Source organism: Mesorhizobium sp. B2-4-19 (assembly GCF_006441315.1).
Lineage (GTDB): Bacteria > Pseudomonadota > Alphaproteobacteria > Rhizobiales > Rhizobiaceae > Mesorhizobium.
This window is the reverse complement of record NZ_VFUV01000009.1, coordinates 1-112,644: the sequence shown is the minus strand read 5'-3', so window position 1 is coordinate 112,644 and position 112,644 is coordinate 1. Positions and strand designations below refer to the sequence as shown.

Genomic DNA, 112,644 nt, shown 5'->3' with positions numbered 1-112,644 from the left:
ATTGGACGCCGACCACCGCCTGGCTCGGCAAGGCGCCGGCGCCAGCCGCTGCCGACGAGGCTGATATTGCAGGCCATGTCGCCGAAGGCTGGGATCTGCGCAGCGAGGGCATGACCATCGCGCCGGACTACGGCATCGAGCGGTTCTACCTGCCGGAAGGCGAGGGGATGGCGATCCAGAGCGACATGCGGGTGCGCCCGTTCGGGATAAGGCTTGCGCTCGCCAGCGACGGCACCGCGCAGATCAAGGCACTGGTCGACGGCGACAAGACGCTGTTCGAGGAACCGCTATATTAATAACGATGGATGCCGGTCATCGGTGCGAAGCAAGACCAGACCCCTCTAAAATCAAGTGTAAGGCCTTGCCGTACAAGCGTTGCGGCAGCGCGGCACCGGAATGGGCTCATTTTGTACCAACTGTCGTACCCCGCCGGAAGCCCGCGTATGCCGCTATCCGAAATAGCCAAACAGATTTTTCGCAAGAAAGTTCACTGACTCAGGGATGGAGGACTCCGCTGATCAACTCCGGACCTTACTCGTCTCGGCGATGATTTTGGGATAGGGACCAGTCGATATCGTGTAGCTAAAGTCTGCTACGCCTTTGTCCTGCTTGTGTGTCGAGGGGCTGCGCACGACCCAGTCATACACGCCAGAAACCATGCAGCGATCGTTTGCACAGGTGACCACAACGCTGTCATTACGGACGTTATATACACGTTCAGGCCATCGCCGGTAATAGTTCCTCTTGTCCTGAATGATCGAACTCAGGTTCGTCAACTTGCCATAATAGTCGACGGTGCGAGCGTAGGACGCCTGAACTTGAGCAAGAGCGAAATCGTCGTTGTCGCCATGATGCTCGATCAGATCCTTGACGAAGGCGACCGCAGCGCTCTCCGCCTGTTGCCTTGCGTCGGGTGCAGGCACTGGCACGGGCGCAGGATCTGGCCGCGTCGACACCTGCGATGTATCTGCGGGCGATTGGTTCGCTGCGACATTGGTCACACGCAACTCTGCCATTTCGCTGGCCGATAGGTATCTTATGTCATGCTTGTCATAGCTCGACGCCAATTCAATCAGCTCGGGGTCCACTCCCATCTCGACTACATAGGATGTGATTGCGGCCGTTCCGAGCTCGACACGGGCCTTGGCTTCTTCTCTGGAAATCCCGTCAGTCCATTTCAACCAAGCCCGATGAATGCCGATAGTACCTGGCTCGGCAACACGGTGGACGCCACCCAAGAAGGCCAGTGAGCAGGCTGAAGCGCACTGCAATTGGCGAACCTGAAGCGTATCCAACCCTGCCGCGCGGATCATACGCCCCAACCGAAGCGCGCTGCCGACGTTGCCGCCGGGGGAATTGAATACGATCATCCGGGCCCCGCTGCCCGCAACCGCGTTGCTAAAGGCGTTCAGGGGTTCATTGTCTTTGAACTCGCCGGAAACAACAAGAAACGGCTGCTGCCCTGGAGATGAAACAGGCGTGTATTCTAGGGCTTCAACCTGAGATGTTGCCGCCGCTACAATCGACCCTACCGCCAGAACTAGAGAAATTACACGCACAAGCTGACAGAGCCCCAACCTGCCTTCAGCAAGTAAGAACCTGTCTACGAGCTATTTCAAGAGCCTTCTTTGAAAGTTGGATTTCGTTGGAGCGGCCATTCGCCGAAAAGATTGGTGCAGATGAAGGGACTCGAACTCCACGTCTTTGGGCACCGGAACCTAAATCCAGGGCATCTTCCAGTTCCGCCAAATCCGCATGCTCCGGGGACATGTGAGTGAACCAGCGCACGCCGGCCGGATCAATTGACAGTACGCTGTCTATTGATCAATCATTGGCGGACATCCCATGCGAGATGCACTGAGTTAGCCGTGGCGTTGAGCCCAATCGGCGCGCTGGCTAGCGCGTCGTCGCCCTGGAATATTTCGCGCGGGGCCGTGCCGCTGATCGTCACGCGCACCGCCGCTGTCGCCCTGTGTGTCAGCGGCGCGGTGATCACCAATATCGATTTCAGCCGAACAAAGCAGGAGATTGTCCAGTGTCGCTCGAACTCATCAACCCCGACGATCTGCCAGTTCCAGAGATGTACACACAGGTTGTTGTCGCGACGGGATCCAAGCTGGTATTCATCTCAGGTCAGCAGCCCGAAGACATAAACGGCAGGCTGGTTGGGCATGGTGATTTTGCGGCACAAGCGCGCCTGGCATTCGGCAATCTCGGCCGGGCGCTCAGTGCGGCAGGCGCGCGGCCCGAGCAGGTTTGCAAGATCACAATCTACATTGCCGACTACAAGCGCGACGAACATGTGCCGATCATCGAAGAAGCGCAGATTTCGCTGTTTGGAGATCACAAGCCAGCCAATGTGGTGGTCGGGGTGGCGATAATGTCCCCAGGCTACCTCATAGAGGTCGACGCGATGGCGGTCATTTGACGAGGCCATCAGAAGCTAGCCTCGGAGGACACTCTTTTGCATCTAGCGAGCTTCAGGTGGCCTGCCACCCGCTCGCAGAGCGAAGGGGTGGTGCGGATGAAGGGACTCGAACCCCCACGCCTTTCGGCACTGGAACCTAAATCCAGGGCGTCTACCAGTTCCGCCACATCCGCATCGCCCGGCAATCCCATGTAGCCATCATTCTGTCAATGTCGGAGACGAGATGTCGGGCCAGGGCCGAAATGTTGGTTATTCGCCTAAGCGCGAAGACTGTTGAAAATCAGGCTCGCCTGTGACAAAAGGCGTGTCAAATGTGACGGGACGCGACGATCCGCTTCTGCAGAATGTGATAAGAAGTAGGAAAAACAAGAACTTATTCACATTTTGGAACGCAGTTTGGGAGAGTTTGAGCCGTAATTTCGGTCAAATCGCCAGGTTCCGTACCAAAAGCCATTCCCGGCAAGAATATACCGGCAGGCTGTAAACGGCAGAGGCCGTGGCAGTCTCATTGGTGAAAACAAAGGTTTTACGATGCAGGTCACCGAAACGCTTAATTCCGGTCTCAAGCGCGAGATCAAGATCACCGTGCCGGCCGGTGACATGGAAGCCAAGCTGATGGCGAGGCTCTCGGACGCGCGCAACAAGGTTCGCATCAACGGCTTCCGGCCGGGCAAGGTGCCGGTGCAGCACCTGCGAAAGGTCTATGGCAAGTCGTTCATGGCCGAAGTGGTCAACGAGATCCTCAACGACTCCACCCGTTCGATCATTACCGGCCGCGGCGAAAAGGCCGCAATGCAGCCCGAAGTCATCATGACCGAGGACGAGAAGGAAGCCGAGAAGATCCTGGCCGGCGGGACCGACTTCGAGTTCCGCCTCAACTATGAGGTCATCCCGACGATCGAGATCAAGGATTTCTCCGACATCAAGGTGACGCGTCAGGTGTTCGATGTGCCGGAGGCCGAGATCGACGACCAGGTCAAGCGCGTTGCCGAATCGGCACGCAGCTATGAGCCGAAGACCGGCAAGGCCGCCGAAGGCGACCGCGTCAGCATCGACTATGTCGGCAAGATCGACGGCGAGGCCTTTGCCGGCGGCGCCGGCACCGACCAGCCGTTGGTGCTGGGCTCCAAGGAATTCATTCCTGGCTTCGAGGACCAGCTTATCGGCACCAAGGCCGGTGACGAAAAGCAGGTCACCGTGACCTTCCCGGAAAACTACCAGGCGGCACATCTGGCCGGCAAGGAAGCCACGTTCGACGTCACCGTCAAGGAAGTGTCGAAGCCGGGCGAGCTGGAAATCAACGACGAGACCGCCAAGAACCTTGGCCTGGAATCGCTGGAGCGCCTGCGTGAGATCGTGCGCGGCCAGATCGAGAACCAGTTCGGCTCGATGACGCGCCAGAAGGTCAAGCGCCAGCTGCTCGACCAGCTCGATGCCGCATATTCGTTCGAGGCCCCGTCGAAGCTCATCGAGGCCGAGTTCAACAACATCTGGGCTCAGGTCACCCGCGACCTGGAGGCCGCCGGCCGCACCTTCGCCGACGAAGAGACGACCGAAGAAGAAGCCCGCGCCGAATATCAGCGTCTTGCCGAACGCCGCGTGCGTCTCGGCCTGGTGCTGGCGGAGATCGGCGAGAAGGCCGGTGTCACCGTATCGGACGAGGAATTGCAGCGTGGCCTGTTCGAGCAAGTTCGCCGCTTCCCGGCCAACCAGCAGCAGGAAGCGTTCGAGTTCTACCGCAGCAACCCCGAGGCGCTGAATGCGCTGCGCGCGCCGATGTTCGAGGAGAAGGTGGTCGACCACCTTCTCGGCCAGATCTCGGTCACCGACGTCAAGGTCAGCAAGGAAGAACTGATGGCCGATGACGAGGACGCGGAAACCACGACCAAGGCGACGCCCGCGAAGAAGGCTGAAGCCAAGGCGAGCGAGGCCGGCGACGCGGCAGAAGAGCCGAAGAAGAAGGCCGCGCCGAAGAAAAAGGCCGCCAAGGACGCCGAATAAGTCCCGAGCTTGATGGAATCGACGAAGGCCGCCCCCGAGGCGGCCTTTTTCGTTGCGAAACTGCAACAGCCGCTTCGCTTTGCGGGAAGTGGCACTTGGCGATACCTGGCGTTGAGCATTATCTGCGCTGCTGTTGCAAACCGTATGGTTCCTGGAGGGGGCGTTGAGCCTATTCTTCGAAAAGGGGCGTCCCGTCGCCCTGGCGCTCGTTCTGGCCTTCGCCTGCGATGTTGCCCAGGCCGGCGCGCTTGCCGGCGAGTGGCGCTTCGGCACGGACGATGGCCTTGTCACGGCTTCGCTTCATGGTACCAACAAGCTGATCACGGGTGGCGGTGCCTTGAGTTACAGCCCGGTGTTGACCATTGCCTGCCGGGCAGACGGCGACCCGCGCTGGACCGAATGGCTGCAGTTGAATGACGGGGTTTCGGCCAGCCGCAAGATCACCATGTCGGTCACTGTCGACGACGGCGGCAAGTTCGACGAGAGCTGGTCTGTCGGATCGCGCGGCCGAATGCTGGTGCGCGACGGCGCCGACGGCATCAAGCGCCTTGTTCCCGCAAGCCGGCTGTCGCTTTCCTGGCGGTTCGGCTTGTTGTCAGGCCGCGGCCAGGCGGATTTCGACCTTGCGGGGCTCGAAGAGGCGGTCGAGCAGATCGCCGGAAGCTGCCGGACCGATCCGCCTTGAGCGTAGCTGGGTTCTAAACCTTCGCAATGCTTGGCTTTTTCTACCCGCCGCCTGGATTCCATGGTATGTTGGTGCCGCTATTCCACTGGGGAGAGATATTCTGCCCAGGCGCGATCGTCCGAGGCATAAATGGTGATCAGGGAGGAAATGCCATGCGCGCTATAGCGTTTTTCGCTGGGGTGTCCGTTACGATCTTCATCGCGCATCCGTCGCAGGCACAGGATGCCGCGGCTGGTGAGAAGGTCTTCACCAAATGCCAGGTCTGCCACATCGCAAACGAGGACAAGAACAAGATCGGTCCATCGCTGCACGGCGTCATCGGCCGCACGGCCGGTACGCATCCGGATTTTAAATACTCCGATGCCATGATTGCGGCCGGCAAATCCGGCGTCAAATGGGACGAGCCAACGCTGACGACCTACCTTCACGATCCCAAGGCCATGGTCAAAGGCACCAAAATGACGTTTCCCGGCCTCAAGAACGATGCGGACGTGGCCAACGTCATTGCCTATCTGAAAACCTTCTCCAAGTGACCTGGCCCCCTCGCCATCCATCGGTGGTCGTCCGAGATGTCGACTAGGGAAAGCCGCCTCAAGGATACCTCCATCCGCCTTTCGGAAGCGACGGCGGCCGATTTCTTCGCGCTTTTGAAGCCGCGGGTCATGGCGCTTGCCGTATTCACCGCTTTCGTCGGCCTGATGGTGGCGCCTGGCGCGATGAATCCGGTCATCGCCGTGATCGCTATCGGTGCGATTGCGATCGGAGCAGGAGCGGCGGGGGCCCTCAACATGTGGTATGACGCGGACATCGACGCGCTGATGTCGCGCACGTCAAGACGGCCGGTCCCGTCGGGCCGCGTCACGCCGGGCGAAGCTCTCGGCTTCGGCCTTGTGCTTTCCGCGCTTTCGGTCATGACACTCGGCGTACTGGTAGGCTGGCTTGCCGCATCGCTGCTGGCCTTCACCATCTTCTTCTACATCGTCATCTACACGATGTGGCTGAAGCGCTCGACACCGCAGAACATCGTCATCGGCGGCGCGGCTGGTGCCCTTCCTCCTGTCATTGGCTGGGCGGCCGCAACCGGCGCCGTCGGCATCGAAAGCCTGATCCTGTTTCTGATCATCTTTCTGTGGACGCCGCCGCATTTCTGGGCGCTGGCGCTGTTCAAGGTTGGCGACTACGCCGCTGCCGGCATTCCGATGATGCCGAATGTGGCCGGCCCTGCTTCGACGCGCAGGCAAATCCTTGCCTATGCCTTGCTTCTGGCGCCGATCGGCGTGCTGCCCTGGTTCTTCGGATACACCAGCGGCTACTACGGAATCGCCTCGGCCGCATTGGGCGTCGGTTTCATCTGGCATTCCTGGAAGGTTCTGGCCGCTTCCGAAACGGAGCTGAAACCCGCCAAGGCGCTGTTTGCCTATTCGATCCTCTATCTTTTCGCGATCTTCGCCGCGCTGCTTGCCGACACCATTGCCATGCGCGCGCTGATCTCAGCCGGGGCCTGAGCGCAGATCGCTATCCGCGAACCGCTCTGGCCGGTCGGCGAGTGCCGTGCCGAAGACGCCGCAGTGCCGTCACGATGGCAGCGCACAGAATCCCAGCACCAGCAGCATGATTATGCCAAGGCCGACTATGAGAAGCGTCCTTGCGTCCATGACCTTCGACCCCAGCGCATGGTCCTGAGGATCGGGACTCTGCTGCGCCGCTCTGCGGTTCGCAAAGGATCATGCGTCAATCCAAGTGGTCCAGCGTCTTTACATGCCCCAAAAAGAGACACGCGGCGCAGCATGAGCATATCGAGGAAGGGGTTCCAGAGCCAGCCATGCAGCCCAACAACGGGCGACAAGTCCCTCACAAGAGAGTATATTGGTGGCGGTGCAGGTCGCGGTTTTGCGTGGCCAATCACGCAAACGTCAGCACCGCTAAATCGCGACCTTTCCGGACCAGTCTGGAGAAACGGTCATGGCAAGCTTTCATGTGATAGCAGGCGCCAGCGAGACGCTGGAACATACCAAAATTCGAAAAATCGCTGTTTCCGACCTTTTTGACGCGCTCAGGCGGGGCGTCGATGATTTCATGGTCAAACCGTCGCATATCGTCTTTCTCTGCCTGATCTATCCGCTCGTGGGCGTCGTGCTCGCCGCATGGACTTCAGGCGCCAATGCCTTACCGTTGTTGTTTCCGCTGGTTTCCGGCTTTGCGCTGGTTGGCCCATTCGCGGCGATAGGCCTCTATGAAATCAGCCGTAGACGGGAAGCCGGGCTCGACACCTCCTGGAGGCACGCTTTCGAGGTCCGGAATTCTCCGGCGCTGCCGGCCATCGCAGCGGTCGGGATCATGCTGTTTGCAATCTTCATCACGTGGCTTTTGTCGGCGAAGATGTTCTACGAATATCTTTTCGGCCCGGCTCCGCCGGAATCGATATCCAGCTTCATCAACGCGATATTTGCCACGGGACGCGGCTGGACGCTGATCATATTGGGGCACGCCATCGGCTTTGTCTTTGCCGTGGTGGTGTTGTGCACGACGGTCGTCGCCTTCCCATTGCTGCTCGACCGCGATGTCGGCGCCTATGAAGCGATCCACACCTCGGTGCGTGTGGTCCTGGCGAACCCGATTGCGATGGCTGTCTGGGGGCTGATCGTCGCCGTCGGCCTGATCGTTGGCTCGCTGCCGGTGTTCGTCGGGCTCGCCGTCGTGTTGCCGATCCTCGGCCATGCCACCTGGCATGTCTACCGCAAGGTCGTGGAGTCGCCCGCCAGACCGACGAGTTGAGGACGTCTTGCTTCACCGCACCGGCCAAGGTGCCGGTGCGGGTGTTTGATCGAAGCCGTCAGTAAGCCCGGTGGCTGAAGCGGGCGCGGTATGCGCCCATCGTCAAGTTGCGGAAATCCTCGCCGCTGACATGCACCAGCGTTCTGTGGTCGCCGCCTTCGAAGTAGATGTCGGCGGCATCACCAAGGCTGTCATCGACAATCACCGGCACATCGTAGGGGGCGCCGATCGGCGGAATGGCGCCGGTATCGCAATCAGCGAAGAGCGAAGTCACCTCGTCTTCGGAGGCCAGTCCGAGACGCTTGTCCATGACGTCTTGCAATGTGCCGAGCTCGATCCTGTGCGTGCTGGGAACCACGGCCAACGCATAGCCGAGCTCGTGGTGAACAACGACCGATTTGGCCACTATGCTGCCGGGTACATGCGCCGCGATGGCGGACTGTCTGCTGGTGGATGTGCGATGGTGGGCGACCGTGTCGTATGAAATTCCCTTCCTGTCGATAAAGTCCTTCAGTCTGGTTGCGATCGTCATCTTGGCCTCCCTTTGCCGGAGTTCGCGACGGGTGGGAAACGAGGGCAGTCATTCTCCTTATGTCGTTTCCGGTACTAAAATAGACCAGCTGCTGATGGTTCGAGGCGCGGCGGCAAGATCTGAATGCGGTTCGTGCCTCAGGGTCCAGCTCCGAAAAATGCCAGCCGGGTGAAGAGCGTGTAGTCGGCTTCGAAGACCATCATTGTCACGAACACCAGCACCAGTATCGGCGGCAGGATGATCGCATAGGCCAGCGCCAGCCGTTCCCAGGCCATGTGCATGAAGACAGCGACGATCAGCCCTGCCTTGAGGATCATGAAGATCAGGATCAGCGACCATCTGAGATAGCCGTGGAGGCCGAAATAGTCGACAAGGTAGGAGCAGGTGCTGAGGATGAACAGCCACGCCCAGACCACCAGATAGAGCTTGATCGGATGTTGCTGATGCACGTCGGCACGGGCGACGGCCGCCGGCGCTGCCGCATGAAGTGCGTGTTGTCCTAGGCCGTTTGCGGTTGCTTCAGCCATGTCTGCCTCTCACCAAAGATAGAAGAATGCGAAGATGAACACCCAGACCAGATCGACGAAGTGCCAGTACAACCCCATGATCTCGACATTCTCGTAGCGGCCCGTGCGGCTGGTGAAGAAGCCGCGCCGTCCGAGGTCGTAGTCTCCGCGCCAGACCTTGCGCGCCACGATGATCAGGAAGATCACACCGATCGTCACATGCGTGCCGTGGAAGCCGGTGATCATGAAGAAGCACGACCCGAATTGTGCGGCACCCCAGGGATTACCCCAGGGCCGCACCCCTTCAGTGATCAGCTTGGTCCATTCGAAGGCTTGCATGCCGACAAAGGTCGCGCCCAGTGCCGCGGTCAGAAGCATGAGGATGGCCGTCTTGCGGCGGTCGTGGCGATAGCCGAAATTGACCGCCATGGCCATTGTTCCGCTGCTGGAGATCAGCACGAAGGTCATGATGGCAATCAGGATCAGCGGGATGTCCGAGCCGCCGATACGAAGCGCAAAGACCTCGCTCGGATTGGGCCACGGCACGCGTGTCGAAATGCGCGCCGTCATGTAGGACAGCAAGAAGCAGCCAAAGATGAAGGTGTCGCTGAGCAGGAATATCCACATCATGGCCTTGCCCCAGGACACGTTCTTGAACGCGCGCTGATCCGAGGACCAATCGGCGGCAATGCCTCGCCAGCCTGTGGGCCGTGGCTCCGTCTGGCCGATATGTGTCAGTGTCTCTGCCATCCGCTTGATCCCCTTAGGCCAGCAACTGCCGGCAAATGTCGATGAACGTCGCGGCCCAGCCGGCCAGCAGCGCGAAGATTGCAAGCCAGACGAAGAGCAGGAAATGCCAGTACATGGCGCATAGTTCCACGCCGAGGCGAAGCCGTTCCGGCCGCGCTCCAGTCCAGGCGCTCGTGGTCGTCCTGCCCAGACCCACCAGCCCTCCCAAGACGTGCAGGCCATGCATGCCGGTTATCAGGTAAAAGAAGCTGTTGGCCGGATTGGAGGCCAGGAAGTAGCCGTCGGCGGTCAGCTGCCGCCACGCCATGAACTGACCGACCAGGAAGGCGAGCGCGGTGAGCCCGGCCGTGGCAAGGCCGAGCCTGACGGTGTCGATCTCACCCCTGCGCGCCGCCACCGAAGTGCATTGCAGGGCCACGCTGCTGAGGACCAGCACGCCGGTGTTGAGCCAGAGCAGTCGCGGCAGGGGCAACGGCTGCCAGTCCGACACCGCCATCCGCATGAAATAGGCACTGGTGAAGAGCGCGAACAGGCAGCCGACGACAGCAAGGAAAATGCCGAGGCCGATCTTGGCTGTTGGCAGGGCCGACCGGTCGAGGCCGACAAAATCACCGGCCAGACCCTGCTCGAGCCATGGCTTCGTCATCAGCCGCTGGTGCGAAAGCCACCATCCGGCAAAACCGGCAATGACGAGCAGGAAGACCAGGATGATGCTCATGCCGGCTCCCTTGAGGGTCCGAAGGAGCCCGGCATGTTCTGCGGGATGAAGTCTTCCTTGGCACCCGGTACGCTGTAATCGTAAGCCCAGCGATAGACGATCGGCAGGTCTTTGCCGAAATTGCCGTGAGCCGGCGGTGTTTGCGGCGTCTGCCATTCGAGGGTCGTGGCCCGCCACGGATTGCCGCCGGCCTCGCGGCCGTGGCGGATGCTCCAGATCAGGTTGAACAGGAACACCATCTGGGCGAAGCCGACGATGAAGGCCATGACGCTGATGAAAGAGTTCAGGTGATGGGCCGACTCCGTCATAATCGTCATGTCGGTCAGTTCGGCATAGCGCCGCGGCACGCCCATCAGGCCGAGGTAGTGCATGGGGAAGAAAATCAGGTAGGCGCCGAGGAAGGTGACCCAGAAATGGAACCGGCCCAGCGTTTCGTTGAGCATCCGGCCGGTGACCTTCGGGTACCAATGGTAGATCGCGCCAAAGACCACGAGGATCGGGGCGACACCCATGACCATATGGAAATGGGCGACGACGAACATCGTGTCGGATAGCGGAACATCGACGACGACATTGCCGAGGAACAGGCCGGTCAGCCCGCCATTGACGAAGGTGACGATGAAAGCCAGGGCGAACAGCATGGGTATGGTGAGATGGATGTCGCCGCGCCACAGGGTCAGCACCCAATTATAGACCTTGATGGCGGTCGGAATGGCGATGATCAGCGTCGTGGTGGCGAAGAAGAAGCCAAAATAGGGGTCCATGCCGCTGACATACATGTGGTGCGCCCAGACCACGAAACTCAGCGCGCCGATGCCGACGATGGCCCAGACCATCATCCGGTAGCCGAAGATGTTCTTGCGTGAATGGGTGCTGATCAGGTCGGATACGATGCCGAACGCCGGCAGCGCCACGATGTAGACCTCGGGATGGCCGAAGAACCAGAACAGGTGCTGGAACAGGATCGGGCTGCCGCCATTGTGCGGCAGTTGCTCACCCATCTCGGAAATCGCCGGCATGAAGAAGCTGGTACCCAGCACGCGGTCAAGCAGCATCATCACGCTGGCGACGAACAGCGCCGGAAAGGCGAGCAGCGCCATGACGGTCGCGGTGAAGATGCCCCAGACGGTCAGCGGCAGGCGCATCATCGTCATGCCGCGGGTGCGACCCTGCAGCACGGTCACCACATAGTTGAGGCCGCCCATCGTGAAGCCGATGATGAACAGGATCAGCGAGGAGAGCATCAGGATGATGCCCCAGTCCTGGCCGCCTGGCGTCCCGCTCATGATGGCCTGCGGCGGATAAAGCGTCCAGCCGGCGCCCGTCGGTCCGCCGGGCGCAAAGAAGCTAGACACCAGAACCAGCACGGCGAGCAGGTAGATCCAGTAGCTCAGCATGTTGACATAGGGAAAGACCATGTCGCGCGCGCCGACCATCAGGGGGATCAGATAGTTGCCAAAGCCGCCGAGGAAGAGAGCGGTGAGCAGGTAGATCACCATGATCATGCCGTGCATGGTGATGAACTGGTAGTAGGCCTCCGGGGTGATGAAGTCGAACGTGCCGGGAAAGCCAAGCTGCAGCCGCATCAGCCAGGACAGCACCAGGGCGACCAGGCCGATTGCCGTTGCCGTCGCCGAATACTGGACGGCGATGACCTTGGCGTCCTGCGAGAAGACGTATTTGGTCCACCAACTGTGCGGATGGTAGAGTTCTACTTCCGCGACTTCGGCCGGCGGGATGCCATCTGCAGGCGTGATGTCGACCATAGGAACACCTCCGTGTCCTTTTTCAGCGAGACCCGACCGTTTCGAGCCTTGCTGCAATTTCGGGACCCGCTGCCGCGGTCTGTCCCGTCGTCCCCTCTGCCGACCCCGTCTTCTGGGGGGCCGACAATTGTGCAAAAGTCTGCTGCTGGCCGAGCCAGGCCACGTAGTCTTCCTGGGTGTCGACCATCACGACCCCATGCATCATCGGATGTCCCTGGCCGCAAAGTTCGGCACACAGGACCTGAAAGGTTCCGGTCCTGGTCGGGGTGAACCAGAAATAAGTCACCGAGCCCGGGATCATGTCCATCTTGGCGCGGAATTCCGGCACAAAGAAATCATGCAGCACATCGATCGATCGGAGCAGCATCTTGACCGGTTTGCCGACCGGCAGATGCAGATCGGCCGCTGCGACCACGACATCGTCCTGACCATTGGGATCGCTGGAGATGACCCCCAGCGGATTGTCGGCACTGACGTCGCGCGTGTCCGATGTGCCGAGCTTGCCGTCCTTGCCGGGCAGGCGGAAACTCCACTGCCACTGCTGGCCAATGACCTCGACCTCTGTCGCGTCGCTTGGAACGGTAACGAATCGGCTCCAGACGAACAGGCCGGGAACCAGCAACGCCGTGACCCCAACCGCGGTGACGATCGTCAGCCACGATTCGAGCCGCTTGTTCTCCGGTTCGTAGGCAGCGCGGTTTCCCTCCCGATGACGGAAGCGGAACACGCAATAGGCCATGAAAAGCACGACGGCGGCGAAGACGACGCCGGTGATCCAGAAGGTAATGATGATGGTGTTGTCGATATACGCCCAGTTCGAGGCAATCGGCGTCCACCACCATGGGCTCAGGAGGTGAAACAACACTGAGCCCACGACGATCAAAACGAGTACAAGCGCTACGGCCATGTCCCGTTCCTCCAGCATTCGAGGGGAGCGAAGCCCCAAGAAATACCAGACCATCATAGCTTAATTTAGGGTCGCAATTCCAGAGGCGACTATCTTAACGGGAAAATGCCGTCTTTTGCTGCCGCGAGACGGGCTATCCCTGGATCAGCAGCAGGCTGGAATAACCTTCTGACCGCGTCAGCGATCGTTCGAGCAGGAATCCGAACCGCGCTGAGAAGGATATGAGCGGAGGCTGTTTTAGCCGGATTCCCAGTCCTATTTCAGCAGGTCGACCAGGACGTCGAAGGCAGCGTCGATATCGGCGCGGATGGCCTGTCGGACAGCTTCGGCGTCGCGGTCGCGCAGTGCCGCGAACATCTCCTGATGGTGCTCGTTGGCGGTCGAATAGTTTCCGGAATCATGCAGCATGTTGAAATAGGGGCTGATCTGCAGCCACAGATTCTCGATGATGTTGAGGATGTTTTCCGATCCGGCCGCCCGGTAGATGGAGAAGTGAAAGGCGTAGTTGGCGCGCAGATAGGATTTGACGTCTCCCGCCGCATTGGCCTGTTCGAGCGCTGCCAAATGCTGCCCGAGTTGCGCGATGCCCTGATCGTCGATGCGCTCTGCCGCCCAGGCGGCGGCAATCGCCTCGATCTCGAAGCGGACATTCCTGAGATCGATGAGGCGCGCGCGGCTGAGTGCGGGAATGCCGATCGAGCGCCCTGATACGACCATCAAGGCATTGGCCGCGGTCAGTCGCCGCAATGCCTCCCTGACCGGCATAGGACTGACCCCGAAGGCGTCGGCCAGGCTTTGCACCGTCACCATCTCGCCGGGCACGATGCTGCCGTCGAGGATCAATTCGGTGACGTGGCGATAGACCCTGTCCTGCAAGGTCTCCCTGGACAGGGGCACGATCTCGACACCAGGTTTCCTGAACGCCGCTCCGGCCATTTCCCATCAACCTTTCGGCGCAAAGGCCGCGCCACAACTCGTTCCCGGAATGCAGGGTTCCGGCTGCCGCGTCAAGCGTTGGCGCCCGCAGTCTTGACGTAAAGATATTTCATCATTGATCTTTGATCAAATAATGATACGGTCTCCGGCATCGAATGACGAGGGCTGCGGTTCGTGCCCTCGGGAGGCATTCGGTGGTTCATATCGGGAGGAATTCACATGGGTATCGGATTGAAAGTCCGGCGACTCGCGCTGCTGGCCGGCATGGCCCTATGCGCCGTCGGGCTGTCGGCTGCCGGAGCCGCCGAAAAGCACAAGATCTTTCTCAGCATGAGCTATATCGGCAATGACTGGCAGGCCGAGGCGGCAAACATGGTCAAGGCCATGGCCGCTCACAAGAGCCTTGCCGACAAGGTCGACCTGCAGGTCCAGGTCGCCGGACCCAACGCACAACGCCAGATCCAGCAGATCAACGCCATGGTGCAGAGCGGCGCCGAGGCGATCGTCGTCTATCCGATCTCGCCGACCGCGCTCAACCAGGTCGTGAAGAATGCCTGCGACAAGGGAGTGAAGGTCTTCGCCTATGACGCCGAGATCACCGAACCCTGCGCCTACAATGTCCATATCGACCAGCTGGAAGCGGGCAGGGTGACCGCCGAATGGCTGGTCAAGAAGCTCAACGGCAAGGGCAACATCATCGCCATCACGGGTGTTCCTGGAACATCCGTCGACGATCAGCGGACAAAGGCCGCCAAGGAGGTCTTTGCCAAGTACCCCGATATCAAGATTGTCGGCGAGGCTGTCGGCATGTGGAGCCAGGCGGTTGCCCGCACCGAGCTCTCCAAGATACTGGCTACGCGCAGCTGGAACGACATCACCGGACTGTGGATGCAGGTCGGCTGCTTCACCGCGAACTCCATGCAGCTCGAGGCCGGCAAGAAGGCCAGCGAACTCCTGCCTTGCGCCGGTGAGGGCTCCAATGGCGGCCGCATCCAGATGCTGCCTGCTGGCACCGAAGTAGAAGGAGCGGCTCCGCCCTATGCGCCGGCTGGCGCACAACGCATTTCCTACGCCTCACCGCCTTATTCCGGTGCGCTGGCGCTGAAACTCGCTGTCGAGGCGATCGAAGGCAAGGATGTGCCGAAGACCACGATCCTGCCGCTGCCGGTCGTCACCAATGAGACGATCAAGCTGTGCGACGAAGGCACCTGGGCGGAGATGAAGGCCGGCTGCAACGTCTTCAAGCCGTCGCTGGTCTCCAATCCCGGCTGGTTCGCCTCGATCTTTTCCGACCAGACGCCCGAAATCGGCCTCAACGCCGCGCTTGTTGGGCAGCCGGAGAACTGAGCCTCCCAAGGCAAATCGCGACGATGCACGGACCTTGTCCGCGCATCGTCGATCCGCGCCAATGCGCGGCGTCCCGAAAGTGCGCAGCCTGCGATCGAGGATATGACAGAACATTCCGCGCTCCCCGCCATCGAGATCGACGGCATCGGCAAGGCCTTCGGCCCGACCGTCGCCCTGGACGGCGTGTCGTTCCGCATCGCGCCCGGCAGCGTCCACGCGCTGCTGGGTGAAAATGGCGCCGGCAAGTCGACGCTGGTCAAACTGCTGTCGGGGCTGGTGCGGCCGAGTGCCGGTCATATCAGGGTCTTCGGCAAGGAGATCGGCTACGGCGCGCCGCGCGCGGCCCATGCGCTCGGCGTGCAGACGGCGTTCCAGGAGATGACCCTGGTGCGCGATCTTTCCGTCCTCGACAACATGCTTTTACCCTACGCTCCCGTTGGCATCTCCGGGCTGATCAGGCGCGGCGCCGCGCGCAGGGCTGTCCGCCGCCACATCGACGAACTCGGTTTTTCCGTCGATCTCGATGCCGAGATCGGCGAGCTCGAGCTGTCGGTGCGCCAGAAGATCGAGATCGCGCGGGCCGTCTACCGCAAGCCGCGCATCCTTTTGCTCGACGAGCCGACCTCGACGCTCGCCGGCCGCGACGTCGACTGGCTGGGCGACATCATCGCCAGGCTGAAGGCGGCGGGCACCACAATCGTCTTCATCACCCATCGCATGCGCGAGGTGCGCGCCTTTTGCGACACGCTGACGATCCTGAGGAACGGCCGCCACATCGTCACCGCGCCGGTAGCCGACGTTTCCGACGCCGACGTCATCGAAAAGATCATCGGTCGCTCCATCGAGCAGACCTTTCCGCCAAAGCCGGACGGCGCCCAGGCTTTCGGCCCGCCGGTGCTGGGCGTGCGCGACCTCAAGGTCGGGCGCAAGCTCGACGGCGCGCGCTTCGACCTGCGCAGGGGCGAGATCCTCGGCATTGCCGGGCTGCAAGGCATGGGCCAGCAGGACCTGTTCCTGGCCTGCTTCGGCATGGCTGAAATCACCCGCGGCGACATCCTCGTCGACGGCCGCAAGGTCTGGCTCGGCTCGCCGGCGGATGCCTTGCGGCCCAACATGGCCATCGGCCTGGTGCCGGAAGACCGCAAATCCGAGGGCCTGTTCCTGAAACTGTCGGGCAGCCAGAACGCCACGCTGCCGGTGGTGTCGCGCTTCATGCGCTTCGGCCTTGTCGACGCGGCGGCCGAGACCCGCTCCGTCGAGGCGGCATTCGCCACCGTCGAGGTCGACCGACGCGCGCTGTGGACGCGGGCCGGGGCGTTTTCGGGCGGCAACCAGCAGAAGATCGCCATCGCCAAATGGCTGGTGGCGCAGAGCCGCATCCTGCTTCTGTTCGATCCCACGCGCGGCATCGATGTCGGTACCAAGCATGAGCTCTATGTGATGATGCGAAACTACGTCGCCGCCGGCGGCTCGATCCTGCTGCACTCGACGGAAATTCCCGAACTGGTCCACCAATGCGACCGGGTCCTGGTTCTCTATGACGGGCGCATCGCGGCCGAGCTCGAAGGCGACGCCATCACCGAGCCCGCCATCATGCGGCCGGCACTCGGCCATGCAGGAGACGTCGCCGCATGAGCAGCGCAGCAGTCCCATCTCCTGTTTCGGCTGGTTTCGGGCTGCGCCGTGCGTTGACGCGCCATCGCGGCGCGCTGATCGCCGCGGCCGTGCTTGCGATCCTGCTTTTCGTCGTCGACTGGATCAGTGCCGGGCCGCTGACCTATTTCGACGTGTCGTTCCTGTCGAGCGGCGGCGCGACCTCGGCGCTGGCCGCGATCGGCCAGACCATCGTCATCCTGTCGGGCGGCTTCGACCTGTCCGCCGGCGCGGTGATCTCCCTGGTCAATGTCGTTCTGGCATCGAGCATGGACCCGATGGCCCCCGGCGCCAGCATCCTGTTGTGGACGGCGGTCGGCATCGGCGTCGGCATGGCGGTGGGCGCCTTCAACGGCTTTTTCATCGCGGTGCTGCGCATGCAGCCGATCGTGGTGACGCTGTCCACCATGTTCATCCTGCAAGGCGTGACGCTGCTGGTGATGGACAAGCCCGGCGGCTTCGTGTCGCCCGATCTCGGCACTTTCTATCTGGGCGACGCGATCACCGGCTGGCTGCCAATGCCGCTGGTGGTGATCGGCGTCGTCCTGCTCGCCTGGTTCTGGCTGAAGGGAACCCGTTTCGGCACGGCACTCTATGCCGTCGGCAGCGACCCGGATTCGGCCGCCGCCGTCGGCATCAATGTCGTGCTGGTGCGCTTCGCTGTCTACGTCATCGCCGGCGGCTGCTACGGCCTTGCCGGCGTGTTCATCAGCGCGCAGACCGGCAGCGCCGACCCGCTGGTCGGCAATCCGCTGCTTCTGTCGATGTTTGCGGCTGTCGTCGTTGGCGGCACACGCCTTGGCGGCGGGCAGGGCGGTCCGGTGGGAACCGTCTTTGGCGCCTATATCCTGATGATGGTGGTGAACATCCTGCTGGTGCTCAACGTATCGGCCTACTATTCGACCATTGCGGAAGGCACCATTCTGGTGCTGGCGGCCCTTGCCGGATCCTTGTCCCACGCATCGGTGCTTGCCGTGCAACTGCGCGCGGCGCGCGCCCGGCTCGCGGCCTGGCGCGCCGGCATATTGCCCTCGCAGCTTGAACCGATCGATCGTCGGCTGAAGATCGCTGCGCCTTCGCAGGGCCAGCGCGGTCCGGCATCGCCGCGCCCGGCTTTTCGCCTGCGCAACGCCGAGACGCTGCGCTATGCGCTGCCCGCCTATGTCTGCCTGCTCATCATCGTCGTCGTCACCCAGGTCTGGCTCGGCCGCGCCATTCTCAATCCCGGATACTGGAACTCGCTGCTGGTGCTGTCGTCCTTCCTTGCAGTTCTTGCACTGGGGCAGGGAACGGTCATCCTGACCGGCGGCCTCGATCTTTCCGTGCCGTGGACGATTGGCATTTCCGGCATCATCCTGGCCGGCATGGTCAATGGCTCCGACGCTGCCCTTGTCTACGCCTTGCCTGTGGTGCTGGTGATGGCCTGCGCCATCGGCTTCGCCAATGGCTTCGGCATTGCCTATCTCGGCATCTCGCCGATCGTCATGACGCTGGCCACCAACGGCATCCTGCAGGGCTTCGCGCTTGTCTATTCGCAGGGGACGCCGGCGGGGTTTTCCTCGCCGATACTGCGCTGGTTCATGACGGCCAGGCTCGGTTTCGTGACACCGGTCGTGCTGCTGATGGTCGTCTTTGTGGCCGGCGCGGTGCTGCTGCTTGGACGCACGCCGTTCGGACGCCGCGTCTACGGCATCGGCAACGGGCTGCGCGCGGCACGCCTGTCCGGCATCGGTGTCGAGCGCACGCTGATCCTGATCTACATGCTGTCGGCCGTTTGTGCCGCTGTTGTCGGCATCATGCTGACCGGCTTTTCCGGCCAGGCGAGCCTTGGCATGGGCGACGATTATCTCTTGCCGTCGATCGCGGTCGTGGTGGTCGGCGGCGCGCTGATCACCGGCGGGCGCGGCCATTATCTTGGCATGCTCGGCGGCGTGCTGCTTTTGACGGCGCTGCAGATGCTGCTGGCCGGCACCACGCTGCCCTACGCCACCAGGGCAATTCTTTACGGGCTGGTCGTTCTGGGCGCCGTCATGGCGCTGCGCGAACGGCGGCTGCAATGAAAAGGACAGGACGATGAGCGCAAAGGCACCCGCATCGACGGACGAATTTCTGGCCGGACTGAAAGGGCAGCGCGTGCTGGTGACGGCTGGCGCCGGCGGCATCGGCTTCGCCATCGCCGACACGCTGTCGCGGCTCGGCGCCCGCATCATCGTCTGCGACATCTCCGACGAGGCGCTGGCCGCGGCTCCCGGCAAGATCGACCTTGTCGCGGCGGTCAAGGCCGATGTCTCGCGCGACGAGGACGTCGACCGGCTGTTCGAGACGGTCAAGGAGAAACTCGGTGGGCTCGACGCGCTGATCAACAACGCCGGCATTGCCGGGCCGACAGGCGGTGTCGACGAGATCGAACCGGATGACTGGCGGCGCTGCATCGATATCTGCCTCACCGGCCAGTTCCTCTGCGCAAGGCGCGCCGTACCGCTGATCAAGCCAGCAGGCGGCGGCTCGATCGTGTCCATGTCGTCGGCGGCCGGCCGCCATGGGTACGCGTTCCGCACGCCCTATTCGGCCGCCAAATTCGGCGTTATCGGTTTCACTCAGAGCCTCGCCAAGGAGCTTGGGCCGCACGGCATCAGGGTCAATGCCATCCTGCCCGGCATCATCGAGGGGCCACGCATCGAAAGCGTCATCGCGGCACGCGCCAAACAGGTCGGCATCAGCCACGAGGAGATGACGGGCCGCTATCTGGAGAACATCTCGCTGCGCCGCATGACCAGCCCCTATGACGTGGCCTCGATGGTGGCGTTCCTGCTCTCCGATGCGGGCATCAACATTTCCGGCCAGTCGCTCGGCGTCGACGGCAACGTCGAAACACTTTGAGGACCAATCCATGGCCAATGTCGCGATTGTCGGAAGCGGGTTCATCGGGCGGGCCTGGGCGATCAGCTTCGCCCGCGCCGGCCATGATGTGCGCATGTGGGATCAGTCGCCTGCCGCGACGGGCGGCGCGCGCGACTACATAGAGAGCGTGCTCGGCGATCTCGCCGCGAACGATCTGCTGCGCGGGCAATCCGTCGACACCGTGCTTGGCCGCATCGCCATCGTTGCCGAGCTGGCGGAGGCGCTGGCCGGCGCAACCCATGTCCAGGAAAACACGCCAGAAAACCTCGATGTGAAGCGGGAGGTGTTCTCGCTGATCGACAGGCTCGCCGGGCCGCAAACGATCATCGCCAGTTCCACCTCCGCGTTGTTGCCGTCGAAATTCACCGACCATCTGCAAGGGCGGCACCGCTGCCTGGTCGTGCATCCGATCAACCCGCCCTATCTCATTCCGGCGGCAGAGGTGGTGCCGGCGCCGTGGACCTCCGCCGAGACGCTGGAGAAGACGCGCGCCTTCCTCATCGACGCCGGCCACGCGCCGCTGGTGATGAGGCGCGAGCTCGACGGCTTCATCATGAACCGCCTGCAAGGGGCCTTGCTGGAGGAGGCTTTCCGGCTTGTCGCGGACGGCTACGGCAGTGTCGAGGATGTCGATATCGGCATTCGCGATGGCTTGGCACTGCGCTGGTCCTTCATGGGACCGTTCGAGACCATCGACCTCAACGCACCCGGCGGCGTGCGCGACTATGTCGATCGTTACCAGGGCATCTATTCCAACATCTTCCCGCAGATGCTGCGCCGCGTCGACTGGGCAGGCGACGTCATGAAAACGGTCGAGGCCGAGCGCAGCGAGCGCCTGCCGAGGGAAAATCTGGGTGACCGGCAGGTCTGGCGGGATCGCCGGCTGATGGCATTGGCGGCACACAAGAAGAAATCGGATCAGGAGTTCGGACAATGAAAGAGACCAGCCGCAAATCAGGCGCATCGGCGGCCAAGGGTAAGGTCATCATCACCTGCGCGGTGACGGGCGCGATCCATACGCCGACGATGTCGCCCTATCTGCCGATCACGCCGGACCAGATCGCCTCGGAGGCGATCGCCGCGGCGGAGGCCGGCGCGGCGATCCTGCATCTGCATGCGCGAGACCCGGAAACCGGCAAGCCCGACCAGACGCCGGAGGCGTTCGCCCGCTTCCTGCCGCGCGTCAAGCAAGGGACCAATGCCGCCATTAACATCACCACAGGCGGCAGCCCGTACATGAAGGTCGAGGAGCGCGTGCGCCCGGCTGCCCAGTTCAAACCTGAGGTCGCCTCACTCAATATGGGCTCGATCAATTTCGGGCTCTATCACCTCGCCGATAAGTACGAGACCTTCAAGTTCGATTGGGAAAAGCCGCATCTGGAGGCGACGCGCGACCTCGTTTTCCGCAACTCGTTCAAGGACATCGAATACATTCTGGCGACTTGCTACGACAATGGCACGCGCTTCGAGTTCGAGTGCTACGACATCGCCCATCTCTACAACCTCGCCCATTTCGCCGATCGGGGGCTGGTCAAGCCGCCGTTCTTCGTGCAGTCGGTGTTCGGCCTGCTCGGCGGCATCGGCACCCATCCCGAAGACGTCGCCCATATGAAGCGCACCGCTGACCGGCTGTTCGGCGACCAGTTCCGCTGGTCGGTGCTGGGCGCCGGCGCCAGCCAGCTGCGCATCGCCGCGCAATCGGCAGCACTCGGCGGCAACATCCGCGTTGGGCTGGAGGACAGTCTGTGGGCCGGCAAGGGCAAGCTCGCCAAGTCGAACGCCGAACAGGTCTTGCTGGCGCGCAAGATCATCGAAGGGCTTGGCATGGAGGTGGCGACGCCTGACGAGGCGCGCGAGATCCTGTCGCTGAAGGGCGGCGACAAGGTCGCCTTCTGACGCGGCCAATCGCTGCACACCGATACACAGGAGGATGGCATGAAGATCGAAGTCGTGGTGGATGTGAAGACGACGTTGGGCGAGGGCCCGCTATGGGACGTCGAACAGGAGCGCCTTTACTGGATCGACAGTTTCGACGGGCGCGTGTTCCGCGCCACCGCCGATGGGCGCGAGATCCGCTCCTGGGACGTGCCGATGAAGATCGGCTCTATGGCGCTGCGCAAGGACGGCAGCGGCGCGGTCGTGTCGCTGCAGCGCGGCTTCCACCTGCTCGATTTCGCCACCGGCGAGGTGACGCTGATCCATGATCCAGAGCCGGACAGGCCGATGAACCGTCTCAATGACGGCAAGGTCGACCGGCGCGGCCGTTTCTTCGCCGGTTCGATGGACACGATGGAGGAGGGCCCTTCTGGCGGGCTGTACCGGCTCGATCCGGATTTCTCCGTCACCAGGATCGATTCTGGCATCATCTGCTCCAACGGCCCCTGCTGGAGCCCGAACGACCGCACCTTCTATTTCGCCGATACCTGGACGGGCGAGATCTGGGCCTACGACTACGACATTGCTACCGGCGCTGCCACCAACCGCCGTACCTTCGTGCGTGTCGACACAAGCAAGGGCGGCGCGGCCGACGGCTCGACCGTCGATGCGCAGGGGTATCTTTGGAATGCCCTGGTCTATGACGGTCGCCTGGTGCGCTACGCGCCGGACGGCACCGTCGATCGCATCATCGACATGCCGGTGAAGAAGATCACCAGCGTGATGTTCGGCGGGCCGAAGCTCGACACGCTCTATGTCACCTCGATGGCCAAGCCGCCGCTGCCGCGCTTTCCCGGCGACGGTGTCCTGCGCGGCAGCCTGTTCGCCATCACCGGCTTGGGCGTTTCCGGCGTTCCAGAGCCGCGATTTGGCGGCTGACGGGCTGGGTCGTTCCCCCAGGGCCGAAACTGACGGTCGGCATGTTGCCAAGACCGGTCGGCAGGCCGATGTCGCCACGCGCGACGATCTGCATTTCGTGTCTGACAGGACCGAGGGTGCGAGTTTTTTCTCGATGGTCAAGAAATAGCAAGGCCGCCGGCGGCCTTGCTATTGCCGTTCTGGTCGACGCCTAAGGCGTCGTCTGCGCTTCGATCTTGGTAGCCATCTGGTCGATCTTGTCTGCAAGGACGCCTTCGGCCCAGGCGGTGACGTCGTCGTCGACGGGCTTGTTGGCCATGTCCGTCAGCGCGGCATCGAGCGATGCCTTGTCGGTGCCGACGGTCGCCGTGGCAGCCGCCGCCTCAGCCTGGTCCGCCGCTGCGTTGTCGGCGTCGACAACGGCCTGCTGGGCGGTGATCTGATCTTTCACAGCCTGGATCTGCGCAGCCGTGGTATTCGGATCAGCCTGCAGCGCCGTCAGCTGCGCATCCAGCTTATCCAGTTGGGCCTGCGCGGCGGCGGCCGTGGCGGCTGCCGTCTCAGCCGCGGCCTGGGCAACCTTGGCTTTCGCCGACTGTGTCACGAAGGCCTGGAGGGCAGCGAACTTCGTGCTCTTGGAATTCATATAGGCGTTGATGTTGCGCTGCAGCGAATTCAGCCGGCCGAGTTTGGCATGGATGTTTTTCTCCTTCGGCACGGATGCGACCTGGGTCGTGTCGACCGTGGTGTCGGTCGTTGCGTCAGCATCCACCTTGCCAACACGTCCCGGGGCCGACGCAGACTTGCCATGCGAGGCACCGCTGTTGCCTTTGCCATTGCCGCCAGCATTGCCACCGCCATTGCCATTGCCATTGCCGTGGTCGCCACCGTGGCCGCCACCGTGCCCGTTGCCGCCGGCCCCGGCGAGCGCCGGCGACGCCAGGAGCGCCAATGCGGCAAGCGCCGCGAACAGGGTTTTTCGGTTTGTCATGGTGCCTCCTCGGGGAATCGCCACCTCCGCCCAACCGCGCTAGATCAGCGTAATATGAGAATCCACTAATCGTACGGAGTAAACTTTAGACAAATGCGGTCGCAATGCGCGAGTCTGATAATGGCCTGTGGCTTAACTTATTGATATTTCATGCAAATAGGCACCGTGAAGTCGCTGTGCTACTGAAGTCCCATACCGGCCGGGACCATGGTCCTGGCTGTCAGCCAATGTCGGTCGGAAACGCGGCGGAATACGGAAAGTCGATGACGAAAAGCCTGGCCGAATACGTCAGGCAGGAACGCCATGGCTTTGCTCTCGGCGAAGACGGCGTGGTCGCCATATTGGTCGTTGCCCTAGATCAGCAGCAGGCCCTTCATGCTGGCGTATCCCTTACGCCCGATGATGATGTGGTCGTGCACGCCGATGCCCAGCCGTTTGCCCGCTTCGACGATCTCTTTCGTCATCTCGATATCGGCGCGCGATGGCGTCGGGTCGCCTGACGGGTGGTTGTGGACCAGGATGATCGCGGTGGCTGACAGTTCGAGCGCGCGCTTGACCACTTCCCTGGGATAGACGGGCGTGTGGTCGACAGTGCCGGTCTGCTGCACCTCGTCGGCGATCAGCGCGTTCTTCTTGTCGAGGAACAGGATGCGGAACTGCTCGCGCGCCTCGAAGGCCATGGCTGAGCGGCAATAGGTGAGGAGCTGCGTCCAGGACGAAAGGACTTCGCGGCCGTGCACCTCGCCATGCGCCATGCGTTGCGCTGTCGCAGCGACAACCTTCAGGTCGAACGCCACCGCCGAGCCGATGCCCTTGACCTCCTGCAGCAGGTTTACGGGAGCGCCAAGCACTTCGGCCAGCGTACCGAAGCGCGCCAGCAATGCCTTGGCGGCCGGTTTGGTGTCGGCGCGCGGGATCAGCCGGAAGAGCAAGAGCTCCAGAAGTTCATAGTCGGGCAGGGCGTCTGGACCGGCCGAAGCAAAGCGCTCGCGCAAACGGTCGCGGTGGCCGAGATATCCAGGCTTTTCAGCTGGAACGGGCCTCGCCTTCACCGCGGGCCGAACCGGCACTTCGGCGAAGAAACTCCGCTCATCGTCGTCGCTGGCCTTCCCCATCAGCCCCCGCATCCAGCCAATCAGTCGGGCAAGACGGTCGCCCGACGTATTATAATATCAGGCCGGCAGCCCGGGCCGGTCGAGGTTCTTGGGCGAGAGCGTGAAAATCTCGCAGCCGGTGTCGGTCACGCCGATCGTGTGCTCGTACTGTGCCGACAGCGAACGGTCCCGCGTCACCGCCGTCCAGCCATCCGACAGCACCTTCACATGCGGCCGGCCGAGATTGATCATCGGCTCGATGGTGAAGATCATGCCGGGCCGCATCTCGACGCCCTCATTGGCGCTGCCATAGTGCAGGATGTTCGGGGCGTCGTGGAAGAGCTGGCCGACGCCATGGCCGCAGAAGTCGCGCACCACCGAGCAGCGCTCCGCTTCGGCAAAAGTCTGGATGGCGGCGCCGATGGCGCCGGTGCGGGCACCCGGCTTGACAGCGGCGATGCCGCGCATCAGGCATTCATGGGTGACCTCGAGCAGGCGTTCGGCCGCGCGCTTGATGGTGCCTACCGGATACATGCGCGAGGAATCGCCATGCCAGCCATCGAGAATGTAGGTGACGTCGATGTTGACGATGTCGCCATCCTTCAGCGGCTTGTTGTCGGGAATGCCGTGACAGACGACGTGGTTGATCGAGGTGCAGGACGATTTCGTGTAGCCGCGATAGTTGAGCGTCGCCGGCAGCGCGCCGTGATCCATGCCGAACTCGAAGACGAAACGGTCGATGGCGTCCGTGGTGACGCCGGGCGCGACCATCGGCACCAGCGCGTCCAGGCAACGGGCGGTGAGGTCACATGCCTTGCGCATGCCAGCAAAACCGTCCTCGCCATAGAGGCGGATCTGGCCGGTGTTTCTGAGAGGGGCCGTGGCGGCGTCGAGATAGGTGACCATTTTGTCCGTATAGAAGGGTGAGCGCTGCAGGAATTCTGGCGTGAGTATTCCGCCAGATTTGGCACTTGAGGGCAAAAGGTTCAAGGAAGAACTGGCTGATGCGGCCTTGGCCGGCGGGATATTCGTCCCGTCGGGGCAATTTCCATCGGTTTTTGCGCGGTTGCTTTCCTTTCCGGCCATCGTGCGCTAGGCGGGCGTATGTTTTGGATATCGCGTCCATTGCCCGAGCGTGCCAGATCGCTTGAAGCGTCGCTGACGGCAGCCTGCTCATGTCTGATTGGCCTGGTGCTGCTGGCGATGCTGTGCCTTGGCCGGCCCGATGTTCCCACTTTCGCGGACCCTGCCCAGACCGGCTCCAGCGTTGGCCTGGAACGGTCGGGCGAGGTCGCGGCGCTGCTGCGTGTCACCAACAAGGCGCAGGCGCTGGAGGTTCGCGCAGCCCGGCCGGTGCTGGCCAAGTTCACCGGCTCTCATCCGGCCCTGCCGGCTCCGCAAGCCATTCTCCTTTATTTGGACCGGATTTCCCCGGCCGCTGCCGTTGCTCGATCAGGCACGGGTTCCGCTCCCCGTGCGAGCACCAACCAGCCGCGTGCGCCGCCGTCCACGCAGGTCTGAGCGGTCCAGGACCGCACGTTCATCTCCATTCCAATTCATTTGCGTCGCGACCCGTGCGGCAGCCTTCAGCCGTGCATGGGTTGCGTGGCGCGTCATTTCCGGATCATGCAATGCAACAACGTATCAAGACATTCAAAAGCCTGACGCGTGCGGCCTCGGCTGCTTCCTTTCTGTCCGTCCAGGCGTTCATCTGTATCGGAACCATCTATTGGGCGATCGCCGAGACGCTCTATCTGTCGGGAACCGGGGCGCTCGTCCTTGGTGCCCTGTTCGCCTTGCCGTCGGCCTATGTTCTCTTGACGGTGGTGCGCATGGCTTTCGATGCGGAGACCGACCCGGCCAATCAATAGTGGCGCCGTCGAGTGAAAAGTTCTGCCGGACTGGCTGGTGCCGGCAGGACTTTCCTCGGCCTGTCCGCAGCAAAAACGGCCGTTTCCGCAGTGACGACACATTTGCGTGGCACTGAGTGGACAAAGCAACTTTTGACGACGAACGGCGTTGCCGGGGCGACGGGGTTCGGGAGATTGCGGATGGATAGATTGCAATTCGAGGTGCCGGTGCGCATTGCGCAAGGCCCCGGCTTGCCCGTCGAGGAGATTTACAGCGTCGAGCAGGCGCTGGATTTCCTCCAGGACTGGCCGGCGCCCCGGCAGGGACCGGTGTATCAGAAAGCCTTCAATGCCTGCTTCGGCGCCACGGTGGACGTGGTCAAGACCGAGGATGCCTGCCGGGCGTTCATGGCGTTCTGCCGCGTCACCGGACTGATGGCCAGCGACATGATGGCGCCGCGTAAGCGTGGCGGCGAGGCAAGCGTGCTGCGGGCCTGAGGGCTGCTTCGCCTGTTCCGATCGACCAACTCCGCTTTCTCAACCAACTTGGCTTGAATGTGCGTGGTGATCTCGTGCCTGGATCGTCATCTGCATTTCCTCGCACGATGATGCATCGACAGCGGCGTTAAGCTTCCGTTTCCACCTTGGCGGCTACGCCATTGCTTGTTCAGCAATGGTTGATTCGTTGCGCCAGTTCAGGTTTGGAAGATGTCCCCAGAAAAAGTCCGTGCATTCCCGATCGACCGTCAGCTGTTCTTGGTCAGGGAAGTTGCAGCTAGGCTAGACAATCTGCATGGCGAGCCGGCAGCCTCGTTCTGGCGGGCTAAAGCGGCCGAGTTGCTTGACCTGGTTGTCGGGTCGGGCAGGGACAGAGCAACCGCCAGTGATGAAGTGCGCAGGTTTTTCCTGGCCGTACAGAGAGAGCTTTCGGCTGGACTGGCGACTAAGTCGGTTCCAATTCTTTCCGCCTGAAGAAAATATTTCCTTCCAGGCAGCATCGGGCTGCGCCTTGGTTGTCCAGGGACGGCCGAGGACGCGGTCACCGTCAACGGGCGGAGATGGCGTTCGATGAGGCTGACATCGAAGCGACATCGCGCGACCTCGATACATCAAAGTTGAATGCGGAGAATTCGCTTCGTTGCTAATAATAAGGTGGCGGGGGTTGCTCGGGAGGAGCGCCCATGGAAATACGAGACCTCGTTGCCAGGATATCAGCTGGGCTGCTGAAGCGCCGTGGCAATGCCCTATCGCTGTCCATCAAGCCTATTCGCGCATCCTTGGCGGACATTCCCTTTAGATCGCGGCCAAAGCCCGCGCATCGCCCACCGCCTCCAATTCGTCCTGCCAGCAACATGTAGTTCGAGGGCTTTTGCCCAGGCGGAAGGTGCCGCGCCGTGCTGACGTCAAGCGCCGTGTGAGTTTCTTGCTCATCGCGACGTCTGCATGCACCGATCAGCCGACGACCCACTGTTTGAAGCCAATCGAAGCCGTCATCAAAAATGAACCGAACTTTTTAGCCGTTCCTTCATATATGCATGCTTTCTAATTTAAGTTATGATTTTCAATTGCTTCACCCGAATTCGGATCATGGCGACCGGTATATGCCGGAGCACACGGGCGAATGTTGCCACCATCTTCGCCCTTAGCCTGCCGATCGTCGTCGGCGCGGCCGGCTTTGGCGTGGAGACGTCCTACTGGTACTACAACAGCCTCAGACTGCAAGCGACGGCCGACGCCGCGGCCTATGCCGGCGCACTCGAACAGATATCAGGGTCCGACCAGCCGACGATCGTCGCGGCGGCGACCCAGTCGGCCGCGACCAATGGGCTGGGTTCAGGCACGATCGTCGTCAACACGCCGCCGGCGTCTGGGCCGAATACGACGAAGAAAGCGGTCGAGGTGATCGTCGGTCAGAAGCTCGACCGGATATTCACCTCGATCTTCACACAAGGCCAGGTTCCCGAACAGGCGAGGGCGGTAGCGCTTATCACCGACGCCTCCAAGGCCTGCGCGCTCGCGCTCGATCCATCCACTTCGCAGGCGGTGCTGTTTTCCGGCAACACCAGCGTCAAGTTCTCCCACTGCGTTGTCATGGCCAATTCGATCGCCTCGGACGCCATCAAGCTTCAGGGCTCGGCGGCCCTCAATGTCGATTGCCTGATATCAGCGGGCGGTGTCTCTCTCAGCAACCCCGTAACGACCGTCTGTGCGGCTCCGATTACCCAGGCGCTGCCTGCAGCCGATCCATTCGCCGGCCTGCCGACCCCTGCCGCCTCGAACCCCTGCCAGAACGACAACAAGGCGACGCTCAGTCCAGGTACCTATTGCAGCGGCATGACGCTGAAGGGCAATGTCACGCTTTCGCCCGGCGTCTATGTCGTCCAAGGCAACTTCAAGATCAACGCCAACGCAGTGGTCACCGGCAGCGGAGTGACCATCTTCATGTCGGGCAGTTCGACCGTCAGCATGAATGGCAATGCCTCCGTGCAGCTCAGCGCACCGACCTCGGGCACTTATTCCGGCGTGCTGTTCTACGGCGATAGGACCGGCAACAGCGCATCCAGCACATTCAACGGCACTGCAGACTCGCTGCTGACCGGGGCTATTTACTTCCCCAAACAGCAAGTCAGCTACCTTGGCAACTTCTCGGGCAACAGCGGCTGCACCCAGGTTGTCGCCAGTACGATCCAATGGTCCGGCAACTCCACCATCAGCCAGGATTGCACGAGCCTCGGAATGCGCGACATTCCGGCGACGCAGTCCGTCGCGCTGGTCGAGTAGCCGCCCGTGGAACGCCGATCAAAGCCGACCCTTGGCGACGATACGGGCGTTGCCGCGGTCGAGTTCGCGATGGTCCTGCCTTTCCTGTGCGCGGCGCTGCTCGGTATCATAGACGGCTGGTCCTATGTGACGAGTTCGCTGTCGATGCGTGCCGGCGTCAAGACCGCCGCGAACCTGATCATGGAAGGATCGACCGATGATACGGCGACGCAGGCCGTTGCCATTTCGAGCTGGGAGAAACGGCCGGCGGACGGCCAGGTCACGCTAAGCCGGATCTATATGTGCGGGACGACCGTGGTCGACGCCTCCACTCTGTGCAGCGGACCAAAGGTGCCGTCGGTCTATGTTCAGATCCAGGCATCGGCCACCTGGACGCCGCCCTTCACCTTCGGCGTCTTTTCCGCTCCCAGCGTCATCGGCCATCTGGAGGTGATCCGTGTTCGCTAGGGCGTCTCACCGTTTCGCGGAAATGGCGAAACGCCCTAGCTCTTTGTCTAGCCGCGATTCCCAAGCGAAAGCGCTGCGCGCTTTTCCCTGGACAACCGGCTCACACTTTTCCTGGAATTGCGCCAGGCAAGGCGCCTTCCGGCGAGATCGATCGGGCGGGGCCGGGTTGGAGTTCGCGCTGATCGCACCGTTCCTCATCATATTGCTGTTCGGGATCTTCGCCTTGGGCTGGTCGATGCATTCGGTGTCCAGCGTTCGCTATACGCTGGAGACATCATCGCGCTCGCTGCAGCTTCAGAACACGCTGACCCAGGCTGACATCCAATCGATCGCCACACAGAAATTGCAGGCCTTGGGTCTGAAGGATGTGAACGTGACGATCGCCATCGACCCGGCAAGCGGCGGTTTCCGCATGGCGCATCTGACCGCCACCTATGCCTTCGTCGTCGATTTTCCTTACCTCAACACCTTTCCGATCAACTACGCCACCACCGTCAGCGTGCCGCTGGTCGGCGGTTAGTGACATACGGCGCTGACGCGAGCTTCCTCGTTTCAGCCGGCATGGTCCAGCAGTCTTATTGTGGTGTCACGGCGATGTTCGGAATTGGCGCGATCGATGCCTTCCACGGTGATCGCGTAGGTTCCGTTCTCGATCCTTCCAATCCAGCCCTTGGCTTTCAGGTACCAGAGATGAAACTCAAGATGTTCTCGTGGACAGCCTGACAAACGTTCGATTTCTGTATCGCCAATGCCGGGATTGTTTACGTCTTGCCGGCGTTTGACATAGAGCAGCGAGAGCAATTTCGCTTGAATGGCCACATCGCGTTCGATGGTTGTGTTGTTGCTGGCTTCCCCAATCAGCTCCGTTCGCAGATTCAAATGGTCTTTGTGCCGGATATCATATTGCGCGCGCTTCACAGGATCCTTGAGCACATTGTGGGCTTCCAGGATTTCGCTAAAGCGTGACTCATCGCCGGTGTCCTGGTTGTCAGGATGGTAGCGCATTGCAAAATAGCGGAATACCCGTTCTATCGTTTCCGAGTTGGCATTCGGGCTGATTTCCAGGAGTTCGTAGTAATCAACGAACAAGATGGCGCCCCCACAATTTGGCTATTGCGCACACCGTCGAGAGCATGGCTGCTGAAGGCAAGGAACGACAGTCCTCAACTTGCGGCTTGGATCGGCGCGAACCGAAGCTGGTCGAGAGAATCCGCGCGTGACATTGCAATCAGGCGCGCAACGGCGAAGGCGGCCAGAATGATGAAAACAGCTGTGAGGTTAAGGAAGGCGGGTGATGCAAAAATGCTCCCGCTCGGATCATAACAGCTCAGTTCCATGGCGCTCTACCCCTTCAGCGACCTGATGGTTTGGATCATGATCCGGCTTTATGAGGAACACAAGCGCTTGCTAATAAGATGGTTGATGCGGTTGCTCCGGGACTCAAGGCAAGGGCGGCTGAGATATTCGGCAAATAGGGGGTGGAGCTCAGTACACGAAAGTCTGGTGCACCCAAGGGGAATCGAACCCCTGTTACCGCCGAAAGGGCGGGCTTTGTGAGGGTTCCTGGAAAGAAGGCGCCGTCGGCCTCGAAATCGATCGCGCCTAGTGGGCGGCGCCTGAGCAGGCCGGACGATGCGGCCGCGTAGCGGCGACCGGTCCTTCTGTCCCGTAATAGATCAATTGTCGCTGGCACAACAATTGCATTGTCTGCGAAGCCGGCTGTTGGGACCGGCAATTGGGGCGAGGTTGGGGCAGGCCTCGCCGCTTCGCAAATGGAGCGGCGAGGTTTCTGCGTTCTAGCAGAGTGCAGGTGCAACCAGAGACACAGCGACTGGCCATAGGCGGCGCCAGGACGCGCGGGAAGCCTCTGCCGCGTAGGACAGCGCCAGCGGGAGACGCGCGCTGGTGCGCCAATCAGGCGGCTTAACGCCTCACCTGAGGATAAAGTACAGCGGAACGAGTATCGAGAATGCCGCGATAGCGGTCAGAAAAATGTCTGTGGTCATGAGCCCCCGCTCGGAATTTCACGACCATCTCACATTCAATTAGCTAAAATGCAAATGAACTCGCGGCCGGCCTGTCATGGGATGGACCGGCGCCGCCGCCCACGGCTGGGCAGGCCAACAGGCGCCCGAGGAGGTCGGGCCTAACCGACGGGCTGTTTTGTGAGCAACAGCGACGCCGGCTGGTCAATATATGTGCACATGCTAATGTAATTGCAGCATACGAATGAAGGAGCAGCCTTACCGGCGAAATGATGTCGATCCGCGACGAACTGCAGGAGCTTTGGGAGATCTACGTTGCGGCTTATCGGGCCGGCGATGCTGCCGGTTGTGCGGCGGTATTCACCTCTGACGCGGAATTGCATTCTCCCTATGCGCCGCCGGCTCGCGGCCGCGCGGCGATAGAGGCGCTGCATGGCGTCTGGACCCAATACGCCACCCCCGACAAAACATTAGCCATATTGGAGGCGGGGGCATCCGGGCAACTGGCATGGTCTCTTGCGGCCTATTCGGAGGGTGAGGCGACCGGGAACGGAACTTCACTCAGCGTTTTTGAGCGACAGGCTGCTGGCGGACGCTGGCTGATCCGCATGTGCAGCCTCAACAGCACCGATCCCGGCCAATGACCGACAAGCTGGCCTACCTCGTCAGCGTCTTCGACAAGGCGCACGGGCGCAGTATCCTGACTACGCAGGATGAAGGTGAAGCCCAGGCGCCGGAGCAGGCGATGCTTCACGATGGCGCGCGAGGGCTCGGGTCGAGGAGATCACCCCGAAGCCGAAGCCAAAGGGTTCGGCGCAGACGGCGACATGCCCGGTGACGGGATGGCGTATCTCTGAAAGGTCCGCCGCATCAGACCTGCCGGATTAGGCGCGGGTGACGCCCATCGTGCACGCGAAATTGTTTGCTTTGCCATTCTGACCGATTCCTTGGAATCGGCCCAAAAATTGGACAGTAAGGACAGGGAGGTCGCAAAGTGTTTGAAAGGTCTGGTACGCCCAAGGGGAATCGAACCCCTGTTACCGCCGTGAAAGGGCGGTGTCCTAACCGCTAGACGATGGGCGCGCTCAGACGAAGCGGCTTATACTGACGTTGTGCGCAACCGGCAACCCGTCAGGTGCCGGCTTGGACAACTTTTTTCCGAGGCTTTGGAATCGGGGGCTTCATCACCCACCGCGCGGCTTGGTGACTAGCGAAAACGCCCATTGCTTCGTTATTCCAGGGCGGAGCAAAGAGCAAAGCGACGCGGCGCAGACCTAGAATCCATGCCGCGACTTCAAGGCGTTGCAACGGTGCGGAATTCTGCTCGGCTGCGCCCTTCAACCAAGGTCACACAGGATCCTCGGGTCTTCGCGACGGCGCTTCGCTCCTGCTCCGCCCGTGGATGACGAAGTTGGGGGATGCTCGGGCCAATGTGGAAAGTCCACTGGAACGATATTGATGGCACGACCTGGCTGCTCTGGCCCGTCAAATCGCGCCGTTCAGCCGTCACCACCGCCGCTTCGCCTGCGGCAGCGCCAGTTCCAGTCGCGCTCGGGTCCGACGTCGACATGTACCGATTCGGTATGGCAATAGGTGCCGACGCCACCGCGGCCGGGCATGGTCCTGATGTAGTTCGCCAGTTCCCATTTGGAAACGCCGGGCACCTGAATGTCGGCGGCGGCGCAGTACATGTGCAGCGAGTTCTTGGCGCCGTTGGCGCGGCGGTTGCGGGCAGGGTCGCGGTAGCCTGACGTGACCACCATCTTGCGGCCATAATGGCCTTCGATCGTCTTCAGCACGCGCACCAGCGACGGCTTCAGGCAGGCGACATCGACGCTTTCGTTCTGCTTCAGCAAGCCGTTGGGCGCGAGCCGGGCCATGCCGGCGGCGGACGCAACCTGATAGCTGCCGCCGATTGGACCCTCGTCCTCATTGAGGTCGACGTCGCTTTCGTCGTCGAGGCCGGATTTTCGCTTGATCTCGAACAGGGCGGTCTGGCGCACACCAGGCAAGGCATCGCTGCCGGTGATATGACCGGCGTCGTCACCGGTCGAGGCCAACTGTATCGGCTTTGCCGGGGAGTCGGCCGAGGCCAACGTGATGATCGGCTTTGCCGCCGCCGCGGGTTTGGCCTGTGCGGTCGGCTGTTCGCCCGATCGCGTGTTGATGAGCGGAGCCGGTGTGGCCGAAGCGGGCGTGGCGCCGAACATCGAGGCCAGGAAGCCACGTTTCTTTGGCGCCTCGGCTTGTGGCGCCTCACCCGCGGTCACATAGACCGGATTGTTCATCACCGGCGCCGCGGCCGGCTTTGGCGTTGTCACCGCGGCATCGGCGGCGGCGATCTTCTGGGCGACCGCGTCTGTCTGCTGCGCCGTCTGGGCCGGCTGCTGCAAGGCCTGCGGCGTTTGTCCCGCGATCGTTTCAGCGCCGGCCGGCGTTATCAGCGGAAAGGCTGCTTGCGGCTTGGCGATCGGTACGTAAGCGACTTTTTCGGGGAGCGCGGTGTCGCCTTCGCTCATCACGGTCGTTTGCGTGGCCGTTGTCTGCGAAGTCGAATCGGCGGAGGCGATGGGCTTGCCGGTGGCGGCCGCGTTAACGTCGGAGGCGGAGGCATTGTAGCCGGGCATTCCGACCGACATTGTCGGGTCGCCGGCCGATGTGCAGGAGGCCAGGAGCACACAGCAGAGCGCTGCCAAGATGGCGCTGCGTTCTCCCTTTGCGAGGCTCCATCCTGCTGATTTCAAAGTCAAATTCCCCCTCGATGTCCGGTCGGTACGTCCTTGGCGCAGCACTGGAAGTCGCTGTCCAAGGTCACCTTTGTCTCCGATCCGGAAACGAGACCTGTGTCAAATCCGCAAGCCTGGAAGTATTTTTGCAGCGATTGCCGAATTACGGCTGCTTGATGGTTGACGACACCATTTCGCCCGCTTTTGACGGGCCGTCAACTCACCAGACATTACAGTCCGTTACACACGCACCTTCACATAGCTGCCGGGAGCATCGCCCAAGGTTTTCATATGCTTGCCGGGTTTGCGGGCAGGCACGCGGGTGTCGTCCTTGGCCTCGATCCAGCTTTGCCAGTGCGGCCACCACGACCCGGGATGCTCAGCGGCCGTGGCAATCCATTGGCCGAAATCGCCTTCCGGTTTGCCGCCGGACCAATACTGGTACTTGCCGGAGGCGGGCGGATTGACGACACCGGCAATGTGGCCCGATCCCGCCATCACATAGTCGACCTTGCCGCCGAAATATTTCGAGCCGAGGAAAACGGACAGCGCCGGCGCGATGTGATCTTCCCGCGAGGCGAGGTTGTAGACCGGAATGGTGATATCGCCGAGCGAGATCGTATGCCCCGCCAGTTCCATCTTGCCGCGCGAGAGGTTGTTCTCGAGATAGCAATTGCGCAGGTAGAAGGAATGGTTGGCCGCCGCCATGCGGGTCGAGTCGGCATTCCAGTAGAGCAGGTCGAAGGGCAGGGGATCCTTGCCGCGCATGTAGTTGTTGACGACATAGGGCCAGATCAGGTCGCCGGAGCGCAGCATGTTGAAGGCGGTCGCCATCTTGGTGCCGTCGAGATAGCCCTTCTCGTTCATCGACTTCTCCACCGCCGCGACCTGTTCCTCGTCGACGAAGACTTTCAGGTCGCCGGCATAGGTGAAGTCGACCTGCGTGGTGAAGAAGGTCGCCGACTTGATGCGGTCGTCGCCTTCCTGTGCCATCAGAGCTAGCGCCGCCGCCAGCAGCGTACCGCCGACGCAGTAGCCGATCGCGTTGACATCGCGCTCGCCGGTCGCCTCCTCGATCGTGTCGAGGCCATATTGCAGGCCTTCTCTGATATAGGCTTCCCATCCCTTCGCGCCGTGGCGCTCGTCCGGATTGATCCAGGAGATGACGAAGACGGTGTGGCCCTGCTCGATCGCCCAGCGGATGAAGGATTTCTGCGGGTTGAGGTCGAGTATGTAGAACTTGTTGATCCAGGGCGGGCAGATCAGCAACGGGCGTTTCAGCACCGTCTCGGTCGCCGGATCATACTGGATGATCTCGGCGACATCGCTGCGGCCGACCACCTTGCCGGGTGTGGTGGCGATGTTCCTGCCGATCTCGAAGGGCGAATAGTCGGCCTGGCGCAGTTTCAGGTCGCCCTTGCCGGCGGCGATATCCTCGGCCAGCATCTTCATGCCGCGCACCAGGTTCTCGCCGTTGGAAGCGACGGTCTCGCGGAAAAGCTCGGGGTTGGTCAGGATGAAATTCGACGGCGAGATGGCATTGGACACTTGCTTGACGTAGAAGCTCGCCTTGTGGCGGGTGTGCTCGTCCAGACCTTCGGCGTGCTCGACCAGTTCGGACGCCCAGCGCGAGGTGACCAGATAGGCCTGCTTGAGGAAATCGAAGAAGGCGTTGCGGCCCCATTCCGGGTCCTGGAAACGCTTGTCGCCGCGCTCCGGCTTGACGGCGTCGTCGGGGCCTTCGGCGTTGGGGCTGACGCGTTGGATGGCGTTTGCCCACACGGTCATGTAGCCGGCGAACAGCCGCGTCTGTGCTTCGAGCGCGCGCTGCGGGTCGGCGAGCCAGTATTCGCTCAGCTTGGAAAACGTCTTGACCATGTCGACGACCGGCTCGGCGACGTGGTCGCGCACTTCGCCGCGCTCGCGCGGTTCGGCCCAGGCGGACGCCGCCTTGCCGGCCTGCTCGATCATGCGCGCCATGTTCAACGCGAAGCGCTCCGGATCCTTCACCAGATATTGCTCGACGGTCGAAGGCTCGTCATCTTCCGTTTTGCCCGAATCGGGTGTTTTGGACATGGTTCGCGGGGTTCCTCCGGAAGCGTTTTCTTGACATATTAACATGGGACATCCGACAGGGTCCAATCTCGCTCTACCGCGGCTGCCAAGGAAACAATATGACGATTAATATTGGCGAGACTGTTTTTTTTGATGCCGCACGCTTTTGCCGCATCGGCGCGGCGATCGTGCTTTTGGGGATCGCCGGGTGTTCGAGCACGAATACCAACGCTCCTGTGCCGATGGCCGACAATGCAGGTCCAAAGGATACCGGCACCTTTCCGAACCTCAACGTCCCGCCCAAAGTGGCGAACAAGCAGCTGACGCAGGCCGAGACGAACGCCAAGCTCGCCGAACTCAAGGCTGATGGCGGCGCGCAGGGCGCCAAAAGCGGCGGCGGCGCTGCGGTCTCCAATCAGGCGGCTTTGGCGGACCTGGCCACGAAACATGGTCCGCAGACGCTGAAGCAGATCGAAGGCAAATGTGATCCCGCCCTCGACCCTACCTGCAAATGAGTATATAGCGCGCGCCCATAGCCCCTTTTGCTGTCTGGAACTGCCATGGAAGAGTTTCACAAGGTCCGCAGGCTTCCGCCTTACGTGTTCGAGCAGGTCAACCGGCTCAAGGCCAGCGCCCGTTCGCGCGGCGCCGACATCATCGACCTCGGCATGGGCAATCCGGACCTGCCGACGCCCAAGGCCATTGTCGACAAATTGTGCGAAGTGGTGCGCGATCCGCGCACGCATCGCTATTCCTCCTCACGCGGCATTCCCGGCCTGCGCCGCGCCCAGGCGGCTTATTATCAGCGCCGCTTCGGCGTGAAGCTCAACCCCGACACGCAGGTGGTGGCCACGCTCGGCTCGAAGGAAGGCTTCGCCAACATGGCGCAGGCGATTACCGCGCCTGGCGACGTCATCCTGTGCCCGAACCCGACCTATCCGATCCACGCCTTCGGCTTCATCATGTCGGGCGGCGTCATCCGCTCGCTGCAGGTCGAGCCGGACGATGGTTTCATTCCAGCGCTGGAACGCGGCGTTCGCCACTCGATCCCGAAGCCGCTGGCGCTGATCCTCAACTATCCGTCGAACCCGACGGCACTGGTCGCGTCGCTCGACTTCTACAAGGACGTGGTGGCGTTCGCGAAGAAGAACGACATCATCATCCTGTCCGACCTTGCCTATTCGGAGATCTATTTCGACGGCAACCCGCCGCCTTCGGTGCTGCAGGTGCCGGGCGCCATCGATGTCTGCGTCGAATTCACCTCGATGTCGAAGACCTTCTCCATGCCCGGCTGGCGCATGGGTTTTGCCGTCGGCAATGAGCGACTGATTTCGGCGTTGACCCGGGTGAAGTCTTATCTCGACTACGGCGCCTTCACGCCGATCCAGGTGGCCGCGGCCCATGCGCTCAACGGCGACGGCGCCGATATCGCCGAGGTGCGCGAGGTCTACCACAAGCGCCGCGACGTGATGGTCGATTCCTTCGGGCGCGCCGGCTGGAACATTCCAGCTCCCGCCGCCTCGATGTTCGCCTGGGCGCCGATCCCCGAACCGTTCAAGCATCTCGGTTCGCTCGAATTCTCCAAGCTGCTCATCGAGCACGCCGATGTGGCGGTGGCGCCCGGTGTCGGCTTCGGCGAACATGGCGACGATTTCGTGCGCCTGGCGCTGGTCGAGAACGAGCACCGGATCCGCCAGGCGGCGCGCAACATCAAGCGCTTCCTGTCGACCAGCGCCAAGCAGCCCAACAATGTGGTGCCGCTGTCCGCCCACCGGTAAGCAAAAATTCGATCTGATTTTGAGGGACGTCGCCTTCCATGGCTGAAGCTCTGCGTGTTGGAATTGCCGGACTTGGCACGGTCGGCGCATCGGTGGCGCGGGTGCTGCGCGACAAGGCAGCGGAGCTGACCCGGCAATGCGGGCGCGACATCGTCGTGTCGGCGGTTTCCGCGCGTGACCCGAAACGCGACCGTGGCGTCGATGTCAGCGCCGCAAAATGGTTCGACGATCCGGTCAAGATGGCACAGATCGCCGACATCGACGTGTTCATCGAACTGATCGGCGGCGACGAGGGGCCGGCGCGCCTGTCGGTCAAGGCGGCGCTCGAAGCCGGCCGCCACGTCGTCACCGCCAACAAGGCGCTGCTCGCCAAGCATGGCGTGGCGCTGGCCGAGATCGCCGAGAAGAAGGGCGTGCTGCTCAACTACGAGGCGGCGGTGGCGGGCGGCATTCCGGTCATCAAGACGATGCGCGAGGCGATGGCCGGCAATTCGGTCAATCGCGTGTTCGGCATTCTCAACGGCACCTGCAACTACATCCTCACCCGCATGGAGGCCGAGGGCATTTCGTTCGACGCCTGCCTGAAGGACGCGCAGCGACTGGGTTACGCCGAGGCTGATCCGACCTTCGACATCGAGGGCCACGACACCGCGCACAAGCTGTCGATCCTGACCAGCCTTGCCTTCGGCACCAAGATCGCCGCCAACGACATTTATATGGAAGGCATTTCCAACATCACCCAGGCCGACATCCGTGCGGCCGGCGATCTCGGCTACCGGATCAAGCTGCTCGGCGTTGCCCAGCGCACCGAAAGCGGCATCGAGCAGCGCGTGCACCCGACCATGGTGCCGACCGCTTCCGTCATCGCGCAGGTGCATGGCGTCACCAATGCGGTGGCGATCGAGACCGACATTCTTGGCGAATTGTTGCTTTCAGGCCCCGGCGCCGGCGGCAACGCCACTGCCTCGGCCGTCATCGGCGACATCGCCGACATCGCTAAGAGCCGGCCCGGCTTCCAGCACGGTCCGGTCTTCGGCCTGCCGGCGAAGGAGCTCAGGCCCTACAAGAAGGCGCAGATGCGCAGCCATGCCGGCGGCTACTTCATCCGGCTGACCGTGCATGATCGCATCGGCGTCTTCGCCGCGATCGCCAAGCGCATGGCCGACAACGATATTTCGCTGGAATCGATCGTTCAGCATGCGGTCAGCGGCGAGGCGGCGGCGCAGAAGACGGTGATCCTCGTCAGCCACGAGACCACCGAGGCGGCCGTGCGCAAGGCCGTCGACGGCATCACCAAGGACGGTCACCTGACCGACAAGCCGCAGGTCATCCGCATCGAGCGGGCAGGGTAGTCGTCCCCCGGCGGGTAACGTCCTCGCTGGTCTTGCGGTCGACAGATGGCGACCTGCCATAACCGGCCGGAACGAATTCGTTGCGGCGCCGTTCTCTTGGTCAGCAACCAAGGGAGCCGCTTCATGGCCGATACCAGCAAGCCCGACACCCCATCCATCGACGATATCCAGAAAACGCTGGAAAAGCAGATCGCTGAACTGCGCAAGGAGATCACCAAGATCAACAAGAGCATTTCGGCAAGGGGCGCGGAAATGCTCGATGATGCCAGCGAACAGGCTTCGGATTTTTATGAGACGGCCGCGGCACGTGCATCGCGCACGGCACAGCAGCTGCGCAGCCAGGCTCAGGCGGTTTCGGAAGTCGCGCGCGAAAACCCGGGCACGACAACCGCCTTGGTCGGCGTGATCGGCCTGCTTGGTTTTCTGGCCGGGATTGCCGTCGGCCAGTCGATGAACAACGACACGCCGCGCCGTTGGTATTGAGCGTGCCGGTAATGGGCCGGCATTGCCGGCTCGTTTTTCTGTTTCAGGAATTCATTTGAAGGAGGGCATCGTGGCTTCATCCATGTTGATCGGCATACTGATCACATTCCTCGTCATCATTCTCGTTCTCTATCTCGTGCAACGCCTGCCGCTCGACGCCAGGATGCGGCAGATCGTGCAGGTCATCGTCATCATCATCGGCATCATTTCGCTGCTCAGATATCTCGCGGTTTTCTAGATCGCGAGAGCCGTCGTTTGTGCTTCTCCAAGGCGGCCCGGTCGTTTCCGACCGGGCCGCAATCGTGGCGGAAATGCGGTTCAATCGATTGATATTGCTGACCTTTCGATAAAACGTCCGGCAAGTCTTGCCGTTGTCATGCTCGTTTGACAAAACAGGCGCGCCTCCGGCGGGAGGCGGTATGCCAACGAGGATTTGCCGAACATGAATGTGGCCCAGAACATCGTCGCCGGCCTTGACCGGATACTCACCATGGAACTGGTGCGCGTCACCGAAAGGGCCGCCGTGGCCGCCGCCAGGCTGCGCGGCCGTGGCGACGAAAAGGCTGCCGACCAGGTCGCTGTCGACGCCATGCGCCAGGAGCTCAACCGTCTTGCCATCAAGGGCACGGTGGTGATCGGCGAGGGCGAGCGCGACGAGGCGCCGATGCTCTATATCGGCGAAGAGGTCGGCACCGGCAAAGGTCCGGCAGTCGACATAGCGCTCGATCCGCTCGAAGGCACGACGATCTGCGCCAAGAACCTGCCCAACGCGCTTGCCGTCATCGCCATTGCCGAGAAGGGCAGCCTGCTGTTCGCACCCGACGTCTATATGGACAAGATCGCCATTGGTCCGGGCTATGCCGAAGGCGTCATCGATATCGATGCTTCTCCGGCCGAGAACATCGCGAGCCTGGCGCGAGCCAAGGGTGTCGCGGTGTCCGACGTCACCACCTGCATCCTCGACCGGCCGCGCCACGCCAAGCTGATCGATGCCGTGCGCGCCACGGGAGCCGCGATCCGGCTGATCGGCGACGGCGATGTCGCCGGCGTCATCCACACCACCGACCCGGAGGAGACCGGCATCGACCTCTATCTCGGCACCGGCGGCGCCCCGGAAGGCGTGCTGGCCGCGGCCGCATTGCGCTGCACCGGCGGCCAGATGCAGGGCCGGCTGATCCTCGATACGCCGGACAAGGTCGCGCGCGCCGCCAAGATGGGCATTTCCGATCCGAAGCGGATCTACCATGCGGAAGACATGGCGCGCGGCGACGTGCTGTTCGCGGCCACCGGCGTCACCGACGGCAACATGCTGGCCGGCGTCAAGTTCGGCCGCACCTATATCACCACCCACACCATCGTACTGCGCTCATCGTCGCGGACCGTGCGCGAGATCAAGGCGCGGCATCAGGATCTGGATAAATTCTAGAGCTCCTTGCGAAGCTGCACCGTAGTTGCTAGCCCTTGGCTGCATCTGAACCCTGGCGGCGCAAGGATTGACGATGAATGTGTTCGACTGGCACGCGGATCCGATTTCGCGTGCCACGCCCATCACGAAATCCTATCGCAACACCCAGAATGTGCGCCGCTATTTCACCCGCGAATGCGGCGATACGTTCAGGTTCGATCGGCCTTTCATGGCCTGGCTAAAGGACGGTCGGGACAAGACAATGGGCGACGCCGCCGACGAATGGATCCGGCGTCTGGCTGAAAAGCGGAAAGCGTAGTTTTTGTTGAATTCTCCTGCGACGCCACCCGCCGCGAACCGCCTGGTTTTGCCTGTCTTCGGCCCTAAAGCGCGTCGCGTTCACGCGCAGCACTTTAGGCTGTTGTCTGCGCATGTCGTTAGCCCAAAACCGCTGCACATTTTCGGGCGACATGCTCTATCCTGCGGCCAACCATGAATTGGCAAAGCGCATAATGGGCGAAAGGCGCCTTTTCCTCGATGTCAGGCAGTCGGCGACCGGTCTCTCCTGGGAGCACCGGCTGACCGAACGGCAGGACATGGTCGCGCTTGCCATCGCGCAAGGTCATGGCGTGCCCGACATTGTCGCGCGCGTTCTGGCCGGACGCGGCGTTACCGCCGACGAGACCGAGCGCTTCCTCGATCCGACGATCCGCGACCTGTTGCCCAATCCGGCGTCGCTGACCGACATGGACAAGGCCGCAACCCGCATCGCGGCGGCGGTGATGGCGCGGGAAAAGGTAGCGATCTTCGGCGACTACGATGTCGACGGCGCCGCCTCGTCGGCCTTGCTGAAGCGGTTTCTGGCACATTTCTCCATACCGTCGGAAATCTATATTCCGGACCGTATCTTCGAGGGTTACGGTCCCAATCCCGATGCCATGCGCGAACTCGTGTCGCGCGGCGCGACGCTGATCGTCACCGTCGATTGCGGCACCAACAGTGCCATTTCCGTCGATGCCGCCAACGAAGCCGGCGCCGATGTCGTGGTGCTCGACCACCATCAGGTCGGCGGGGCATTGCCGGCCGCGATTGCGGTGGTCAATCCAAACCGTGACGACGATCTTTCCGGGCAGGGGCATCTGTGTGCCGCCGGTGTCGTGTTCCTCGCCCTGGTGCAGACCGCGAAAATCCTGCGTGGCCTGAGCGATGTCGCGCCGCCAGACCTGCTTTCGCTGCTCGATCTCGTTGCGTTGGCGACCGTTTGCGATGTGGTGCCGCTCACCGGCGTCAACCGTGCCTTCGTCGTCAAAGGGCTGCAAATGGCGCGCCAGCAGAAGAATGAAGGCTTGGCCGCATTGGCGCGGCTATCACGCATTGGCGAGCCGATCAGCACCTTCCATCTCGCCTATCTGATCGGGCCACGCATCAACGCCGGCGGCCGCATCGGCGATGCGGCGCTTGGCAGCCGGCTGCTTGCGACGGACGATCCGGTCGAAGCGCGGACCATCGCCGAGACGCTCGACCGACTGAACCAGGAGCGGCAGCTGATGGAGCAGGAGATGCTGGCCGCGGCGCGTGCCGAGGCCGATGCCGAGCTTGCCGGTGGCAGCGGCCCGGCGATCGTCGTCACCGCCAGCAACAATTGGCATCCCGGCATTGTCGGCCTGCTCGCCTCGAGGCTGAAGGATCATGCGCGCCGGCCGGCTTTCGCCATTGCCTTCAACGCTGTGGGCATCGGCACCGGTTCGGGCCGTTCTGTGTCGGGCTTCGACCTCGGCCGGCTGGTGCGCGAAGCCGCCGATGTCGGGCTGATCGTCAAGGGCGGCGGTCATGGCATGGCGGCCGGTATCACTGTGGAGCGCGCCAGGCTCGGCGAACTCAGGGCGTTCTTCGAGGAACGGGCGGCTGCCGACGTGTTTCGGCTACAGGACGAGGAGAGCCTGGCGATAGACGGCGCGCTTGCGGCCGAAGGCGCGACGCTCAGCCTGCTCGACGCGCTGGAAAAGGCCGGCCCCTTCGGCGCCGGCCACGTCGCGCCGGTTTTCGTGCTGCCGCGCCATAGGCTGGCCGACGCCCGGCCGGTCGGCACCAACCATATACGCTGCGAATTGCAGTCGGACAGCGGCGGCCGCATCCAGGCGATCGCCTTTCGTGCCGTCGATACGGTGCTTGGCGAATTCCTTTTCAAGAACCGTGGCAAGAGCGTGCATGTCGCCGGCTCGCTGTCTGGTAATTACTGGAACGGCAACCGCACGGTGCAATTCCGCATTGTCGATGCGGCGCGGGCGTAGCCGCGTCAGTATCTATGCAGCTTGGTTGGCCGGCGCATAACGCATTAGCGTCACGTCCTGGGGCAGGCTTTCCCTGCCAAGCGGTTTCAGCCTCAGCGACAGGCCGGACTGGAAGTACGGCTTGCCGCCCCCCAGCACGACCGGGTGCATGTACAGCCGGTATTCATCGATAAGCCCTGCTCGTGCCAGACCGGCGGCAAGATCGGCGCCGCCGAGGATGATGAGGCCATCCGTCTTTGACTTGAGCGATCTCACCGCGGTCTCGGCATCGCCATTCACCAGCCGGGCATTGGGCCCGACCTGCCGAAGCGTGGTCGAGAAGACGATCTTCGGCGTCTCTCGCCAGGCGCGGGCAAAGTCCCGCTCGACCTCGGTGGCGCCGGTCTCGCGCTCCGGGCTGTCCCAGAAGCGCATCGTCTCGTACATCCGCCGCCCGGCAAGGACTGCTGAGGCTTGCCTCATCATGTCATTGAAATGCTGATGCAATTCTGTCTCCGGCACCGGCAGTGCGATGTCTTCCTCCGATCGGGCGATATAACCGTCCAAAGAGGTGAGCATGGAATAAACGATTTTGGCCATCGGCGTGCCTCCGTATAGTAGACGCAGACCAGCATAACCAATTGCATTTTGCAATCAGTTATCGCGAGGCATGGCAAATTGCCGCCGCGCTCAAGGGTGCAGCATCACCCCAACGATGCGACGCAACGGAGGGTGTTTCGGAGGGTGGCTGATCTCAGGCGAGAACGGTCTGCAGCCGGGTCAGTTCGCCGATCTGGGCCATCGTCGCCTCATAGCCGAGCTGGATCGCCTCGTCGGCGCGATGGAATTCGGTGAGGCCGATATGGCTGAGTTTGGGCTGCAGCGACATGTCTGGCGGATCGCCCGCCAGCCTGGCGCGCGAGATGCGGTCCTGGATGATGTTGAAAGCCTCGACCATGACGCCGGTGATGCCGAGGCGGGTCTGATGCGACTGGTGCTCGGTGCCAACATGGCCGGCGCGCGGCGCGTCCTTTTCGACAACCAGTTCGCCGGCGCTGTGTTTGATCACGGCGGCGCGGCCGAACAGGTCGTAGTGAAGGTTGACCGCCACGACGAGCGGCTGCTCGTAAGCGCGGCAAACCGATACCGGAACCGGATTGACCAGCGCGCCGTCGACCAGCATGCGGCCGTTGCAATTCACCGGCTCGAACACGCCAGGCAATGCGTAGGACGCGCGCATGGCCGTGATCAGTGAGCCGTGCGACAGCCAGATCTCGTGGCCAGTGCGGATTTCCGATGCGACGCTGACGAAGGGTTTTGGCAGGTCCTCGAAACGGACGCCGGCCACATGCTCGCGCAGACGGGCATCGAGTTTCAAGCCGCCGAACAGGCCGCTGCCGCGCAGATTGAGATCGAGCAGGCCGAAAATGCGCCGCTTGGTGAGGCTGCGGGCGAACTCTTCCAGCTCATCCAGTTTGCCGGCGAGATAACAGCCGCCGACCAGCGCGCCGATCGAGGTGCCGGCGATCATCGAAACTTCGATGCCGGCTTCATCGAGCGCGCGCAGCACGCCGATATGAGCCCAGCCTCTTGCGCAACCGCCGCCTAAAGCGAGCGAAATGCCTGTTTTCTTGGGAGATTTCGTTTCGGACGCGCCGCCGGAAGAGGTCAGGCCGTTGGCCTCCCTGACATCTGGTCTGTTTCGCAATGACGCCCACTCGAGCATCATGATCTCCCTTGTCCCAAGACTAATATACGGACAGGCCGTATCGAAATGATGAATCCGTGTGGTTGGCGTGAGGCAGATGGTTCAAGACGATGGCTTCCGATACGTGAATTCCGCATCGAACAGCGGCTTGCTGCCGTCGTCAACAAGTGTCCCCTTGCCGTCGACGAGCCCCACCGTCCGATAAAAGCAAGAACGCCGGCCGGTGTGACAGGTTGCGTCGTGGCCCAACACTTTGACGCGCAGCCACAATGCATCCTGATCGCAGTCGGTGCGCATCTCGACGACATGCTGGAAATTGCCCGAGGTTTCGCCCTTCTTCCAAAGCGCGTTGCGCGAGCGCGACCAGTAGTGGGCGATGCCGGTTTCCAGTGTCAGCGCCAAGGCTTGCGCATTCATATGCGCGACCATCAGCAGCATGCCGTCTTGGGCATCGGTGACGACGACGGTGACAAGGCCGGCGGCGTCGAAGCGCGGCGAAAACACCGCGCCTTCCTCCAGGGCTTTCTTGTCTGATGGAGTTTTGGGAAATTCCAGTGCCGACATCGTCGGTGTTTCTTCCTGTTTGACCAGATCTCTGGACAAAACGTTTTCGTTTGTCCGCGAAAACCCGTCCGCGTTTTTCGGGATCATGGCCTAGCGATATCGGCCTAGACGTTATGCCCCGCCGCCGCGAACCATGGTGACGAAACGAACCTGCTCCTCGGGCGTGTCCTTGAAAACGCCGGTGAAGGTGGAGGTGAGCGTGGTGGAGCCCTGCTTGCGGATGCCGCGCATGGCCATGCACATGTGCTCGGCCTCGATCATGACGGCGACGCCGCGCGGATTGAGCACATCCTGGATGACGCCGGCGATCTGCGCGGTCAGCGCTTCCTGCGTCTGCAGGCGATGGGCGAAGATATCGACGACGCGCGCGATCTTGGACAGGCCGACGACCTTGCCATCCGGCAGATAACCGACATGCGCCTTGCCGATGATCGGCACCATGTGGTGCTCGCAATGCGAATGGAACTGGATATCCTTGACGATGACGAGATCGTCGTAGCCGGCGACCTCCTCGAAGGTGCGGCCGAGCTCATCGGCCGGGCACATGTCATAGCCACCGAACATTTCGCGGTAGGCCTTGGCCACGCGCTTGGGTGTGTCGATCAGCCCCTCGCGGTCCGGATTGTCGCCGGTCCAGCGCAGCAATGTCCGCACGGCGGCCTCGACCTCGGCCTCGCTCGGCCGGTCGGTGACCGGCTTTTCCATGTAGGCGGCCTGGGGCATGAGTTTCTTGATGACGGCATCCATAAAAGGCGTCTCCCGTAGTTCCTCTCCAAGGAGGAACGAGTTGAACGGACCACGACCTTTCGGTGTCGGAAACTCGCCCCGTTTCCAGCCCCGTAAGCGGCGTGAACTTCCCGGCCAGGACAGCGGCGCTCATCGCCTTGTCGTTACCGGACTGCCAGCATTATATATGGTCGTAGCGAGTGAAAGGAAGACGCAGCAGCGGCAATCGCTGTTCGCTTGGCGGCGACGGATTGGAAAATAATGATCAACGATGTCTACAACGCGAAAATTCTCGGTTTTGCCGGAAACATCGCCCGCATCGGCCGGCTCGACCATCCGGACGCGACCGCCAAGGCGCATTCCAAGCTGTGCGGTTCGACCGTTACCGTCGATCTCAAGATGGAGAATGGCATGGTCACCGACTTTGCCCATGACGTGAAGGCCTGCGCGCTCGGCCAGGCGTCGTCCTCGATCATGGCGCAGCATGTCGTCGGCGCGAGCGCCGAGGAATTGCGCACGGTGCGCGACGCCATGCTGAAGATGCTGAAAGAGAATGGCGCGCCGCCGGAAGGGCGCTTCGCCGACCTCAAATATTTGGAGCCGGTGCGCGACTACAAGGCACGGCATGCCTCGACCATGCTGACCTTTGACGCCGTGGTCGACGCCATCGGCCAAATCGAGAAGAAGCGCGCCGAGCAGGCGGCCTGATCTTGGAATTTCCCGTTCTGACGATGCGCGGACTTCGCGGCAGCCCGCGACACCGACCCTTCCATGGCCTGGTGTTCGTCTGGGGCCTTGCCGGCGCACTCATGTCGGGCTGCGGCTCGAGCCGGGCCGACGTGGCAGTCACGCGGGATATCCACGACTATCTCATGAAGGCTATCCAGACCTGTTGGGCAGTGCCTGCAAATGCCACGAGTGTTGCACGCGTCCGGATCAGCCTGAACAAGGACGGCTCGCTCGCCGGTCCGCCAAAAATCCTCGGTCCTGTCACACCACAGCCGGACAAGGTCGCCGAGGCTGCCGTCCGGGCCATCACGCGTTGCGCGCCGTTTCCCGGCCTGACGTCCTATGCGGCTCACTACGATCTGTGGCGCGATGTCGTTCTCACATTCCACCCGGCAGAGGACACGTCGGATAAACCCTTGGGCGTCGATGCGAAGGATCTCGAAAAACTCCTGGGACAATAACGCAAGAAGCCGGATTAGCCGGGCTAGGCAATCGGCTCAATTCGTCGCTTCCTGCGCCCGCCTGCTTTTGGCGAATTCACTTCTCACCCAGTCGGCAAAAGCCTTGGCCGGCTCTGGCAGATTTTTCAAACTCCGGGCCACCAGCCAATAGGCACCCGATGCGACGTTGATATCGAACGGCTTGACCAGCGCGCCGGTCTTGAGTTCTTCGCCGACCTGCAAGAGATCGCCCAACGCCACGCCATGTCCGAGCAGGGCGGCCTGCTTTGAGAGCGATATATCCGCCAGCATAGGCCCCCGCGCGGGCACGGCATCGGCGGGCACGCCGGCGGCTTCGAACCAGCGCGTCCAGCCCTGGCGATTTTCCTCATGCAAAAGTGTGTAGCGGGCAAGGTCGATCGGCTTATCGAGGGGAGGGCCCGAGGCGAGCAGCGCCGGCGACAAAACCGGTGAATCGACCGTGGAGGCAAGCCGCTCCGCCTGGCTGCGGGGCCAGGAGGTCGTCTTTGCGCTGAAGCGCAAGGCAAGCTCGGGTTGATCGCTGCGGAATTCGATCAGCCTGGCATCGACTTCGAGGGACACGTCGATATCGGGCCGCAACTGGCGAAACCGATTGAGCCGGGGCACCAGCCAGACGGAGGCAAGCGACGGCTCGACGCTGACACGAACCACGGACTGCGCTGGGGCTGCCACCAATTTCGAAAGCAGTTTGTCGATGTCGTCGAAACTCCTGACCAATTGGGCGAGCAGCCGGCGGCCGGTGTCGGTCAGTTCGACGCGGCGATGGTGACGTTCGAACAAGGGCTGGCACAGGAAGGTTTCAAGCTCGCGGATCTGGCGGCTGATCGCCGCCTGGGAAACGAAAAGCTCCTCTGCGGCCTTGCTGAAGCTCAGGTGCCGGCCCGCTGCCTCGAAACTCCTCAATGCCGTCAACGGCAGCCGCCCGCGCTTCATTCGCATAACCCAGGATTATCCGAAGTGGAAATTATACTCGTTTGAAGGCCAAGGCCAGCGGCGGTCTAATCGCGTCAAAGGAGACCGACCATGATCCAGTTCCTGAGCATCCTTGGCGATGTGATGCGGATCGCAACGTTCCAATGGCGTGACGAAAGACACCACGCAAAGTGCGGCGAGGGGCCTGTCGGCCATGGCCGCTGGGCGCCTCCGGCTGACAGGCTGCCGTCTCGTCGCTCCCGCCCATGACGGCCCCGGGGACAAGGGGCGGGGATTGCGTTCTCCCGACGAAGCTCACATCTATCGCAGGGGAAACGCGATACGGAGACCGCGGTGCACGACCCGCACGGGCATGCCCATACTGTCAGACCGCCGGAGCGCGGGCGCAACTGGCCCGGTCCGTGGCGCAAGACGCCTGGCCGTCTCGTCGGCACGTCGCTTGTGCGCCTCTACCAGCTGACGCTTTCCGGCTTTGTCGGCAATTCCTGCCGGCATTTGCCGACCTGTTCCGAATACGCGCATGAGGCGATCGCCCGCCACGGCCTGTGGGCCGGCGGCTGGATGGGGTTTTTCAGGGTGCTGCGCTGCGGGCCGTTCGGCACGCACGGCATAGATTTGGTTCCGGAAGTGCTGGCGGACCGTTATGTCTGGTTCATGCCCTGGCGCTATTGGCGGATCGGCCGCAAGCGCGCCGAAACGGGTGCATAACTGAGCCGCCCACACCTCTGGCGGCGCTGCATGTTTACGATCCGGTAGGGTTAACGCCAGCCTGCACAACAACTGCGCATTTGAGACAAAATCGAGACAAGAGACCTCGCTAAGCCCGCTCGCGAACACCCTTCTGGAGCGAGCATCAATGCGTAACATCGACCGTCTGCCCTTTATCCTGGCCGGAGTCCTCTTCCTGCTCGCCTGGCTGCTGGGGTTCCCGATGCGCGCGCAATCGGCGCCGCTTGGGGACGTGCAGTGCACGCTGGTTGCCGATGCGGCGAGCGGCAAGGTGCTTTATCAGGACGGCACCTGCGACCAGCGGTTCAGCCCGGCCTCGACGTTCAAGGTGCCGCTTTCGCTGATCGGCTATGACGCCGGCATCCTGAGCGACGAGCACACGCCGAGCTGGGACTACAAACCCGAGTTCGCGGCCGTGAAGCGGGACCAGAAGACCGTCGACCCGACGATCTGGGAAAAGGATTCGATCCTCTGGTATTCGCGTGAAATCACTCGCAAGCTTGGACCGGAGAGCTTTGCCGGCTATGTTTCGAAACTCGACTATGGCAACAAAGACGTTTCCGGCAATCCCGGCAAGAATGACGGGCTCACCCATTCCTGGGTCAACTCCTCGCTCAAGATCACGCCGGTCGAGCAGGTCGATTTCCTGCGCAAGCTGCTGGCGCGCAAATTGCCGGTCTCGGCCAAGGCCTACGACATGACGTCGGCCATCATCCCGACGTTCCAGGCCGGAGGCTGGACGGTGCAAGGCAAGACCGGCAGCACAAGGCTGGCCAATGATGCCGGCAAGATCAGGGACAAGCGTTCGCTCGGCTGGTTCGTCGGCTGGGCGAAAAAGGACGGCCAGCAGATCGTCTTTGCCCGCCTTGTTGTCGATGCCACCCGCACCGATATGCCAAAAGGCCTCAAGACGCGGGCGGCGTTTCTGAAAGACCTGCCGTTGCTGGTGAAATAGTTCGCTCAGATGCTCCGGCGCGCGCGGATGATGTGGCCGCCGGAATTGTTCGTCATTCCCTTCGGAGCCTCGGAAAAACGGACGGCGATATGGCCGCTCTCGATATCTTCAATCTCGTCGAAGCCGAGTTCCCCCATGGATTTCATCAGCTCGGCCGGCACGAAGAAGCTGATCCATGGCTCCCCGACAGACGCGACGCGCGCCGCATGCAAGGCCAGCGCCGCCTGTCCCGCCGCGCCGCGGTTCGCAGCCGGTTCGCTGTAGTCGAACACGACCTCCGAGCCGGGGACACTCGCTATCCAGGACAAGGTCTTGAAGATCGCTTCCTTCGTCAGGTAGGGAACGACCCCCAGCCAGATGAAGAAGCTCGGCGCGGTCGACTGCAAACCGGCCGCGGCCAGTTCCGCAGACAGGCTTTGCCGCTCGAAATCGACCGGCACGAATCTGGTGGCGGCTGGCTCGGCGAGACCGTTGTCGGCAATGCATTTGCGTTTCCAGGCTTGCGTGGCCGGGTGATCGACTTCGAACACACTGAGGTCCCGATACGGATTGCGCAGCGAAAACGTATCGAGGCCGGCGCCAAGCACGACGAGTTGGCGGACACCGCGACGCACTGCCGCCGCCAGCCAGTCCTCGGCGAAGCGGGCGCGCGCTGCCACGAACAGGCGCATGCGCCGGCGGCGCTCGTCTTCCTGTTCAAGCTCGCGCGCCCCGGGAGCGGCTTCACCCAGAATCGCGATCGCGTAGGGATCGCGAAACAACCCTGCCTGCGGTGAAAATTGATGCAGTGCCCTCATGCGGGCGACGCCAAGGGCGGTTCGGCTGGGTGTCGCGTTTTCCATATCGACAATTCCAGACGATTGCGGGGATGTTCGCAAGCCTGGGCGGAGGGCTGCGACAACACTGCCGACATTTCCTGACGGCTGGCCAGTCGGCACTCTTTACCTGGCCCGGCACTGCCTCTAAAACCCGCGCGCTGCCGTTTGTCCATGTCATTGGCGCATCCGGCCTTATCTTGTGTATGTCGTAACCCCAGGACCGTCACACATTTTTGGGTGACATGCATTTCAACCACCCGCGCTCGTTTGCGGGACTGGATAGGAGAACCATATGCTGAATTCCGTTTCCCTGACATTTCCCGATGGCTCCGTCCGCGACTACGACGCGGCGATGACCGGTGCCGGCCTTGCCGAATCGATCTCGAAGTCGCTGGCCAAGAAGGCCGTCGCCTACGCCATTGACGGCACCGTGCGCGACCTCGCGGACCCGCTCGGCAAGTCCGGCAAGGTCGAGATCATCACCCGCGACGATGCGCGCGCTCTCGAGCTTATCCGCCACGACACAGCGCACGTGCTGGCGGAAGCCGTGCAGGAATTGTGGCCGGGAACGCAGGTGACCATCGGTCCGGTGATCGAGAACGGATTCTATTACGACTTCGCTCGTAACGAGCCGTTCACGCCGGACGATTTCCCGGTGATCGAGAAGAAGATGCGCGAGATCATCGCGCGCAACAAGCCGTTCACCAAGGAAGTCTGGTCGCGCGACAAGGCGAAAAAGGTCTTCGCCGACAAGGGCGAGCGCTACAAGCTGGAACTGATCGACGCCATCGCCGAGGATCAGGACCTCAAGATCTATGCCCAGGGCGACTGGTTCGACCTCTGCCGTGGCCCGCACATGGCCTCGACCGGCCAGATCGGCAACGCCTTCAAGCTGATGAAGGTGGCCGGTGCCTATTGGCGCGGCGATTCGAACAACCCGATGCTGACGCGCATCTACGGCACGGCCTGGGCCGACCAGGCGCAGCTCGAAGCCTACCAGACGATGCTGGAGGAGGCCGAGAAGCGAGACCACCGCAAGCTCGGGCGGGAGATGGATCTCTTCCATTTCCAGGAAGAGGGGCCGGGCGTCGTCTTCTGGCACGCCAAGGGCTGGAAGATGTTCCAGAACCTGGTCAACTACATGCGCCGCCGCCTCGACGAGCAGGGCTACCAGGAGGTCAACGCGCCGCAGGTGCTCGACAAGAGCCTGTGGGAAACGTCAGGCCATTGGGGCTGGTATCGCGACGCCATGTTCAAGGTGACCGTCGCCGGCGACGATACCGACGACGACCGCGTCTTCGCACTGAAGCCGATGAACTGCCCTGGCCACGTGCAGATTTTCAAGCATGGGTTGAAGTCTTATCGCGATCTGCCCGTAAAACTTGCGGAATTCGGCAATGTGCATCGCTACGAACCGTCGGGCGCACTGCATGGGCTGATGCGTGTGCGCGGCTTCACGCAGGATGATGCGCATATCTTCTGCACCGAGGAGCAGCTGGCGTCGGAATGCCTGCGCATCAACGATTTGATCCTGTCGACCTATGCCGATTTCGGTTTCGACGAAATCAGCGTCAAGCTGTCGACACGGCCGGACAAGCGCGTCGGCACCGACGAGGCCTGGGATCATGCCGAGGCGATCATGGGCAGCGTGCTGGAGACGATCAGGACGCGGTCCGGCAACCGGATCAGGACCTCGATCAATCCGGGCGAGGGCGCCTTCTATGGTCCGAAGTTCGAATATGTGTTGAAGGACGCCATCGGCCGCGAATGGCAATGCGGCACCACGCAGGTCGACTTCAACCTGCCGGAACGCTTTGGCGCCTTCTATATTGGCTCGGATTCGGAGAAGAAGCAGCCGGTCATGGTGCACCGCGCCATCTGCGGTTCGATGGAGCGTTTCCTCGGCATCCTGATCGAGAATTATTCCGGCCATTTCCCGCTGTGGTTCGCGCCGCTGCAGGTGGTGGTGGCAACGATCACATCGGAGGCGGACAGCTACGCGACCGAGGTGGTGGCAAGGCTGAAGGCCGCCGGTCTGCTGGCGGAAGCCGATCTACGCAACGAGAAGATCAACTACAAGGTCCGCGAACACTCGCTGGCCAAGGTGCCGGTCATCCTCGTGTGCGGCAAACGCGAGGCGGAGGAACAGACGGTCAACATCCGCCGGCTCGGCTCGCGCGACCAGGAATCGCTTGGCCTTGCCGAGGCGATCGCGCAACTGACCGAAGAGGCCGTTACGCCGGACCGCAGGCGCAAGCGCGCGGCCTGATCCGATAGTTCCCAGGAATGGCGGTGGAGCGATCCACCGCCATTTTCATATCCCTGTCACGCCAACCTTGTAACGAGCCCTCATGCTCAAGCTGAAGACGCGCGAAAAACCGTTTCCCGAGCTTTCCTATGCAAATCCGCGACAGCCGGCGCTGACGCGCTGGGTCATCCATTCCATTGAAGGCCTGTCAGGGCGCGACCGCTATGCCGCGCTCTATGATTTCTGGCGCCGCCAGGTGGTGCCGTCAGGCGAGCGCGTGTTCAGCCGCATGCTCGACCTGATCGATGTGCGGATACGCACCGCCGACCAATGGCCGCCCGCGCCATTGCCGGACACACCGCTGGTGATCGTGGCCAACCATCCGTTCGGCATTGGCGACGGCATTGCCGTGCTGTCGCTGGCGGAGCAGTTGGGGCGGCCGTTCCGGGTGATGATCCACAAGGATCTGCTCAAGATCCGCGAGATGGAGCCCTATTCGCTGCCGATCGACTTTTCCGAGACCAAGGAAGCGCTGAAGAACAACATGGCCGTGCGCCACGAGGCGGTGCGGCTGCTGAAGGAGGGTGTCACCATCGTGGTGTTCCCCGCGGGTGGCGTCGCCACCGCGCCGAAAGGCTTTGGCCGGGCGCGCGACCTGCCGTGGAAGATGTTCCCGGCGCGTCTGGTGCAGGATGCCAAGGCGTCCGTCATTCCGATGCATTTTTCCGGACAGAACGGCAGGCTATTCCATCTGGTCAGCGGGCCGATGAACATGGCCGAGCGCGATGGCCGCGTGGCCAAATTCGTCGGCAAGGCTTCGCTGACGCTGCGCCTTTCGATGCTCATCCACGAATTCGCGCGGCTGTCCGGCAAGGCGATCGACGTGCGCGTCGGTGACGTTCTTAGCTGGAGCGAACTGGAGCCGCTGCGCGACCGCAAGGCATTGCTCGACCGGCTTTACCGCGGTGTGTTCGACCTGGCGCCGCAGGTGCCGCGCCGCCGGATTCCCTTTCTGCCTGCGCGGACCAAGCTGGCCGCCTGAAAGCTGGAGAATTCGCAGCGCAGCCTAGTCCGCGCCTTCTTCGGGGTCCATGGCCGCTGCTTCGGTCGCCAGAACCTCGATTTCCTGGTTTTGCCCGGCCACGACCGTGAAATCCTTCTGGTAGATGCGGTCACGGTTCTTGGCGATGATGGTGTAGTCACCCTCGGCAAGCACCATCGAGGCGAAGGCGCCGACGGTCTCCTTGATCGGATCGCCGGATTCGTTGAGCAGCGACCATGACGTGTCGGCGATGGCCTCGCCGCCGGCTTCGCGCACTAGCTTCATGGTGATCTCGGCGGCGTGATGCTCGACGGTGGCTTCGGTCAGCTTGCCGGCCTCGACGCGGATGTCGGAGCGGATCACCGCGTTGACCGCACCGTAGGTCGAGACGACATGGTAGATGCCGGCATTGAGCCGCACGACGCTGTTTGGTTCGACATCGGGAATGATCAGCGCGCGGTCGCCATTGGCTTTGGCGGTGCCTTCATAGATCGAGAAGCGCAGTTTTTTCGGGGGAATTCGTACGCCGCCGGACAGGACCGCGTCGAGCTTCAAGCCGCCGGCGTCGAGCACGAGGCTTTCCCGCTTGGCTTCCTTGCCGACAGTGATGCGCTTGGTGGCGCCGGCGCGGCCATAGGAGGCATGGACCAGATAGCTGCCGGGTTCGAGCTGGAAGACGGCGCTGCCGCCATGCGCTGAGGCGACCATCGGCAATTTGCCGTTGACGGCTTCGGGCCTGAAGACACGCCAGACGAGGCCGCGGGTGATATCGGTGCCCTTGTCGGTCAACTGGGCCGACAAAGTGATGGCGCCACCCCCGCCAAGCGCCAGCGGGGCTTCGCTCTTGGGCGTCGCGTAGCTCGAAATTCCGGGGAGCTTCAGGTCGCCCACGCCGTCCTTTTCCTGCGCAGCAGCCAGGGAGACCGGCAGCAGGAACAGCGCGGCGCAGAGCCAGACCAGGAAAAGACGCAGTCGCCCCTCAAACATGCCTTGCGTTGAAGCCCATGGCGGTGGCAATTTCAAGGCTTAAGAGTCCGATCGATAGACTCTTCAGCCCGGCGCTTGCGCGCCTTTGCCCGAGCCGCCCGAATCCCCGATGGTGCGCTTCAGCTCAAAACCGAGAGTTCAGGAGACTTGCGCCCATGACGTCGCCGATCATCGACTTCCTGCTGACCCGAAATTCAGCGCCGATTCCGGACCTGAAGGAGCCGGCGCCGAGCGACGCCGATATCGCAACGATGATCGCCGCCGCCACACGCGTGCCTGACCATGGCCGGCTCGAACCCTGGCGCTTCATCCTGTATCGCGGCGATGCCCGCATCGAGATCGGCAGGAAGCTGGCGGCGCTTGCCGAACAGCGGGAAGGGCCGCTGCCCGAGGGCCGCCGCAACCAGGAACTGGCGCGTTTTTCCCGCGCGCCGCTGGTGATCGGCGTGGTGTCGGTGCCGAAAGAGAACCCCAAGATCCCGCAATGGGAGATGTTCCTGTCCGGCGGCATGGCGGCGATGAACCTGATGATCGCAGCCAACGCGCTGGGCTATGGCACAAACATGATCAGCAACTGGTATTCCGACGTGCCGGAGGGCAGGGCGATCCTTGGACTGGCGCCGCAGGAGCGCGTCGTCGGTTTCATCCATATCGGTTCCTATGCCGGCCCGGCGCCGGAGCGGCCACGGCCCGATCCGGCAAAGCTCTATGCCGACTACTCAGGAGCCTGGGCAGGCTGAATGTTTTACGAGCCGTCCAAGGGGCACGGGCTGCCGCACAATCCGTCGAAGGCGATCGTGGCGCCGCGGCCGATCGGCTGGATATCGACGCTGAACGGGGCAGGCGAGATCAACCTGGCGCCATACTCCTTCTTCAATGCCGTTTCGACGCGGCCCTTCATCGTCTGGTTCTCCTCGGAGGGCGAGAAGGACAGCGCCACCTTTGCCCAGGAGACCGGCGAGTTCGTCGCCAATCTGGTCAGCCGCGATCTCGCGGAGAAGATGAATTATACATCCGTCAACGCGCCGCGCGGCGTCAACGAGTTCGTCTATGCCGATCTCGCCATGGCGCCTTCGCGTCTCGTGAAGCCACCGCGCGTGGCGGCCGCGCCTGCCGCGCTGGAATGCCGGGTCACGGAGGTGTTTCGCCCGAAGGCGCTGGATGGAACGCCGACGAGCGCCGTCGTTGTCGCCGGTGAGGTGGTCGGCGTGCACATTGACGACGCCTTCCTGAAAGATGGTCTGTTCGACATCACCAAGGCTGGCAATGTGGCTCGGCTCGGCTACATGGACTACGCCAGCGTCGACGAAGTCTTTTCGATGCGCCGGCCACGCTGGGGCAAGGAGTAGGTTTCTGGACCTGGCAAGTCACCGCGCCTTGTCGGCTTTCCGTCGGGCCGTCATGACGGCCCTGATATAGCCGGGTTCTCCGATCCGAATGCTGCCATCGGGAAGGCCGAGGATGCGGTCGAGAGCGATCTCGTAGAGCCTGACGCGCTTTTCCAGGACTTCGATCGCGACCTCCATATCGGCGTCGCTGCCGCCGGCGATCGCCTTGGCGACGACGTCGTGCGTGGCCAGGCCGAACTGCATGACGATGTCGGCGACACCCTCCGGATCGAAGGTCCTGAAGGTGCCGTCTTCGACACCTTGCCGGATGATCTTGACCAGCAGGGGCGAAAACGACGCGTTGGCCGCTAGGTTGATGCGGTGGAAAAGCACCAGATTCTCAGGCCGAAACATCGTTTCGAAAAGAGCCCAGGCCTCCGCCGCGGTCTCGATCTTGGCCTGCCGCGACTGGCTGAGCAGGCTGTTCAGCCGGCCAAGCGGATCGAGGTCGGGATCGTCGAGTACACCCTGGACCCCAGCCAGTGCCTGCCGAGCGAAACGGTCGGCCAAGGCTTCCAGAAGGGCCTCCTTGGAGGGGAAGTAGTGATAGAAGGCGCCCTTGGAGATTCCGGCGGAGGCAATCACGTCGTTGAGGCTCGCTCTGTCGTAACCCTGCGTCAGGAACAGGGCCTGGGCATGGTCCAGAATGTCTTCTCGCCTGAGCTCTGGATGCTTGATGACACGGGGCATGACGAAACCTTGTGCACGCGACGGCCGTTCCCGTCCAGCACGGATATCAGATAGTCCGCTTGAAATATAGACCACTGGTCGGTATGATAGACCATTGGTCTATTTTAGCCAATGCGGGCGAAGGGCATAGCGTGGAAGGTCGATCATGATCGCGAAATTGGTGCTTCAGACATTCATCTGGTTCGGCGTCATGGGCGCCTTGCTGTTCCTGTCGGCCGGAACGCTGCATTGGCCGGGGGCGTGGATCTATCTGGTGGTGATGGTGGGGCTCAGCCTCACCATGGGCGTGGCGCTGGCGCGGCGCGATCCGGGCCTGATGAACGAGCGGCTGAGCCCTCCCATCCAGAAGAATCAGACCGCGGCCGACAAGGTCCTGCTCTCCATACTTCTCATCGGCATCTTTGGCTGGCTGAGCTTCATGGGATTCGACTTCCGTTTCGGCTGGTCGGCGGCCCCCTTCTGGGCGCAGGCGGTCGGCGCGCTGGTCCTGCTGGTCGGCATCTGGATCTGCTACCTGACCATGCTGGAGAACAGTTTCGCGGCGCCCGTGGTGAAGATCCAGGACGAACGCGGACAGCGCGTGATCACCACGGGCCCCTACAGCTACGTTCGCCACCCGATGTATGCCGGCGCCATCCTCTTCTTCGCCGGCACCGCACTCCTGCTTGGGTCCTGGTGGGGGCTGGTATCGGTGCTCGTGTTCATCGTTCTCCTGGCCATGCGCACCTTCATCGAGGAGAAGACCCTTCGCACCGGCCTGCGCGGCTATGACGACTACGCAACCCGGGTCCGCTATCGCCTGATCCCGATGGTCTGGTAGCCGCCGCGTCAGGTTCGCCTCACGGCGGCTTCCTTGGCTGTGACCGCGCGAAAAGCGATTCCCCTTCCTCTGAACCCACGCTAAGAGAGCGGCTTCGGCGATGCGTTGGGGTTGGCGCGGCGAGATCGCCATCGGGTACCGGCGCATCCGCGCCGGAGATGCCGACCAGCGGGCGCTGGGCGGCGTCACCTCAATCCCCTGAGGTCGGAAGCGCTGGTCTATCTGCCGGAGGACCGGATCATCGTGCTGGCGCGGGACTGACGAGCAAAGGCTCGCCAGACTAAACGGAGATACCGGCTGCCTTGGCGCGCGCCAGCAGCCGTTCGGCCAGCCGCAGATGCGGGCGGTCGAACATCTTGCCGTCAATGCCGACGACGCCGGGATTTCCCGCCGCCTCGAACGCCGCGACGATCGCCGCCGACTGTTTCACCGCCTCGGCCGAAGGCGTGAAGGCGGCGTTGATGACGGGCACCTGATCGGGGTGGATCGCCATCTTGCCGGTGAAGCCGTCGCGTTCGGCCTCCGCGCATTCCGCGGCGAAGGCCGCCATGTCGCGAAAGTTCGGGAACACGGTGTCGATCGCCGCGACCTCCGCGGCTGCCGCCGCCAGGATGGTCGTCAGGCGAGCGTGGCGGAACACGTCGGTGTAGCGGCCGTGCTCGTCGCGGGCCGCGCGCGCCCCGACCGCCGCCGACAGGTCTTCCGCGCCCCAGGTGAGACCGGCGAGCCGCGCGCTTGCGCCGTCGTAGGTCGCGGCGGCGAGCACACCCGCCGGGCTTTCGGTGATGATCGGCAGGATTTTGATCGAGCCGTCGGCCAAGCCGTTCTCGGCCTCCCGGACCCTGAGCTTTGCCGAGAGCTGCTGCACATCCTGGCCGCTGTTGGACTTCGGCAGCATGATGCCGTCCGGCTTCGCCGGTACGAGCGCGGCAAGATCGTCATCCGTCAGCCCGGTCGACAGGTCGTTGACCCTGATATAGATGGCCGAGCTGGTTTGCCCCCTGCGTTCGGCGATAAAGCGTGACGCGACCGCGCGCGCCGTCGCCTTGTTCTGCGGCGCCACGGAATCCTCGAGGTCGACGATCACCACGTCGGCGCCGGCGCCGAATCCCTTTTCCAGCTTTCGCTCGGAATCGCCGGGGACGAACAGCAGCGAGCGCATCAGGCGGCCTTCTTCAGCATCATCGCTTGCCTGGTGCACTTGGCGACCAGGTCGCCATGCTGGTTGTAGGCGCGGTGTTCGAATTCGACGATGCCGCGATCCGGCTTCGATTTCGATTCCCGCACCGAGGTGACAGTGGTCTCGACGCGGATGGTGTCGCCGTGGAAAACCGGATGCGGAAACGTGGTTTCCTTCATGCCGAGATTGGCGACCGTCGTGCCGACCGTGATGTCATTGACCGAAATGCCGATCATCAGGCCGAGCGTGAACAGCGAGTTGACCAGCGGCTTGCCCCATTCGCTCCTGGCGGCGAAATCGAAGTCGATATGCAGCGGCTGCGGGTTCAGCGTCATTACCGAAAACAGCATGTTGTCGCTCTCGGTCACGGTCTTGCGCAGCGTGTGCTGGAAGACATGGCCGACGACGAACTCTTCGAGGTATAAGCCGACCATTTTTCAGTCTCCTGCGCTGATTGACGGTTGATAGGCGCTGCATCCGGCGGTCGCAAGCCAGTTAATGAACATGGTGAACCGTTCGTAAACCATTTCTGCCTACCGTCTTCAGCGGGGCCGGAAACCTTCCGGCAAGGGGCGTAAGCAGACGGGCATGGTTGTTGTTTCGCATTTCCTGAAATGGATATACACGGCAAGAGTGTCCGAGCGCGCAGCCGCGGCCAATGCGCTGGCCCGGGCCTATGTCAATTCCGAATTGCCGTTCGAGGACCGCTGCGCCGCCGAGGCGGCGCTGACGCTGCTGCTCGACGATGCCTCGTCGAAAGTGCGGCTGGCGATGGCCGAAGCGCTCTCCATGAGCCACCACGCGCCGCTGCAGATCATCAGTGCGCTGGCGTCCGACCAGCCGGAAGTCGCCGGTGTGGTGCTGGCGCGTTCACCGCTGCTGACCGATGCCGATCTGATCAACCGCGTGGCGGCGAGCCAGAAGGCGACGCAGAAGCTGATCGCCGACCGTCCTGTTGTCTCGATGGCGCTGTCGGCGGCAATCGCCGAGATCGGCGAGTCGGAAGCCTGCGCTGTGCTGCTCGCCAATAGCGGCGCCGACATCGCGTCGCTGAGCTTCCGCCGCATGGCCGAACGCCATGGGCATCTGCCGGTGGTGCGCGAGGCGCTGATTTCGGACGCCCGTCTTCCGGCCGACTGCCGCCACATGCTGCTCATCAAGCTCGGCGAGACATTGAAGACATCACCGCTGGTCATGGCATTGATGGGCGCCGCGCGGGCCGATCGCGTCCTGCGGGACGCCTGCGTCAAGGCCTCGGTGACGCTGATCGAGGGCACGCGCCAGGAAGAACATGCCGCGCTGATCGAGCATCTCAGGCTACGTGGCGATCTCACCGCGAGCTTCCTCATCCGCACCATCGCGCATGGCAAGGTCGATTTTTTCGGCTCCACGCTGGTGGCACTCGGCCAGCAATCCGAACCGCGGGTGAGGGCGCTGCTGGCCGGCGGCCACGACGTGGCCTTGCAGGCTTTGTTCCGCAGCGCGGGCCTAGCCGCGGCAACGCATACGATCATCCTGCGTGCGCTGAAAATCTGGCGCGAGGTCGCCAATGGCAAGCGCGTCGCCGGCGTGCAGGAAGTCAGCTGGCTGATGCTCAAGGAGTTGGGCGGGCAATCCGCGGAAGGCGATCTCGCCGCCCTGGTCAAGTCGATCCATCTCGACGCGCTGCGCGAAAACGCACGCGGCCACGCGTTGGCGATAGCGGCGGCTTAGGCTCGGTCTTTCGCGAAAAAGTCCGGAAAATCCTCCATCGCCGCGGCAATGATGCGCAGGGATGCCGCGATCTGCAGCATGTCGCCGGTGGCGTTGCGCTGGGCGATGCTCGCCGCATACTGCCGGGCGACAGCGACGGTCGCTGTCTGCGGATCACCCGGAGCGCGGAACAGCAGGTCGCGCGCCAGCCCTCTCAGGAAATTGGCGATCGAAAGTGCGGTTTCGGACGGGATGGCATGATTTTGGTTTGTGCCGCGCAGCCTCAGGATCTCCAGGCCGATCGTCACGGCAGCAACGCCGCCGCCCAGCACCGCCTCGCCCTTCCTGCCGGAGTTCTGCACCAGCGGCATCAGCTGGTTGATGCGGTCATAGGCGAGGCTTTCGAAGGCCGAACGCCTCGGCACGCGCTCGTGCAGGCAAAGCCGTGCCAAATCCTCGCGCATGGCCCGCACGATGCGGTTTGCCGCGAGCCACGGATCGGCGGGCAGCACGGCAATAAAGACGCCGATTGCCAGCAGGATACCAACCAGCACGGACGCCGAGCCGGCGAAGAACGGGCCAGGATCGTAGGTCATCGCCTGATGCGGACTGAGGAAAGCGAGGAAGTTGATGGCGAAGGCCGTGGCCACGCCGACATAGCGCGGATTGGCCATGCCCAGCGCCGTTGGCACCAGGATCGGCACGACAAACAGGACGAACCAGCCGAAGCCGGGCAGGGCGGGCAACGCTACCTGGCCTATGAGAAAGGCAAAGGGCAAGGCAAGCAGCGTTCCCTTGAAGAAGCCCCAGGACACCTGCACCGGATCGGGGCGAGCGGCGAAAAGGCTGGATACGACGGCAACGAGAATGACCGTGCCCGCCGCCTCGGACCACTTCGTCGTCAGCCAGAAGGCCGCGACCAGCAAGGTGGCAAGGGCGGCGCGCACGGCATTGCGCGATGCGCCGGGGTAGTCGCGGTGCACCACCAGGGCAGGCTGCCTGCTGGCGCGGCCGGTACGTGTGATCGGCGCGCGCAAGGCATCGAGCCCGCGCAGCACCTGCTTGAGCGCTTCGGCGAAATCGGCGCCGATGGTTAGGCGGGTGATGGTGCCGACCCTGTCGTCGCCCTGGTCGATTGAGGCATCGGGCAGTTGCCGGGCCTTGGCCGAGATCGCGTCGAGCCGTGCCACCCAGGGTGCCGTATCGTCCAGTGCCCCGGGCTTTGCCGCCAAATCGCCGACAAGGGCCTGCAATTCCGAACGCACCGGGATGAGGGCGGCGTTTTTCGGAGCGGCGTGCGAATGCAGCGCGCGTGCCGCCGACAGGGCCGAGAGCAATTGTCCGATGGTGCGCCGCACCGGGTGGGCACGCGGCGCGAAGCTCGGCGCTTCCAGCCTGGCATAGGCGCGCATTTCGCCAAGTGTCTGGGTGTCCGCGACGAGTTTGCGATGGAGCGCGGAAAGTGTCGCTGGATCACCTCCCGAGAAGGCGCCTGCGGCATAGGTGGCAAGGTCGAGAATGCAGCGCTTCAGCCGCGAAATGATGGCATCGCTGGCCAATTTCGGCAGGATCAGCCTGCTCGTCACGCCGGCGCAGACGATGCCAAGCACGATTTCCGCGCAACGGGCGACAGCGAGATCGACGACCAGATGCGGCTGTCCGAAGGCAGGCAGACCGATGATCATCGCCGTGTAGCCGGCAAGTGCCGCACCATAGGCTTCGGGATTGCGCAGCAATGAGGAAACGAAGGTGCAGATGCCGATCCAGACGGCGAGCACCGTCACCAGAACCCATGGGTTGGTGCCGAAGACAGTGGTGATGCCGATCGCCGCCAGCCCGCCGGCCAGCGTGCCGAGCAACCGGTAGAAGCCCTTCGCCAGCACCATGCCCGCGACAGGCTGGGCGACGATGAACACCGTCATCATCGCCCATTGCGGGTGGTCGAGCTTGAGGGCATAGGCGGCGAGCAGCGCAATCAGGCCGGCCGAAACGGTGCGCAGGGCAAAAATCCAGTCCGAGCGCGTCGGCTGCGTCAACCCGGCCAGGCTCGTCTCGAAATAGGCTTTCAGCCGCGCCCAGGTCACATGCCGGTCTCCATATCGGAAGCGCAAGCTAAACTGGCCAGCGGCTAGATATCCAGCACTTCCGTCTCGGCGAATTCGGCACGTTCCTGGATGAAGCGGAAGCGGGCTTCCGGCTTGGTTCCCATGAGAGCGTCGACCGCGTCCTTCGTCGCTGCCTCGGCGTCGATCACATCGACCCGCAGAAGCGTGCGCTTCCTCGGATCCATTGTAGTCTCCTTGAGCTGCGAGGCCATCATCTCGCCCAGGCCTTTGAAGCGGCCAAGCTCGACCTTGCCGCGTCCGGTGAATTCGGTGCGCAGAAGCTCATCCTTGTGTGCGTCGTCGCGGGCGTAGGCGACCTTGCCGCCTTGCCGGATCGAGTAAAGCGGCGGCACCGCCAGATAGAGATGGCCGCCACGCACCAGCGCTGGCATTTCCTGGTAGAAGAAGGTGATCAGCAGCGAAGCGATATGGGCCCCGTCGACGTCGGCGTCGGTCATGATGATAACGCGGTCGTAGCGCAAATCCTCGTCGCGGTACTTTGATCGCGTGCCGCAGCCGAGCGCCTGGATCAGGTCCGATATCTGCTGGTTGGCGGCCAGCTTGTCATTGCCGGCGCTGGCCACGTTGAGGATTTTTCCGCGCAATGGCAGTACTGCCTGGCTGGCGCGGTCGCGCGCCTGCTTGGCCGAGCCGCCGGCGGAATCACCTTCGACGATGAACAGTTCGGCACCGGCCGCGGCGTTCTGCGTGCAGTCGGCGAGCTTGCCCGGCAGGCGCAATTTGCGCACTGCGCTCTTGCGCGACACTTCCTTTTCCTGGCGCCGGCGCACCCGCTCGTCGGCGCGCGCGATCACCCATTCCAGCAGCTTCGAGGCTTCCTGCGGATTGTCGGCCAGCCAATGGTCGAACGGATCGCGGATCGCGGTCTCGACAATTCGAATTGCCTCGATCGTCGCCAGCCTGTCCTTGGTCTGGCCGACGAATTCGGGCTCGCGGATGAACACGGACAGCATGCCCGCCGCCGAAATCATGACGTCTTCGGAGGTGACGATCGAGGCTCGCTTGTTGCCGACGAGATCGGCATAGGCGCGCAAGCCTCGGGTCAGCACGTTGCGGAAGCCGGCCTCATGGGTGCCGCCTTCGCCGGTCGGGATGGTGTTGCAGTAGGAATTGATGAAGCCGTCGCCGCCGAACCAGGTCACCGCCCATTCGAGCGAGCCATGGCCGCCTTGCTTTTCGCTTTTTCCCGCGAAGATTTCCCGCGTCACCTGAAAGTCGTCGCCGAGCGATGCCTTGAGGTAGTCCTTAAGGCCGCCAGGGAAATGGAACTCCGCCTTGGCCGGCGTCTGGTCCTTTTCCTTGATCAGCGAGGGATCGCAGGTCCAGCGGATCTCGACGCCGCCGAACAGATAGGCTTTCGAGCGCGTCATGCGGTAGAGCCGCGCCGGTTCGAAGGCCGCGCCCTTGCCGAAGATCTGCTCGTCGGGATGGAAGCGGATTTTCGTTCCGCGCCGGTTGTGGACCTCGCCAAGCTGCTCCAGGCCGCTTACCGGAATGCCCCGCGAAAAGCGTTGGCGATAGAGCTGGCGGCCACGCGCGACCTCGACCTCGAGATGATCCGACAGCGCGTTGACCACGGAAACGCCGACGCCGTGCAGGCCGCCGGAGGTTTCATAGACCTTGGAGTCGAATTTGCCGCCCGAATGCAGCGTCGTCATGATGACTTCGAGCGCCGGCTTCTTGAATTTCGGATGCGGATCGACCGGGATGCCGCGGCCATTGTCGGTAACCGTCAGAAACCCATCGGCCGAAAGCTCGACATCGATGAAGGTGGCATGGCCGGCAACCGCCTCATCCATCGAATTGTCGATGACCTCTGCGAACAGATGGTGCATCGCCTTGTCGTCGGTGCCGCCAATATACATGCCTGGCCGGCGGCGCACCGGCTCAAGGCCTTCCAGCACTTCGATGTCGGCGGCGCTGTAGCCCTCGCTGCCGTCCCTGGTCGCGGCTGGACGCCTAGCTGCTGCCTGCACAAGCGGATCGGCCGGGCGCGCCGGTGAGCGAACCGGCTGCGGCTGCTTGTCCATGTTGCCGAAGAGATCGTTGTTGTCGTCCATGCCTGCCATAGGGTCCGGTGCTGCGAATCACCTGTCGATACTGCCACGCTTTTCAGCGCCAAGCGACGGAGGTTCCTGTTACGTTCGGGGATTTGACCCGTCTTATCCTAAAACCATTCGATAACCAAGCGGGCGGAAATAGGTCGAATGCCGCCTTTCAAGATTCCTGTTTCTTTAACAAACCCGCCTAGCGTGAGCCCCAACAAAACAAGAAACGACGGGCATCAGGGGTTTCGGCGTGAGGGGCAAGGCCATAACGATGATCGGCATCGCCGCCGTTTTCGGCGCGATCTCGATCTTTGCCGCGGATTTCTGGGTCAAGAGCCACGCCAAGGCCGATGCCGAGGAGAAGACGGCGTCGATCGCCGCTCCGGTAGCGCCCAGGATCGAATTCAAGACCATCGTGGTGGCGAAAGCGCCGCTGCGCTACGGCCAGGAACTCGACCGCGCCAAGCTGATCGAGATCCCCTGGCCGCAGGATTCGCTGCCGCAAGGCGCCTTTGCCACCATCGATGGGTTGCTCGGCGAGGGCAATCGCATCGTGCTGTCGCCGATCGAGGTCAACGAGCCGGTGCTGCTGACCAAGCTGTCGGGGCCGAACGGCCGCGCAACGCTCTCCAACATGCTGACGCCCGGAATGCGAGCGGTGACCATTCGCACTGACGAAATCGCCGGCGTCGGCGGCTTCGTCACGCCAGGCGACCGCGTTGATGTCGTGCTGACGCGCGATGCCGGCGAAATCCAGGAAGTCGCCAAGAACGCGCAGGGCGCGGCCGGTTCGACCGTCACCTCCGAGATCGTCGTTGCCGACGCCAAGGTGCTGAGTGTCGGCCAGGGTGCCGACGAGCGCCAGACGACGCCGCAGATCACGAATTCCGTGACCATCGAAGTGACGACCGAAGGCGCGCAGAAAGTGGCGCTTGCCCGCACCGTCGGCACGCTGTCGCTGTCGCTGCGCTCCGCCAGCGAAGGCGGCGAAGGCAAGAACGGCGTCACCACCATCTCGTCCTTTGGCGGATCGGTGGCGGCCAAGGCTCAGGCCGCGGCCGGCTCGCTGTTCGACGCAGTGACCAAGGAGCCGGAGAAGCCGAAATTCAAGACGGTCATCGTGACGCGCGGCACGAAGGCCGAGGAATATCAGGTTCCTGAGCGGGACCAGAAGTAAAAGCCGGTGGGGACCGGACGGGACAGGGCAATGTTGATGCGTACCCTATATCGAATGCTGGACCGATCGCGCTTTGCGCGCGCCCTGGCCGTAGCTGCTGCGCTGGTTGCCGGCGGAATGCTCGCCTTGCCCGGCCTAGCCAGGGCGGACAATGACATCGTCTATGTCTCGGCGACCAAGAATGCGTCGATCAAGGTCGCCAAGGGCAAGCCCAAGACGATCGTGACGAGTGCCGCATTCTACCAGATCGTCATCGGCGATCCTGAGATCGCCAACGTCAACCCGTTGACCGACAAATCCTTCTATGTGCTGGGGAACAATCTCGGCACCACCGGCATTGCGCTGTTCGACGAGAAGAAGCAGCTCGTCGGCACCGTCGACATCGAAGTGACGCTCGACACGGATCAACTGGCCAGCACCATCCGCGCCAGCGTGCCGGACGCCAAGATCAAGGTCGGCTCGGCCAATGGCCGTGTCGTGCTGTCGGGCGAGGCGGATGATGCGGTCGCCGCCGAAAAGGCGAACAAGATCGCAACGCGCTTTTCCGGCACCGAGGAAGTGATCAACTCGGTCAACATCTCTTCGTCGCAGCAGGTTCAGCTCAACGTACGCTTCGTCGAGATCAACCGCCAGGCGGGGCAGGATCTGGGTGCCAAATACGCTGCCAATTTCGCCTACGGTTTCGGCGGGCGCGATGTTTCGCTCGACCCAGGCACCGTGCCGGCGGCCGGCACCGGCGAAATCATCGGCCGGCTGCTGTCGAACGGCGTGTCGATCGACATCGCCATCAAGGCCCTGGAAGAGCGCGGCCTTGCTCGCCGGCTGGCCGAACCGAACCTGATCGCCCGCTCGGGCGAAACGGCGAGCTTCCTGGCCGGCGGCGAATTCCCGATCCCGGTCTCGGAGGACAACGGCAAGATCTCCGTCAGCTACAAGAAATACGGCGTCAGCCTGGACTTCACGCCGACCGTGCTCAAGGACGGGCTGGTCAGCCTCGATATCGCGCCGGAAGTCTCCTCGATCGATGCGTCGTCCTCCTACAACATCGGCACTATCTCCGTGCCGGGATTTATCGTGCGCCGCGCCAAGACCTCGGTCGATCTCAAGAACGGCCAGAGCTTCATGATCGCCGGACTGCTGCAGTCGCAAAACGACATCACCACCTCGCGCATTCCGGGCCTCGGAAAGATGCCGGTGCTCGGGGCTCTGTTCTCGTCGAAATCCTATCAGCGGCGCGAGACCGATCTGGTCATCATCGTCACGCCCTACCTGGTCAAGCCGGTCGATCCGTCGAAGAAAATGATCGAGCCGACCGACGGCACGAAGCCGGCCAGCAATGCCGACTATTTCCTCAACAACACCGAGGAGGTGAAGGCGTCGGACACCGGCCGCGCGCTGGCGCTGGCCGATGGCAGCGCCGCACGGACCGCTCCCGCCACCACGGTCGGGCACTTCCTCGACCTGCCGAAGGACTGAAACCATGCGTCTGGTCCTGAGATCGAGTGTCGCCTTGCTTCTTGCCGGTTTGGCCGGCGGCTGCACCAGCGACGATTACATACGCACCGAAGGGGTGACGCCGGGCTCCGGCGACGCCCAGGCCGCCAACACCGTCATGCAGATGGTCGATCCCTGGAAGTACGGCGTCCAGAACACAAGGCTTCTCGTGCCTGCCAAGCGTGGCGATGCCGTGCCGGTCACACCGGATCAGGCCGTCGCTACGAAGGCATCGCAGAAGACCACGGGCAACTGACCCCAAAGGGCGATCGCGCTCACAGGCTGACAAAAATGGCAAACGGCATCAAGACCAAGAAGATCCTGCTCGTATCCACCGACAGGACCTTCGTGCAGGACACGCGGACCGCATTCGCCGCCTCCGAGATCATCCAGCTCTCGACGGTGGAAAAGAACGTCACCGAACTGCGCGGCGAGATCCAGGAAGCGGACTTCGGCGCCATCATCGTCGACATGGACGCGGCGAGACTGGAGGAGGTCGAGTCGCTGCAGCGCGTCATGCGCCGGCTGGAGGGCAAGGCGCCCGTGGTCGTGGTCACCCAGGAGTTCAACGCCGCCGCCGTGCGCATCCTGGTGCAGCTCAAGGTCGCGGACTTCCTGGTCAAGCCGATCACCACGGCCGATCTGGTGCGCTCGGTGGTGCGGGCCCTGCAAGGGCCGGGGCGTGAGGAAAACACCGAGTCGCAGATCTACACGTTCATGCCGGCCGCCGGCGGCGTCGGCACCACGACGCTGGCGCTGCAGACTGCGTTCCAGCTGCATCACTCGGTGACGCGCGGCGCCTCGACATGCGTGGTCGACCTCAATTTCCAGCAGGGCGCCTGTGCCGAATATCTCGACCTCGAGCCGCGCTTCGACATCACCGAGATCGAAAACCAGCCCGAACGCCTCGACCGGCAATTGCTCGACGTGATGCTGTCCAAGCATGCCAGCGGGCTTTGCGTTTTGGCGGCACCGACGCATCCGGCGGATATGCGCTCGTTCAAGACCGATGTCGTGGTGCGCATGCTGGACCTCGTCTCGGCCTATTTCGACAATGTCGTCATCGACATGCCGCGCACCTGGTTTCCCTGGACGGAGACCGTGCTGCTGGGATCCAACAAGCTCTATATCGTCGCCGAAATGACGGTGCCGTGCCTGCGCCACACGCAAAGGCTGATCCAGGCGGTCTATGAGACCGCCGGCAAGGAAGTGAAGCCGAATGTCATCGTCAACCGTTTCGAGCAGAAGATGTTCGACAACGGCATCAAGCAGGCGGACGTCCAGGAGATCCTTGGCGAGCATTTCGTCGGCGGCATCGCCAACAACTACCGGCTGGTGCGCGAGGCGGTCGACCGCGGCGTGCCTCTGCACGAGATCGATCCCAATGCCAATGTCGTCAACGATCTGAAGAAGATCATCCTGCCGGAGGAGGCGGTCGCGACCGGAGCCAAATCGAAGTCGCTGTTCGGTCTCGGCAGGGGCTTCTTGAAGAGGACGGCCGGATGACTAGCCGTTTTTCCACCCTGCAGAACCGCGATGCGCGTCCGCAGCGCCCGGCGGAGTCGACGCCGGTCGCGCATCATGCGGTCGTCATCCCGACCAACCGGAAGGCTTTGCCGGCAAAGCCTGATGTCGCGCCGGCAAAGAACGCCAACAAGGTGCTCGATGCGCGCGTGCGCATTCACCGCATGCTGCTCGAGGAAATCAACCTGGTGGCGCTGGAGCGTTTGCCCAAGGAGGAGATGCGCCGCCAGGTTCATGATTTCGTTTCGGAAAAAACCCGCCAGGAGCGGATGGCGATCAACACCGCCGAACTCCAAGCGCTGGTCGACGATATCGTCGACGAGATGGTCGGCCTTGGTCCGCTCGAGCCCTTGCTCAAGGATCCCGACATCAACGACATCCTGATCAACGGCCACCAGAACTGCTTCATCGAAAAGAAGGGCAAGCTGCAGCAGGTCCATATCCCGTTCAAGGATGAGGCGCATCTGCTTAGAATTATTAACAAAATCGTCGCCGCAGTTGGCCGCCGCGTCGACGAATCGCAGCCGATGGTCGATGCCCGCATGCTGGACGGCTCGCGCTTCAACGCGGCCATCCGCCCGGTTGGCGTCGACGGTCCGCTGGTGTCGATCCGCAAATTCTCCAAGAACAAGCTTGGCCTGCACAAGCTCGTCGAATTCGGCGCCATCACCCAGAACATGGCCGAAGTGCTGGCGGCGGCCGTCCACGCCCGCAAGACGACGATCATTTCGGGCGGCACCGGTACCGGCAAGACGACGATGCTCAACGCGCTGTCGGCCTTCATTCCCGAGGACGAGCGGTTGATCACCATCGAGGATGCGGCCGAACTTCAGCTCCAGCAGCCGCATGTCGCGCGCATGGAGACGCGCCCCGCCAACATCGAGGGCCATGGCGAACTCAAGCAGCGCGATCTCGTCAAGAACGCGCTGCGCATGCGCCCCGACCGCGTCATCCTCGGCGAGTGCCGTGGCGAGGAGGCCTTCGACATGTTGCAGGCGATGAACACCGGCCATGAAGGGTCGATGGCGACCATCCACGCCAACACGCCGCGCGATGCCATTTCGCGCCTTGAGCAGATGCTGGGCATGACCGGCATGCCGATGACGGTGCAGTCGATCCGCAGCCAGATCGCCAGCGCCATCGACATCATCGTGCAGCTGACCCGGCTTTCCGACGGCAAGCGCAAGGTGACGAGCGTGGCCGAAGTGACCGGCATGGAAGGCGACGTCATCCAGATGCAGGAGATCTTCCGCTTCGTGCGCACCGGCATGGATGCCGATGGCGGCATCCTCGGCTATTTCGAGGCGACCGGCATCCGGCCGCGCTTCCTGGAGGATCTGCGCGCCATGGGCATCGAGTTTCCCGGACGGTACTTCGAACCCGGCCGGCCGCAGGAGTAGCCAGGTGTTCGACGGGCTGAGCGCAATCTATGTCGTCTATGCCGGGGCTGCACTTACCGGCATCATGATCGCCGAGACCTGCTATCTCCTCTATGCCGGACGCAGCGACAAACGCACCGCCATCAACCGGCGCATGAAGCTGCAGGAAAGCAAGATCAGCCAGGAGCAGGTGCTGATCCAGCTGCGCAAGGAGCGCGGCCTCGACGCCGGGACCTCGCTGTTCTCGCCGGACCGGTTCCGCGCGCTGCGCACACAGTCGGGCATGATCATGCCGCTGTCGAAATTCCTGATGATCACCTCGGGCGTGGCAACGGCCGTGGCCCTGTTCGCCATCTGGCATGGCTTTCCGCTGCTGATGGGGCTTCTCCTGTTCGTCGTGCTGATGCCGCTGGTGCCGGTGATGGTGATGCGCTCCAAGCGCAAGCGCCGGCTCAAGCGCTTCGGCGTGCAACTGCCCGAGGCATTGGAGCTGATCACGCGCGGCCTCAAGGCCGGTCACCCCGTGCCGGTGGCCATCGCCATGGTGTCGCGCGAAATGCCCGATCCGATCGGCACCGAGTTCGGCGTCATCGCCGATGAGGTGACCTATGGTTCCGACCTGGTCTCTGCGTTGAATTCGCTGTTCGACAGGGTCGGCCATGAGGATCTGCCGCTGTTCATCACCGCCGTCTCCATACAGTCCAGTTCGGGCGGTAATCTGCGCGAAATTCTTGACGGCCTGGCGCTGACGATCCGCGAGCGCGGCAAGCTTCGCCGAAAGGTGCGCGCCATCTCGACCGAAGGCCGCATGTCGGCCTACATCCTGACGGCGATACCGGCGCTGCTGTTTGCCGCGATCATGGCGCTGATGCCGGGCTTCTACCGTGATGTCTGGGACGAGCCGAAAACCTGGTACCTGATCGGCGGATCGGTGACCTGGCTGATGCTGGGCAATCTGATGATGTTCAAGATGTCGAATTTCAGGTTCTGACATGCAGGGCTTCATCGAATTCCTCGCCTCGCTCGCACCGACCTCCCTGATGCCGGTGGCGATCCTGCTTCTGGCCTTGGGCAGCGTCGCCGTCGCCTGGCCGATGGTGGCGGCGAAGGGCGACCGCAACGACGTGAAGCGCCGGCTCAAGGTCGACCGTGGCGCCGTGGCCGCGAAGCCCGAGCCGCTGCAGAAGAAAAACGCCAATGTCGTGCGCGAAAAGGCGGTGAAACGGGCGCAGGAATTCTACGCCAAGAGCGATCCGGAAAATGTCGCCCGGTTGCGCATGAAGCTGATCCAGGCCGGCTATATGGAGCCGCGCGCCGTCGGAACGTTCTTCATCATCCGCTTCTCGGCGCTGGTCGGCGGCGCGATCGGCGCCTTTGTCCTCAACCAGTGGCTGGCCAGCGCCGAGGCGACGACGACCAGCCGCTGGGCGTTCGTCATCCTGTCGGGCGTGGCAGGCTATTTCCTGCCCGGCCTAGTCCTGACCCAGCGGGTGCGGGAGAAGATGCGCGAGTACCGCAACGGCTTTCCCGACTTCATGGATCTGATGATCGTCTGTTCGGATGCCGGCATGAGCATGGAAGCCGGTATCGAGCGCGTCTCGAAGGAACTCGCCAAGACCTATCCAGCGCTCAGCCAGAATTTGCAGCTTGTGTCGCTGGAACTGCGGGCGGGGCGCAGCCTCGACGATGCGCTGAAGGCGCTCGCCGACCGCCTCAGCCTTGACGAGGTTCGCTCCTTCGCCACGCTGCTGCAGCAGTCGAAGGAACTCGGCACCAGCCTGTCAGGCGCGCTGCGCGTCTTCTCCGACGAAATGCGCCACAAGCGCATGTCGCTGGCCGAGGAAAAGGCACATGCCTTGCCGGCCAAGATGTCGATACCGGTGACGGTGTGCATCCTGCCCGTGGTGCTGATGATCGCCATCATCCCGATCATCGTCAAGATGACAGGCAGCCACTAGGCGACATCGATGTTCATTGGCCGGCCTGCACATGGCGGCTTGTGCGGCATAATGCCAAGCTGGGCCGACAGCCCGAACTCGGCCCTTCAACATGAGGATCCCATGCGAATACTGTTATGTGCCGCCGCTCTTGTCGTGGCCAACCTGTGGCCCGCCCTGGCCGCCGCCGACGATTGCGGCGATGCCGCCGCGCTGTTGCGGCAGGCTTTTCCCAAGGTTCAAAAGAGCGCCGACGGCCGCTCGTTCACGCTCGAACCGCATACCAGCATCCCGCTCGCGGTTCTTCAGGACGGTATTGCGGGCCTGGTCTGCAAGATCTGGCCCGCCCATGACGATCTTCTGCTGGTAGCGGTGCCGCTGATCGACAGCGCCCAATCCGTCGACGGTCAGCATGTTGGCGACATCGAGCTTCTGGTCGTCGACAGGAAGACCCGGCAGGTACGCCAGCGACTGCTCCAGCCCAGGCTGATGAACGACGATGCCGTCGCCATCCGGGGCATCGAATTCGATACCGCCCGCTATGGGCTGGCGCCCGGTGTCACCGCCTTCGGCCTGCGCATCGACATGGCCAATCATTCACAGCCCAATCCCTTCAACGAAACCGACCTGCGGCTCTACGCCATCGCCGGCAACGCGCTACGCGCGGTGCTCGACGGGCTTGCCGTGGCCGGCTATGGCGGCGAAGGCGACGCCAGTTGCGCGGGGTCCTTTCATTCCAGCCAGGTCAGCCTGGCGATGAGCCCGACGATCCATCGCGGCTATCATGACATCATCGCGGTCGAGCGGCAGAATACCGACGAGCCGTTGCCCGACAAGGATGGCGAGTGCCAGTCTCACCCCGGCAAGTCGGTGAGCCGGACCCACCGGCTGCGCTATAACGGCAGCCGCTATCCGGTTCCGGCGGCGCTCAAGGCCATCGATCCGCCGTGAGATCGCCTCCTGCGTCCGCCTGAGGCGTTGGGGTCCAGTGGTTAATGGTTGGTATTGCGGAAACCAAATCTTAGCTGCATTTCGGCACCGAAGCTTAATCGCTTTACCCTAATGTCTTTACCTGAAGAACGACCCGGCAAATCGGGCGACGGGGCAGGCATGCGTCAGACACAATTTGCGGCGGTGGCCACGATGGCGGCCGTCCTTGTTATCACCGGGTGCACGACGAACAACAACGTCGACACGACCAAGACGACCGCGATCCAGCCGGCGGCGAAGGATGTCGATACATCCGACCTGGCGCAGGGCAAGGCGCAGTTTCGCGACGCCAATTATGGTCTGGCCGAACAGCATTTCCGCAAGGCCGTCGAGCTGAAGGCCGACAATGCGGAGGCCTGGATGGGGCTGGCCGCCTCCTATGACGAACTCGGCCGCTTCGACTTCGCCGACCGTGCCTATGGCCAACTCCTGAAGGTCGCAGGCCGCAAACCGCGGATCGTCAACAATATGGGCTATTCGCAACTGCTGCGCGGCAACAAGAAGAAGGCCAGGGCGCTGCTGCTCGAGGCGAAGGCCGGCATGGCCGACCCGACGGTCGTCAACGCCAATCTCGCCTTGCTGAACAAGGGCTGATGCGCGTTCGATCCTCGTGCCGGCCAAGGGTCCGATTTCTGGCCAGGCACTGTCGACGCTTTGTAAACCCTAACCGCAGCTTGGATCGAAAGACCGGCTGAAAACCATGTTCGAGGGCTGCCGCTGACCTAGAATGCGGCGTAACCGCCGACGCTGGAGAGGCCCCCGCCCGATATGCTGGATTTCAGTTCGCTCCTGCTCGCGGCCGCGCTGTCGGGCACATGCCTGGCCGTCACCATGTTTGCCATCTGGCTCACCGCGCCGCGGGCGCGCTTCGTGCTGACGGTGGCGTGCGGCATTATCGTGCTTGTCGCGCATGTGATCCTGTTCTGGCGCTACACAAAGGAGCCTGATCCTCTGCTTTGCCAGATCGCGCTGGCGCTGCTCAGCCTGGGCTTCCTGATCATCTGCCTTTCGGCCATGCAGTATCTCGGCGTGCCGGACTACAGGCGTGCGATCGTGCCGACACTTGCCGCCATGGCGGTCTGCGCGGCCTTCACCTTTCTCGGTTTTGACGGTGTCGGCTTCATTGTCACCTACACGACGGTGACCGTGCTGCTGGCGACGATCGGAGCCATGTTCTGGGTCAATGGCAGCCACGATCGCCGGATCCTGCTGGTGGTTTCCTTCCTGAGCGGCACCTGCGCGGTGTCGTTTGCCCTTTGCGGCGTGGTTCTGATGGCCAAGGGGCAATGGGCGCTCGGGGCGGCGCCCGACAACTGGGCCGAACGTCTGAATTCCGTCGTGGCGGTGGCCTGCATGACGGGTCTGGGCGCCTTGACGCTCTCGCTGCATCATCTGCAGGCGCAGATCGAGCTCAAGGCCGAGACGATGACCGATCCATTGACCGGGCTGATGAACCGCCGCGGGCTGATGTCGCTCCACGGCGAGCGGCCCTTCGGTCCGTTCATGGCGGTCGTTATGTTCGACCTCGATCATTTCAAGAGGACGAACGACATCTACGGTCACCCGGTCGGGGACAAGGTGCTGTGCCGCTTCGCCGCCGTCATCCGGAAATATGCCAGGACCGGCGTCGACGCCTTTCGCCTGGGCGGCGAGGAGTTCGCCATCGTCATGTCGCGGATGACGGAAGAGCGAGCCCATGATCTCGCCAGCAAGATCGGCGTGGCCTTCGGCACCGAAATCGTTCCTACCGCGCTCGGTCCGTTGCGCAGCACGGTCAGCGGCGGCATCGGCTTTGGCGGCGCCGACGGCAGCAGCCTCGACGAGGTGCTGGCCGAGGCGGACGCCGCGCTCTACGCGGCCAAGCGCGCCGGCCGAAACCGCGTCATCAGCCGCAAAAGAATGGGCAAGGCCGAACCGGTCAAGCCGGCCTTGCGCTCCGCGTAGGCCGAAAGACTGCTACTCAGCCGCTCCCAGATAATCCGACAGTGGCGGGCAGGAGCAGACCAGATTGCGGTCGCCGGCGACATTGTCGATGCGCGACACCGGCGGCCAGTACTTGGCCGCCGTGTCGGCGTCGCCGGCGGGAAAGGCTGCCTCCAGGCGCGAGTAGGGGTGGGTCCACTGGCCGGACAGCGTGTCGGCGGCGGTGTGCGGCGCGTTGACCAGCGGGTTGTCGGCCAACGGCCAGTCGCCCCTGGCGACTTTCGCGGCTTCGCCGGCAATGGCGATCATCGCCTCGCAGAAGCGGTCGAGTTCGCGCTTCGGCTCTGATTCCGTCGGCTCGACCATCAGCGTGCCGGCGACCGGAAACGACATGGTCGGCGCGTGAAAGCCGTAGTCGATCAGGCGTTTGGCGATGTCGTCGACGCTGATGCCTGCGCTCTCCTTGAGCACGCGGGTGTCGAGGATGCATTCATGCGCGATGCGATCGTGCCGGCCCTTGTAGAGCAGCGGGAAGTGCGGCGCGAGCCGTGTCGCCACATAGTTGGCCGAGATGATGGCGGTCTCCGTCGCCTGCTTCAGTCCGGCGGCGCCCATCATGCGGATATACATCCAGGTGATCGGCAGGATGGAAGCGCTGCCGAAGGGTGCCGCCGACACGGCATGCGCCGAGCCTTCGGTGACATGGCCCGGCAGATAAGGCTTCAGATGCGCCTTGACGCCGATCGGGCCGACGCCGGGGCCGCCGCCGCCATGCGGGATGCAGAAGGTCTTGTGCAGGTTCATATGGCAGACATCGGCGCCGATATCGGCGGGCCGGGCGAGCGCGACCAGCGCGTTGAGGTTGGCGCCGTCGAAATAGACCTGGCCGCCATGCTCGTGGATGAGGGCGCAGAGGTGGCGGGCGCCTTCTTCGTAGACGCCATGCGTCGAGGGATAGGTGAACATCAGCGCGGCGAGATTCTTGGAATGTTCGTTGGCCTTGGCCCGCATATCGTCCATGTCGATATTGCCGTCTTCCAGGCAGCGCACGACGACGACGCTCATGCCGGCCATCGCCGCGCTCGCCGGATTGGTGCCATGCGCGGAGGAGGGGATCAGGCAGACCGTGCGATGGCCTTCGCCGCGCGAGCGGTGATAGGCGCGGATGGCGAGCAGGCCGGCATATTCGCCCTGGCTGCCGGCATTGGGCTGCAGGCTGACCGCGTCGAAGCCGGTGATTTCGGATAGCCAGCCTTCCAGCTCGCCGATCATGGCGCGATAGCCGGCCGAATGGCTGGCCGGTGCGAAGGGATGCAGATTGGCGATGCTTGGCCAGCTCACCGGCATCATTTCGGCCGCCGCGTTGAGCTTCATGGTGCAAGATCCGAGCGGGATCATGGAGCGGTCGAGCGCCAGATCCTTGTCGGCCAACCGGCGCAGCAGGCGCATCATGTCGGTCTCCGACTTGTTCTCGTTGAAGACCGGCTGGGTCAGAAACTCCTTTCCACGCGGCTTGCCGGGAACGGTGCTGTCGGCTGAAGAGGTAGCCTTGGCGCCGAACAGGGAAGCGATCGCGTCGAGATCGGCATCGGTAGAAGTCTCGTCGAAGGCGATGCCGATATGGTCGGCGTCGAGGACGCGCAGCAGCCGGCCGGTCTTCTCGGCGGCTTCGGCGATTTGCGCGGCCTTGCCTTTCGCCTCAACCGTCACCGTGTCGAAGCGGCTGGCGCCGAGCACCGAAACGCCCGCCGCCTTGAGGCCGCTCGCCAGTCGGTTGGCCAGAGCATGGATGCGTCCGGCGATCGCCTGCAGCCCGGCGGGGCCGTGCCAGATGGCATAGGCCGTCGCCATGTTCGCGAGCAGCGCCTGCGCGGTGCAGATGTTGGAGGTCGCCTTGTCGCGGCGGATATGCTGTTCGCGCGTCTGCAAGGCCAGGCGGTATCCGGGCCGACCCTTGCTGTCGGTCGACTGGCCGACGAGGCGGCCGGGCATCAGGCGCGTCAGTTTATCGGAGACGGCGCAGTAAGCCGCGTGCGGCCCGCCAAAGCCCATGGGCACGCCAAAGCGCTGCATCGGGCCGACGGCAATGTCGGCACCGAGCTTCGCCGGCGCTTCGGTGAGCGTCAGGCCAAGCGGATCGGCGATGAAGACGACCAGCGCGCCAGCGGCGCGGGCCTTGTCGATCGCCGCCTTATGGTCGCGATAGACGCCAAAGGTGTCGGGCCAGGAGACGAGCAAGGCAGCGGTGTTGTCGTCGATCGTCTCGCCGTCGATCTCGATGCCGAGCGGTTCGGCGCGGGTGCGCACCACGTCCAGCGTCTGCGGATGCGGCGTGCCGGCGAACGCCACCTTGGTGCGCTTGTCGCGATGGTGGCGCAGCGCAATGCCGACCGCTTCCGCGACAGCGGTTGCTTCATCGAGCAGCGAGGCGGATGCCACCGGCAGTCCGGTCAATTCGGTGACCAGCGTCTGGAAATTGAACAGCATTTCGAGCCGGCCCTGGCTGATCTCGGCCTGATAGGGCGTGTAGGCCGTGTACCAGGCCGGATTCTCGAACAGATTGCGCTGGATGACCGGCGGCACGTGGACGCCGTGATAGCCGGCGCCGATGAAGCTCTTCAGCACCGTGTTCTTCGCCATGATGGCCGACAATTCGGCCAGCGCTTCGGCCTCGCTGGCCGGCGCTGGCAAGGCCAGCGGCAGGTCGAGGCGAATCGACTGCGGTACGGCCTGGCTGATCAGCGTCTCGACGGAGGGGACGCCGATAACGGCAAGCATGGCCCTGACATCGTTGACGCCAGGACCAATATGGCGGGCCGAGAAGGGGGTAAGTGCTGCGGTCATCATCTCTGTGTCCTGATTTCAGGCAATATGGGCTTTGTAGGCGGCCTCATCCATGAGGCCGGCGAGCTGGCTTTCGTCGGCAAGCTTCATCTTCCACAGCCAGCCGGCGCCGGTTGCCGCCGAGTTGACCAGCGACGGGTCGGAAGACAGCGTGCCGTTGGCCTCGGTGATCTCGCCGTCGACCGGCGCGTAAACGTCGGAGGCGGCCTTGACGGATTCGACCACGACGGCGGTGTCGCCCTTGGTCAGCTTCTTGCCCGTTTCCGGCAGTTCGACGAAGACGAGGTCGCCGAGCTGCTCCTGCGCGTAGTCGGTGATGCCGACGGTGGCGATACCGCCGTCGACGCGGAGCCATTCGTGATCTGATGTGAAATAGGTCTTTGCCATGGAGTTCATCCTTTGCGGTAGCGATGAGGGGTGAAGGGCAGGGAACTGATATCGACGGGGATCTTCGTGCCGCGTACCTCGGCGAACACGCGCGTGCCGGGCTTTGCCAGCGCCGCGGCGACATAGCCCATGGCGACCGGATGGCCGGCCGAGGGGCCGAAGCCGCCCGATGTGACATGGCCGGCGGGATTGCCGTCGGCGTCGAACAGAGCGGCACCGGCGCGCACCGGCTGGCGGCCTTCCGGCTTCAGCCCGACGCGCTTTTGTGCCGGGCCGCGTTCGACGGCGGCGCGCAAGGCGTCGGCGCCGATAAAGGCGCCGGAAGCGCGGATGTCCTTGGGGATCGCCCACATCAGCGCCGCCGCGGCCGGGTCGGTCTCGGGCGTGATGTCCTGGCCATGCAGGCAAAGCCCAGCCTCGAGCCGCAGGCTGTCGCGCGCGGCAAGGCCGATCCAAAGCACGCGTTCATCCTCGATCAGCGTCGCGACCAAATCCCGAGCGGCGGCCTCCGGCAGGCCGATCTCGAAACCGTCCTCGCCAGTATAACCCGACCGGCTCATGAACCAGTCTTTCCGCGGCTCGACCCCGTGCATGAACAGCAGCGAGCCGGTCTCGATGCCGGCGCGCGACAGCACGGCCCAGGCCTCGGGTCCCTGGATGGCCAGGAAGACGCGGTCGAGCGGCTCGACCTCCACATCAAAATTCGTGGCGAGCTCACGCAGATGCTTTTCGTCGGCGACGGCGTTGCCGGCATTGGCGACCACCATGAATCTGGTATCGCCGAGTCGGGTGACGATCAGGTCGTCAAGGATGCCGCCGGCCTCATTGAGGAAGAAGGACAGTTTCGACTGCGAGATTTCGAGCGCGCCGGCATCCAAGGGGCAAGCGCGGTCGAGCAGCGCAACCGCCTGTGGCCCGCTGACCTCGAACAGTTTCATGTGCGAGATATCGAAGAGACCGGCATGCTCGCGGGTGTGCAGATGCTCCTTCATGACGCCGGCCGGATAGGTCAGCGGCATCGACCAGCCGGCAAAGGCGCCGAAGCGCGCACCGGCGGCTGTGTGGATATCTTCCAGGGGAAGGTGTTTTGAGTCGTCGCCCGTCATGTCGTCTCCAGAGTCGCACGCAATCGGCCGCGAATGGCGACCAGTCCGTGCCCCTCTGTCTGAAGCCTGAGAGACTTGCGCAGCCGGAACTCTGTCAGCGGCGCTTACACCTTCGGCGCGGGGGCAAGCCCCGACTTTCCAGAGTGTCTTTCCCGTCTACGGTTCTTTTGCCTGAGAGATTTCGGGCGATTTCCCCTTCGGCGGCAGCTCTCGCTGCTCTCTCCCGCAAACAGGTAGGACTCAGAATCCCGAGCCCTCGACGCGTCATCCATAGCCCGTCGGCGACACCTTGTCACCTCCCAGCGACATCAAAGGTGCGTCGTGCTGGAACGGATCAAGCCGATGCGCTTTAGCGGCGCACTTTCGGGTGACATGCTTTGGCCGGCAAGTCTTCGCTAACCACGCCGTTTGCCGGTTTTTCAAGACACTCCTGATACAGCAGGCCGATGTAATGCTTTGGGGCGGACGGGGACGACAATGGGCGAATTGATCATGAGCGCGCCGGTGGCGGGGCTGACCTCGAAGAATCGCATTGCCCCGGAGGATGTGGTGATGCTGCGCCGCGACGTGTTCGCCGATGGCGTGGTGACCCGAGGCGAGGCCGAGGCGCTGTTCGCTCTCGACCAGACGGCCCAGGACAAATGCGCGCAATGGGCACCGTTCTTCGTCGAGGCGGTGACCGACTACATCGTCCATCAGGAAAAGCCGTCCGGCTATATCTCGCAGGACAATGCCGACTGGTTGGTCCGCACCATCTCGCGCGACGGCATGGTCGACAGCCGCACCGAACTCGAATTGCTGGTCCATGTGCTGGAAAAGGCGAGATCCACGCCGAGCACGCTTTGCGTCTATGCGCTGGAGCAGGTCGCCCATGCCGTCATCGATGGCAAGGGGCCACTGATGCTGGGCGGCGCGCTGGTGCCCGGACTGATCGCCAAGGCGGAAGTCGAGCTGCTGCGCCGCATCCTGCATGCCCATGGCGGCGACGGCAACATCGCCATCACCCGCGGCGAGGCCGAGCTGCTGTTCAGGATCAACGAGCAGACCGCCCAGGCCAAGAACGATCCTTCCTGGAACGACCTTTTCGTCAAGGCGATCGCCAATTTCGTCATGTGTTCGGCCGGCTATGAGGCGCCGACCCGCGATGTGGCGCTGCGGCAGGAAAGCTTCCTCGAACGCGCCGATCCGGAAATCGGCGGCTTCTTCAGCCGCATGGTCTCCGGCGGCCTTGCCTGCATCATCGAGGCCTATCGGTCCCCCGATGACATCGAGGCCGAGTGGGAGGCCAAGAACAGGGCGGCCGAGGCCCTGGCCCGCCGCGCCGAGACGATCGATGCCGGCGAAGCCAAATGGCTGATCGAGCACATCGGCGTGGACAGGCCCCTATACGAAAACGAGCGCGCGCTGCTGACCCTGATCAAGCATGCCTCGCCGGAGATACATCCGGCGCTGAGGCCGCTGCTTGAGAAGGTTGCCTAAGTGCACCGTCCGCTGCTGTCGTTTTACAAAGGATGATGTTGGAGTGGCCTTCGGGCCATTCCGCGAGTTCGGCGATGCGCCGGAAGCCAGCCTTCTCGTAGAGGCCCGGCGCCTGGAAGTCGTGGCTGGAGACCCAAATTCTCCTGACGCCTCGAACGGTTGCCTCAGCCACAAAAGCGCTGAGCAACTGCCTTGCATAGCCGCGACCGCGATAGGCCTCGTCAATCCACATCAATGTCAGCTCGGACGTGCTCGCCCAAGAGTAGCCGGCCGCCACGCCGATCGCATGTCCTGCACCGTCACGAATAACGAAAGCCAGTGTCCGGTCATCGGCGCAGCCTGTCGCGCGGCGGTTGTCCTTGTGGAGGCGTTCCTCAAGCAAGCTCAACTCGATCGGCGACAGATCGTGCTCGGCCCGTATGCGGGTGGTCATCAAATCCCGCCGTACCAGTCGTAGCCATTGTCTTCCCAATAGCCGCCGCGGCCGCCGCCGACATTGGCGAAGCCGTCGACCAGTTCGATCTTGTAGAGGTATTTCGGCATCTTGTAGCCGAGCTGGCGTTCGACACGGACGCGCAGCGGCGCGCCGTTCTCGACGGGTAAAGGCTTGCCATTCAGGCCATAGGCGAGGATCGTCTGCGGGTGGCGGGCGTCGATCAGGTCGATCGTGCCGTAATATTTGATGTCGCCGGACAGGCTGCGGTCGATCGTGTCGAGGCAATGGAACATGACGTAGCGCGCCTGCGGCTTGACCACCGCCTGGTCGAGCACCAGCGACAGCGGCGTGCCGGTCCACTTGGCGATGCAACTCCAGCCCTCGACGCAATCGTGGCGGGTTATCTGGGTGCGGCTTGGCATGTTCTGGAGTTGCTCGCGGCTGAGCGACAGCGGCTTTTCGACTAGACCCGACACCTCCAATCGCCAGTCGGCGAAATTGCTGGCGAGCAGACGCTTGTAGGTGTCATCGTCGGGGGCGGTAACGCCGTTCGGCCGCTGCGGCTGGCGGATATCGGCCTCGCTGAACTCCGGTGCCAGCGCTTCACGGCCGGCAAGCAGGCGTTGCGCGCGGTACGTCAGGCCATTGGCGTCTTCGAGGAAACTGCGCAGGCCGCTGCCAATGCTCAACTGGCTGTCGAAGGCGTCGCAGCCTGACAGCATGATGCCGGAGGCGCCAAGGCTGGCGGCGGTCAGGAATTTCCGGCGGCTGATCTCAAACTTCGCCATGTCAGGCACTCCTCTCGGTCGTCTCGTCGTCATGCGCGGGAGGGTCGGTGCGGTACCAGCCGGTGATGATCGAGCGCAGTTCGTTGATCGGGCCAGCGGCCAGGATCATCAGAATGTGGATGATGAAGAAACCGACCAGCAGCAGCATGATGGTGAAATGGATGGTGCGCGCCGTTTGCCGGCCGCCGAGCACCTCGTTGAGGAAGGGCAGCACCGAATTCATGCTGGGCGACATGGCAAGGCCGGTGATGATCATCAGCGGCAACAGCACGAACAGCACGCCGCCATAAGCCATCTTCTGCAGCGTGTTGTATTCGCGTGTGTGATGGAATTTCAGCTTGGCGTGGTCGACTATGTCCCGCGGCAGGCGCTTGAGGTCGTCGAGGCGCGGGGCGAGGTCGCGCCTGATATGGCCGTTGACCAGGCTGGCGACCAGCCAGACGATCAAGGTGGTCGTCAGGATCCAGGCGAAGAAGAAATGCACGACGCGGGCGGTGCCGAGGTCATAATAGGACGGAATGGTCGCCCAGGACGGGAAGCCGCGCGCCGTCTCGTTGCCCGGCGGACCCGACCAGCCGAGCACGCCCGTCGTGTCGAAGCGGTGCCCGAAGAGTTCGGTGTAGCCGCGCGGCCCGGCGCTCGTGTTTTCGGCACCGATTTCGAAGATGGTGTTGTTGTAGCCGAAGCCGGATTGCTTGCCGATATAGAGCTGCGGCCGGGCGTTGAAGATCTGCAGCCCGGAAAGCAGCATGAAGAACAGCGAAACGGCCCAGATCCAGTGCGTCAGCCGCGTCCAGCGCGACTGCCGGTAGATCAGCGTGCTGTCGCTCGACACGGGAGCGTCCGGTCCGGTGGCGGATTGGCTTCTGGCAACGGATTCCATCTTGTCTCTTCTCCCGGCCTCGCGGCGTGGCCTGCGCGTTCATTGTCCTCCTGATACGTCGCGATCCAAACCGATGTTTCACCCGATCACGGATTTATTACGGAGCACCCAGGCTGACGGCGAGATTGACGGCCGCGGCGACGATGACGGTGTTGAAGAAGAACGACAGGATCGAGTGGACAAGCACGACACAGCGCATATGCGTGGTCGATATGTTGGTGTCGGCGGTTTGCGCGGTCATGCCGATGACTGCGGAGAAATAGAGGAAATCCCAGCCTTCCGGCCGTTTGTCGCCCGGGAACAGCAATCCGCCGACCGGGATTTTCCTATTGGTTTCAGCGTCCACCGCATCGCCGTCCATCCAGTAGACATGCGCATAATGAAGTGCGGCCATGGCATGGATGGTGAACCAGCCAAGCGGGATCGACAGCAGCGCGAAACCGAGTTCGACGGAATTGCCTCTGTTCTTCTGATTGATAAGCAGGAACAACGAGACAACGGCGACGACAACGACGACGAGCGTCACGGCGAAGATGACCAGCACCGGCTGGTCAGTGGCGCGCGCATTCTTGCTCAGATATTTGCCGGTGAATTTGGGCATCTGGCTGACGACAAGAATGACGTAGGCGGCGAAAAAGGCATTGGCGCCGATCGAGTAGGCGAGCGGGGCGTGCAGCAGCAACGCCACAAGGAGCGCGAGCGCGCCGAAGCACGCCGACATTGCGAACAGCGTATGGCGCTGCATGGGCTTCTGGATCGGGGTTTCGGTGGCCATGACGTCTCCACCCTGGATCGCGCTCGGTTTCTACCCGGGTGTGGCGGATTTCAGTGCGCGCCGCAAGATGCGGTCGAGTTCGCCGAGGAACCGCGAGCGGTCCTGCGGCGCGAAGGAGGCGTTGTAACCCTTGCTCTCGCCGGTCTCGCGCAGATGCTGCTTGAGATCGCGCATGGCCACCGCCATGCCGATGGTTTCGGGCGTAAACGGCCGCCCGGTAGGCCCGAGCACGTGGGCGCCGAGCGCCACCGTGCGGGCGGCCAGCGGAATGTCCGCGGTGATCACGATATCGTTGGGTTTCGCGTTGTCGACGATCCAGTCGTCGGCGGCGTCGGCGCCCTTGGACACAACGACATTGCGGATCATCGGATCGCGCGAGGGCCGCAAGCCGCCATTGGAGACGTAGGTGACGACGACGCCGAGGCGCTCGGCGACTTTCTCGACCTCGGCCTTGACCGGGCAGGCATCGGCGTCGACGTAGATCTGAACAATGTTGGGCAAACCGATGCTCTGAACGTTTTAGGCAGCGAGACTTGCCACCAACTTTGCCACGATTCGGTCTCGTCGAACGACACCGACTGGGCGACCGATTGGATCGACTGCTACCAGTGACTTAACCCCGGCATCAATCATCTTTTTGAGAGCCGTGGCGTTGGATTCTGCCTTCTCCACGGTCTTCTTGGAGATCGTGAGAAGTGTCTCGATCTTAGGGATGTCTCCATCTTTGATCGCTTGTTCAAGCTCGCCGCCATAGTGGTCGTTATTTACAATCGATATCACCGAGTGACCATCTGTCGATGCCTTGAATACCCCATCAACCGTGATGAAGATGACGGTTAGTTCAGGGTCTACCTTTATAAGAGCAGATATATAAATCTGAATAGCGTCGCGGTCATAGGAACTAGTTGGGTCGCCAAGCCGCAGTGTAAGAGCTATTGGAGCCCCAGGCCGAAACTGGCGCGATCGTTGCAAGGGGTCGGGTAAGGCCAATTTCGCGACAAGCTCTAACGCTTCGATCTCGGCGCTCGTGTCAACTGGTGCTCTAGCATCGGCCTTAAATTTTGCAACGAGTCCGCCAGGACCGCTGACTTCTGCCACATCTCCCGACGCAATCAGATAGAGCAAGAGAGGTGCGGCAACTATGATGCCGAGCACAACTCCTGATCCTAGTTTCCCTTCGGGCAGAGCGATTACCAAGATAACAGTAACCGCCATGAAGAATCCGGCCAAAACGGCCGCATTTGTTCGTCGGTAAGACTTGAGCCGCTCCATACCGCAACAGTACGCTAACGCAGCCGAAGCGCAATACTTGCTGGGCATGGAGCCGGGCGAATGGTCACCCGGCTCCGTAAATCACTTACGCCGGCAAGGCGCCGGACTTCTTTGCCGTCCAGGTGGCGATATAGTCCATCAGGCCAGGATTGAGGCAGTCATAGGGTTCGAGCCCGATCGATTTCAGCTGGCCGCGGATGCCGTCCATGCGGCTCGGGTCGACACCGGATTCGATGATCGACGAGACGAAGGCGGTGAAGCCCGGCGGCGACCAGCCATCCTCCTCGAAGCGCTCGGGGTGGATGAAGGTGAGGCCCTTGAACGGATGATCGCGCTCGACCGGCCCGTGCATGTGGACGCCGCAGCCGGTACAGGCATGACGCTGGATCAATGCGGCGGGGTCGACCACTTTCAGCTTGTCGCCGTTCTCGCTGACGGTGACGTCGCCGGTGCCGGCGACGGCAACCACCGAGAATATGGCGCCTTCCGGCTTCCAGCATTTGGTGCAGCCGCAGGCGTGGTTGTGGGCGATCTGGCCCTTGACCTTCACCTTGACCGGCTTGCTGGTGCAAGCGCAGACCAGCGTGCCGCCGGCAAAGCTCGCGCTCTCCTTGGGCAGGCCATTGTCGATTTTCGGATGCAGTTTCTCCGCCATTTCTTCTCCTCCCAGGTTTTCGCCACAGAGGTCGCAGGCCGGTCGGTCGGCGGCGTGTGGCTTGCTTCAGTAAACGACGACGCTGCGGATCGACTTGCCCTCATGCATGAGGTCGAACCCCTTGTTGATGTCTTCCAGCTTCAGCAAATGGGTGATCATCGGGTCGATCTGGATCTTGCCGTCCATGTACCAGTCGACGATCCTCGGCACGTCGGTGCGGCCGCGCGCGCCGCCGAAGGCGGTGCCCATCCAGGTGCGGCCGGTAACCAGCTGGAACGGCCGCGTCGAGATTTCCTGGCCGGCGCCGGCGACGCCGATGATGACAGACTTGCCCCAGCCGCGGTGCGAGGCTTCCAGCGCCTGGCGCATCACCTTGGTGTTGCCGGTGCAGTCGAACGTGTAGTCGGCGCCGCCGATCTGGTCGGCGCCGCGCTTGGTCAGGTTGACGAGGTAAGGCACGATGTCGCCGTCGATCTCCTTCGGATTGACGAAATGCGTCATGCCGAACCGCTCGCCCCATTCCTCCTTGTCGTTGTTGAGGTCGACGCCGATGATCATGTCGGCGCCGGCAAGCTTCAGGCCTTGAATGACGTTGAGGCCGATACCGCCGAGGCCGAAGACCACAGCGGTCGCGCCTTGCTCGACCTTGGCGGTGTTGATGACGGCGCCGATGCCGGTGGTGACACCGCAGCCGATGTAGCAGATCTTGTCGAAGGGGGCGTCCGGACTGACCTTGGCCACCGCGATCTCGGGCAGCACGGTGAAGTTCGAGAAGGTCGAGCAGCCCATATAGTGGAAGATCTTGTCCTTGCCGATCGAGAAGCGCGACGAACCGTCGGGCATCAAGCCCTGGCCCTGCGTGGCACGGATGGCGGTGCACAGGTTGGTCTTGCGCGACAGGCAGGACGGGCACTGCCGGCACTCCGGCGTATAGAGCGGAATGACATGGTCGCCCTTCTTGACCGAGGTGACACCCTTGCCGACATCGACGACGACGCCAGCGCCCTCATGGCCGAGAATGGCTGGGAACAGGCCTTCGGGATCGGCGCCCGACAAAGTGAACTCGTCGGTGTGGCATATGCCGGTCGCCTTGATCTCGACCAGCACCTCGCCTTCGCGAGGGCCGTCGAGGTCGACCTCCATGATCTCCAGCGGCTTTCCGGCGGCGACGGCAACAGCGGCGCGGGTTTTCATAGGGCGTCCTCCAAATGCGAATTTTTTTCCAAGGTTTCAGGTTTTTCCGACACGATCAACAGGAAGCTGGCGCCGAGACTGGGCCACAGCGATGAATTGGAATCGCAAATCGATTGAAAGGCAGTGATTTGCATGGTCGGCTTGACCCCACAAGCACAGGTCATAAAAGGAACGACCGACCGGAGGGGAACGACCTCAGCATGTTCACGAAAATCCTGATCGCCAACCGTGGCGAGATCGCCTGTCGCGTCATCAAGACGGCGCGCAAGATGGGGATTGCCACGGTCGCGGTCTATTCCGATGCCGATCGCGACGCGGTGCATGTCGAGATGGCCGACGAGGCGATGCATATCGGGCCTTCGCCCGCAGCGCAAAGTTATCTTGTCCCTGAAAAGATCATCGCCGCCTGCAAGGAAACCGGGGCTCAGGCCGTGCATCCCGGCTATGGCTTCCTGTCCGAGCGGGCAACTTTCTGCGAAGCGCTGGAGAAGGAAGGCATCGTCTTCATCGGCCCGAAGCCCAAGGCGATCAAGGCGATGGGCGACAAGATCGAATCGAAGAAATTCGCCAACGCCGCCAAGGTTTCGACGGTTCCGGGCTGGCTCGGCGTCATCGAGAACGCCGACCATGCCGAGAAGATCGCCGGCGAGATCGGTTATCCCGTGATGATCAAGGCCTCGGCCGGCGGCGGCGGCAAGGGCATGCGCATTGCCTGGAACCGGTCGGAAGTGCGCGACGGCTTCGACAGGGCGCGCTCGGAGGCCAGGAGCTCGTTCGGCGACGACCGCGTGTTCATCGAAAAATTCGTCGTCGATCCGCGCCATATCGAGATCCAGGTGCTGGCCGACGCGCATGGCAATGCGCTCTATCTCGGCGAGCGCGAATGCTCGATCCAGCGCCGCAACCAGAAGGTCGCGGAAGAGGCGCCGTCGCCATTCCTCGACGCCAAGACGCGCAAGGCCATGGGCGAGCAGTCGGTGGCGCTGGCCAGGGCCGTCGACTACCAGAGCGCCGGCACGGTCGAGTTCATCGTCGACAAGGACAAGAACTTCTATTTCCTTGAAATGAATACACGATTGCAGGTCGAGCACCCCGTGACGGAGCTCGTCACCGACATCGATCTGGTCGAGCAGATGATCCGCGTCGCCGCCGGCGAGAAGCTCGCTTTGAAGCAAAGCGATATCAAGCTGAATGGCTGGGCGGTGGAAAGCCGGCTCTATGCCGAGGATCCCTATCGCAATTTCCTGCCGTCGATCGGCCGGCTGACGCGCTACCGGCCGCCGGAGGAGGGGCAATTCGGCGACGTCGTCATCCGCAACGATACCGGCGTCACCGAAGGCTCCGAGATTTCGATGTTCTACGACCCGATGCTCGCCAAATTGTGTACCTGGGCGCCGACGCGCATCGAAGCGATCGACGCCATGTCGGAAGCGCTCGACAGTTTTGTGGTCGACGGCATCGAGCACAACATCCCGTTCCTGGCGGCGCTGATGCAGCATCCGCGCTGGCGGGAAGGGGCGATATCGACCGGCTTCATAGCAGAGGAATATCCCGACGGTTTTGCGCCCGTCGTGCCGAACAGCGGAGAAAAGGCTGTTCTCGCCTCGATCGTGACCGCGGTGGAATTGCTGCGACGCGACCGGCTCGACCGGCTGGGTGGGCGGCTGGCGCCCCATTCGGGCGTACTCAAGCGCGATTGGGTGGTGAAGCTCGGCGGCGATTATCTCCAGGCGTCCATCCTCGAAGGCATGATCTCCATTCCGATGGAGATCGACCTGTCGATCGACGGCGGCAAGGCGCTGACCGTTTCGTCCGACTGGCGGCCGGGCGACCTGATCTGGCGCGGCACGGTCGGCAAGCGCTCGGTTGTCGCCCAGATCCGGCCTGTCGCCAACGGTCTTCGCATCGCCTGGAAAGGCATGTCGGTGACCGCGCGCGCCATGCTGCCGCGCATCGCCGAGCTGGAACGGCTGATGCCGGGGAAGGTGGCGCCGGACACGTCGAAACTGCTGCTCTGCCCGATGCCCGGCCTCGTCGTGTCGATCGCCGTCACCGAAGGCCAGGAGGTCAAGGCCGGCGAGACCTTGGCCGTGGTCGAGGCGATGAAGATGGAAAACGTCCTGCGCGCCGAGCGCGATCTCATCGTGTCGAAACTCAACGCCAAGCCCGGCGACAGCCTCGCTGTGGACGCAGTGATCATGGAATTCGCCTAGAGATTGTTTGGAAATTCTACTCCGGCGCCATCTGAAGGCGTTTTCTGCGCTTCCGGTGCAAGCCACGCTCCAGTTCTCGAAACCACCTCCACATGACTCGCCGGAGCGAATTTCGAAACAATCTTTGAGGTGAGGCGCCCTGCAGGCGGCAAGCCTGTGATTGGCGGTCGTTTGTGCTGGACTGGTATCGCCCGGTCCCGGACAATACATCTCCATCGACTCAAGGCCTTCGAGTGCGCGAGAAACCATGGCAGATGACAGACTTCCACGCGATCCTTTGAAGCGCGAAGCCGCCATTGCGGCCGCGCGGCCGGAAGTTCCGGCGCGGCCGTTCGTGCATCTGCGCGTGCATTCGGCCTATTCGCTGCTCGAGGGCGCGCTCCAGCTCGGCAAGATCGTCGGCCATGCCGTGAAGGACGAAGCGCCGGCGATCGCCGTCACAGACACCAACAATCTGTTCGGCGCGCTCGAATTCGCGCAGAAGGCGGTGAAGGACGGCATCCAGCCGATCATCGGCTGCCAGATCGCGCTCGCCTTTTCCGGCGAAAACAGCGACGGCCAGCGCGACCGCCGGCGGCAAGGCCCGGAAATGCGGCCGGTCGTTCTGCTCGCCGCGACCGAAGCCGGCTATTCCAACCTGGTCAGGCTGGTCAGCCGCGTCTACCTGGAAACACCGCCCGGCGAGGCGGTGCATCTGACGACCGAGATGCTGGAGGGAAAGGCCGACGGGCTGATCTGCCTGAGCGGTGGGCCGCGCGGCCCGATCGGCAACGCCTTGAAGGAGGATCGCCGCGATCTGGCCGAGGTGCGGCTTTTGACGCTCAAGACGATGTTCGGCGACCGGCTCTATGTCGAATTGGACCGGGTCGCGGGCTACGACCGGGTCATCGAACATCAGATGATCGATCTCGCCTATGCGCACGAACTTCCGCTTGTCGCCACCAACGAAGCGTTCTTCTCGTCGCGCGACGATTATGAGGCGCATGACGCGCTGATTGCCATTGCCGAAGGCTCCGTCGTCGCCGTCGACACCCGCCGCCGGCTGTCGCCGGACAATTTCCTGCGCAGCCAGGCCGAAATGGCGCAATTGTTCGCCGACCTGCCGGAAGCGATCGACAACACGGTCGAGATCGCGCAGCGCTGTTCGTACTATCCAAAAACCCGCAGTCCGATCCTGCCGCGCTTCACCGGCGGCGATGCGTCCGACAAGGACGCGGCCGAAAAGGCCGAAGCCGCGGAGCTGGCGCGCCAGGCGCGCGAGGGGCTCGACGCGCGGCTTGCGCTGCACGGACCGACGCCAGGTTATACGGTCGAGCAATATCGCGAACGGCTGGAGTTCGAGCTCGGCATCATCGAGAAGATGAAATTTCCGGGCTACTTCCTGATCGTTGCCGACTTCATCAAATGGGCCAAGGCGCAAGGCATTCCGGTCGGACCGGGCCGTGGTTCGGGCGCCGGATCGCTGGTCGCCTATTCGACGACCATCACTGACATCGATCCGCTGCGCTTCTCCCTACTGTTCGAGCGCTTCCTCAATCCCGACCGCGTGTCGATGCCCGACTTCGACATCGACTTCTGCCAGGATCGCCGCGAAGAGGTGATCCGCTACGTCCAGCAGAAATACGGCCGCGACCAGGTCGGCCAGATCATCACTTTCGGTACGCTGCAGGCGCGCGCCGTGCTGCGCGACGTCGGCCGCGTGCTGCAGATGCCTTATGGCCAGGTCGACAAGCTGTCCAAGATGGTGCCGCAGAACCCGGCCAATCCGGTCAAGCTCGCGGACGCCATCGCCAACGAGCCGCGCTTTGCCGAAGAGGCCGAGAAGGAGCCTATCGTCCAGACGCTGCTCGACATGGCGCAGAAGCTGGAAGGCCTTTACCGCCACGCTTCGACACACGCCGCCGGCATCGTCATCGGCGACCGGCCTTTGTCGGAACTGGTGCCGATGTACCGCGATCCGCGCTCAGACATGCCGGTCACCCAGTTCAACATGAAATATGTCGAGCAGGCCGGGCTGGTGAAGTTCGACTTCCTCGGCCTGAAGACGCTGACCGTGCTGGAGACGGCGGTGAAGCTGATCCGCCGGCGCGGCATCGACATCGATCTGGCGACGATCCCGCTCGACGACCCCGAGACCTACGCCATGCTGTCGCGCGGCGAGGTGGTCGGCGTGTTCCAGGTGGAAAGTGCCGGCATGCGCAAGGCGCTGATCGGCATGCGGCCCGACTGCATCGAGGACATCATCGCGCTCGTCGCCCTCTACCGGCCTGGCCCGATGGAGAACATCCCGACCTACAACGCCAGAAAGCATGGCGAGGAGGAGATGGCCTCGATCCATCCCAAGATCGACCATCTGGTGAAGGAGACGCAGGGCGTCATCGTTTACCAGGAACAGGTGATGCAGATCGCGCAGGAGCTGTCCGGCTATTCGCTCGGCGAGGCCGACCTTCTGCGCCGCGCCATGGGCAAGAAGATCCGCGCCGAGATGGACAAGCAGCGCGAGCGCTTTGTCTCGGGTGCGGTCGAGCGCGGTGTCAGCAAGCCGCAAGCCGACTTTATTTTCGACCTGCTGGCCAAGTTCGCCGACTACGGTTTCAACAAGTCGCACGCCGCCGCCTACGCCGTGGTCTCGTACCAGACCGCCTATCTCAAGGCGCATTATCCGGTTGAGTTCCTGGCCGCATCGATGACGCTCGACATGGGCAATACCGACAAGCTTGCCGACTTCCGCCAGGACGCGCTGCGCCTCGGCATCGAGGTTCTGGCGCCGTCGGTGATGACAAGCTTCCGGGCTTTCGAGGTCGGCGAGAACCGCATCTATTACTCGATGGCGGCGCTCAAGGGCGTCGGCGACGCGGCGGTCGAGCACATCGTTGCCGTGCGCGGCGAAAAGCCGTTCAAGAATCTCGCCGATTTCTGCGAGCGGGTCGATCCCAAGATCGTCGGCAAGCGCGTCTTCGAAAGCCTGATCATGGCCGGCGCGCTCGACTGCTTCGGCCATGACCGCGCCCAGATGATGGCTGGCGTCGAACGGATGATGGGATTGGCGTCACTTGCCCAGCAGAACGCCGTTTCCGGCCAGGCCGATATTTTCGGCGCCTCGCTGGGCGCACAGTCGCAGGCGCTGAACCTGCCGGCGACGGACCCATGGCTGGCCGCCGACAGGCTGCACCGCGAATTCCAGGTCGTCGGCTTCTATCTCTCGGCCCATCCGCTCGACGAATACAAGGCGGCTTTGCAGAAGATGCGGGTGCAGAACTGGGCGGAGTTCTCGGCCGCCGTCAAACGCGGCGCTTCCGCCGGCCGCCTGGCAGGCACGGTGACCAGCAAACAGGAGCGCAAGACGCGCACCGGCAACAAGATGGGCGTCGTGGCCTTTTCCGATACTTCCGGCCAGTACGAGGCCGTGCTGTTTTCCGAAGCGCTGGCGCAGTACCGTGACCTGCTCGAAGCCGGCCGCTCCGTCGTCATCACCGTCGCGGCCGAGGACCGGCCCGAGGGCGTCAATTTGCGCATCAACTCCGTGCAATCGCTGGAGGAGGAGGCAAGCCGCATCCAGAAGGCGCTGCGCATATTCGTCAGGAACGATGGACCCGCCTCGATAATCCAATCCCAGCTCACCCAGCGCGGTGAAAGCCAGGTGAGCATCATCGTGATCAAGGAAGAGGCCCAGGGCGAGGTCGAGATCGCCTTGCAGGGCGGCTACCGCGTTTCGCCGCAGATCGCCTCGGCAATGCGCGCCGTGCCCGGTGTGGTCGAAGTGGAGTTGGTGTGATCCCCGCCCTTGGCAGGCGTCGGCACAAGCCGCCCATGTCATCGCGATCGGCATGAAGGCCGCGGACAAGCAAGCATCACAGGATCGTTCCGCCATGGCGCGGCTGCGCGACACGCTGCGCAGGCTCTATCATGGGCGCACGCCCGCCGCCTTCCGGTTTCAAATTGCGGCAATCGTCATCGATCTGGCCATTATCGCCTTCTTCATCGCGACACCCGTCATCCAGCAATCGGCCTCGTTCCTGTGGCTGGATTATGCGGTGGCCGCGCTCGTCGGCGCCGATATGATCGCCCGGCTGCTGGCCTCAAACGACATGCTGCGCCTGATGAAGCAGCCGACTTCCTGGGTGGATGCCTTCATCCTGTTGACACTGCTGATGCCGACGGCGCTCGCCAATCTCGGTTTTCTGCGCATCCTGCGGCTGTGGTCGCTGTCGCGCAGCGGTTCGATCTGGCGGCATTTCGAGATGCGTGGGCTGAGGCCCTGGCGCGAGGCAAGCCATGCGGTCATCAACCTCTTGACGTTTCTGTTCGTCATAACCGGCTTCGTCTATACCTTCTTCTTCCGTAATGGAGCCGGGCTGGAAAATTACATCGACGCGCTTTATTTCACCGTCGCCACGGTGACGACGACCGGGTTTGGCGACATCGTGCTGCCGGGAATGGCCGGCAAGCTGACGGCGATCGTCACCATGATCATCGGCATATCGCTGTTTGTCAGGCTGGCGCAGGCGATCTTCCGGCCGGCCAGGGTGTTCTTTCCCTGTCCGCAATGCGGGCTGCAGCGGCATGAACCGGACGCCGTGCATTGCAAGGCCTGCGGGCATGTCCTCAACATACCGAACGAAGGCGATTGACGGGCTGAATGCTACGATGCCGCCACTTCAGCCGGTTGTACCGGTTTGCGCTGCAGATTGAGCAGATTGCCCATCAAGATCAGCAGCGCGCCACCAGCGGTGAAAGCGTCGATCTGCTCGTGATAGAGCAGCCAGCCGACCAGCGCCGACAAGGGCACCCGCAGGAAATCCATCGGCGAAATGACGGTCGCATCGGCATAGGTGAGCGCGCGGGCCATGCAGAAATGTGACGACATGCCGGTGAAGGCGATCAGCAGGATCCAGGGCCAGAGTTCAAGCGATGGGGTGCGCCACACGTAGAGGGCGGGGATGAGGCCGAGCGCCGACTGGATGATCAGCATCCAGAAAATGATGCGCACGACGCTGTCGGTGCGCGTCAGCGATTTCACCAGCACCAGCGATATGCCGAAACAGACCGCGGCGCCCAGCACGACCAGATGTCCGGGATCGACCGCGTCGGCGCCTGGACGGACGATGACCACCACGCCGATCAGGCCAAGCACGACTGCCGCCAGTTTCGGCCGGCTCAGCCTTTCGTTGAGAAAAGTCACCGCCAGGATCGCCGTCCAGATCGGCGTGGTGAATTCGATCGAGATCAGCACAGCCAGCGGGATCAGCGTCAAGGCGTAGAGCCATGCCGCCTGGCCGCTATAGTGGACGACGTTGCGGGCGAGATGGGCGAGGGGACGCTGCGTGCGCATTGCCGCGAAGCCGCCGCTCGCCAGCACCAGCGGCAAGAGGATGAAGAAGCCGATCACCGAGCGCAGTTCCAGCACCTGGAAGACGTTGAGTTCGGCTGTCGTGGCGCGGCCGGCGACCGACATCGCCAGGAAAGAGCTGATCGACAGCGCCATCCAGAACGCGGCCTTGGGGATCGAGGGGGTGGGTGCCATGGCAGCTATCTCGCAGGCCGGGGCTTTTGCCGCAATCGCTAGTCGCTCCATTCTTCTGGGCCAGTGCAATGGCGTGATCGTGCAAAACGGTCATGTCGCGAGCGGAACCCGATAGGGCAGTGGGCGTTGAGTCCCGATATTCAGCCGAGCTTCGCAGGACGTCTTTCAGCATCGACAGGGAGAATTTCGATGAGACCATTCGCGCAATTTGCGCTTGCTGGCTGTCTCTTGGTCGCGGCAGGCTCAGCCCATGCCGACGAGACCAAGTTTCTCCAGTCGTTCAACGGCAGTTTTGCCGGCAAGGGCACTGTCCAGTTGACCACGGATGTGCCGAACGTCAGTGTTTCCTGCAGTTTCAAGTCGAACGCGACCTCGACCTCGCTCTCGCTGGATGGCAATTGCCGCGGTCTCGTTTTGGTGACGCGGGCCATCAGTGCCAAGTTGAAGGTGACGGGTGCGAAATACAGCGGCGTCTATGTCGGGTCGCGCACCGGGCCGGCACAGCTGAACGGCAGCCGTTCGGGCAACGCGATCAATCTTGGCATCCGCTGGGCCCAGGAGATCAATGGCGATCGCAAGGCGCGGATGACGGTCGAGAAGCGAGGCGAGAACGGCATCCGGCTCACGGTCACCGATACCGATCCGAAAACCGGCAAGAACGTGGTGATGAGCCGGATCGATCTGACGCGCGTCTGACAGCAGGATCCGACTGAATCCCAACACATCCGGCATCCAGGTTCAGTCTTCCAGCGGCTCCGGCGGATGGGCATCGCGTCCTTTGCCGAACGTATAGCCGGTCTCCACCGCCTTGCGGCCGAATTTGTCGCGCAGCGCATCGATGGCGCCTTCGGCCATGGCGCGTTTGCGCGACTGGACGTCGACCAGATCCGGCGGGTCGGCCTTGTCGTCGTCGGAGAGGTCGCTGATCCCGATGCCGAGCAATCGAAACTTCGTGCCGTCGGTTTCCTTGCGAAGAAGCTCCACCCCGGTCTGAAAGATACGGTCCGCGAGCCGGGTCGGATCGCCGAGCTGGCGGTTGCGCGTGCGCAGTTTGAAATCCTGGGTCTTCAGCTTCAGCACCACGGTGCGTCCGGCAATGCCTGACTTTTTCAGCCGCGCCGAGACCTTTTCCGAAAGCCCTCTCAGCACCGCGACCAGCTCATCCAGCGACGCGATGTCGGTGTCAAAAGTGGTTTCGGCCGATACGCTCTTGGCGTCCTGGTCGGGGTCGACGCGGCGAACGTCCTCACCACGCGAAAGCCGGTAGAGCCGGTCGCCCATCACGCCGTAGCGGCGCATCAGGTCGCCACGCTCCATGGTTTGAAGCTGGCCTATGGTGCGGATGCCGTCCCGCTCCAGCGTGGCGTTAAACGCCTTGCCGACGCCCCAGATCATGGTCACCGGCTGCGTCGCCAGGAAGCCGACCGCCTCGGCCTCGCCGATGACCGAAAAGCCGCGCGGCTTGCGGAAGTCCGACGCGATTTTGGCGAGGAACTTGCAATAGGAGAGGCCCGCGGAAACGGTGATGCCGATCTCCTTCTCGACGGCCAGTGCGAAGCGCGCCAGAACCACGGCCGGCGGCAGGCCGTGCAGCCGTTCGGTGCCGGCGAGGTCGAGAAACGCCTCGTCGATCGACAGCGGTTCGACCAGCGGCGTCAGCGCCTGCATCATGGCGCGCACCTCGCGGCCGACACGCACGTATTTTTCCATGTCGGGCGGGATCACGACCGCCTCGGGGCAGGCCTCGAGCGCCTTGAACATCGGCATGGCGGAGCGCACGCCCCGGATGCGGGCTATGTAGCATGCGGTGGAGACGACCCCGCGCTTGCCGCCGCCGATGATCAGCGGCTTGTCCTTGAGCGCCGGGTTGTCGCGCTTTTCGATCGCCGCGTAGAAGGCGTCGCAATCGATATGGGCCAGGTGCAGCCCGTAAAGCTCGCGATGGCGGGCAAGGCGAGGGCTGCCACAGCGCTCGCAGCGGCGCGTTTCACCGCGCTGAAACGTCAGGCAGTCACGGCAAAAACCGTGATCGGGATTGTTGACAGGGGCCGCCATCACTGCGAACATAAAGAGAACAGAGGCAATGGTACGACAGTGCAGGGTCAGCGACAAGCTTGGCCTGGGGAGAACCATATGAGCACGACCATAGTACCGCTGGCGCCCGAGCTCTGGCCTGACTTCGAGGACCTTTTCGGCAAACAGGGCGCTTGCTACGGCTGCTGGTGCACGCATTTCCGGCTGGCGCCGGCGGCGCGGCGCGAGAGCAGCCGCGAGCGCAACAAGGACCATATCAAGGCGCGTATCGAAGCCGGGCCGCCGCCCGGCCTGCTGGCCTTCGAGGATGGCAAGGCGGTTGGCTGGATGCAGATCGGGCCGCGCGCCGACGTACCCGAATGGAACAACAAGGGCAGGGGCTCGGCGCCGACCGATCCCGCCGACGCTTCCGACCCGGCCGTCTGGGCGATCTCCTGCTTCTTCGTCCGCGCCAGGGCGCGGGGCCGGGGCATCACGCATCGCCTCGTCGAGGGCGGCGTCGATTTCGCCCGCAGCAACGGAGCGCGGCTTGTCGAGGCCTGCCCGATCGACCTGTCGCGCGATTCGCGTTCGATCGGCCTGTTCGTCGGCTCGTCCGGGGTGTTCGAGAAGGCGGGGTTCGAGAGGCTGGTGGAACGCAAGGCCGGCCGGCCGCTGATGCGGCTGGTGCTTTGATCCACCTTCTGCAAGCGCGAAACAGAGCCCTTGAGGGTATAGCTTCACAGCGCCGATAACCGGCTGGTGCTTTTGGCTGACAGCCTGACTGTCATCATCTTGCAGTTGTGATGGTATTTCCCTACCAGAAGCACGAAACGATTTTTGCCTTTTCGCTCAACGGAGACATCCCGTGAACCGTATGTTGCCAATTGCCTTTACCGCGCTTCTCTTCAGCGCGCCCGCCTTCGGCCAGGCCGTCGACAGCAAGGGCGCCAAGCAATTGTCCGATGACCTGTCCCGCTATGTCGGCAAACAGGCGCTCGACAAGGGCATTCTGAAGGTTTCGGTCGAAGGCGACGCCTACAAGGTCGCGTTCGATCTCAAGGCGCTTGCCGCGACGGTTCCCGCACAAGGAAAGGTGAAACTCGACTTCGCGCCCTACGCCGTGCTGGTGAAGCCGCGCAGCGACGGGACCTGGGATGTCTCGATGGATTTTTCGCAAAGCGGATCCTTCGAGTTCAACGGGCCCGAGGGGCTGCAAAGCACGCAGTTTTCGATCAAGGACGGCAAGGGTTCCGGTGTCTATGATCCCAATCTGGCGGCCTTCATCAGCGGCACCAGTTCGTTGGCCGGCATGACTATGGCCTCGAAGGATGCCAAGCAGCAGATGGAGGCCAGCACTGGCGCCGGCACCGCGACGATCGCCGCCACCAAGGCCGCCAATGGCGGCGTCGATTTCACGATGTCGCAAAAAATTTCGAATTTCGCCGAGGCGATCAAACTGGACGATCCCGAGAACGGGCTGAATTTCCCGGTCACCATCAAGTCGCCGGAATTGTCGGTGGAAGCCAGCGGCAAGGGTGTGCAGACCAGGCCGCTGCTAGACCTCCTGGCATTTGCCGTGGCCAATGAGGACGAGAAGACGCTGAAGGCAAACCAGGCGCAGCTCAAGTCGCTGCTGCGCGCAGCGCTTCCGGTGTGGGAGCGCATCGACGGCACCTATGGCTTCAAGGATTTCGCGGTCGACAGCCCGATCGGCACTTTCGGCGCGACCCAGCTCAGCACCGCGTTCGGCAGCGACGGCGTTTCCCAGAGCGGCAAGGTCTCGTACGGCATCAAGGCGTCGGGCCTGACCGTGCCGCAGCGGCTTTTGCCGAGCTGGAGCGTGGCGTTGCTGCCCACCGATATCGACCTGAACTTCGGCGGTGCCAATATCGATCTCGACAGCATGGCGAAGAAGGCGATCGAAGCCTTTGATCTCAATCAGGATCCGCCGCTGTCGGCCGAGTTCGGCGACCAGCTCAAGACGGACTTCCTGGCCAAGGCGCCGAAGGTCGTCATTGGCCACAGCGTTGTGAAGAACAGGGACATGGAGATCGCGCTGGAAGGCGAGATGACCAGCTTCGGCCAGAAACCCGACGCAAATCTCACCGTCGATGTCGCCGGCTTCGACAAGATCATGGCGCATCTGCAGGAAGCGGCAAAGGCGGAGCCGGAGGTCGGGCAGTACGTGCCTGTCGCTCTCATGGTCAAGGGCTTTGCCAAGACGCTGCCGGACGGTCGGCTGGAATGGGCCGTCAGCACCAAGGCCGACGGCTCGGTCACCGTCAACGGCGTCATGCTGAAGCCCGCCGATCCGGCGGTGGACGACAGCGTCCACAACGGTGACGGCGAGGACGACAGCAGCGGCGGCGACAATGGCGGCGGTGCCAATAGTGGCGGTGGCGACGCCAATAGTGGCGATGGTGACAATGGCGGGGCCGGTGCGAAGCTGAATCCTTGAGGGGTCGGCTTTCCAGCAATTCCAGGGAAAAACGCATGGCGATTTTCCCTGAATTGCGTCTAACGTTTAGAGCCCCAGCGCGCCGGCGATCTTCGGCGCGGCTTCGTGCCAGTCCTGGACGACGATGACATCGTCCGGGACCAGCGGCAGGAATGCACGCAGCGAATTGTCGGCCATCAGGTGGAAAAGATTGGCGTCGGTGACCGATTCCCGCACCGACGCCAGATTGTGCGGCTGATCGTCGACGAAGGCCACCGGCCGGCCGGTCTTGCCGCGCAGCCTGGCCACTGCCGGTCCCTTGGCCATTTCGGTGGTCAGCAGCGGATAGTTCAGACCCAAGGCATCGAGATGCGCGCGGCGCACGGCACGATGTCGGTGCGGCATGGCCGTCAGCATTATGATTTCCGCGCGGTCGCCAAGCCTTGCCAAGGTTTCCGCGGCGCCGTCGGTTATGCTTTGCCAATCGGCCTGAGCGTCGAAGAAATCGCCCAGAAGTGCAGTGACTTCCGGCTGTTCGATCAGCCGGCCGCTGGCCGTTTCGGCAATGTTGCCGGTCAGCCGGAAGGACGCCAGCGTCAGGCCATAACCGCGCGACTTCAAGAAATGCGGGAAGGGGCGGATGAATTCGAGCACGACGTCGTCAACGTCGAGCACCAGCAGCGGCCGGTCGTCCGCGACAGTTCCTCGATCTGGCGCGCGGTCTCGGGATCATCGCTCATATGGAACGCTCGTGGTTGTCGTCGCCGAGCGGCAGTGCGCGCAACGCCTTGCCGACGGCGGCCGGCGGCGTGCCGGTTTCCTCGGCAAAGCGCATCAGGGTCGGCTCATGGGCAAGTATGAACTGCAGCACACCGGCCAAAAAGCCCGGCTCGCCTGCGGCCTTGCGGATCGAATGCGCCTCTATTCCGGTGATCGCCAGGAAGCGCGGCAACAGCTCCGGATCAGAGGCGACGAAGCCTAGCGCCTTCACGGCAATGGTTTCCGCCTCTTCGCGCATTGACGCCGCGTTTGCCATCACTACCTTCGGTACGTGGAATGAGTCTCTTCCGCAGTAATGGCAAGAGTTGCTTGCGGCAAGCCTTTACAGCGCCGCGCGCCGTTTGGACGCGCCGCGAGGCGAGGTGGAATTCGCGCTGCTTTGCAGCCCGGAGGTTTCCGTTTCGTCAATCATATTGCCGTATAGTGAAGCAAGCATATTGCCGTATAGTGAAGCAAGGTTTGGTGCGTTCAACCGGGAGCGCATGACGGCCACCTTCGAGCGGAAGGACGGCCGGGACGGGATGTCGATGCCTAAGAAGGTCATGATCGTCGAGGACAATGAGCTCAACATGAAGCTCTTTCGGGACCTCATCGAAGCGAGCGGTTACGAGACAGTGCGCACCCGCAATGGTCTGGAGGCGCTTGACCTGGCACGTCAGCACCGGCCGGATCTCATCCTGATGGACATCCAGCTGCCCGAAGTGTCGGGGCTGGAAGTGACCAAATGGCTGAAGGAAGATGACGATCTGCACGTCATCCCGGTCATCGCCGTGACCGCCTTCGCCATGAAAGGCGACGAGGAGCGCATCCGCCAGGGCGGCTGCGAGGCCTATATTTCGAAGCCGATCTCGGTGCCGCGTTTCATCGAAACCATCAAATCTTACCTGGGCGATGCCTGATGTCCCTTTCCAGCCGAGCCGGAGCCTTGTGAAATGACCGCGCGGATCCTCGTCGTCGACGACATCCCTGCCAATGTGAGGCTGCTGGAGGTCCGGCTGCTGGCCGAATATTTCGAGGTGCTGACCGCTACCAACGGGCCTGACGCCATCGAGACCTGCGAGAACGGCAAGGTCGATGTCGTGCTGCTCGACGTGATGATGCCCGATATGGACGGGTTCGAGGTCTGCCGCCGGCTGAAGAGCGACCCCGCGACGTCGCACATCCCGGTGGTGATGATCACCGCGCTCGACCAGGTTTCCGACCGCGTGCGCGGGCTCGAGGCCGGCGCCGACGATTTCCTGACCAAGCCGGTCAACGACTTGCAGCTGATGACGCGCGTCAAGAGCCTGGTCAGGCTGAAGTCTCTCACCGACGAGCTCAGGTTGCGGGCCTCGACGACGCGCAACATCGGCATCGAGGAGCTGCTCAGCCGCAATTTCGCGTCCGAGGACACGCCGCCGAAGGTGCTGTTGATCGACGAGCGCAAATCGTCTGTCGAGCGCATCCAGAAAATGCTGCGCGAGCGCGTCGACCTCGATGTCAGCGGCGACCCGCATGCCGGGTTTTTTCAAGCCGCCGAGACCTCCTATGAATGCGTGATGATCTCGACGGCCTTCGCCGATTTCGATCCGCTGAGGCTCTGCTCGCAATTGCGCTCGCTCGACCGCACCCGTTTCGTGCCGATCATCCTTTTGGCCGAGGAGGGCGAGGAGGAGCGCATCATTCGCGGCCTCGAACTCGGCATCAACGATTACCTGATGCGGCCGATCGACCAGCAGGAACTGACGGCGCGGCTGCGCACCCAGGTGCGCCGCAAGCGCTACAACGACCAATTGCGCGCCAGTGTCACCCAGACCATCGAGATGGCGGTGACCGATGGCCTGACCGGGCTGCACAATCGCCGCTATCTTGACAGCCATCTGCAGACGCTGTTCGACCGCGCCGTGGCGCGGCGCCGGCCGCTGTCGGTGATGATCACCGATCTCGACCGCTTCAAGTCGATCAATGATGCGTATGGCCATGACGGCGGCGACGAGGTGCTGCGGGAATTCGCGCGGCGGCTGCGCAAGAATGTCAGGGGTATCGACCTTGCCTGCCGGTTCGGCGGCGAGGAGTTCGTGGTGGTGATGCCCGATACCGACGGCACAGTGGCCGAGAGGGTGGCCGAGCGCATTCGTGCCGAAATCGCCCAGATGCCGTTCGTCATCGGCGCCGAGGGCAAGACGATCGAGGTCACCGTCAGCGTCGGCGTGTCGTCGGTGCTGAAGGGCGTGGACACAGTGGCGGCACTGATGAAGCGCGCGGATCTCGCGCTCTATGAAGCCAAGAGCGGCGGCCGCAACCGCGTCGTAGCCAAGGCGGCGTAGGCGTTCGCGACCGATTCCACGGTCAATCCAACAAGGTTAGCTATTTACCTTAATCCAAGTGATTCGCGAGCCTTGGTTAAGAAACTGTTGATTTTCAAAAGCTCTTGCGCAAATGTGAATGCCAAGACGAAGCCGGCACGAGGGTAGACAACCGGCTCGATCCTAGAAATACCCCATGATGCTCAGGTCCGCCGCATCTCCTGGGTCCGTGGGGTCGGCCGGCCGGCGCTGGCACATAGTGGCCTCCTCGTACCGCTGCCAAACGCCGACCGGCCCCCTTCCTCCAAACAGAACATCAGAACTTCGTGCCAAGGCACGAAGGCCTCTGATTATTTGCCTGTGAGCAATCCGGGCTCCCGACCTCGATCCACAGCCGTCGGCCGGCCAAAGCGATCGCAGAGAGTACCCCCTCCATTTCATACATATGGCGCACAAGGGGCTTGCGGCAAGACCAGGTTCCTCCCGTAGAAACCGCGCAGATCAAGCGTGAAAACGGGAGTGGCGATCAATGATTTCAGAGCATGCGGTGGTGATCGCCGGGGGCGGTCCGACAGGATTGATGCTGGCGGGGGAACTCGCTTTGGCGGGCATCGACGTTGCCATTGTCGAGCGGCGCGCAACCCAGCAGCTGGCCGGGTTGCGCGCGGGCGGCCTGCACACGCGCACCATCGAAGTTCTCGATCAGCGTGGAATTGCCGGTCGGTTTCTCTCGCAGGGGCAGAGCTTCCCGACCGTCGGCTTCCACATGATCCGTCTGGATATCAGCGACTTTCCCAGCCGGCACAACTACCTGCTGGCGCTGCGGCAAAACCATATCGAGCGGATGTTGGCCGACTGGATCGACGAGTTGGAAGTAGCGATCTATCGCGGACAGGAAGTCACCGGTTTCGCGCAGGATGATGGCGGCGTCGACGTAGAGCTGTCCGGAGGCCAACGGTTGCGGGCACAATACCTCGTCGGCTGCGACGGCGGGCGCAGCACGATCCGCAAGGCGGCGGGTATCGAGTTCCCCGGATGGGATCCGACGATGAGCTGGATGATCGCCGAGGTCGAAATGTCCAGGGAGCCGGCACTGGGCTTTCGCAGCGACGCCTACGGAATTCATGCGATAGGCAAGATCGAAGACAGCGACCGGGTGGGTGTCGTGCTGACCGAGAGACAATTGACCATCGGCGGCGAACCGACGCTGCAAGATCTTCGTGAGGCGCTTGTCGCTGTGTATGGCAGCCATTACGGGGTCCACAGTCCGACCTGGATCTCCCGCTTTACCGACATGACACGGCAGGCCGCCGCCTACCGCGACAGACGTGTCCTGCTCGCCGGCGATGCCGCGCACATCCATCCGCCGATGGGCGGGCAGGGGCTCAACATCGGCGTGCAGGACGCGGTGAATCTGGGGTGGAAGCTGGCCCAGGTGGTCAAGCGGACCTCACCGGAAAGCCTTCTCGACAGTTATCACGCCGAGCGTCATCCGATCGCCGCTCGCGTGCTGCGCAACGCGAAGGCACAGGTTGCGCTTCGCCGCATGGACGCCAGCACCAAGGCGTTGAACGACATCTTTACCGAACTGCTTGGCATGGATGAGCCGCGCAAACGGATCGCGGCGGAGATGTCCGGTCTGGGTATCCATTACGATCTCGGCGAGGGACATCCACTGCTTGGGCGGCGAATGCCCGACCTCGACCTGGCCACCGCCAACGGTCCGGTGCGGGTCTTCGGTCTGCTGCATGACGCCCGGCCGGTGCTTCTCAACTTCGGAGAACCAGGCAGGGTGGATATTGCGCCCTGGGCGGATCGGGTCCGGCAGATCGAGGCTGGATATGACGGCCCCTGGCAGCTGCCGGTTCTCGGGACGGTCGCCGCGCCGGCCGCCGTGCTGATCCGGCCCGATGGCTATGTCGCCTGGGTTGGGTTCGGGACCCAACAGGGGCTGGCTGAGGCGCTGACCACCTGGTTCGGGCCGCCCGCCAGCTAGCGGGTAGATGGAGGCGAGTCCAAGCGATGCCCTGAAGCGCATCGCGTGGCAGCTTGCGACAAGGCAGAAGCCGACAGCCCTCCTGACAATCGGTTGACAGGAGGTTTCATCTGTGCAGAAATTGGTTGGACCATTGGACCACTTGAAGTCGGGAGGATTTGTGGACCAGAACAGCCTGCCACCCATTCAGACGACGGCGCGCGATGACGCCGTGCTGAAGGCGTTGGTGGGTTTCGTTCGCGCCGAGGCCCTGCAGCCCGGCGACCGGCTTCCGACCGAACGCATCCTGGCCGAGCGGTTGAAGGTCAGCCGCAACACCGTGCGGGAGGCGCTGACGCGGTGGGAGGGACTTGGCCTTGTCGAGCGCCGGCAAGGCAGCGGCACCTATCTCAAGGCGGCTGTTTCGCCCGACATGCTGCACATGCCGCTGACGCTGGCAGGCGGCAACGACTTCACCAGCCTGATGCATACGCTTGAAATTCGCCGCGCGCTGGAAGCGGAGGCGGCGGCCCTTTGCGCCGAACGCGCCAGCCCCGCCGACATTGCCGAGATCATGCGCAAGCTCGACATCATGGAGCAGGCCTTCCGCACCCGCGACGGCATGTCGTCGGAAGAGGACTGGGAGTTCCACCAGGCGATCTACCGGGTCTCCGGCAATCCGCTGTTCGAGCAGATCATCGCCGCCATGCATGAGCTGTTCCATCGCTTCTGGGAGCATCCGCTGGGCGTGCGCGATTTCGGCCACGCCAGCTTTCCCTATCACCGCACCATCTACGAATGCATTGCCGCACGCGACCCGCAAGGCGCCCGTGCCGAGGCGCTCAAGCTGATCGCCACCGTCGAGGACGATCTCAAGCGCGGTGCTGCCAAACTCAAACTCTCGAGCCAGACATGAACGAGCATCCGACCGGTTTCGATCACGATTATCTTGCCGAGGCGGCGACATTGCTGGCGCATGATGAACCGTTTCCCGGCGGCGCGGTGGTGCCGCCGATCTATCAGACCTCGCTGTTCACTTTCGCCAGCTATGCCGAAATGGCCGATACATTTGCCGGCAAACGAAAGCAGCCGATCTATTCGCGCGGCGACAATCCGACCGTGATGGAGTTCGAAGCGCGCGTCGCCGCGCTCGAGGGCGCCGAGGCCGCGCGCGGCTTTTCCAGCGGCATGGCGGCGATCAGCGCCACCGTGCTTGCCTTCGTTGGGGCGGGCGAGCGCATTGTCGCCGTGCGCAACTGCTATGGAGATGCCTACCGGCTGTTCGAACGGTTGTTGCCGCGACTCGACATCAAGGTCGACTATGTCGACGGTTCCGATCCGGATGCGGTCGCGGCGGCACTTCCGGGCGCCAAGCTGCTCTACCTGGAAAGCCCGACCTCGATGATGTTCGAACTCCAGGACATCGCGCATTTGACCCGGCTGGCGAAAGAGCAGGGCATCGTCACCACGATCGACAATTCCTGGGCAACGCCGGTGTTCCAGAAGCCGATCTCGCATGGCGTCGACCTGGTGTTGCATTCGGCCTCAAAATATCTCGGCGGCCACAGCGACACGGTCGCCGGCGTGGTGGCGGGCTCGGCCGCCCATATCAAGCATATCAACGAGCAGACCTATTCCTATCTCGGCGGCAAGCTGTCGCCATTCGAGGCCTGGCTGCTGCTGCGCGGCCTGCGCACGCTGCCGCTGCGCCTGCCGCACCACATGAAGAGTGGCCTCACCATCGCCGAACGGCTGAAGGCGCATGCCCATGTCGAGCGCGTCAACCATCCAGCCTATTCGAACCATCCCGGCAAGGCGACACTGGCAGGCTATGCCGGGCTGTTCTCCTTCGAGTTGACGGACGACATCGACATCCCGGTCTTCGTCGACGCGCTGAAATATTTCCGCATCGGCGTCAGCTGGGGCGGGCACGAAAGCCTGGTCGTACCGGCCAAGGCGTCGCTGGAGCAGACGCCGGGACTGAATTCGATGGCGCGCTTCGGCGTCAGCCCCCGAACCATCCGCTTCAATGTCGGATTGGAAAGTGTCGAAGACCTCTGGGCCGACGTAGCCCAGGCCTTCGAAAAAGCCAGAAAATAACAAGCGGGTTCAAAATGGGAGTCTTGAACATGAAAAAACTGACCGTCATGCTTGCCACCGTTGCGGGGCTGGCAATTTCCACCGGGAGCGCGCTGGCCGATTCGACCCTGAAGATGGTCGAAGTCATCACCAGCCCGCCGCGCACCGAATTCCTGAAAAAGCAGATCGCCGAGTTCGAGGGCGCCAATCCGGGCGTCAAGGTCGAGCTGATCTCGCTGCCCTGGGGCCAGGCCTTCGAAAAGTTCCTGACCATGGTGCAGGCCGGCGACACGCCCGACGTGGTCGAGATGCCGGAACGTTGGATGGGCCTCTATGCCAACAATGCCCAGCTCGAGGATCTCGGTCCCTACATGGCCAAATGGGATGACGCCAAGACGCTCGGCGAGCGCGCCAAGCAGTTCGGCTCGACGGTCAACCACACGCAGTTCATGATCCCTTACGGCTACTATGTGAACGCGCTGTTCTGGAACAAAAAGCTGTTCAAGCAGGCCGGCCTCGACGGCCCGCCGGCGACACTTGACGAGTTCGTCGCCGACTCCAAGAAGATCTCCGCCATTCCGGGCAAATACGGCTACTGCCTGCGCGGCGGACCCGGCGCCTTCAACGGCATGCACATGTTTATGAACATCGCCCAGGGCAAGGGCGGATACTTCAACGAAGACGGTACCTCGACCATCAACGAGGAGGGCTCGGTCAAGGGCCTGCAGATGCTGGCCGACATGTACAAGGACGGCTTGGCGCCGAAGGATGCGGTGAGCTGGGGCTTCAACGAAACCGTCACCGGTTTCTATTCCGGCACCTGCGCCATGCTCAACCAGGATCCGGACGCGCTGCTCGGCATCGCCGACAAGATGAACGCCGACGACTTCGCCGTGGCGCCGCTGCCGGTTGGCCCGAGCGGCAAGTCCTATCCGACGCTCGGCTATGCCGGCTGGGCGATGTTCGCCAACTCGCAGCATAAGGACGATGCCTGGAAGCTGATGGCGACGCTGCTCTCGCCCAAGGACAATCTCGAATGGGCGAAGGAAGTCGGCGTGGTGCCGATCCACAACGGCGCCGACCAGGATCCGCATTTCAAGACCGAGCAGTTCAAGGGCTGGTTCACGGAGCTCAGCGACACCTCCAAATATGAAATGGTGACACCGCCGACGCATCTGGAAAACCTCGGCAATTTCGTCGACCAGGTGGCGATCAAGAATTTCCAGGAAGTGCTGCTTGGCCAGAAGACGGCCAAGGAAGTCGCCGACCAATGGGCTCAATTCCTGACCAAGGAACAGCAGGACTGGCTTGCGAAGAACAAGAAGTGACGCCTCTTCCTTCTCCCCGTTTACGGGGAGAAGGTGTCACGAAGTGATGGATGAGGGGCGGCGCCAAGTTATGAGAAGCTAGCGCCGCCCCCATCTGCCCGCCTGCATCTTCTCCCCGTCAAACGGGCGAAGGACGCTGTTTTGCCTTCCGGCACCCATTCCCCATCGTAGAGCCAAATCGATGACCTACGCCGTGTCCGAAATCCGATCCGCCGGCAAGCCGCGACGAAAGCGGCTGTCGCACGCCGCCATCGAACCCTGGCTCTATCTCAGCCCGGCGATCATTCTGCTGGTCGTGGTGCTTTTGGTGCCGCTGGTCATCGGCATCAGCTACTCCTTCCGCAAATTCTCGGCGTTCAAGTCGGAATATGTCGGGCTCGGCCAGTATCAGGCCATGCTGTCGGACCAGGTGCTGGGGCAGGCGCTGGTCAACACGCTATGGTGGACGGTCGCCAGCCTGTTCTTCCAATTCTTCCTCGGCCTTGGCCTGGCGCTGCTGCTCGACAAGCCGTTCCGCGGCCGCAAGGCGGTGCAGGCGCTGGTGTTCCTGCCCTGGGCGGTGCCATCCTTCCTGTCGGGCCTGACCTGGGCTTGGCTGTTCAATCCGATCATCGGGCCACTCCCGCACTGGTTGTTCGCGCTTGGGCTGAAGGCGGAACCGACCAATGTGCTCTCCGATCCTGCCACGGCCATGTGGGGGCCGATCGTCGCCAATGTCTGGTTCGGCATTCCGTTCTTCGCCATCACGCTGCTGGCGGCGCTGAAGTCCATTCCGTCCGAACTGCACGAGGCGGCGGCGATCGACGGCGCTTCGCCCTGGCAGCGTTTCACCAAGGTGACGCTGCCGTTCCTGGCGCCGACGATTGCCATCACGGTGATGCTGCGCACCATCTGGATCGCCACCTTCGCCGACCTGATCTTCGTCATGACCGAGGGAGGACCGGCCGGCTCGACCAACACGGTGCCGGTCTACATCTATGTCAGCGCCTTCAAGTCGCTGGACAAGGGCTATGCCTCGGCGGTGGCCGTGCTGCTGCTTGTGCTGCTGATTGCCTATGCCATCGCACTGATCGGCATCCGCCGCTCCCTGGTGAGGCACGTCTGATGATCGCGGGACGCTCAACCTCACAACGGTTCTTCGGCGGCGTCGGCCTCTACGCGGCAATCGCGGCCTATGTGGTCTTCGCCTTGTTCCCGATCTACTGGACGCTGAAGATATCGGTCACGCCGGAACGGCTGCTCTATTCCGAAGGCATCACCTTCTGGCCTTCGCACATGACGCTGCAGAACTTCGTCACCGTGCTCGAGGCCACCGATTTCCCGCGCTATTTCCTCAACAGCGTCATCGTCTCGGTGTCGACCGCGGCCTTGGTGACAATCATCGCAACGCTCGCCGGCTACGCCATGTCGCGCTTCACCTTTCGCGGCAAGGCGGCGCTGGCTTTGATGCTGCTTTTGACCCAGACCTTCCCGCTGGTCATGGTCATTCCGCCGATCTACCGCGTGATGGGACAGATCGGCCTGATCAACAGCCTGACGGGGCTGATCATCATCTACACCGCCTTCAACACCGCTTTTGCCACCTTCCTGATGCAGTCCTTCTTCGATGGCATCCCGAAGGACCTGGAAGAGGCGGCGATGATCGACGGCTGCACGCGTGCGCAGGCGATGCGCAAGGTGATCGTGCCGCTGACACTGCCCGGCATGGGCGCGACGCTCGGCTTCGTCTTCACCGCCGCCTGGAGCGAGCTCCTGTTCGCCCTGATGCTGATCTCCAGCGACGACCAGAAGACTTTCGCCGTCGGCCTGCTCACCTTCATCGGCAAGTTCGCCGTCGACTGGGGACAGATGATGGCGGCGTCCATTCTGGCGCTGATCCCGGTCTGCATCTTCTTCGCCTTCCTGCAACGCTATCTCGTCACCGGCCTGACCGCCGGCGCCGTCAAAGGATAGATCGATGGCCTCTGTTACGCTCGAAAAAGTCCGCAAGGATTACGGCGCCGTCCGCGTCCTGCACGCGGTCGATCTTGAAATCGCCGATGGCGAGTTCGTCGTCCTGGTCGGGCCGTCCGGCTGCGGCAAGTCCACGCTTTTGCGCATGATCGCCGGGCTGGAGGAGGCTTCAGGCGGCGAGATTCGTATCGGCGAGCGGCTGGTCAATGATGTGGCACCCAAGGACCGCGACATCGCCATGGTGTTCCAGTCCTACGCGCTCTATCCGCACATGGACGTGTCGAAGAACATGGGCTTCAGCCTGCTCCTGAAGAAGGCGCAGAAGTCGACGATCGATGCAAGGGTGGATGGCGCAGCCAAGCGGCTCGGGCTCGACACCTTCCTGCAACGCTTGCCACGGCAATTGTCGGGCGGCCAACGCCAGCGCGTCGCCATGGGCCGCGCCATCGTGCGCGATCCCAAGGTTTTTCTCTTCGACGAGCCGCTGTCCAACCTCGACGCCAAGCTGCGCGTGCATATGCGTGCCGAGATCAAGGCGCTTCACCAGCAGTTGAAGACCACTTCGGTCTACGTCACCCACGACCAGATCGAAGCGATGACCATGGCCGACCGGATCGTCGTCATGCATGACGGGCTGATCCAGCAGGTCGGCGCGCCGCTCGATCTCTATGACCGGCCGGCCAACATGTTCGTTGCCGGCTTCATCGGCTCACCGGGCATGAATTTCCTGCCGGCAACCGTGGAGAGGGCCGGAAAGGTGGACGCGATGCTTTCCGATGGCCAGAAGCTACGGCTGCCGGATGGCTTGCCACTCAAGGACGGCGACGCGATCACCATCGGCCTGCGGCCTGAACATATAAGGCTGGCCGATGACGGCGCGCTGCAGGGCGAGGTGGTGGTGGTGGAGCCGCTCGGGCTTTCGACGCAGTTCTACGTCAAACTGGCCAACCAGCAGCTCTGCGTCTTTGCCATGGGGCGGGCCGGCGTGAGGCCCGGCGACACCGTGCGGCTGGCGGCCGATCCGGCGGCGCTGCATCTGTTCGATCCGAAAAGCGGCGACCGCATCGACTGAAGGAGATTTCGGGCGGGGCCGAGGGAACCCAGCTCGCAGCCTCAGGCGGTGCGCTGCAATTGCCAGGGAGGTACCCTGCGTCACCAGATTTACGAGGTCCCTCGCTTCGAAAGGAGAAGCGGGTTTTCGTACCGCAAGGCTCCGCACCGTGCGGGCTACTTGTTGGGCTACCTCGGCGGCCGACTTTTCGGGAAAGGCACGATCGTCAGCGGCGACTTATGAAATTCCGCAGCCGCTATTTCTTCGATCATTACATCCAGCCTGGCGCGTATGCTTTGGCTTGTTTCGTCCTCGCCGCACAGGCGGTTTTGTGCGCATTCCAACAGCTCGCGCGCCGCTGCAAAGTCGCTTTGCATCGCAACACCCACTAGCCAACCCAACGCCTCATCGTCCTCCCACTTAGTTTAGGGATCACTAATGGATATGTTGGCAATTTAAGGAACGGCGGCTTCTGAGGTAGCCATATTGGCTACCCGACGCGTTATTCTTGGGCGCCATGCTGTCCGTCGCCTGTCTTAACGAAAACAATGACTTAGAAACAAAAACGCCGCCCGATGGGCGGCGTTTTTGATTGCAAGGGGAAACCAGATTACTTGATCTTGGTTTCCTTGAATTCGACGTGCTTCTTGGCGACCGGGTCGTACTTGCGGAACGACAGCTTGTCGGTCTTGGTACGGCTGTTCTTGCTGGTCACGTAGAAGAAACCGGTGTCGGCGGTCGACAGAAGCTTGATCTTGATGTTTGCGGCTTTGGCCATGGTATCAGTCCGTTTGTTCGTGGGGTTTTGGCCGCTGGAGCACGGGGAAACACCCGGACGCGGGAAACTTGGCGCGACACATAAAGAACGTGCCTGGAAAGTCAAGCCCGGTGGAGCTTCTTGTTGTAAGCACATGAGTTGTCCGGATTAGGTAGCACATGAGTTGTCCGGTTTTATCGCCAGCCAATGGAGGCTGGGGATG

The 112,644-nt window shown here is 62.7% G+C and carries 108 protein-coding genes, 2 tRNA genes, 1 pseudogene and 1 riboswitch (1 of these 112 only partly in view); of the genes and pseudogenes, 67 read left to right on the top strand and 44 right to left on the bottom strand.

Annotated features, from left to right (window positions below; translation table 11 throughout):
* Positions 1 to 296: the 3' portion of a GDYXXLXY domain-containing protein gene (locus FJ546_RS17260; RefSeq protein WP_140890434.1), read on the top strand. It extends 289 nt beyond the left edge of the window; the window shows 296 of its 585 coding nt (coding positions 290-585); its start codon lies off the left edge, out of view; it ends in the stop codon at positions 294 to 296.
* Positions 297 to 518: 222 nt separating this feature from the next.
* On the opposite strand, the gene FJ546_RS17255 is transcribed toward FJ546_RS17260, so the two are convergent.
* Complete coding sequence (locus tag FJ546_RS17255; protein ID WP_140890433.1) at positions 519 to 1,559, bottom strand: hypothetical protein; 1,041 nt, start codon at positions 1,557 to 1,559, stop codon at positions 519 to 521.
* A gap of 476 nt (positions 1,560 to 2,035) precedes the next feature.
* Between FJ546_RS17255 and FJ546_RS17250 the strand changes: the two genes are divergently transcribed.
* Entirely contained in the window at positions 2,036 to 2,428 is a 393-nt protein-coding gene (locus FJ546_RS17250) for a RidA family protein (RefSeq protein ID WP_140890432.1), read from the top strand.
* Positions 2,429 to 2,516: 88 nt separating this feature from the next.
* Here the strand turns inward: FJ546_RS17250 and FJ546_RS17245 are convergent.
* Positions 2,517 to 2,601: transfer RNA gene (locus FJ546_RS17245), tRNA-Leu, on the bottom strand.
* 358 nt (positions 2,602 to 2,959) lie between these two features.
* Here FJ546_RS17245 and tig point away from each other — a divergent pair.
* From tig to FJ546_RS17220, 5 genes are all read left to right on the top strand, one after another.
* Positions 2,960 to 4,429 carry a trigger factor gene (gene tig / locus FJ546_RS17240; RefSeq protein WP_140890431.1) on the top strand — a complete coding sequence of 490 codons (1,470 nt, stop codon included), beginning with the start codon at positions 2,960 to 2,962 and terminating at the stop codon, positions 4,427 to 4,429.
* Positions 4,430 to 4,592: 163 nt separating this feature from the next.
* Entirely contained in the window at positions 4,593 to 5,114 is a 522-nt protein-coding gene (locus FJ546_RS17235) for a hypothetical protein (protein ID WP_140890430.1), read from the top strand.
* 152 nt (positions 5,115 to 5,266) lie between these two features.
* Complete coding sequence (locus tag FJ546_RS17230; protein ID WP_027046909.1) at positions 5,267 to 5,647, top strand: cytochrome c family protein; 381 nt, start codon at positions 5,267 to 5,269, stop codon at positions 5,645 to 5,647.
* A gap of 36 nt (positions 5,648 to 5,683) precedes the next feature.
* The gene (locus FJ546_RS17225) at positions 5,684 to 6,619 is read left to right on the top strand and encodes a heme o synthase (protein ID WP_140890429.1); all 936 of its coding nucleotides are present in this window, start codon (positions 5,684 to 5,686) and stop codon (positions 6,617 to 6,619) included.
* A gap of 457 nt (positions 6,620 to 7,076) precedes the next feature.
* Positions 7,077 to 7,889 carry a DUF2189 domain-containing protein gene (locus FJ546_RS17220; RefSeq protein ID WP_140890428.1) on the top strand — a complete coding sequence of 271 codons (813 nt, stop codon included), beginning with the start codon at positions 7,077 to 7,079 and terminating at the stop codon, positions 7,887 to 7,889.
* A gap of 58 nt (positions 7,890 to 7,947) precedes the next feature.
* Here FJ546_RS17220 and FJ546_RS17215 read toward each other — a convergent pair whose 3' ends face one another.
* The 7 genes from FJ546_RS17215 to FJ546_RS17185 form a co-directional block, all read right to left on the bottom strand.
* Positions 7,948 to 8,421, bottom strand: a complete 474-nt coding sequence (locus FJ546_RS17215; protein WP_095772838.1) for an aminoacyl-tRNA deacylase — start codon at positions 8,419 to 8,421, stop codon at positions 7,948 to 7,950.
* Positions 8,422 to 8,558: 137 nt separating this feature from the next.
* The gene (locus tag FJ546_RS17210) at positions 8,559 to 8,948 is read right to left on the bottom strand and encodes a cytochrome C oxidase subunit IV family protein (protein ID WP_095772837.1); all 390 of its coding nucleotides are present in this window, start codon (positions 8,946 to 8,948) and stop codon (positions 8,559 to 8,561) included.
* A gap of 9 nt (positions 8,949 to 8,957) precedes the next feature.
* The gene (locus tag FJ546_RS17205; protein WP_140890427.1) at positions 8,958 to 9,677 is read right to left on the bottom strand and encodes a heme-copper oxidase subunit III family protein; all 720 of its coding nucleotides are present in this window, start codon (positions 9,675 to 9,677) and stop codon (positions 8,958 to 8,960) included.
* A 13-nt stretch (positions 9,678 to 9,690) separates the two neighbouring features.
* Entirely contained in the window at positions 9,691 to 10,395 is a 705-nt protein-coding gene (locus FJ546_RS17200) for a cytochrome c oxidase subunit 3 (protein ID WP_140890426.1), read from the bottom strand.
* The gene (gene ctaD / locus FJ546_RS17195; protein WP_140890425.1) at positions 10,392 to 12,161 is read right to left on the bottom strand and encodes a cytochrome c oxidase subunit I; all 1,770 of its coding nucleotides are present in this window, start codon (positions 12,159 to 12,161) and stop codon (positions 10,392 to 10,394) included. Before ctaD ends, FJ546_RS17200 begins: the two co-directional genes overlap by 4 nt.
* Before the next feature lie 22 nt (positions 12,162 to 12,183).
* Positions 12,184 to 13,068 (bottom strand): cytochrome c oxidase subunit II, encoded by an 885-nt coding sequence (coxB, locus tag FJ546_RS17190; protein ID WP_140890424.1) that lies wholly within the window; start codon positions 13,066 to 13,068, stop codon positions 12,184 to 12,186.
* Between the two features lie 255 nt (positions 13,069 to 13,323).
* A complete protein-coding gene (locus FJ546_RS17185; protein WP_140890423.1) occupies positions 13,324 to 14,004 on the bottom strand; it encodes a GntR family transcriptional regulator in 681 nt (226 codons plus the stop codon).
* 219 nt (positions 14,005 to 14,223) lie between these two features.
* Here FJ546_RS17185 and FJ546_RS17180 point away from each other — a divergent pair, with 219 nt between their 5' ends.
* The 7 genes from FJ546_RS17180 (at position 14,224) to FJ546_RS17150 (ending at position 22,719) form a co-directional block, all read left to right on the top strand.
* The gene (locus tag FJ546_RS17180; protein WP_140890422.1) at positions 14,224 to 15,351 is read left to right on the top strand and encodes a sugar ABC transporter substrate-binding protein; all 1,128 of its coding nucleotides are present in this window, start codon (positions 14,224 to 14,226) and stop codon (positions 15,349 to 15,351) included.
* A 102-nt stretch (positions 15,352 to 15,453) separates the two neighbouring features.
* A complete protein-coding gene (locus FJ546_RS17175) occupies positions 15,454 to 16,986 on the top strand; it encodes a sugar ABC transporter ATP-binding protein (protein WP_140890421.1) in 1,533 nt (510 codons plus the stop codon).
* Positions 16,983 to 19,064: an ABC transporter permease gene (locus FJ546_RS17170; RefSeq protein ID WP_140890420.1), complete on the top strand. Its 2,082-nt coding sequence runs from the start codon at positions 16,983 to 16,985 to the stop codon at positions 19,062 to 19,064. Before FJ546_RS17175 ends, FJ546_RS17170 begins: the two co-directional genes overlap by 4 nt.
* A gap of 13 nt (positions 19,065 to 19,077) precedes the next feature.
* Positions 19,078 to 19,884, top strand: coding sequence for an SDR family oxidoreductase (locus FJ546_RS17165; RefSeq protein ID WP_140890419.1), 807 nt, complete (start codon positions 19,078 to 19,080; stop codon positions 19,882 to 19,884).
* Positions 19,885 to 19,894: 10 nt separating this feature from the next.
* The gene (locus FJ546_RS17160; protein WP_140890418.1) at positions 19,895 to 20,842 is read left to right on the top strand and encodes a 3-hydroxyacyl-CoA dehydrogenase; all 948 of its coding nucleotides are present in this window, start codon (positions 19,895 to 19,897) and stop codon (positions 20,840 to 20,842) included.
* A complete protein-coding gene (locus FJ546_RS17155) occupies positions 20,839 to 21,801 on the top strand; it encodes a 3-keto-5-aminohexanoate cleavage protein (protein WP_019858519.1) in 963 nt (320 codons plus the stop codon). The genes FJ546_RS17160 and FJ546_RS17155 overlap by 4 nt, the downstream gene beginning before the upstream one ends.
* Before the next feature lie 39 nt (positions 21,802 to 21,840).
* Positions 21,841 to 22,719: an SMP-30/gluconolactonase/LRE family protein gene (locus FJ546_RS17150; protein WP_140890417.1), complete on the top strand. Its 879-nt coding sequence runs from the start codon at positions 21,841 to 21,843 to the stop codon at positions 22,717 to 22,719.
* Positions 22,720 to 22,909: 190 nt separating this feature from the next.
* On the opposite strand, the gene FJ546_RS31275 is transcribed toward FJ546_RS17150, so the two are convergent.
* The 3 genes from FJ546_RS31275 to map all read right to left on the bottom strand — a co-directional run bounded on the left by FJ546_RS31275 (position 22,910) and on the right by map (position 25,689).
* Positions 22,910 to 23,689 (bottom strand): hypothetical protein, encoded by a 780-nt coding sequence (locus tag FJ546_RS31275; protein ID WP_181167971.1) that lies wholly within the window; start codon positions 23,687 to 23,689, stop codon positions 22,910 to 22,912.
* A 353-nt stretch (positions 23,690 to 24,042) separates the two neighbouring features.
* Entirely contained in the window at positions 24,043 to 24,804 is a 762-nt protein-coding gene (radC, locus tag FJ546_RS17135; protein WP_140890414.1) for a DNA repair protein RadC, read from the bottom strand.
* A 57-nt stretch (positions 24,805 to 24,861) separates the two neighbouring features.
* Complete coding sequence (gene map / locus FJ546_RS17130) at positions 24,862 to 25,689, bottom strand: type I methionyl aminopeptidase (protein ID WP_140890413.1); 828 nt, start codon at positions 25,687 to 25,689, stop codon at positions 24,862 to 24,864.
* A gap of 40 nt (positions 25,690 to 25,729) precedes the next feature.
* On the opposite strand from map, the gene FJ546_RS31270 reads away from it, so the two are divergent.
* The 8 genes from FJ546_RS31270 (at position 25,730) to FJ546_RS17095 (ending at position 30,381) form a co-directional block, all read left to right on the top strand.
* Positions 25,730 to 25,879: a hypothetical protein gene (locus FJ546_RS31270; protein ID WP_181167970.1), complete on the top strand. Its 150-nt coding sequence runs from the start codon at positions 25,730 to 25,732 to the stop codon at positions 25,877 to 25,879.
* Between the two features lie 29 nt (positions 25,880 to 25,908).
* Positions 25,909 to 26,304, top strand: coding sequence for a hypothetical protein (locus tag FJ546_RS17125; protein ID WP_140890412.1), 396 nt, complete (start codon positions 25,909 to 25,911; stop codon positions 26,302 to 26,304).
* 110 nt (positions 26,305 to 26,414) lie between these two features.
* The gene (locus tag FJ546_RS17120) at positions 26,415 to 26,654 is read left to right on the top strand and encodes a hypothetical protein (RefSeq protein ID WP_140890411.1); all 240 of its coding nucleotides are present in this window, start codon (positions 26,415 to 26,417) and stop codon (positions 26,652 to 26,654) included.
* 180 nt (positions 26,655 to 26,834) lie between these two features.
* On the top strand, positions 26,835 to 27,131 hold the full coding sequence (locus tag FJ546_RS17115) for a DUF982 domain-containing protein (protein ID WP_140890410.1): 297 nt from the start codon (positions 26,835 to 26,837) through the stop codon (positions 27,129 to 27,131).
* Positions 27,132 to 27,341: 210 nt separating this feature from the next.
* A complete protein-coding gene (locus tag FJ546_RS31625; protein ID WP_140890409.1) occupies positions 27,342 to 27,605 on the top strand; it encodes a DUF6074 family protein in 264 nt (87 codons plus the stop codon).
* Between the two features lie 582 nt (positions 27,606 to 28,187).
* Positions 28,188 to 29,414 carry a pilus assembly protein TadG-related protein gene (locus tag FJ546_RS17105; protein WP_181167969.1) on the top strand — a complete coding sequence of 409 codons (1,227 nt, stop codon included), beginning with the start codon at positions 28,188 to 28,190 and terminating at the stop codon, positions 29,412 to 29,414.
* Between the two features lie 6 nt (positions 29,415 to 29,420).
* Positions 29,421 to 29,861 carry a TadE/TadG family type IV pilus assembly protein gene (locus FJ546_RS17100; protein WP_140890408.1) on the top strand — a complete coding sequence of 147 codons (441 nt, stop codon included), beginning with the start codon at positions 29,421 to 29,423 and terminating at the stop codon, positions 29,859 to 29,861.
* A 166-nt stretch (positions 29,862 to 30,027) separates the two neighbouring features.
* Positions 30,028 to 30,381 carry a TadE/TadG family type IV pilus assembly protein gene (locus FJ546_RS17095; protein WP_140890407.1) on the top strand — a complete coding sequence of 118 codons (354 nt, stop codon included), beginning with the start codon at positions 30,028 to 30,030 and terminating at the stop codon, positions 30,379 to 30,381.
* 32 nt (positions 30,382 to 30,413) lie between these two features.
* On the opposite strand, the gene FJ546_RS17090 is transcribed toward FJ546_RS17095, so the two are convergent.
* Entirely contained in the window at positions 30,414 to 30,950 is a 537-nt protein-coding gene (locus FJ546_RS17090; RefSeq protein ID WP_140890406.1) for a J domain-containing protein, read from the bottom strand.
* 1,168 nt (positions 30,951 to 32,118) lie between these two features.
* On the opposite strand from FJ546_RS17090, the gene FJ546_RS17085 reads away from it, so the two are divergent.
* Entirely contained in the window at positions 32,119 to 32,490 is a 372-nt protein-coding gene (locus FJ546_RS17085; protein WP_246686869.1) for a nuclear transport factor 2 family protein, read from the top strand.
* A 364-nt stretch (positions 32,491 to 32,854) separates the two neighbouring features.
* Here the strand turns inward: FJ546_RS17085 and FJ546_RS17080 are convergent.
* The 3 genes from FJ546_RS17080 to phaC form a co-directional block, all read right to left on the bottom strand.
* Positions 32,855 to 32,929, bottom strand: a tRNA-Glu gene (locus FJ546_RS17080).
* A gap of 416 nt (positions 32,930 to 33,345) precedes the next feature.
* A complete protein-coding gene (locus FJ546_RS17075; protein WP_140890404.1) occupies positions 33,346 to 34,596 on the bottom strand; it encodes a YcbK family protein in 1,251 nt (416 codons plus the stop codon).
* Between the two features lie 216 nt (positions 34,597 to 34,812).
* Positions 34,813 to 36,648: a class I poly(R)-hydroxyalkanoic acid synthase gene (gene phaC / locus FJ546_RS17070; RefSeq protein WP_140890403.1), complete on the bottom strand. Its 1,836-nt coding sequence runs from the start codon at positions 36,646 to 36,648 to the stop codon at positions 34,813 to 34,815.
* Positions 36,649 to 36,746: 98 nt separating this feature from the next.
* Between phaC and FJ546_RS17065 the strand changes: the two genes are divergently transcribed.
* From FJ546_RS17065 to recJ, 8 genes are all read left to right on the top strand, one after another.
* Entirely contained in the window at positions 36,747 to 37,142 is a 396-nt protein-coding gene (locus tag FJ546_RS17065) for a hypothetical protein (RefSeq protein ID WP_140890402.1), read from the top strand.
* Between the two features lie 45 nt (positions 37,143 to 37,187).
* Positions 37,188 to 38,405 (top strand): LL-diaminopimelate aminotransferase, encoded by a 1,218-nt coding sequence (locus tag FJ546_RS17060; RefSeq protein WP_019858471.1) that lies wholly within the window; start codon positions 37,188 to 37,190, stop codon positions 38,403 to 38,405.
* A gap of 38 nt (positions 38,406 to 38,443) precedes the next feature.
* Complete coding sequence (locus FJ546_RS17055) at positions 38,444 to 39,757, top strand: homoserine dehydrogenase (RefSeq protein ID WP_140890401.1); 1,314 nt, start codon at positions 38,444 to 38,446, stop codon at positions 39,755 to 39,757.
* A 123-nt stretch (positions 39,758 to 39,880) separates the two neighbouring features.
* A complete protein-coding gene (locus tag FJ546_RS17050) occupies positions 39,881 to 40,240 on the top strand; it encodes a hypothetical protein (RefSeq protein ID WP_140890400.1) in 360 nt (119 codons plus the stop codon).
* 70 nt (positions 40,241 to 40,310) lie between these two features.
* Entirely contained in the window at positions 40,311 to 40,478 is a 168-nt protein-coding gene (locus FJ546_RS17045) for a Thivi_2564 family membrane protein (protein WP_010909767.1), read from the top strand.
* 204 nt (positions 40,479 to 40,682) lie between these two features.
* Entirely contained in the window at positions 40,683 to 41,666 is a 984-nt protein-coding gene (gene glpX, locus FJ546_RS17040; protein WP_140890399.1) for a class II fructose-bisphosphatase, read from the top strand.
* Between the two features lie 73 nt (positions 41,667 to 41,739).
* Positions 41,740 to 41,964, top strand: coding sequence for a DUF6434 domain-containing protein (locus tag FJ546_RS17035; protein ID WP_140890398.1), 225 nt, complete (start codon positions 41,740 to 41,742; stop codon positions 41,962 to 41,964).
* 190 nt (positions 41,965 to 42,154) lie between these two features.
* Positions 42,155 to 43,936: a single-stranded-DNA-specific exonuclease RecJ gene (gene recJ / locus FJ546_RS17030; protein WP_140890536.1), complete on the top strand. Its 1,782-nt coding sequence runs from the start codon at positions 42,155 to 42,157 to the stop codon at positions 43,934 to 43,936.
* A gap of 12 nt (positions 43,937 to 43,948) precedes the next feature.
* Here recJ and FJ546_RS17025 read toward each other — a convergent pair whose 3' ends face one another.
* The 4 genes from FJ546_RS17025 to folE form a co-directional block, all read right to left on the bottom strand.
* On the bottom strand, positions 43,949 to 44,515 hold the full coding sequence (locus tag FJ546_RS17025) for a dihydrofolate reductase family protein (protein ID WP_140890397.1): 567 nt from the start codon (positions 44,513 to 44,515) through the stop codon (positions 43,949 to 43,951).
* 154 nt (positions 44,516 to 44,669) lie between these two features.
* Positions 44,670 to 45,641 (bottom strand): patatin family protein, encoded by a 972-nt coding sequence (locus FJ546_RS17020; protein ID WP_140890396.1) that lies wholly within the window; start codon positions 45,639 to 45,641, stop codon positions 44,670 to 44,672.
* 84 nt (positions 45,642 to 45,725) lie between these two features.
* Entirely contained in the window at positions 45,726 to 46,187 is a 462-nt protein-coding gene (gene hisI / locus FJ546_RS17015; RefSeq protein WP_095773083.1) for a phosphoribosyl-AMP cyclohydrolase, read from the bottom strand.
* Between the two features lie 111 nt (positions 46,188 to 46,298).
* Entirely contained in the window at positions 46,299 to 46,934 is a 636-nt protein-coding gene (gene folE, locus FJ546_RS17010) for a GTP cyclohydrolase I FolE (protein WP_140890395.1), read from the bottom strand.
* A 240-nt stretch (positions 46,935 to 47,174) separates the two neighbouring features.
* Here folE and FJ546_RS17005 point away from each other — a divergent pair, with 240 nt between their 5' ends.
* Together FJ546_RS17005 and FJ546_RS17000 are read left to right on the top strand one after the other, a co-directional pair.
* The gene (locus FJ546_RS17005; RefSeq protein WP_140890394.1) at positions 47,175 to 47,621 is read left to right on the top strand and encodes an iron-sulfur cluster assembly scaffold protein; all 447 of its coding nucleotides are present in this window, start codon (positions 47,175 to 47,177) and stop codon (positions 47,619 to 47,621) included.
* 2 nt (positions 47,622 to 47,623) lie between these two features.
* Positions 47,624 to 48,103: a cell envelope integrity protein TolA gene (locus tag FJ546_RS17000; RefSeq protein WP_140890393.1), complete on the top strand. Its 480-nt coding sequence runs from the start codon at positions 47,624 to 47,626 to the stop codon at positions 48,101 to 48,103.
* A 36-nt stretch (positions 48,104 to 48,139) separates the two neighbouring features.
* On the opposite strand, the gene FJ546_RS16995 is transcribed toward FJ546_RS17000, so the two are convergent.
* Positions 48,140 to 49,057, bottom strand: coding sequence for a LysR substrate-binding domain-containing protein (locus FJ546_RS16995; protein WP_140890392.1), 918 nt, complete (start codon positions 49,055 to 49,057; stop codon positions 48,140 to 48,142).
* A gap of 333 nt (positions 49,058 to 49,390) precedes the next feature.
* On the opposite strand from FJ546_RS16995, the gene yidD reads away from it, so the two are divergent.
* Both yidD and blaOXA read left to right on the top strand, forming a co-directional pair.
* Complete coding sequence (gene yidD / locus FJ546_RS16990; RefSeq protein ID WP_140890391.1) at positions 49,391 to 49,765, top strand: membrane protein insertion efficiency factor YidD; 375 nt, start codon at positions 49,391 to 49,393, stop codon at positions 49,763 to 49,765.
* Positions 49,766 to 49,913: 148 nt separating this feature from the next.
* Entirely contained in the window at positions 49,914 to 50,741 is an 828-nt protein-coding gene (blaOXA, locus tag FJ546_RS16985; RefSeq protein WP_140890390.1) for a class D beta-lactamase, read from the top strand.
* 5 nt (positions 50,742 to 50,746) lie between these two features.
* On the opposite strand, the gene FJ546_RS16980 is transcribed toward blaOXA, so the two are convergent.
* Positions 50,747 to 51,583 carry an SAM-dependent methyltransferase gene (locus tag FJ546_RS16980; protein WP_140890535.1) on the bottom strand — a complete coding sequence of 279 codons (837 nt, stop codon included), beginning with the start codon at positions 51,581 to 51,583 and terminating at the stop codon, positions 50,747 to 50,749.
* Positions 51,584 to 51,851: 268 nt separating this feature from the next.
* Between FJ546_RS16980 and thrS the strand changes: the two genes are divergently transcribed.
* Both thrS and FJ546_RS16970 read left to right on the top strand, forming a co-directional pair.
* Positions 51,852 to 53,828 (top strand): threonine--tRNA ligase, encoded by a 1,977-nt coding sequence (gene thrS, locus FJ546_RS16975; RefSeq protein ID WP_140890389.1) that lies wholly within the window; start codon positions 51,852 to 51,854, stop codon positions 53,826 to 53,828.
* An 82-nt stretch (positions 53,829 to 53,910) separates the two neighbouring features.
* The gene (locus FJ546_RS16970) at positions 53,911 to 54,849 is read left to right on the top strand and encodes a GNAT family N-acetyltransferase (protein WP_095772806.1); all 939 of its coding nucleotides are present in this window, start codon (positions 53,911 to 53,913) and stop codon (positions 54,847 to 54,849) included.
* A 24-nt stretch (positions 54,850 to 54,873) separates the two neighbouring features.
* Here FJ546_RS16970 and FJ546_RS16965 read toward each other — a convergent pair whose 3' ends face one another.
* The gene (locus FJ546_RS16965; protein ID WP_140890388.1) at positions 54,874 to 55,836 is read right to left on the bottom strand and encodes a hypothetical protein; all 963 of its coding nucleotides are present in this window, start codon (positions 55,834 to 55,836) and stop codon (positions 54,874 to 54,876) included.
* 155 nt (positions 55,837 to 55,991) lie between these two features.
* Here FJ546_RS16965 and FJ546_RS16960 point away from each other — a divergent pair, with 155 nt between their 5' ends.
* Together FJ546_RS16960 and FJ546_RS16955 are read left to right on the top strand one after the other, a co-directional pair.
* Positions 55,992 to 56,576 carry a nitroreductase gene (locus FJ546_RS16960; RefSeq protein ID WP_140890387.1) on the top strand — a complete coding sequence of 195 codons (585 nt, stop codon included), beginning with the start codon at positions 55,992 to 55,994 and terminating at the stop codon, positions 56,574 to 56,576.
* Entirely contained in the window at positions 56,577 to 57,185 is a 609-nt protein-coding gene (locus tag FJ546_RS16955; RefSeq protein ID WP_140890386.1) for a flavin reductase family protein, read from the top strand.
* An 18-nt stretch (positions 57,186 to 57,203) separates the two neighbouring features.
* On the opposite strand, the gene FJ546_RS16950 is transcribed toward FJ546_RS16955, so the two are convergent.
* Entirely contained in the window at positions 57,204 to 57,914 is a 711-nt protein-coding gene (locus FJ546_RS16950; protein ID WP_140890385.1) for a TetR/AcrR family transcriptional regulator, read from the bottom strand.
* A gap of 145 nt (positions 57,915 to 58,059) precedes the next feature.
* Between FJ546_RS16950 and FJ546_RS16945 the strand changes: the two genes are divergently transcribed.
* Entirely contained in the window at positions 58,060 to 58,734 is a 675-nt protein-coding gene (locus FJ546_RS16945; RefSeq protein WP_140890384.1) for an isoprenylcysteine carboxylmethyltransferase family protein, read from the top strand.
* A 280-nt stretch (positions 58,735 to 59,014) separates the two neighbouring features.
* Here the strand turns inward: FJ546_RS16945 and FJ546_RS16940 are convergent, their stop codons facing one another.
* Positions 59,015 to 59,896: a CoA ester lyase gene (locus FJ546_RS16940; RefSeq protein ID WP_140890383.1), complete on the bottom strand. Its 882-nt coding sequence runs from the start codon at positions 59,894 to 59,896 to the stop codon at positions 59,015 to 59,017.
* Positions 59,896 to 60,348: a MaoC family dehydratase gene (locus FJ546_RS16935; RefSeq protein ID WP_140890382.1), complete on the bottom strand. Its 453-nt coding sequence runs from the start codon at positions 60,346 to 60,348 to the stop codon at positions 59,896 to 59,898. The genes FJ546_RS16940 and FJ546_RS16935 overlap by 1 nt, the downstream gene beginning before the upstream one ends.
* A 154-nt stretch (positions 60,349 to 60,502) precedes the next feature.
* Here FJ546_RS16935 and FJ546_RS16930 point away from each other — a divergent pair, with 154 nt between their 5' ends.
* The gene (locus tag FJ546_RS16930) at positions 60,503 to 61,627 is read left to right on the top strand and encodes a DUF2336 domain-containing protein (protein ID WP_140890381.1); all 1,125 of its coding nucleotides are present in this window, start codon (positions 60,503 to 60,505) and stop codon (positions 61,625 to 61,627) included.
* Here FJ546_RS16930 and FJ546_RS16925 read toward each other — a convergent pair.
* On the bottom strand, positions 61,624 to 63,690 hold the full coding sequence (locus FJ546_RS16925; protein ID WP_140890380.1) for an FUSC family protein: 2,067 nt from the start codon (positions 63,688 to 63,690) through the stop codon (positions 61,624 to 61,626). The genes FJ546_RS16930 and FJ546_RS16925 overlap by 4 nt on opposite strands.
* 44 nt (positions 63,691 to 63,734) lie before the next feature.
* Complete coding sequence (gene parE, locus FJ546_RS16920) at positions 63,735 to 65,792, bottom strand: DNA topoisomerase IV subunit B (protein WP_140890379.1); 2,058 nt, start codon at positions 65,790 to 65,792, stop codon at positions 63,735 to 63,737.
* 238 nt (positions 65,793 to 66,030) lie between these two features.
* Between parE and cpaB the strand changes: the two genes are divergently transcribed.
* The 10 genes from cpaB (at position 66,031) to FJ546_RS16870 (ending at position 76,225) form a co-directional block, all read left to right on the top strand.
* Complete coding sequence (cpaB, locus tag FJ546_RS16915) at positions 66,031 to 66,957, top strand: Flp pilus assembly protein CpaB (protein ID WP_246686867.1); 927 nt, start codon at positions 66,031 to 66,033, stop codon at positions 66,955 to 66,957.
* A gap of 30 nt (positions 66,958 to 66,987) precedes the next feature.
* Complete coding sequence (locus FJ546_RS16910; protein WP_140890378.1) at positions 66,988 to 68,433, top strand: type II and III secretion system protein family protein; 1,446 nt, start codon at positions 66,988 to 66,990, stop codon at positions 68,431 to 68,433.
* 4 nt (positions 68,434 to 68,437) lie between these two features.
* On the top strand, positions 68,438 to 68,707 hold the full coding sequence (locus FJ546_RS16905; protein WP_140890377.1) for a hypothetical protein: 270 nt from the start codon (positions 68,438 to 68,440) through the stop codon (positions 68,705 to 68,707).
* Positions 68,708 to 68,742: 35 nt separating this feature from the next.
* A complete protein-coding gene (locus FJ546_RS16900; RefSeq protein ID WP_140890376.1) occupies positions 68,743 to 69,957 on the top strand; it encodes a response regulator/pilus assembly protein in 1,215 nt (404 codons plus the stop codon).
* Entirely contained in the window at positions 69,954 to 71,375 is a 1,422-nt protein-coding gene (locus FJ546_RS16895) for a CpaF family protein (RefSeq protein WP_140890375.1), read from the top strand. The genes FJ546_RS16900 and FJ546_RS16895 overlap by 4 nt, the downstream gene beginning before the upstream one ends.
* A gap of 4 nt (positions 71,376 to 71,379) precedes the next feature.
* Positions 71,380 to 72,345 (top strand): type II secretion system F family protein, encoded by a 966-nt coding sequence (locus FJ546_RS16890; protein ID WP_140890374.1) that lies wholly within the window; start codon positions 71,380 to 71,382, stop codon positions 72,343 to 72,345.
* Position 72,346: 1 nt separating this feature from the next.
* The gene (locus FJ546_RS16885; RefSeq protein ID WP_140890373.1) at positions 72,347 to 73,312 is read left to right on the top strand and encodes a type II secretion system F family protein; all 966 of its coding nucleotides are present in this window, start codon (positions 72,347 to 72,349) and stop codon (positions 73,310 to 73,312) included.
* Between the two features lie 102 nt (positions 73,313 to 73,414).
* Positions 73,415 to 74,242, top strand: coding sequence for a hypothetical protein (locus tag FJ546_RS16880; RefSeq protein WP_140890372.1), 828 nt, complete (start codon positions 73,415 to 73,417; stop codon positions 74,240 to 74,242).
* A 159-nt stretch (positions 74,243 to 74,401) separates the two neighbouring features.
* Entirely contained in the window at positions 74,402 to 74,875 is a 474-nt protein-coding gene (locus FJ546_RS16875) for a tetratricopeptide repeat protein (protein ID WP_140890371.1), read from the top strand.
* A 174-nt stretch (positions 74,876 to 75,049) separates the two neighbouring features.
* Positions 75,050 to 76,225, top strand: coding sequence for a GGDEF domain-containing protein (locus FJ546_RS16870; RefSeq protein WP_140890370.1), 1,176 nt, complete (start codon positions 75,050 to 75,052; stop codon positions 76,223 to 76,225).
* Positions 76,226 to 76,237: 12 nt separating this feature from the next.
* Here FJ546_RS16870 and gcvP read toward each other — a convergent pair whose 3' ends face one another.
* From gcvP to gcvT, 3 genes are read right to left on the bottom strand one after another with little or no spacing between them, the layout of a single operon-like run.
* Complete coding sequence (gcvP, locus tag FJ546_RS16865; protein ID WP_181167966.1) at positions 76,238 to 79,051, bottom strand: aminomethyl-transferring glycine dehydrogenase; 2,814 nt, start codon at positions 79,049 to 79,051, stop codon at positions 76,238 to 76,240.
* Positions 79,052 to 79,066: 15 nt separating this feature from the next.
* Complete coding sequence (gene gcvH, locus FJ546_RS16860) at positions 79,067 to 79,435, bottom strand: glycine cleavage system protein GcvH (RefSeq protein WP_140890369.1); 369 nt, start codon at positions 79,433 to 79,435, stop codon at positions 79,067 to 79,069.
* 5 nt (positions 79,436 to 79,440) lie between these two features.
* On the bottom strand, positions 79,441 to 80,541 hold the full coding sequence (gene gcvT / locus FJ546_RS16855) for a glycine cleavage system aminomethyltransferase GcvT (protein ID WP_140890368.1): 1,101 nt from the start codon (positions 80,539 to 80,541) through the stop codon (positions 79,441 to 79,443).
* 149 nt (positions 80,542 to 80,690) lie between these two features.
* A riboswitch (glycine riboswitch) is annotated at positions 80,691 to 80,777 on the bottom strand.
* Between the two features lie 241 nt (positions 80,778 to 81,018).
* Here gcvT and FJ546_RS16850 point away from each other — a divergent pair.
* Positions 81,019 to 82,020: a hypothetical protein gene (locus FJ546_RS16850; protein WP_140890367.1), complete on the top strand. Its 1,002-nt coding sequence runs from the start codon at positions 81,019 to 81,021 to the stop codon at positions 82,018 to 82,020.
* Here the strand turns inward: FJ546_RS16850 and FJ546_RS16845 are convergent.
* From FJ546_RS16845 to FJ546_RS16810, 8 genes are all read right to left on the bottom strand, one after another.
* Positions 81,959 to 82,453 carry a GNAT family N-acetyltransferase gene (locus FJ546_RS16845; RefSeq protein WP_140890366.1) on the bottom strand — a complete coding sequence of 165 codons (495 nt, stop codon included), beginning with the start codon at positions 82,451 to 82,453 and terminating at the stop codon, positions 81,959 to 81,961. The two genes, FJ546_RS16850 and FJ546_RS16845, sit on opposite strands and share 62 nt — an antisense overlap.
* Positions 82,453 to 83,244 (bottom strand): molybdopterin-binding protein, encoded by a 792-nt coding sequence (locus tag FJ546_RS16840; protein WP_140890365.1) that lies wholly within the window; start codon positions 83,242 to 83,244, stop codon positions 82,453 to 82,455. Before FJ546_RS16840 ends, FJ546_RS16845 begins: the two co-directional genes overlap by 1 nt.
* A 1-nt stretch (position 83,245) precedes the next feature.
* Positions 83,246 to 84,127, bottom strand: coding sequence for a cytochrome b/b6 domain-containing protein (locus FJ546_RS16835; RefSeq protein WP_140890364.1), 882 nt, complete (start codon positions 84,125 to 84,127; stop codon positions 83,246 to 83,248).
* Positions 84,128 to 84,224: 97 nt separating this feature from the next.
* Positions 84,225 to 84,902, bottom strand: coding sequence for a DUF1345 domain-containing protein (locus FJ546_RS16830; RefSeq protein WP_140890363.1), 678 nt, complete (start codon positions 84,900 to 84,902; stop codon positions 84,225 to 84,227).
* Between the two features lie 30 nt (positions 84,903 to 84,932).
* Entirely contained in the window at positions 84,933 to 85,394 is a 462-nt protein-coding gene (locus tag FJ546_RS16825) for a YaiI/YqxD family protein (protein ID WP_181167980.1), read from the bottom strand.
* Positions 85,395 to 85,421: 27 nt separating this feature from the next.
* Complete coding sequence (locus tag FJ546_RS16820) at positions 85,422 to 86,117, bottom strand: hypothetical protein (RefSeq protein ID WP_140890361.1); 696 nt, start codon at positions 86,115 to 86,117, stop codon at positions 85,422 to 85,424.
* Positions 86,118 to 86,259: 142 nt separating this feature from the next.
* Complete coding sequence (gfa, locus tag FJ546_RS16815; protein WP_140890360.1) at positions 86,260 to 86,829, bottom strand: S-(hydroxymethyl)glutathione synthase; 570 nt, start codon at positions 86,827 to 86,829, stop codon at positions 86,260 to 86,262.
* A gap of 66 nt (positions 86,830 to 86,895) precedes the next feature.
* On the bottom strand, positions 86,896 to 88,023 hold the full coding sequence (locus tag FJ546_RS16810) for an S-(hydroxymethyl)glutathione dehydrogenase/class III alcohol dehydrogenase (RefSeq protein ID WP_140890359.1): 1,128 nt from the start codon (positions 88,021 to 88,023) through the stop codon (positions 86,896 to 86,898).
* Between the two features lie 200 nt (positions 88,024 to 88,223).
* Here FJ546_RS16810 and FJ546_RS16805 point away from each other — a divergent pair, with 200 nt between their 5' ends.
* The 3 genes from FJ546_RS16805 (at position 88,224) to FJ546_RS16795 (ending at position 94,867) form a co-directional block, all read left to right on the top strand.
* Positions 88,224 to 90,236, top strand: a complete 2,013-nt coding sequence (locus FJ546_RS16805; RefSeq protein ID WP_140890358.1) for an acetyl/propionyl/methylcrotonyl-CoA carboxylase subunit alpha — start codon at positions 88,224 to 88,226, stop codon at positions 90,234 to 90,236.
* A gap of 247 nt (positions 90,237 to 90,483) precedes the next feature.
* Positions 90,484 to 94,011 carry a DNA polymerase III subunit alpha gene (dnaE, locus tag FJ546_RS16800; RefSeq protein WP_140890357.1) on the top strand — a complete coding sequence of 1,176 codons (3,528 nt, stop codon included), beginning with the start codon at positions 90,484 to 90,486 and terminating at the stop codon, positions 94,009 to 94,011.
* Between the two features lie 52 nt (positions 94,012 to 94,063).
* Positions 94,064 to 94,867, top strand: coding sequence for an ion channel (locus tag FJ546_RS16795; RefSeq protein ID WP_140890356.1), 804 nt, complete (start codon positions 94,064 to 94,066; stop codon positions 94,865 to 94,867).
* Between the two features lie 11 nt (positions 94,868 to 94,878).
* On the opposite strand, the gene FJ546_RS16790 is transcribed toward FJ546_RS16795, so the two are convergent.
* The gene (locus FJ546_RS16790) at positions 94,879 to 95,760 is read right to left on the bottom strand and encodes a DMT family transporter (RefSeq protein WP_140890355.1); all 882 of its coding nucleotides are present in this window, start codon (positions 95,758 to 95,760) and stop codon (positions 94,879 to 94,881) included.
* Between the two features lie 189 nt (positions 95,761 to 95,949).
* On the opposite strand from FJ546_RS16790, the gene FJ546_RS16785 reads away from it, so the two are divergent.
* Positions 95,950 to 96,456, top strand: coding sequence for a hypothetical protein (locus FJ546_RS16785; RefSeq protein WP_140890354.1), 507 nt, complete (start codon positions 95,950 to 95,952; stop codon positions 96,454 to 96,456).
* 42 nt (positions 96,457 to 96,498) lie between these two features.
* Here the strand turns inward: FJ546_RS16785 and FJ546_RS16780 are convergent, their stop codons facing one another.
* Positions 96,499 to 97,827, bottom strand: coding sequence for a DNA polymerase IV (locus FJ546_RS16780; protein WP_140890353.1), 1,329 nt, complete (start codon positions 97,825 to 97,827; stop codon positions 96,499 to 96,501).
* Between the two features lie 66 nt (positions 97,828 to 97,893).
* On the opposite strand from FJ546_RS16780, the gene FJ546_RS16775 reads away from it, so the two are divergent.
* Both FJ546_RS16775 and FJ546_RS16770 read left to right on the top strand, forming a co-directional pair.
* A complete protein-coding gene (locus FJ546_RS16775) occupies positions 97,894 to 98,469 on the top strand; it encodes a GNAT family N-acetyltransferase (RefSeq protein ID WP_140890352.1) in 576 nt (191 codons plus the stop codon).
* Between the two features lie 181 nt (positions 98,470 to 98,650).
* Complete coding sequence (locus FJ546_RS16770) at positions 98,651 to 100,234, top strand: hypothetical protein (RefSeq protein WP_246686877.1); 1,584 nt, start codon at positions 98,651 to 98,653, stop codon at positions 100,232 to 100,234.
* A gap of 66 nt (positions 100,235 to 100,300) precedes the next feature.
* Here the strand turns inward: FJ546_RS16770 and FJ546_RS16765 are convergent.
* Together FJ546_RS16765 and FJ546_RS16760 are read right to left on the bottom strand one after the other, a co-directional pair.
* Positions 100,301 to 100,953: pseudogene (locus FJ546_RS16765) on the bottom strand (hypothetical protein).
* Positions 100,950 to 101,249, bottom strand: coding sequence for a DUF3572 domain-containing protein (locus FJ546_RS16760; RefSeq protein WP_032930433.1), 300 nt, complete (start codon positions 101,247 to 101,249; stop codon positions 100,950 to 100,952). The pseudogene FJ546_RS16765 and the gene FJ546_RS16760 overlap by 4 nt, the downstream one beginning before the upstream one ends.
* A gap of 271 nt (positions 101,250 to 101,520) precedes the next feature.
* On the opposite strand from FJ546_RS16760, the gene FJ546_RS16755 reads away from it, so the two are divergent.
* From FJ546_RS16755 to ugpC, 9 genes are all read left to right on the top strand, one after another.
* Positions 101,521 to 101,892 carry a response regulator gene (locus tag FJ546_RS16755; RefSeq protein ID WP_006334976.1) on the top strand — a complete coding sequence of 124 codons (372 nt, stop codon included), beginning with the start codon at positions 101,521 to 101,523 and terminating at the stop codon, positions 101,890 to 101,892.
* Positions 101,893 to 101,925: 33 nt separating this feature from the next.
* Positions 101,926 to 103,299, top strand: a complete 1,374-nt coding sequence (locus tag FJ546_RS16750) for a PleD family two-component system response regulator (RefSeq protein WP_140890350.1) — start codon at positions 101,926 to 101,928, stop codon at positions 103,297 to 103,299.
* Between the two features lie 508 nt (positions 103,300 to 103,807).
* Positions 103,808 to 105,274, top strand: a complete 1,467-nt coding sequence (locus FJ546_RS16740; protein ID WP_140890349.1) for an FAD-dependent monooxygenase — start codon at positions 103,808 to 103,810, stop codon at positions 105,272 to 105,274.
* 160 nt (positions 105,275 to 105,434) lie between these two features.
* The gene (locus tag FJ546_RS16735; protein ID WP_095772765.1) at positions 105,435 to 106,169 is read left to right on the top strand and encodes a FadR/GntR family transcriptional regulator; all 735 of its coding nucleotides are present in this window, start codon (positions 105,435 to 105,437) and stop codon (positions 106,167 to 106,169) included.
* Positions 106,166 to 107,353 carry a PLP-dependent transferase gene (locus FJ546_RS16730; RefSeq protein WP_140890348.1) on the top strand — a complete coding sequence of 396 codons (1,188 nt, stop codon included), beginning with the start codon at positions 106,166 to 106,168 and terminating at the stop codon, positions 107,351 to 107,353. Before FJ546_RS16735 ends, FJ546_RS16730 begins: the two co-directional genes overlap by 4 nt.
* Positions 107,354 to 107,382: 29 nt before the next feature.
* Positions 107,383 to 108,660, top strand: a complete 1,278-nt coding sequence (locus FJ546_RS16725; protein ID WP_140890347.1) for a sugar ABC transporter substrate-binding protein — start codon at positions 107,383 to 107,385, stop codon at positions 108,658 to 108,660.
* 181 nt (positions 108,661 to 108,841) lie between these two features.
* Positions 108,842 to 109,765 carry a sugar ABC transporter permease gene (locus FJ546_RS16720; protein WP_140890346.1) on the top strand — a complete coding sequence of 308 codons (924 nt, stop codon included), beginning with the start codon at positions 108,842 to 108,844 and terminating at the stop codon, positions 109,763 to 109,765.
* On the top strand, positions 109,765 to 110,613 hold the full coding sequence (locus tag FJ546_RS16715; protein ID WP_038647036.1) for a carbohydrate ABC transporter permease: 849 nt from the start codon (positions 109,765 to 109,767) through the stop codon (positions 110,611 to 110,613). Before FJ546_RS16720 ends, FJ546_RS16715 begins: the two co-directional genes overlap by 1 nt.
* A 4-nt stretch (positions 110,614 to 110,617) precedes the next feature.
* Complete coding sequence (gene ugpC / locus FJ546_RS16710; protein WP_140890345.1) at positions 110,618 to 111,685, top strand: sn-glycerol-3-phosphate ABC transporter ATP-binding protein UgpC; 1,068 nt, start codon at positions 110,618 to 110,620, stop codon at positions 111,683 to 111,685.
* 589 nt (positions 111,686 to 112,274) lie between these two features.
* Here ugpC and rpmG read toward each other — a convergent pair.
* Entirely contained in the window at positions 112,275 to 112,442 is a 168-nt protein-coding gene (rpmG, locus tag FJ546_RS16700) for a 50S ribosomal protein L33 (protein ID WP_006201775.1), read from the bottom strand.
* Positions 112,443 to 112,644: the final 202 nt, after the last annotated feature.

Excerpts from the sequence above, each read along its gene's own strand:
- tig (WP_140890431.1), top strand. The coding sequence starts at position 2,960 with ATGCAGGTCACCGAAACGCTTAATTCCGGTCTCAAGCGCGAGATCAAG.
- FJ546_RS17230 (WP_027046909.1), top strand. The coding sequence starts at position 5,267 with ATGCGCGCTATAGCGTTTTTCGCTGGGGTGTCCGTTACGATCTTCATC.
- FJ546_RS17225 (WP_140890429.1), top strand. The coding sequence starts at position 5,684 with ATGTCGACTAGGGAAAGCCGCCTCAAGGATACCTCCATCCGCCTTTCG.
- FJ546_RS17220 (WP_140890428.1), top strand. The coding sequence starts at position 7,077 with ATGGCAAGCTTTCATGTGATAGCAGGCGCCAGCGAGACGCTGGAACAT.
- FJ546_RS17215 (WP_095772838.1), bottom strand. The coding sequence starts at position 8,421 with ATGACGATCGCAACCAGACTGAAGGACTTTATCGACAGGAAGGGAATT.
- FJ546_RS17210 (WP_095772837.1), bottom strand. The coding sequence starts at position 8,948 with ATGGCTGAAGCAACCGCAAACGGCCTAGGACAACACGCACTTCATGCG.
- FJ546_RS17205 (WP_140890427.1), bottom strand. The coding sequence starts at position 9,677 with ATGGCAGAGACACTGACACATATCGGCCAGACGGAGCCACGGCCCACA.
- FJ546_RS17200 (WP_140890426.1), bottom strand. The coding sequence starts at position 10,395 with ATGAGCATCATCCTGGTCTTCCTGCTCGTCATTGCCGGTTTTGCCGGA.
- ctaD (WP_140890425.1), bottom strand. The coding sequence starts at position 12,161 with ATGGTCGACATCACGCCTGCAGATGGCATCCCGCCGGCCGAAGTCGCG.
- coxB (WP_140890424.1), bottom strand. The coding sequence starts at position 13,068 with ATGGCCGTAGCGCTTGTACTCGTTTTGATCGTCGTGGGCTCAGTGTTG.
- FJ546_RS17185 (WP_140890423.1), bottom strand. The coding sequence starts at position 14,004 with ATGGCCGGAGCGGCGTTCAGGAAACCTGGTGTCGAGATCGTGCCCCTG.
- FJ546_RS17180 (WP_140890422.1), top strand. The coding sequence starts at position 14,224 with ATGGGTATCGGATTGAAAGTCCGGCGACTCGCGCTGCTGGCCGGCATG.
- FJ546_RS17175 (WP_140890421.1), top strand. The coding sequence starts at position 15,454 with ATGACAGAACATTCCGCGCTCCCCGCCATCGAGATCGACGGCATCGGC.
- FJ546_RS17170 (WP_140890420.1), top strand. The coding sequence starts at position 16,983 with ATGAGCAGCGCAGCAGTCCCATCTCCTGTTTCGGCTGGTTTCGGGCTG.
- FJ546_RS17165 (WP_140890419.1), top strand. The coding sequence starts at position 19,078 with ATGAGCGCAAAGGCACCCGCATCGACGGACGAATTTCTGGCCGGACTG.
- FJ546_RS17160 (WP_140890418.1), top strand. The coding sequence starts at position 19,895 with ATGGCCAATGTCGCGATTGTCGGAAGCGGGTTCATCGGGCGGGCCTGG.
- FJ546_RS17155 (WP_019858519.1), top strand. The coding sequence starts at position 20,839 with ATGAAAGAGACCAGCCGCAAATCAGGCGCATCGGCGGCCAAGGGTAAG.
- FJ546_RS17150 (WP_140890417.1), top strand. The coding sequence starts at position 21,841 with ATGAAGATCGAAGTCGTGGTGGATGTGAAGACGACGTTGGGCGAGGGC.
- FJ546_RS31275 (WP_181167971.1), bottom strand. The coding sequence starts at position 23,689 with ATGACAAACCGAAAAACCCTGTTCGCGGCGCTTGCCGCATTGGCGCTC.
- radC (WP_140890414.1), bottom strand. The coding sequence starts at position 24,804 with ATGGGGAAGGCCAGCGACGACGATGAGCGGAGTTTCTTCGCCGAAGTG.
- map (WP_140890413.1), bottom strand. The coding sequence starts at position 25,689 with ATGGTCACCTATCTCGACGCCGCCACGGCCCCTCTCAGAAACACCGGC.
- FJ546_RS17120 (WP_140890411.1), top strand. The coding sequence starts at position 26,415 with ATGCAACAACGTATCAAGACATTCAAAAGCCTGACGCGTGCGGCCTCG.
- FJ546_RS17115 (WP_140890410.1), top strand. The coding sequence starts at position 26,835 with ATGGATAGATTGCAATTCGAGGTGCCGGTGCGCATTGCGCAAGGCCCC.
- FJ546_RS31625 (WP_140890409.1), top strand. The coding sequence starts at position 27,342 with ATGTCCCCAGAAAAAGTCCGTGCATTCCCGATCGACCGTCAGCTGTTC.
- FJ546_RS17105 (WP_181167969.1), top strand. The coding sequence starts at position 28,188 with ATGATTTTCAATTGCTTCACCCGAATTCGGATCATGGCGACCGGTATA.
- FJ546_RS17085 (WP_246686869.1), top strand. The coding sequence starts at position 32,119 with ATGTCGATCCGCGACGAACTGCAGGAGCTTTGGGAGATCTACGTTGCG.
- phaC (WP_140890403.1), bottom strand. The coding sequence starts at position 36,648 with ATGTCCAAAACACCCGATTCGGGCAAAACGGAAGATGACGAGCCTTCG.
- FJ546_RS17065 (WP_140890402.1), top strand. The coding sequence starts at position 36,747 with ATGACGATTAATATTGGCGAGACTGTTTTTTTTGATGCCGCACGCTTT.
- FJ546_RS17060 (WP_019858471.1), top strand. The coding sequence starts at position 37,188 with ATGGAAGAGTTTCACAAGGTCCGCAGGCTTCCGCCTTACGTGTTCGAG.
- FJ546_RS17055 (WP_140890401.1), top strand. The coding sequence starts at position 38,444 with ATGGCTGAAGCTCTGCGTGTTGGAATTGCCGGACTTGGCACGGTCGGC.
- FJ546_RS17050 (WP_140890400.1), top strand. The coding sequence starts at position 39,881 with ATGGCCGATACCAGCAAGCCCGACACCCCATCCATCGACGATATCCAG.
- glpX (WP_140890399.1), top strand. The coding sequence starts at position 40,683 with ATGAATGTGGCCCAGAACATCGTCGCCGGCCTTGACCGGATACTCACC.
- FJ546_RS17035 (WP_140890398.1), top strand. The coding sequence starts at position 41,740 with ATGAATGTGTTCGACTGGCACGCGGATCCGATTTCGCGTGCCACGCCC.
- FJ546_RS17025 (WP_140890397.1), bottom strand. The coding sequence starts at position 44,515 with ATGGCCAAAATCGTTTATTCCATGCTCACCTCTTTGGACGGTTATATC.
- FJ546_RS17020 (WP_140890396.1), bottom strand. The coding sequence starts at position 45,641 with ATGCTCGAGTGGGCGTCATTGCGAAACAGACCAGATGTCAGGGAGGCC.
- hisI (WP_095773083.1), bottom strand. The coding sequence starts at position 46,187 with ATGTCGGCACTGGAATTTCCCAAAACTCCATCAGACAAGAAAGCCCTG.
- folE (WP_140890395.1), bottom strand. The coding sequence starts at position 46,934 with ATGGATGCCGTCATCAAGAAACTCATGCCCCAGGCCGCCTACATGGAA.
- FJ546_RS17005 (WP_140890394.1), top strand. The coding sequence starts at position 47,175 with ATGATCAACGATGTCTACAACGCGAAAATTCTCGGTTTTGCCGGAAAC.
- FJ546_RS16995 (WP_140890392.1), bottom strand. The coding sequence starts at position 49,057 with ATGAAGCGCGGGCGGCTGCCGTTGACGGCATTGAGGAGTTTCGAGGCA.
- blaOXA (WP_140890390.1), top strand. The coding sequence starts at position 49,914 with ATGCGTAACATCGACCGTCTGCCCTTTATCCTGGCCGGAGTCCTCTTC.
- FJ546_RS16980 (WP_140890535.1), bottom strand. The coding sequence starts at position 51,583 with ATGGAAAACGCGACACCCAGCCGAACCGCCCTTGGCGTCGCCCGCATG.
- thrS (WP_140890389.1), top strand. The coding sequence starts at position 51,852 with ATGCTGAATTCCGTTTCCCTGACATTTCCCGATGGCTCCGTCCGCGAC.
- FJ546_RS16970 (WP_095772806.1), top strand. The coding sequence starts at position 53,911 with ATGCTCAAGCTGAAGACGCGCGAAAAACCGTTTCCCGAGCTTTCCTAT.
- FJ546_RS16965 (WP_140890388.1), bottom strand. The coding sequence starts at position 55,836 with ATGTTTGAGGGGCGACTGCGTCTTTTCCTGGTCTGGCTCTGCGCCGCG.
- FJ546_RS16960 (WP_140890387.1), top strand. The coding sequence starts at position 55,992 with ATGACGTCGCCGATCATCGACTTCCTGCTGACCCGAAATTCAGCGCCG.
- FJ546_RS16955 (WP_140890386.1), top strand. The coding sequence starts at position 56,577 with ATGTTTTACGAGCCGTCCAAGGGGCACGGGCTGCCGCACAATCCGTCG.
- FJ546_RS16950 (WP_140890385.1), bottom strand. The coding sequence starts at position 57,914 with ATGCCCCGTGTCATCAAGCATCCAGAGCTCAGGCGAGAAGACATTCTG.
- FJ546_RS16945 (WP_140890384.1), top strand. The coding sequence starts at position 58,060 with ATGATCGCGAAATTGGTGCTTCAGACATTCATCTGGTTCGGCGTCATG.
- FJ546_RS16940 (WP_140890383.1), bottom strand. The coding sequence starts at position 59,896 with ATGCGCTCGCTGCTGTTCGTCCCCGGCGATTCCGAGCGAAAGCTGGAA.
- FJ546_RS16935 (WP_140890382.1), bottom strand. The coding sequence starts at position 60,348 with ATGGTCGGCTTATACCTCGAAGAGTTCGTCGTCGGCCATGTCTTCCAG.
- FJ546_RS16930 (WP_140890381.1), top strand. The coding sequence starts at position 60,503 with ATGGTTGTTGTTTCGCATTTCCTGAAATGGATATACACGGCAAGAGTG.
- parE (WP_140890379.1), bottom strand. The coding sequence starts at position 65,792 with ATGGACGACAACAACGATCTCTTCGGCAACATGGACAAGCAGCCGCAG.
- FJ546_RS16910 (WP_140890378.1), top strand. The coding sequence starts at position 66,988 with ATGTTGATGCGTACCCTATATCGAATGCTGGACCGATCGCGCTTTGCG.
- FJ546_RS16905 (WP_140890377.1), top strand. The coding sequence starts at position 68,438 with ATGCGTCTGGTCCTGAGATCGAGTGTCGCCTTGCTTCTTGCCGGTTTG.
- FJ546_RS16900 (WP_140890376.1), top strand. The coding sequence starts at position 68,743 with ATGGCAAACGGCATCAAGACCAAGAAGATCCTGCTCGTATCCACCGAC.
- FJ546_RS16895 (WP_140890375.1), top strand. The coding sequence starts at position 69,954 with ATGACTAGCCGTTTTTCCACCCTGCAGAACCGCGATGCGCGTCCGCAG.
- FJ546_RS16885 (WP_140890373.1), top strand. The coding sequence starts at position 72,347 with ATGCAGGGCTTCATCGAATTCCTCGCCTCGCTCGCACCGACCTCCCTG.
- FJ546_RS16880 (WP_140890372.1), top strand. The coding sequence starts at position 73,415 with ATGCGAATACTGTTATGTGCCGCCGCTCTTGTCGTGGCCAACCTGTGG.
- FJ546_RS16875 (WP_140890371.1), top strand. The coding sequence starts at position 74,402 with ATGCGTCAGACACAATTTGCGGCGGTGGCCACGATGGCGGCCGTCCTT.
- FJ546_RS16870 (WP_140890370.1), top strand. The coding sequence starts at position 75,050 with ATGCTGGATTTCAGTTCGCTCCTGCTCGCGGCCGCGCTGTCGGGCACA.
- gcvP (WP_181167966.1), bottom strand. The coding sequence starts at position 79,051 with ATGATGACCGCAGCACTTACCCCCTTCTCGGCCCGCCATATTGGTCCT.
- gcvH (WP_140890369.1), bottom strand. The coding sequence starts at position 79,435 with ATGGCAAAGACCTATTTCACATCAGATCACGAATGGCTCCGCGTCGAC.
- gcvT (WP_140890368.1), bottom strand. The coding sequence starts at position 80,541 with ATGACGGGCGACGACTCAAAACACCTTCCCCTGGAAGATATCCACACA.
- FJ546_RS16850 (WP_140890367.1), top strand. The coding sequence starts at position 81,019 with ATGGGCGAATTGATCATGAGCGCGCCGGTGGCGGGGCTGACCTCGAAG.
- FJ546_RS16845 (WP_140890366.1), bottom strand. The coding sequence starts at position 82,453 with ATGACCACCCGCATACGGGCCGAGCACGATCTGTCGCCGATCGAGTTG.
- FJ546_RS16840 (WP_140890365.1), bottom strand. The coding sequence starts at position 83,244 with ATGGCGAAGTTTGAGATCAGCCGCCGGAAATTCCTGACCGCCGCCAGC.
- FJ546_RS16835 (WP_140890364.1), bottom strand. The coding sequence starts at position 84,127 with ATGGAATCCGTTGCCAGAAGCCAATCCGCCACCGGACCGGACGCTCCC.
- FJ546_RS16830 (WP_140890363.1), bottom strand. The coding sequence starts at position 84,902 with ATGGCCACCGAAACCCCGATCCAGAAGCCCATGCAGCGCCATACGCTG.
- FJ546_RS16820 (WP_140890361.1), bottom strand. The coding sequence starts at position 86,117 with ATGGCGGTTACTGTTATCTTGGTAATCGCTCTGCCCGAAGGGAAACTA.
- gfa (WP_140890360.1), bottom strand. The coding sequence starts at position 86,829 with ATGGCGGAGAAACTGCATCCGAAAATCGACAATGGCCTGCCCAAGGAG.
- FJ546_RS16810 (WP_140890359.1), bottom strand. The coding sequence starts at position 88,023 with ATGAAAACCCGCGCCGCTGTTGCCGTCGCCGCCGGAAAGCCGCTGGAG.
- FJ546_RS16805 (WP_140890358.1), top strand. The coding sequence starts at position 88,224 with ATGTTCACGAAAATCCTGATCGCCAACCGTGGCGAGATCGCCTGTCGC.
- dnaE (WP_140890357.1), top strand. The coding sequence starts at position 90,484 with ATGGCAGATGACAGACTTCCACGCGATCCTTTGAAGCGCGAAGCCGCC.
- FJ546_RS16795 (WP_140890356.1), top strand. The coding sequence starts at position 94,064 with ATGAAGGCCGCGGACAAGCAAGCATCACAGGATCGTTCCGCCATGGCG.
- FJ546_RS16790 (WP_140890355.1), bottom strand. The coding sequence starts at position 95,760 with ATGGCACCCACCCCCTCGATCCCCAAGGCCGCGTTCTGGATGGCGCTG.
- FJ546_RS16785 (WP_140890354.1), top strand. The coding sequence starts at position 95,950 with ATGAGACCATTCGCGCAATTTGCGCTTGCTGGCTGTCTCTTGGTCGCG.
- FJ546_RS16780 (WP_140890353.1), bottom strand. The coding sequence starts at position 97,827 with ATGTTCGCAGTGATGGCGGCCCCTGTCAACAATCCCGATCACGGTTTT.
- FJ546_RS16775 (WP_140890352.1), top strand. The coding sequence starts at position 97,894 with ATGAGCACGACCATAGTACCGCTGGCGCCCGAGCTCTGGCCTGACTTC.
- FJ546_RS16770 (WP_246686877.1), top strand. The coding sequence starts at position 98,651 with ATGTTGCCAATTGCCTTTACCGCGCTTCTCTTCAGCGCGCCCGCCTTC.
- FJ546_RS16760 (WP_032930433.1), bottom strand. The coding sequence starts at position 101,249 with ATGGCAAACGCGGCGTCAATGCGCGAAGAGGCGGAAACCATTGCCGTG.
- FJ546_RS16755 (WP_006334976.1), top strand. The coding sequence starts at position 101,521 with ATGCCTAAGAAGGTCATGATCGTCGAGGACAATGAGCTCAACATGAAG.
- FJ546_RS16750 (WP_140890350.1), top strand. The coding sequence starts at position 101,926 with ATGACCGCGCGGATCCTCGTCGTCGACGACATCCCTGCCAATGTGAGG.
- FJ546_RS16740 (WP_140890349.1), top strand. The coding sequence starts at position 103,808 with ATGATTTCAGAGCATGCGGTGGTGATCGCCGGGGGCGGTCCGACAGGA.
- FJ546_RS16730 (WP_140890348.1), top strand. The coding sequence starts at position 106,166 with ATGAACGAGCATCCGACCGGTTTCGATCACGATTATCTTGCCGAGGCG.
- FJ546_RS16725 (WP_140890347.1), top strand. The coding sequence starts at position 107,383 with ATGAAAAAACTGACCGTCATGCTTGCCACCGTTGCGGGGCTGGCAATT.
- FJ546_RS16720 (WP_140890346.1), top strand. The coding sequence starts at position 108,842 with ATGACCTACGCCGTGTCCGAAATCCGATCCGCCGGCAAGCCGCGACGA.
- FJ546_RS16715 (WP_038647036.1), top strand. The coding sequence starts at position 109,765 with ATGATCGCGGGACGCTCAACCTCACAACGGTTCTTCGGCGGCGTCGGC.
- ugpC (WP_140890345.1), top strand. The coding sequence starts at position 110,618 with ATGGCCTCTGTTACGCTCGAAAAAGTCCGCAAGGATTACGGCGCCGTC.
- rpmG (WP_006201775.1), bottom strand. The coding sequence starts at position 112,442 with ATGGCCAAAGCCGCAAACATCAAGATCAAGCTTCTGTCGACCGCCGAC.